The sequence below is a fragment of the Arthrobacter sp. E3 genome (genome assembly GCF_017353415.1).
Classification (GTDB): Bacteria; Actinomycetota; Actinomycetes; order Actinomycetales; family Micrococcaceae; genus Specibacter.
Genome location: NZ_JAFMPX010000001.1, coordinates 57,672 through 171,466, shown reverse-complemented (window position 1 = coordinate 171,466; position 113,795 = coordinate 57,672). Strand labels below are relative to the sequence as shown.

The following is a 113,795-nucleotide window of genomic DNA, read 5'->3' as shown; positions in this document are numbered from 1 at the left end:
AACTTGGACTGCTGCTCCAAGTAGCTGCTGCTCTCCACCTCAATGTGCTGCTCCACGGACACCATGGCCCGCTTCGTCTCGTCAAAGAACATGTGCCCGGCGTAGGAACGGCTGACGAGTTCCCTGATGGCATCGCCAAACGCCGTGGGCATGGCCAGGGACTTGTCCACATGCACGGGGCCGGGGCCGTCCTGGGTGAAGCTGAACCAGACGGCGCCCTTCTCGCAAATAGCGTGGACAACGGAACCCTCCGGCAGCCCGGCCTGGAGCATCGGCACCATCAGCTGCTCGGTGATGAAGGCGTCGGAGCGGCCGGTGTTGAACACCACGGGTATGCCGCGGTCCACCAGCTCAATCAAGCTCGCGATGATCTCCGGCGATACGCGGCGGGTCACCGGACTGGCCAGCGGGCCATCCACGTCGAGCAGCAGGGCCAGGGGTGGTTGCAAAAGTGTCATGCACCCATGTTCCCAGCACTGGCTGCCGAAGTGACATTTTCGGCAACCATTTGGCAACACACCATTACGCGAGAGGGGGCGGAAGTTCCCATAGCGGCGTGTAGTCCCTAGTCTGAGTGAGTGATCTTCAAAGCAATTGGCGACAAACGCCCGTACCCGGACCATGGCTACGTGACGCCCAAGGACTGGGCAGGCGTTGCGCCGCGCCAAGTCAGGCTTGCGGACTTGGTCACCACCAAGGCGCAACTGGACCTTGCCGCGCTGTTGGCTGAAGACTCAACATTTTTTGGTGATTTGTTTCCACACGTCGTGCAATGGCGGGGCACGCTGTATCTGGAAGACGGATTGCACAGGGCTGTTCGCACCGCCTTGCACCAGCGCAGCGTCATGCATGCCCGGGTTCTGGTGATGGATGACTAGGCCGCTGGGGGAACCGTCGTCGGCTGTTCCCCCGCAGAAACCCTCTTTTTCACCCGGTGGCGTGAAACCGAGTGCGGGCAAGTACGACGGCGCGGTGCCCGGCGACGATGTGCTGCTGACGGTTCGGCAAAAGCGCCGCGCTGCCAAGGAAGCGCGCAGGCAGGCCAAGGACGCGGCCTATGATCAGCGCCAACGACGCAAGAAGAACAAGGACGGAACGTCGTGGCGTGGCCGCCACATTGTTGATGAGCGCGGCCTGGCCGCCACCTTCCCAGAACCTGAGACTCCGGAGTTTGATTCCTCCATGGTGCGCCGACGCATCACACACGGTGCGGTGCTGGTGCTGTTGTTGGCGCTGGTGATTGCAGGGCTGGTCCTGGCCGGAATGGTGCAGCGCGGGGAACTTGAACTGAAGTTCGGAAATGGAAAATCGGCAACCGCACCCGTGACCTGTCCCGTTGAAACCCTTAAACTGCCGGCAAACAAGAACGTCACTGTCAACGTTTTCAACGGCGGCAGCACTGAGGGTCAGGCAGGGAAGGTGGCGAAGGAGCTGAAAGCGCGCGGCTTTGTCATCGGTGTGGTGGCGAACCAGGCCACTGAATATGTTGCCCCCACCATAGTTATTTCGGGCAAGGGTGGACACGGCGCCGCATTGAGCATGCAGCGCAACTTCGCCAATTCCGAATACGTGCAGGATGACCGAAAAGACAGCACGGTGGACGTCATAGTGACCAGTCGCTTCAGCGGGCTCGTCGACGCCGCAGCGGTGGATGCAAAGCCCGGAGTGCTCTCCTGCCCGCGCCTCAGCCCACCACCAAGCCCGCCGCCAAGTGCCGTGCCCCCAGCCCCGCCTGCAAAGCCAGCAGCGCCTGCCGCGGGGTAACGCCCCGCCTGCCGCGATTGGGGCAGCGAAACTCTGAAGCTAGTTGCGGGCGACCGGACGACCTTCGGCATCAAAGGACGCACCCACACCGGCTTGAATGAATCTGACGGCCGCGGCAATGTGTTCCTCGTCCGGGATGTCTGTATTGCGCCGTGAAGCGCTCGCCGTCAATGAGCCGTGAATGAGCTGAACAAGCCCCTCCACATCCGCCTCGGGCAGGAAACGCTGATCCATGCCGTCGCGCAGAATGCCCATCAGCAGCGAATTGAGTTCGCCCACGTGGACGCCCAACTTCGAGAACGACTCACTGGATAGCACCGACCGCATGGCAGGCCCGGGTGGCAGGTGGCGGCGGGTGAGGTCTTCCAGCTGGGCACGCACATACACGGAGAGCCGGTCCACCGGATTCTCCAAGCCGCCGAGCTTGGCCTTCAGGTCCGTGACAAATTTGCCGGTTTCATCCAGCGCATAGGCCACCAGAAGCTGTTCCAGGTCGGCAAAATAATTGTAGACGGCGGTTCTGCCCACGCCTGCCGTGCGGGCAACGTCTGTCATGGTCAGGCCGGGCAGGCCGTGGGTGAACAAAAGTTCACCAAAGGCGTTGAGGATTTTGCGCTGCGTCTGCTCGCGCTGCGCCGCGTTGGTTGGGGCGGCTATTCGTGGCATACGGCCATTTTAGCGTCATTACGTCAGTAAAAGTACTTATGCCCTTTTTGTGCGCGGGTCACCGTTGCATGGCGGCACGGCGAAGCCGCAAAACACGGACGACGGCGGCGCTGACGTGGCGCTCAAACGGCAGTTCCGCCGCGGTTATGGCAGAAGCAGAAAGAGCCTTGTCGATGCATTTGGTGACAAGCCGTTCAGGAATGTGCAGATCCCGGCCAAAGCGCAGCCAGTCGTTGCGGATAAGGCCTGTTCGGCTGCCGGCACTGCCACCCACCGGAAGTGCCATGCCCGGGTCACGTGAGGGATCTCCGTCGGGAAGATCGGTCACGATGCCACCGGGCACACCGGCGGCAAACCCCTGTTCAATCTCTGTTGCAAGCGTGCACTGGAGATCGTAGGCCGGGGCCACGAGCCATTCGCCGTTGGGCTGTTGAACCACTGAAATGTTCTTGGCATGCAGGTTTCCGTTGCCCGTCAACCAGGCGAAAAGAAATTGCAGGTAGATGTTACGGGCGGCCAGTGCCTTCGCCGAGCAAATGTTGATGGCCGCAGCAGCCACTGCTTCACTGGGGACGGAATATTTGCGGGCGGGCCCCAGACCCATCAACTGGGCGCAATCCTCAACTGCCAACGGCCCGGTGGGGGACCGGTCAAACCGTGAGACGAGCAGCCCTGCGTGGCCTGCGGCGTCGTGCACCAAACGTGATTGCGCCACTGGGATGGATAGGGCCCGGGCCTTGTTCACCAGCAGGAACTCCGCTTCAACCTGCCGCGCGTGGCTGGCGTCGTTGAACTTGAGGATGTAGGCACGGGTGGGATCCTTGTCGTGGCGGTAGGAGGCGGTGACCTTGTCCTGCAAGCCGGCCAGCGCTGAAGGGTCCACGGGGCCGGGGATGGTTGCATAGTCGAAAAAGTTGACGCTGTTCACGGTTTTGGCGATGGCCAACATGGGGGGCAGGGCCTGCGGCTTCTCTCCGGCTGGGACGATCTGGACGTCGCCCACAGGGTTTTCACCGGCGGCCAGCAGCAGTGAGAATTCGTCGGTGATGGTGGTTTTTGCAGCCCACCGCAGCTTGGCCAGCCGCTCGCCTTCCGGGAGCAGGCCGGAGAAAAATGCCGGTACACCGCCGTGGCCCAGCGTGACGGGAACATCGAGGGTGGGCAACGTGGAGGCTATGGCGGGGCCGCCGCCACTGAGGTAGCCGGGCAGATATGTAAAAATGACACCCAAACTGGGATGGCGGGTCAGCGTCGCAGCCGCACGGCCCTTCTTGTAGATCACGGCCTGGGCTATCGACTTCGCCTGGGCGAAATCCTTCACGACCCTTTGACTTTCAAACTCAAACTCATGCCCAAGGCAGTGGCTACGGCTGTCAGGATGTCCAAGCGCACCGTTTCCCGCCCATTTTCCAAGTCGCTCAGGACGCGGGTGGAAATGTCGGCCAGGTCCGCCGTTTCGCTCTGTGTAAGGTTGAGCGTCTTGCGGCGCGATCGCAGTATGGCACCCAGTTCGGCAACGTTCATGGCTTTTGCCTTCCGCGGAGCTTACAGTAACTTCTTGAAGGGCAGCAGGGGTGCTGCGTGGCTCCATCTTATGCCCGTCGGCTGCAATTTCGGCACGATCGTGCAGAAAGTATGCTGCCCCGTCAGCGGGCCCCAAGGGCTGGAAATTACAGCGTCAAGGCAACCACCCTACGTTCGCTAATGTTGAACAGTGAGCATCTACTTAGCAAAAAGACCATGGACCGGCCGCATTGGGGCGCTGCTGGGCATCCTGGTCATGGCCGTGAGTTTGCGCTCAGCCGTGTCTGTGGTTCCACCGCTGCTGAACGAACTGCGCGGCGAACTTGGCTTCGACGCCAACACCATTGGGCTGCTAGCCATGCTCCCGCCGCTCGTGTTTGCCATTTTTGGGCTCCTGACCCCCGTACTGATTCGCCGCTTCAGCCTCGAAAAGGTGCTGGTGGCCGCCGTCGTGCTGGCTCTGGTGGGGCAGCTGCTCCGTGTCACCACCGACCAAGTCTGGCCCTTTCTGGGGTTGACCGCCGTCATCATGGCCGGGTACGGGATCGGCAACGTGGTGCTTCCACCGCTCGTGAAAAAGTACTTCCCCGACCGCGTGGGCCTGGTGACCGCCGGGTACGTCACGCTCCTTGCGGTGGGCACAGCCATCAGCCCGCAGCTTGCTGTGCCGGTCGCAGAGGCCACCAATTGGCGCGTTTCGATGGGCATGTGGGCGTCTGTCAGTTTGCTCGTCCTGCTGCCGTGGATCATGCAATTCCTGCGTGACCGCAGCCAGAAGAACGACGTCGGCCACCTCACCGGGCAGGCGCCCCACCCCGGACAGGCAGTGGGGCAGGGTACAACGCCGAAACTGCGGCCCTGGCGCTCACCCGTGGCGTGGGGATTGGCGATCTTCCTCGCCGGCAACTCGGCGCAAACGTACGTGTATTTCACGTGGCTGCCTCCCTACCTTTCGGGAGAGGGCGTCGATACTGCGGCGGCAGGGTCGGCGCTGGCGTACTTTGCCATTCTGGGACTGCCGGTGAGCCTGCTTGTGCCTTTGTGGGTGCCACGGCTGAAGAATCCCATCATCGCCGTGTGTGTTTTTGCCGTATTCTGGGCTACCGGGCACCTTGGCCTGTACCTGGCCCCGCTGGACGGCACCTGGCTGTGGGTGACGTTTGCGGGGCTCGGCCAAGGCACGTTCGCCATGGCCCTGCTCATGGTGAATCTGCGCTCGCGCACCACGCATGGATCCGCGGTGTTGTCCGGGTTCAGCCAGGGCCTGGGCTACGCGGGGGCCGGTATTGCCCCGTTGTTCTTTGGCACCTTGCATGATGTCACCGGTTCCTGGACCGCGTCCTTCGCCACGTTGGGGGCCTGTCTGTTGGTGATGCTGACCGGAGCGGTGATGATCAACGCCAAGCGGTACATTGAAGATTCCGCTGCAGTTCCCGCGGCGCCCCCGGTGACAGACTACGTAGTTGAGCTCAAGGAGCAGTGAACGCATGAAACCCAGGATTTTGCTCACGGCAGCCATCCCCGAGCCGGGCATGGAATTGTTATACGACGCCGGTGAGGTCACCTTGCTGCCCGAGGTTCCGGACACTGCCGCACTGACAGCGTTGTGTGCCAGCGGCGATTTTGACGTGCTGCTCTCACGGCTGGGGGACACTGTGGACGCGGATTTACTGGCGGCTGCCAAGGTCCGCGGAGTCTCAAACTACGCAGTGGGGTTCAACAACATCGATGTGGAGGCAGCCACCAAGCATGGAATTCTGGTGGGAAACACCCCGGGTGTGCTCACCGATGCCACCGCGGATGTGGCCATGCTGCTCATACTTGGCACAGCCCGGCGTGTGGTTGAGGCCGACACCTTGGTGCGCTCTGGACAGTTTTCCGGTTGGAACCCAGAGCTGCTGATGGGCGCCGATGTGTCCGGACAGGTGCTGGGCCTGGCCGGCTTCGGCAGGATTGGCCGGGCCACGGCCCGCCGGGCGTTGGCGTTTGGCATGGACGTTGTCTTCTCGCCGCGGCCCCCGCAGGAGCGAATTGTTTCCGCTGATGAATTAGGCGAGTTTGCCGGCAAGGTCAGGCAGCTGCCGTGGGACGAAGTGGTGGCGCAGGCGGATTTCCTGTCCATCCACGTACCTCTGAATGGTCAGACGCGGCACCTGGTGGACGCGGCCGTGCTGAAAGCCATGAAACCCTCGGCCTTCCTCGTGAACACTTCGCGGGGCCCGGTGGTTGACGAGGCCGCCCTGGTCACGGCGCTTCGCGAAGGCGTGATTGCCGGGGCCGGACTGGATGTTTATGAGAATGAACCGGAGTTGGCGTCCGGGCTGACCGAACTGCCCAACACCGTGCTGCTGCCGCACATTGGCAGCGCAACCGTTCCTGTGCGCGGAAAGATGGCTGTGCTGGCGGCCAGAAATGCCATCGCCATCGGCAAGGGGGAAATGCCGGAATTTGCGGTCAACCCGGAAGCGTTCCGCGGCGCCCAATAACGCGGACGTAACGTAGGCTCGGGCCGGTGCCGGCGACCGGCCCGGCCGTGCGGGAAGGCACCTGGCCGGGCACCCGGCGTCGTACATGGATTGCCGCGGGAACATGCGGCACTGCGAGGTGGACAGTGGCTTCATGGCGGGATTACACGCGGGAATCTTGATTAAGCGGCTCTTGTGAGGAGAGCCCAAGAGCGGGACGGGCGCCTTCTTCCTTGCTGGCATTGCGTCGCTTTCGGAGGTGCCAGATGACGCTACCGGCGATGGCAAGGCCCACGAGGGCGAACGTCACGGTATGCCCGATGCTCTTTGCCAGGCTGAGGTAGGCGCTGCCCATGAAATAGCCGAGCAGGACTGCAGCGGTGCCCCAGATGATCCCGCCTGCAGCGTTGTAGATCAGGAAGCGACGGTAGGGCATGTGGGACAAACCAGCCAAAGCCGGCATGACCGCTCGGAAGAAAGCCGTGAATCGTCCGAGGAAGACTGCCGTGCCTCCGCGACGTGCCAAGAGTTCACGTGCACGGTCCAATTGTTTGCTGCGCTTCTTCAACAGACGAAAATTCAATATCCGCGGCCCAAAGTGGCGGCCCGCTTCGTACCCGACAGTGTCACCCAGAATGGCGGCCATAACGACCAACGCCGTGATGAGCCAGAGTTGCAGGTGGTGCTGACTGGCCATGACCCCGCCGAGGATGGCGGCAGTTGCTCCGGGAATGATGAACCCGATGAATAATGCGTCTTCCGCGAAGACCAAGGCTGTGATGAGCAGGTAAGCCACTACGGGTGTTACTTGAAGTACCGATCCGATGATCGTGTTGATCATGGCGCCACCGCCCTTTCCAGCTAAACCTCAGCTTTCCATGACAACGCTGAGGGGAACCTGAGATGGTGCAGGGCGCATCAGTGGGCCAGGCCAAGGCGGGGAGCGAGCCACGTCAAGGCCAGCGGCATGGCTTTCACGGGTACCTCCCAGGAGTGGCCGGCGCCTAGAACGCCGTGGGTGGTGATCGTCATCCCGGAAGATTTGGCGGCTGTGGACACTTGATCCATGTATCCGGTGAAGCGTGCATCTTGTGCGCCGGCTGCGAAGTACATCCAGCTGTCCGGGTAGTGGTTTTTCGCCAACAAAGTGAGCGGGACAACAGCGTCGAACGCGGCTGTGTTGCCGCCAAATGCCTGCTGAATGGTTACGGCCCGGTCCGCTGACAACGCCGGTTCAGCCTCACCGCTGAGATCGATAGCGGAGGGATAAGTTTTGGGGTGCATGGTCGCCATCTGCAGCGCGCATGTGCCGCCGAAGGAGAACCCGCCGACGGCCCAGTGCTGCGGATTCGGGTCGACCGTCAGCGTACTTTTAATCCAGGCTGGGACATCCACAGCCAGGTAGCTGTCTGTTTTGGCGATCTGTGAGTCCATGCACATGGTGTTGGCAGAGTCTGTTCCCGTGACATCAGGGACTACCACCACAGGTGCCAAGCCCTGATGAGAGGCGGCAAACGCGTCCATGATCTGCTTCAACTGACCGGCTTTCAGCCAGTCGGCAGGGCCCCCTGGTTGGCCGGGGATGAGGACCACCACTGGCAGCAGGGGCCGGCTTGGGGCTTGATATGCCGGAGGCAGGTAGACGTATGCGGTGCGTCCGGTGAAACCTGAAATACTGCCAGGGATCTGCGCCGATTTTACGGTGCCGGCCGCGGGCAAACCGGCGGGTTTGACCCAACTGTCAATGATTTGGGCGGAAGTTTTGGTTGGCAGGGCGGAGTGCGGTTGTTTTGCAGCTGTGGTGGGGGACAGTGGGGAAATGTTCGCAGTGCTGGCACCCGTAACGTCCCCAACAGTGCGGTAGGCGCCGTAGTAGATGTTCACTTGCATGGCTACGGCAGCGACAACCAAGGCCATGGCTACAGGAGCCAGAATTTTGCGCCACCAGCGGCTGGACACCAGATGCAACACCATCAGCAGGAAGGCAAACACGCCCACGCCAATCCACGCGATCACCTGCAGCGGCAGGTCATAGGCGCTGAGCGCGGCAACGTTGACCACGTACCAGTTGATGGCCCAAGCCAGGATGGCAGCCAACACCGCGGCAATAACCACGCTAATGGCCCACCTGCGGTTCCAGCGCAGCAGTAGCACGGCCCCCGCAATGCAGGCGAGGACGGCCAGTACCACCGGTAACGGTCCGGAGATCAGATCCAGATTGGAAATAAAATTCATTTCAGTGGTTTCCAGACGTCCGGGGAGAGGAGGGAACGGTGCTTTGATGAAGGATCAGGAAAGGACCATGGGTCGGACCCGGACAGGATGGGGGGTTCCTGGCCGGTTCCGTCCCATGGTTCTACTGTACCGGGGCGTTCCTGTGAGGATGCTGAGGCTCCTGATGGGGATGCTGAGAAATGGGTCCTCGTGTTTGTGCAAAAGTCACTTGCACAGGCATGGTTGAACCATGACACGACTTCGCTTGCGGCTGCCCTTCTCCCGACGGCGGTTGCGGCGTGCTTGGGGTGTGCGTAAAAGGGCGACGGCGACGGCCATCACCGTTGTTGCCCTCGCACTGGTTGCAGGTGGTGTGTTGTTGTTGGTGCTTTTGCAGACATCTTTGATTGCCGCCACTGAAACGGTAGCGAAGAGCAAGGCGGCGGATGTGGTGGCCCTGATCGCCGCCCATGATGTTTCCGAGGCCGCGCAATCAATGGCCGCCACTGCACGAGGCGGCCAGTATGTGCAGATTATTGACGCGCAAGGAAAAGTGGTCGCCTCCTCGGAAAAATCGGCAGAGAAGTCTGCGCTGTCAGAGTTGCGCCCCGGTCCCGGGAAAACGATCACTGATTCTGTCTCCAGCTTGCAGAGCATCGGAGACACCGATGAGTTCTTGATCGTGGCCAGCGGGGTGCAAACCGATGAAGGCAGTTTCACGGTGATTGTCGCATCGACGGTCCAGATCCAGGCGGACTCTGTAGCTACGGTGGCGTGGTTCCTGCTCGGGGCAACACCTTTGTTGTTGGTGGTGGTTGGCGCCGCGGTGTGGTTTTTAGTGGGCAGATCCCTGCGTCAGGTTGAGAGGATCCGTGGCCAGGTTGCCCGCATTAACGCCAGCCGGCTCAGTGAACGGGTGGAAGTTCCCGTCACCCATGATGAAATTCACCGCCTTGCCCAGACCATGAACTCGATGCTGGACAAGCTTCAAGCTTCCGATGCTGAGCAGCGCCGGTTTGTTTCCGATGCCAGCCATGAGCTGCGCAGCCCGCTTGCCACTATTAGTGCGGGGCTGGAAATCGCTGCAGCGGACCCGAGCGGGGAAACCTGGCGCGGGCTCCAAGACATGCTCAGCGGGGAAACGGCGCGTATGCGCTACTTGGTTGATGATCTGCTGACGTTGGCCAAAGCCAACGATGGTGGTATCCACGTTATGGCCGAAGATGTTGACCTCGACGACGTTCTGGCCACCGAAATTCGTCGGCTGCGGCCGCTGACCTCACACGCCATCAAAGCGAGCCTGGTTCCGGCCAGGGTCACCGGGGACACCCATCGTCTGGGACAGGTGCTGCGCAATGTCCTGGACAACGCTGACCGCCATGCCCGATCCGCGATCACCATAGAGCTCACCGCCAGCCCGGATGCGGTGGTAGTGGTCATCGACAATGACGGAGACCCCGTACCCGAGGATGACCGTGAAAGGATCTTTGAGCGTTTCGTGCGCCTGGATGAAAGCCGCTCACGCGAAAGCGGAGGCAGCGGACTGGGATTGGCCATCGCAGCAGGAATCATGGCAGCCCACCACGGCACCATCACCACAACGCAAACCCCTACCGGCGACTGCCGCTTCGAACTACACCTGCCCACCAGTCCTACACTGCAGAATCCCGATCTGCAGTGAGAAGGTAACCCATGCCGCGGACAGTGGACAGAGTGGATAAATTGAATGGGACGTCGACTTTGCGACGCAAGTAGCCTATGTAGACTTCCACCACGTTGTCACCGCCTTCAAAGGCCGGATCCCAGACGTTGTCGAGAATTTCGGCTTTGGAAACCACCTGATCGTGCCGGCGCATCAAGAATTGCAACAGCCCATATTCTCTTGCGGTCAAGGAGATGGCCTTATCGCCGCGATGAACGCTGCGGTTCATGGGATCCATCCGCAAAGTCCCCAATGTCATGACCACCGGGCGCTCCGGTGCGCCACGCCGGATCAAAGCCCGAAGCCGGGCCACCAGCACGAGAAAGCTAAAGGGCTTCGTCAGATAGTCATCGGCACCCAGGTCAAAGGCATCAGTCTGGTCGTACTCCCCATCCTTGGCGGTCAGCATCATCACAGGGGTCCAGATCTTGCGTGCGCGGATTTCCTTGAGTACGTCGTAGCCATTCTTCAAGGGCAGCATCAAATCCAAGAGAATCACGTCGTAGGGGTTCTCGGTGGCGGCCCAGAGCCCGCTGACACCGTCATGGACCACCTCCACTACGAAACCCTCGTTTATTAAGCCGCGGCGAACTGTTTCGGCCAGCAACTTTTCGTCTTCCACCAATAGAATCCGCATCTGCATCCTTCCGTCCTATAGACAGTATGGCTGGACTGGGCTGAGAAGTAACTGAGAGAAAGTTCCCTCAGGACCCTCTCAGGAAGTAGGTGGCAGGCTGACAGCAACTTCGCACAGCAGATCAGGAAGATCATGTTTCCCTACCCAGTCTCGGCAATTTCGGCTAATAGGCGCCTGCGGTCAGACCTTCGCTCCTGGTGGTTAGGGCTCGGTGTCACCATCCGAAATACTGTCCCCACCGGTATCTGGCCGACTACGCCTACAGTGCCGGCCCTGTGATGAAAGTCAGCGGCCTACTCGGCGTGTTCAAGACGTGGAGGCACGCGCCGGCAACCTGGGCTTTCGTCGTGTTGCTGTGGCTGCCGGTGCTGCTGACAGGCACAGTGCTCTCCGCGCACCATGGACCATGGCGATCTGCGATGGTTGCCACGCCGTCGTCTCTACCCGAACAATGGTGGACAGTCTTCACTTCTGTATTTTGGGAGCGGGGGTTAAGCGGTTATCTGGTGGGGACAGTTCTGCTGTTGATTGTAGGTATCCCGGCTGAACGCCGTTTGGAAAGCCTGCGCTTTCTTATCGCTGGATTAGCCACCCAAGCAGCGGGAATCCTGATAACCATCGCTATGGTGCATGGGATTCACACTCTGATGGGCAGCTGGTCGGCGCAACTGCTGACACACTCCTATCTGGGCCCTTCAGCCTTCGTGTTCGGTGCGGCCTTGGCTGCAACGACAACCCTGGGGGTGCTGTGGCGCCGGCGCTTCAGGCTGACTTTCTTCGCCTTGTTGTTGCTGCTCGCGCTGTACAGCGGTTCCTTCCCTGATTTGGTCCGGCTTGCGGCCGCCACGGTGGGTGTCTTCCTTGGCCCAGTGCTCTTCGGCCGCGTCCCCCGGATCAGTGTTCCGGTTTCCTCCCGCCGAGAAGCCAGGGTTCTGGTTGCGCTTATTGTGGCCGCATCCGCAGCGGGACCGGTCCTGTCAGGTTTGCTGCCGCACGCCGTCGGACCTCTGTCTGTTCTGCGATTTCTTTTCACCAACATCCAAACAGTGGATCCACAAACGCTTCAAACTCTGTGCTCTGACCCGACCCAAGTTCAGGACTGTGCCGCAGCGCAATTGCAGCTCCGTGCCGGTGCTGGCGGTATTTTCATGGCGATTCTGCCGTCTGTGCTGCTGTTGATCATCGCCGACGGCCTGCGCCGTGGCCGTCTTTTTGCTTGGTACGCTGCGGTGGTCGTCCAAGGGGGCCTCGCCATCCTGGCTGGCAGCTACATTGTCGCTGCGCTGATGTCTGCTGCCTCAACCACGTCACCAAATGAGGGCTTGGGGGCTATAGATGTCACTTCGTACCGCCACCCCTTGAGCCTGATACTGCCCCTTCTGTTGCCGGTACTGCTGGTGGCTCTACTTTTGCTGACGCGGAGACACTTTCGCGTCAATGCACCACCAAAAACCTACCGAACCCTCTTCCTGAGCCTCCTTTTTTGTACTGCCGCAATCCTGTCGGCCGTATACGTGCTGGCCGGGCTGGCACTGGCGTCAGGCTTCACGCCCGTGCCGGGGCTCCCGGAACTGCTGGCGGACCTGCCGGATCGTTTCCTCCCGCTGGGGTACTTGCTGGATCTGTCCCCGGCCTTCTTTCCGCAAAGTGGGGCCGCCGTGATCCTTTACGAAGGAATCGGTATCACTTTTTGGCTCATTGCGGCTGTTCTGATCCTGAGAACATTTTTACGGCCAGTTCACGATGCCCAAGGCACTGACACCCTCCGTGCCCGGAACATCCTCAAGGCCACAGAAGGTTCTTCGTTGTCGTGGATGACACAGTGGAGCGGGAACAGCTACTGGTTTTCCGGCTCTGGGAAGAGTTTCATTGCCTACAGGGTCATCTCAGGTATTGCCTTGACGCTCGGGCCTCCCGTGGGTCCGCCTGCGGAGCTGGAAACCACGATTGATGAATTTACCAACCATGCAGCAGAGCAGGGTTGGACCCCCTGCTTCTACTCCGTGCCCGGGAACGTCAAAGACGCCACTGCAGAACTTGGCTGGGGGTCCGTGCAAGTCGCCCAAGAAACCATCTTGGACCTTGCAGACCTGTCCTTTACAGGCAAGAAGTTCCAAGACATTCGAACGGCGTTGAACAAGGCAACCAAGGAGGGCATCCGCACCCAGTGGGTTTCCTACCCGGAAGCGCCGCTGGCCATTGCTGATCAAATCCATGCCATCTCTGAAGAATGGGTTGCCGAAAAGAAGATGCCCGAAATGGGCTTTACTCTGGGCGGCATTGAGGAGCTCAACGATCCGGAAGTACGCTGCCTGCTCGCCATTGACGAGGAACACACCATCCACGCCATCGCGTCCTGGCTGCCCGTCTACCGGGAGGGTGCCATTGTGGGATGGACTCTGGACTTCATGCGACGGCGCAGCACCGGGTTCCGGGCCAGCATAGAGTTCCTGATCGCGTCAGCCGCGCTGTCATGCAAAAATGACGGGTACGAATTCCTTAGCCTCTCCGGAGCGCCATTAGCACGCATCGAAACGGCAGGGGAGGGGGAAACCACAAATGTGTCGGAGCAACGGCGGGCCGCGTTGGACCGGCTCCTCCAACAACTGGGCACCATTCTTGAACCTGTCTACGGCTTCAAATCGCTGCTCACGTTCAAATCGAAATTCCAGCCGCGCTACGAGCCATTGTTCATGGTCTACCCCGATGCCGCTGCGCTTCCCAGCATCGCCAACGCCGTCGGCAGGGCCTACCTGCCCAAGGTGTCGGTTCAGCAAAGTCTTAGCCTTGCGGGAAAAATCATGCGCCGCCCCAGCAGGGTAAAGGCGAAAGGACCCAGCTCACAGCCCGGCTCACAGGCCACAAGCCCTTCGCACCCGTCGGAGCCGGTGAAATCCTTGCATGACGCCGATAGGTGAGGCTGCCTTTCTGCACAACCCTTTCCGCAAGACATGGCGAGCTAGAAACTGGAGGAACTGCCTGAACCGGAGAAGCTGCCGCCGCTGGAACCGTATCCGCTGCTGCTGCCTCCTGAACTGGAGCTGCTGCGTGAGGTGTCGACCTGTTGGCGGGCAGTGGTGTAGCCGTGGTTGAAGGAATGCACCGAGTAGAACATGTTCCAGCCGTAAACGGATCCCAAGATGGTGGACCTGCCCAGTTGCGCGTCATTCCTGCGGTTGAGGTCCATGGTGTCGCGCATGTGCTGCTTCTCAGAACTCGTTTTGGCGTACTTGTTGATCATGAGTTCTGAATGCTGCTGCAACATGCCCGTCAATTCGGCGCGAATGTCCCGGAGCTGGTCTAGGGCGGCTTCGGGAGAGATGAGCCCCGATTGGAAATCGGCGGCCAACTGTTGGAGGCTCTGGGTCCTTTGGGCGTGAAGTGAGGCCAGGGACGTGGTCGTGGGCATTCCCTGAGCTTCGGGTTGCGAGATCAACGCCGGGAGCTGGTTCAGGTCATTGAACAAGGCCTGGGACTGTCTGTCCCAGGCGCCTTCCCAGCCGGCAAACCTGTTGAGTAGGGTGTTGGTGTCTGCAATGACGTCGTCAAGATCGTCCAGCTCCGTTGCAAGATCGGCATACTTGCCAACCAGTTTGACGTTGGCGCCCTTGGAGAGTTCCTTCTGAGTGAGCGAGTGAACCTGCTGATTCAGAGTGATGGCTTCATGGTAGCGAGTGCTAAAGTCGCGGTACTTTTCCAGCACCAGAGCTCCGTAGGTGGACGATTCCGGGATAGTTTTCGCGTTAAGTTCGGTGACATCCAAGGCAAAGCTCACGCTGGAGTATGCGGTGTCCCCACGCTTGAGATGCTCGGCGGCCTTCTTGCGGTTATTGGACCGCACTACGGCACGGGCGCCGAAACCCAGGAGGGCGACGCCGCCGGCGATGCTTGCGGTGATGATGAAGCCCAAGGAGAGGTACCACGGCTGGTTAATCAGAGAGGCCCCCTTTTTTACTCCCGCAATAGTTCCATCCGTCCACTGGGCTTCGACAAAGAGTTTCTTTGCGGCGTCCTGAATGGCTTCGCGTTTTTGTAGTGACACCTTGCGGTCCTCGCCCATGTACGTGCCCACCTGACGGCCCACTGGATCGAAGGCAAAAATGAACAAGCCGTCCGCCCACTTCTGCCCGTCGGCGCTGATCCATTCCGGATGGTTGACACGTGCGTAGCGCAGGACTTCTTCGTTGAAGTTGTCGCTGGCCGTGCCGTTGCGGGTATAGATGGCGACCTTGGTGGGTTTGTGGAAGTTGACTTTTTCCAAGGCCGGCAGCAGTTGTGGCTGGTACAGCACTCCTGCGGTGTCCTCAATAACCACCTCGGTCGGTGTAGCTGCGGTAGCTGCGGGAGCGATTCCCACAATGGCCATGATTGTCAGGGCGAGAATTCCCAGAAACTTCTTCACTGTTCCCCATTTCCGTAGCAGCGTTGACCTACGACTCTACCGGCGCGGGTCAATCACAGTCAGTCGCCGGAGGAAACAGGCATGACGGAAACAGGCACACTGGCTAGTGCGTCGATGCAGGCGGGCAGTCTTTTGGCCGCTCGATTCGAGGTGGGCCCCCAACTCCCAACTTTTTTGGGAGTTGGGAGTTCGGGGTCCTGAAAGCAGCTGGGTCGCCTGATGACAGCAGGGTGCTCCAGTAATTCGCCACTGTGGTGACAATGGCTAGAGTTGGTGGGGAGAAGTGACCGGCCCCCATTTGGAGACAGGAAGCAATGACAAAGAAAACCAAGCGCAGCAGCAAGGGCGCGATCCGTGGCACCTCCGTCGGCGCGCTGCGGGCTGAGCGGGCCATCGGTGCGGTCACCAAGGGCTTTGTCGACTGGTGCGAACAAGGTCAGGACTTCCCCGCTGACACAGCACTTCTGTTGCTGGAACCGGTCAAAGCCGTTGCCGGGCTCTACTTTGAGTCCACGCCGTCAGCGGACGTGACAAGTTTTGAGCCGGTTCCCTTCGGGCACGCTTTTTCGCAGCTGATGGAGGGCGTGGAGGGACAGGATGAGGAAGAACTGGACTTCATCTTTGAATCCGTGCACCTGTACATCGAATTCCTCGCCGACACCGGCGCCTGGACAGGCCCGGAAGAACACCTCCTTGCCGTTCACGCCTTGTTCCATGCGGAGTCGGAGGAATCAGGGATGCCGCACATCATTGCCCCTGAACTGACCCCGGCGCAGGAACTGGAAGGCCTGGCCGGAACGGAACTGGCCCGGCGCATGGAGGCGCTGCTGCGCTGGTTGGGAACCGGGAAGGATGTCACCTCGACAGGCGCTTTGCGGCTAAAGGACATTGAGGGTGCTGCGGCGGCAATAGGTGTCCGCGCCAAGGGTGTAAAGCCGTCAGCCAAGTACCAGCCCGAAGCGCTCCTCGCCGGTGAGCCTGCTCCGGATGTTGCAGTCCGCAGCGTCAAGTCCATGCATGAGGAACCCAAGCTGGCACTCTTCTGGGCAGCGTTGGAAGTGGCAGGCCTCATGGATGTCGGCGCAACGCGAGCCTGGCCGACGCCGTGGGCGGACAGCTTTCTGGAGCAGCCGGATCTTGAAGGACTCGAGGTGCTGCGTGAATTCACTGCGGCATTTGTGGCCTTGTCCATGCAAACTGGTGAAGTCTGGGACCCGGCCTTGATTGAGGCAGCTTCCGTCAAAACCGCCATTTTGGTGGCTGCGACCACTGACACCCCGCCGCAGATGGAGAGCATTGACACGCTGCTGACCGTCGGCGTCGGACCTCTTGAGGACAAGCTCACCGGGGAGGTTGTGCGGGCGGACTTGGAGTACTTGGCTGAGTTGGGTGTCGTCACACTGGGGGCGCGGGTGGAAGTGCCGCCAGCGTTGGTGGCCTGCATGGCGGTGGCGCTCGCCGACGCTTTTAACGATGAAAATGATGACGAAGACGACTTTGACCCCTTCGAGGCCAGCACCGCACGGGCCGCAACGCTCAAACCCAACCCCAAAGCGCCGATCCTGCAGCTGAAGATCTCCATCAAGCAGGCCAGCCCACCCATTTGGCGCAGGCTGCTGGTGCGCTCAGACCTGTCGTTGGGACAGCTGCACCGCATCATTCAGGCCTCCTTTGAATGGTTGGACTACCACCTGCATGAGTTCCGTGTGGGCGGCTATCCGGGCACCATATATGGGGTGGCGGGAGCCGGAAATCACTTCGAGGATCCGCCCCTGGATGAGGCCGCAACCGCCATCGGGGATCTGCTGGCCGCCGAGCGCGACACCATCGCCTACACCTATGACTTTGGCGACGATTGGGAGCACAGCATTGCGGTGGAGAAGGTTCTTCCTGCCGATGCCAGTGTGCCGGCTGTGCGTTGCACCGGTGGTCGCGGCCGTGGCCCTGCAGAAGACAGCGGCGGAGTGTGGGGATGGTCGGGGATCGTTGAGGCCGTCAACAATCCCGCGCACGAGGAACACCTGGAATACCGGGACTGGTTGGGCATGGTTCCCGGAGAGCACTTGGATCCCAAGGAGTTCATCAAAGACGATCTGAATGAGGACCTGATCCGCCTCTTCTGACCCACGGAGGCGTACGCCGTTTCCCACGCACGACGCCGGGGCGTTGCCTTCCAGCAGCAGCTCACGTTTCGCTTGACGGAAGTGGTGACTTTCGAAGTCGGGTGCTCAAATGACGATGTTGCTGCCAAAACCAATCTGGGCCGATGCAACCGCAATGTCGGCGAGGATGGCGGGGGAATTTAGTGGCACCGACAGCTCGGGTGCCGGCGGGAACACGTCCGTGGACCATATCGCTATGACATCATGTCCTCCGATGACGGCCGACGGGGCGATGAGCCCGCCAAGGTCGGGCCAAGCATCGTGGATGGCGCGCGCCCAAGCCTGTGTACGGGCCTTTTCCTGGAAGACCACTTGCGCTGAGCCGCCAGCTTTCAGCAGCCATTCCCCGGTGAGGTCCGCGAGGATCATTTCCTGCTGAGTGCGGAAGGCCGTGATGTAGGTGGCATGTGAATCCACATCGACGAACCGCGTGAGCTGAAACGCTTCAGCGAGGCAGGTGGGCACGTCGCGACCAAGATAGGCTGCGCCGAGCGGTGCATGTTCACCTTGCGGCAGTGGATGTGGATCCCAACGCGCCGTGGGCAGCGGGCCCCACGTCCGGATCTGGTCCCAAGGCAGGGTGTGGAGGGAGATGGTCTGGTGGATTCGCCACATGACCGTGCTCTGTGGGAGGGTCTTTGTTTCGATGCCCAGGGCCCGCAACTCTTCGATGGCAGGCGGATACTGGTCCACCATCAGAAGCCGAAGGAGACGTCATTGGCAATTGAAACAACCGGATCCGGGTCACCGCCGGACTCCAGCCACTCTTTCGCCGAAGACGCTTCCCCGTCAATGACCAGGTCCGGCTGTGGCGTTTGAAAGAAACCTGCAATGGTTTGCGGGTGTGCGTCACGGGGGAGGGCTGCAAGGACAGCAGATAGACCCGGCAGGGCTTGGCCCGTGTCGGCTGCAAATTGCCACAGGGGGAAGTGCAGCTTCCCATGGCGCTCATATGAATAGAGCCGCCCCGCAGACTTGTAATGCCTAATTGTCGACGAGGACAGCTTCAGTTTCTTTGCCAGTTCCTCGGCTGTCAGGGCAGCTGAGTCCGATGCCAGGACAGACACGATATTCTTGGCGGCGGCAGCGGCCACATCAGCTTTGGCGGCATTGATGCCGGCGTTGGAATCCCAGAATGAGCGGTCCCGCGCCGAGAGGCTGACCGTTCCGGAGGCCCGCATCTGATCGTCGAGGGCCTCGGTGAGGTCAGCTTCGGTAAAAGAGGGGCCGCGGGCCGCGATCCAGTCAGCAACCGAGCCCCCGCCCGGCGTCCCCTTCCGGTTGGCCTTGATTTCCTGCACGTCCATGGCGTCCAAACCTCCTAATGCACAGTTTATGCCACCGCTAACAACTGTGGAAGGGCCTGTGTCTGATCTTGAAGTTAGCTTTGTCTGGTGGCGCGCTGTTGGGAAATTCATAGCTCTTCGGAATCTGAACGGAACAGTGTCCATTGGACTCTTGGACAGTGAAGATCGAGGAAAAGAAGTAGCCACCAAAAATAGCGGCCGGGTTGGTGGTGCCGAAGAGGCGCCGCCAACCCAGCCGCGGTAGTTTACCCTCCGGAGGGTAGGCTGCGGGGTGCTACTTTTGGTTCTCATCCTTGGGGTGCTGCTCGCGAGTCTTGTCTGTCTTGTCCGGCTTGTCCTCACGCAATTTCGCTTCACGCGCGTCCAACTCGGCCTTGAGTTTGCGCAGGCGCTCAGCTTCCACCTTCTGTGCCCTGTCGACTTCCAGATTACGCAGGAACTCGGGGTTGTCATCCGGGGCCACCGAGCGGCCATAGCTGACGGTGTGGGACGGGCCGCGCGGAGATGATCCTTGGCCGCCCTGCGTTTGCGACTGATTGGATGCCGCGCCAGCATATTGGGGGCGTCCGAACAAGAACCACAAGGCCACACCAATGACATTCAAAAGCACAATGATAAATACCCAGGCAGTCTTGGGGATGCTCCGCACGTCGCTGGGCTCACTGCGGAGGCAGTCGATGAGTCCGTAGACAAACAGGACAACACCTAAAGTCACGGGAATGATATAGCGCATGCTTCATTCTAACGTTGACGGGCAAATTACCGCCCCGGGCGTTACCCGGGGCAGACACTCAGTTTCAGCGGCTAAACTTGAGCCGTGTCTTTCTTCAAATACTCCTTGGTCCGCGCCGTGCTCTTCTTGGCGTTCTTCCTCCTCGCCTACAAGGTGATTGGCTTTTCCTGGCTTACAGCGGCCTTGGTCGCAGCACTGGGCGCCTTCTTGATCAGCTTCATTTTCCTGCGCAAGCAGCGCGACGGCGCAACCGCCGTCGTTGCTGGCCGATTCGCACCGAATGCCGAGACCACACAGTCCGCAGGTGCTTCCGCCGACGCCGAGGCTGAAGATGCCTTGGTCGATGAAAACCCGGACATCTGGGTTGATTCAGACCGCAAGCCCAGCGCATCCAAGTCCGAGCGCGCAGAAGAAGAGTCGCTCTAAACGCAGCCAACTGCAACCCGCGGACTGGATCCGTGGATTACAACGCCGTGAGCACCATGGCCACGGCGAACAGCACGCTGAAACCCAGGTTGAAAAGGCCGGTTTGCTGCAAAACAGGGATCAGGTTCTTTCGCATTTTGCCTGTGAGCATCAGCCAGCTGGGCATCACCATGAACGGGACCAGCAGCAGCACCAGCAAAATCCACGGCTTCGCCGGCACCAGGAACATCATCAGCAGCACCGACAGTGCCAGCATCACCACATAGCTGAGCCGCGCGTTTCTATCGCCCAGCCGCACGGCCAGAGTGCGCTTGCCCACTTCGGTGTCCGTGGGGATGTCGCGGACATTGTTGGCCATCAAAAGTGCGACGGCGATCAGTCCCGTCGAGATTGAACCCAACACCGCCGCCGTGCTCACCGCGCCGGTCTGGGTGAACGTGGTGCCCAAGGTTGCCACGGGGCCAAAGAACACAAACACGAACACGTCGCCCAGACCCATGTAGCCGTACGGATTCTTGCCGCCCGTGTAGCCCCAGGCGGCCAGTACGGCCCCGGCCCCGATCAGCAGCAGCCACCAAGCCTGCGACAGCACCACCAGTCCCAAACCGGCCAACATGGCCAGACCAAACGCGGCAAACGCGGCAAACTTCACATGCGAGGGCTTCGCCGCACCGCTGCCCACCAAGCGCAGCGGCCCCACCCGCACTTCGTCAGTGCCGCGGATGCCGTCGGAGTAGTCGTTGGCGTAGTTCACCCCAATTTGCAGCAGCAAGGCCACGAACATGGCCAACACTGCCCGGCCCCAATGCAGACCCCCCATGTCGAAGGCCGCAGCGGTACCGATGATCACGGGGGCCACTGCCATGGGCAAGGTCCTTAGCCGAGCCCCGGAAATCCATTGCCCCACAGTGGCCACGGTGTTACTCCTTCAATTCTTTTGCGCATATGTTTTGCGCATTGGGTGTTGGTGGACTCAATCAACGGGTCCACCGCGTTAATTGTGCCGCTTCACGGCACTAAGGAGTTTGGGCGGCTTCGGCCAAAGCGGTCAAAATCGCCGTCCTGTCAGGCTTTCCCGTGGCAAGCACGGGAAGCTCGGAGACGAACACCACAGTTTTGGGCACCAAATGGGCTTCCACCAGTGCCGCCGCACCGGCCAGCAGCTCGGGCAGGGAGCAGGAGGCAACAACCATGGCCGCCACCTGCTGCCCCCATTCGGCGGACGGTACCGGCACCACAAAGGCCTCGCGCACGCCCTGGACGCGGTGCAATGCCTCGGTCACCACGGACGGGGAGACCTTCAGCCCGCCGGTGATGATGACGTCGTCCGCCCGGCCCAGCACGCGCAGGCGTCCCTCGGCGTCCAGCTCGCCCAAGTCGCCGCTTTCATACCAGCGCACCGTCTCGCCGTCGTGCTCTTCTTCATGGAAGGAGGCGGCGGTGAGTGCGTCATCGCCGAGGTATCCGGTGGCCAGAACGTCGCCGCCGAGCAGCACCCGGCCCTCGCGGATGGCGAGTTGCACGCCTTCCAGGGGGACGCCGTCGTACACGCATCCGCCACACGTTTCGCTCATGCCGTACGTGGTGATGACGTTTAGCCCGGCACCGCGCGCGGCCTCGAGCAGCACCGGGTTGATGGGGCCGCCGCCGAGCAGGATCGCGTTGAAGCGGCGCAGCACCGTCAATGTTTCCGCGCTGGGATTGCTCAGCAGGCGGGTGAGCTGTGTCGGGACCAGCGAGGTGAAACGCATTTTGTCGGTGAGTTCATGCGCGGCCTCGGTGAACGCTTCCGGGGTGAAGCCGCCGCTCATGTCCATGGCCCAGGGGCGGGCGCCGGCGAACATGCTGCGTACCAAGACTTGCAGCCCGGCCACGTAGTTCATGGGCAGTGCGAGGAGCCATTGGCCCTCGCCGCGCAGCGCCATGGCTGTCCCAACCGAGGACGCCGCCAGTGCATCCACGCTCAGCAGGGTGCGCTTGGGTGTGCCGGTGCTCCCCGAGGTGCGCACGACGGCGGCAATGTCCGTTTCGCTTCCGGCCGGCAGTCCCAGCTCGGCCTGCGGGATGAGGGTGAAGCTTCCGTCCGGGTCGATTTCGACGGCTGGGCCTTCGCCGGCGAGTGCTTCGGAAAGGGCCTTGAGCAGGGGTTCAATATTCATGTGTACCTATATAGGGGGAGTTAGAAGTAGTACGGGAAGGAAGACCAGTCAGCGTCGCGTTTTTCAAGGAACGCTTCCTTGCCCTCGACTGCCTCGTCCGTCATGTAGGCCAGGCGGGTGGCTTCGCCGGCGAAGACCTGCTGGCCGGCCAGACCGTCGTCCGCCAGGTTGAAGGCGAACTTCAGCATGCGCAGGGCTTGCGGTGACTGGCGGGCGATGTCCGCCGCGTATTCCAGCGCCACGTTTTCCAGATCCTCATGGGGCACTGCCTCGTTGACGGCACCCATGGCGACCATGTCATCGGCGGAGTATTCCCTAGCCAGGAAGAAGATCTCACGGGCCTTCTTTTGGCCGATCTGCCGCGCCAGCAATGCCGATCCGTAGCCGGCGTCGAAGGAGCCCACCGTGGCGTCGGTCTGCTTGAACTTACCGTGTTCGCGGGAAGCGATGGTCAGGTCGGAGACGACGTGAAGGGAGTGCCCGCCGCCTGCTGCCCAGCCGTTCACGACGGCGATGACAACTTTGGGCATGGTGCGCATGAGACGCTGCACTTCCAGGATGTGCAGACGTCCGGCGCGGGCCGGGTCAATGGTTTCCTTCGTTTCCCCGTCGGCATACTTGTAGCCGTCGCGGCCGCGGATGCGCTGGTCCCCGCCGGAGCAGAAGGAATGGCCGCCGTCCTTGGGGGAGGGGCCGTTGCCGGTGAGCAGCACGGTGGCCACATCCGGGGTCATGCGGGCATGGTCCATGGCGCGGTACAGCTCATCAACGGTCCCGGGGCGGAAGGCGTTGCGCACTTCCGGGCGGTTGAAGGCGATGCGTACCGCGGGCAGGTCCCGCACCACGGCGCCGTCGCTGTCCCGTTCCACCTGCCGGTGGTAGGTCATGTCGGTGAAATCAAAGCCCTCCACCACGCGCCACCGGGTGGGGTCGAAGATGTCTGATACCTGCTCGGGAAGATTAGTGGCATTCACGCTAACGATCTTAGCTGGCAGGCGGCCCGGGCAGGCGGTGGCCGGACTTTAGTCTTGCGGCGGGGTGGACCTCAGATGCTCACGCAAGCCGGGAATCGAGAATCTCACTTCCCCGTGTCCTGCGGATTCGATCAGGCCGGCATCGATGAGCCGGGCCCTGTAGTTGGCCGCAAGTGTCAGCTTTGCCTCCATGCGGCGTGCAATGTCAGCGGTGCCGGACACTCCTTCATCCACGGCCATGGCCCGCAGGTAGTCCATGTCGCGGCGGCTGGCATGGGCGATGGCCGGACCCACAACCAAACGAATGTTTCGCTGGAGTGCTGCCGAAATGGCCTGCCCGGCCGCAGCCTCCGTCACAATGCCGGCACCCTGCTCCGCCTCGCGCCAAAGAAAATAGCCGACCAGCTGCACAAGAAATGGGTAGCCGGTGGTGGCGGCGGCAGCCTTGGACGCGATTTCCCGTGTCAGGGTGAATCCGGCTGTGGAGAACAGGCTGATGTATGAGTCCGCCACTGCAGCGACGTGCACCGGGTGCAGATCGATTTTGTCAGCCCGGCGCAAAAAAGTGGCGACGCCTTCATTAAGCAGGTCTGAGACAGCCGAGGGAAGACCGGCACACACAAAGCCGATGGGCAGCCCGTCCCGGACGAAGTGCTGGATGACAGCAGCGAGTTGGAGCAGCTCGTCCCGGTTTGCATCCTGAATTTCGTCGAGTGTGACGAGCAGCCCTGTCTTCTTCTCGTTGAGCCGCCCCAACAGCTGCTCGCCCAAGGTTCGGAATTCCACCTGTCGCTCGGGCGGCAGCTGCGTGGTGACTCCGAAGCCGGCGGCAACAAACGCCGTGATTCTCCTTGTAGGCGGCCCGGCCCCCAGCTCATCGTTGAGCACACGCATGGAATCGGCGATTCGCGCCAAGAATCCGCTGGTTGACGTCTCGGAGATGACGGCCCAGCCTTGTTCCCGCGCCAAGTCCTCCGCTTCGTTCAGCATGACGGTTTTGCCTATGCCACGGGCACCGGTGATGATCGTCAGCAGCCCGAGGACGCCGGAGCGGATGCTCAGCCCATAGGCGAACTCGCCGAGCAGATCCGTGCGGTCCAGCAGTTGGGGTGGTGTGCGCCCGAAGGATGGCCTGAAAGGATTCTCCATGCTCCCATCCTAAACACGTTGTGAATTCATGTGAATGTTATGAATTCATAAGATTCATAGAAATTCATAGGCGGAAGCAGCGGGTTCCTCGAGCTTCGCCAGACATTCAGGTCCGCGCACATCAGATACTGTTTTTGCATGAGCCTGTTTGCGCCTGTGACCCTGTCTGGAAGATACGCTGTCCTCGAGCCACTCAGCCTGGACCATCACGACGGGCTGGTGGCGGCGGCGTACGACGGTGAACTCTGGAACCTTTGGTACACGTCCGTGCCGCAGCCTGCAGAAATGCGAGCCGAGATTGAACGGCGGCTGGCCCTGCAGGAATCGGGCAAGATGCTCCCGTTCACCACCCGGCTGAAGGATCCAGTCACGGGTGAACCCGGCCGGATTATCGGCATGACCACGTACATGAACATTGATGCATGCGTTCCCCGAGTAGAGATCGGTTCCACCTGGAACGCAGCCAGTGTCCAAGGTACTGGGACCAATCCGGACAGCAAGCGCCTGCTACTGGGACATGCTTTTGAAGCCCTCGGCTGCGTGGCGGTGGAATTTCGCACCCATTGGATGAACATCCAATCCCGTGAGGCCATTGCCCGGCTTGGCGCCAAGCAGGACGGAATTCTCCGGGCCCGTACCCGCATGGCCGACGGCTCACTGCGCGACACCGTGGTCTTTTCCATCCTGGCAGCCGAATGGCCCCAAGTGCGCAACGGGCTCGACTACAGACTGGCCAAAAAACGATGACCGTTCCACAGTGGGAAGGTGCCGTCAACGCCCGTCTGCTCGCCGGGGACATCTACCGCATGGGCCGCAGCGAATGGCTCACCGAACACGGCTGGGAACAGCTTTTTAGCGACGGCGTCCGCACCGTCATCGATCTGCGGAACCAGGGAGAACGCAAGCGCAGGCCCACCGACCCGGTGGTGGGCGTGGACGCATTGGCGAGGCTCGCCGTCGTGCATTCACCGACGGAAGACCCGCAGGATCCGCGCTACCACGAACTTTTCCACCCGTACATGAACCACCCGCGGCTGTATGCGGACATCGTACGGATGTTTCCGCAGCAGGTGGCGGCCGTGTTCAAGGAACTGGCTGCGGCACAGGGCGCCGTGGTGATCCACTGCTCGGCCGGGCGGGACAGGACCGGGCTCATCGCCACGTTGCTGCTGGGACTGCTGGGACAGTCAGAGCAGGCTGCACGGGAGGACGAGCTGGCCACGCGCGGCATCAACGCCTGGCATTTGGTGGCACCTGTGAAGCATCCCTACGAGCGGCACATGGACGGGGTGGAACTGTCGGAGCTGGTGTCAGGGCGCGGCCGAGCCGTGGAGAAGTTCGTGGCGGGCATGGATGTGCGCGGGTTCCTGCTGGCGAATGGTGTCAGTTCTGCCGAGCTCGACGCCGTGATTGCCCGGAGCCGCTGATCGGCCCCTCCATGTTGCTGAAGAAGGGGCAAACTTGCGCGATGGCCGATACGAAACGCCGTTCTCGCAACGTAGCCCCGTTCTCGGCGAGAACGGTGTGAAGATACGCCGTTCTCGTCGGGGCGTGTGGTCAGCTGCGTGAACCGGCGCCGATGAGTTCGTGTTTGCCCCGCGACATGACACCAGTCTCACCGACAACGCTTTCCCCTGCAGCGCCGTCCCCGAGAATGTCGACGAGTTCCTTGTTGAACACAAAGTAGCGGTAGGCCAGGAAGCGGAAGATGGTGCCCAGGGCCAGCCCGATGACGCCACCGGCAATGAAGTCTGCCGTGAAGGATGTGAGTCCCAAAACGTAGCGGGAAACTACTTGGCAGGCCAACACTATGCCCAGCCCCAGTCCGTTCATGAGTAAAAACAACATGAATTCCTTCCACACCCGCTCTGAGCGGCGGTGGCGGAAGGTCCAGTAGCGGTTGGCAAACCAGGCAAACAAAGTTGCGGCGACCGTGGAGACCACGCGGGCCTTGATGGTGCTCTCGGACATGGGTCCATGCCACAGAAGAGTGTAGATGCCGTTGTCGATAAACCAGCCGAGGCCGCCCACAGCGCCAAAGGCCAATACCTCGCGCCAGAGCAAGGCGATGAGGTTCATGATCTTGTCAACAACGTTCATGAGGCCTTCCAGTGTGGGCAATCAGCTGAGTTATCGATAACAAATACGTCCAGGGATGCCCTTGGTCGCTGATCTATGCTTACGGTATTGAAAGTAACACCAGATTCGGCACTGTGCGCATATTGGCGATTATTGTTCGAATTGTGACGCAGTTCATATCGGGCGCTCTTATGTTCGGGCCCCTTGGGTAGAACCCGTCCTTCCCCGTGGAAAGCACAAAGCAGATGAGCAACGAAGCACCGAAGAAGACACGAAGCGGCAAGGGCAGGCCAATGGTGGGGAACAAGTTCAAGAACTGGCTCTTCAACGCGCCTGGGGTTGTTGATACTGCCAAGCTAGGAGCGTTGGTGGGCCGGGCAGCTGCGCGGGCACAAACGCGTGAAAACGAGCACCATGCAGCAGGTGGCAATACTGCTGCCACCCATGACATTCTGGCCGGTCGGTGCAGCCAACAGTCCACGGGAACAGCGGATTGGAGTGACTCCGAACTCGAGGACTACTTGTTCTGCGCCCGCCTGCTGGTCAAGGAGTCGCTGGGCATGGAGCTCTTTGATACGCAGTTGCTGGCCGCTGCAAACATGCTGCGGGGGACAGCGGTGGAGATGGACACCGGCGAAGGGAAAACCCTCGTCGGCGCCCTGGTCGCCGGGGCGCACGCCCTGCGTGGCCGCCGGGTGCACGTGCTGACCGTCAACGACTACCTGGCCGGGCGTGACGCCCACTGGATGGCTCCATTTTTCGAGCGGCTGGGCGTCACGGCGGCATCTGTGACGGAAGGCTTCGAAGCTGTCGAGCGCCAAAAGGCCTATCGTGCGGACATCGTGTACGTCTGCGTGAACGAACTTGGCTTCGACGTCCTGCGCGACCGCACACGCACGGCTCCGGAAGACGCAGTCCTGCAACTGTTCGAGGTCTGCATTGTGGATGAGGTTGATTCGGTGCTTGTGGATGAGGCAACCGTGCCGCTGGTTTTGGCTGGCCGGGCACGCAGCGAACTCCAAAGCATGGATGTGGCGGAGTTTGTCAGCGGCCTGAAGTCGGACCTCGACTACACAGTAGAAGCGGACAGGCGCAATGTGTCACTGACGGATGCGGGCCTAAGCCGTGCCGAGGTGTGGTGGCCCGGCGTCGAGCTGTATTCGGTGGAAGGAACACCGCTGTTTTCCTCCATCAACGTGGCCCTACACGCCCAGGTTTTGCTGCAGCGCGATGTCGACTACATCGTGCGCGACGGTAAGGCCGAGATCGTCTCCGACTCGCGTGGACGGGTGGCCGCGCTGCAACGCTGGCCGGACGGCTTGCAGGCAGCTGTGGAAACGAAGGAAGGACTGCACAAAACCGAACAGGGAGAGGTCCTTGACCAGCTCCTTGTCCGGGACCTGGTGAAGTCCTTTGCCAGCGTGACGGGCATGAGCGGCACCGCAGTGGCCGTTGCTGAGTACCTGCGCACCCACTACACCCTCGACGTCGGCAGGATTCCGTCGCACAAGAAATGTATCCGACAGGACCGACCCGAGCGGATCTACGCGACGTCCGCCCAGCGCGATACCGCCGTGGTCGATGCGGCGGCTGCCGCCCATGCCACCGGCCAACCGGTGCTGATAGGCACCCACGACGTCGCCGCATCAGACCGGTTCGCTGCCCTCCTGGCAGCCAGGGGCATTGAAAGCCAGGTCTTGAACGCCCGCAACGACAGCCTCGAAGCTGAGGTCATTGCCCAGGCCGGACGCCGGGCGGCCGTCACCGTCTCCACTCAAATGGCCGGCCGCGGCACCGACATACTGTTGGGCGGGACCGGTGCCACACAGGCCGGACACGGTGCGGTTTCGGCGCTGGGTGGACTGCTTGTCATTATCGTGGGCCGCTTCTATTCGCCCCGCCTCGACGCACAACTGCGCGGCCGTGCCGGGCGGCAGGGTGATCCCGGTGCCAGCGTGATTTTCTCCAGCATGGAGGACCCCGCCGCGAACGGCCAGGAAGCGCATGGCCTGGAGCTCACTGAATCCGTGGCGCGGGACATTGACGATGCCGGACGCGTCACCAGGGCGGATGTGTCCAAGCTGCTGGACAGGGCGCAGCGACTTGCGGAACAAGAACGCCAGGAAACCGCCCAAAACTCCTGGAAGTACAACGAACTGATCGCCTATCAGCGTCAGGTTGTGCTGGCCGAACGAGACGCAATCCTGCGCGACGATGGCGCGGCGCTGAAGGTCTGTGAAGGACTCGCCCCGGCCCGCATTCAGACGCTCGGCAGGATGTTGGGTGCTGAAAAGCTCGCCGCTGCCTGCAAGGCCGTCATGCTCTTTGAGTTGGACGGGCAGTGGAGTGACCACCTGGCGCTGCTTTCCGAGCAAAGGGCAGCCATCCATCTGCGCTCCCTGGGGCGGCAGAACCCGCTGGATGAATTCCGCAAGGAGACCATCAGCCTCTTTGAAGGATTTTTCGACAGGGTCAACGAGAGCGCTGCTGAGACACTCGCCGTGCTGGACGTGGTTGACGGGGAAGTGGACTTGGAAGCAGCTGGCATCCGCCGCGGCACCACCACCTGGACCTATGTGGTCAATGAGGACCCCTTTGGCAGCCCGAGCGACCAAGCCGTGAAGTGGCTGTTGAAAAAGATGGGCAGATAGCTTTCCGGCAGGCCATGTACAGCGAATACTTGGAAGAGTCAACTACGGAACGCGGATGAGGCGGGAGCCATGGGCCAGCTTGTTTACTCAGCGATCACGTCGCTGGACGGTTACATCGAGGACCGTGAGGGCGGTTTCACCTGGGGTATGCCCGACGACGATGTGCACTCCTTCATCAACAATCTTGAACGAAGCATCGGTACCTACCTGTATGGGCGCAAACTCTATGAAGTCATGAAAAGCTGGGAGCCCTTGTTCGGCCAGCCTGACCTAATCCGCGTGGAGCGGGACTTCGCGGCTATTTGGCACATGTCCGAAAAAGTGGTGTTCTCACGAACACTGGAGGAAGTCAGCACAGCACGGACGCGCATCGAACGCACCTTTGATCCGGAGGCCATCCGTGCCATGAAGGCCAGCGCTGAAGACGACTTGTCAGTGGGTGGCGCGGAGTTGGCCGGAACCGCCTTCAAGGCAGGCCTGGTGGACCAGATCCACCTCTTCATTTCACCCATCCTGATCGGTGGTGGAAAACCGGCACTGCCCGATGCCGCCGCAACCCGGCTGGAACTGCTGGACCAACACGGCTTTGGCAACGGCATCGTGCATCTGCACTACCGCGTGAAGAACTAGGCGGCCAGCAGCCCCCATAGCAGCCATCCGGAAATGGTGGCGGATCCGGCGATCACTCCGGCGAATCCGGTGAGCCAGATGAAGGACGGAACGCCCGTGGACCGGGCCAGAATGAACGCGTCCGAGCTGGCGAGCTGGTTGCGGCGGCGGGTGTGGACGGCTGCGACCTTGAAGAAGTCGCGCACGGACCCGACGCCCAAAGCGATGCCAAGGGCCAGGATGACGTAACTGACGGTGACAGGGTCGGCGAACATGACGAGGGACTGGGCGATCGCGGCGCTGAGCAGTGCCACCACGATGCCGGTGAAATTGCGCAGGAAAATCAGCGCCACCAACAAGATGAGCGCGCCGATCGACGCAGCCGCCCCGGCCCATCCAGCGGACACCGACCACACCAACGCGGCACCAACCACCGCCGGTGCCGGGTAGCCCCAAAAACCCGACCATGTGGCACTGAATCCGCGCCGACCACTGCTGACCAGCTGGCCGGAATGGTCCAGCCCAATCTTCAGGCCGTGGATGTACCGGCCCGTAATGAGTGCGGTGAAGGCGTGGCCCAGCTCGTGCACAAACGTGACGTAGAGGCCGAACCAGCGCCACGTCGCGCGCGGAATGCTCAGCACCACGGCGGCCGCGACAATGCCCAGCAGCAACAGTGCCGGGACGGTGGGGGAGCCGGTGCGAGCAAAGCCGGAAAGCACGGCCTGCCACCAGGAGTCCACGGCACGGAGGGATTCATTCATCACCCAAGGAATCCTATGCGAGTTGGCTGGTGATGCCCTGACGGAGCAGCGAAAGTGCCAGCCTGTAGGCCCTGTGCCGTGCCTTTCGGGCGGCGGCGGTAGGCTGACAACCGTGAACCCCTCCCCGAAAGAGATCCGCCGTTTCGAACTGACCCTGCACAAGCGCTGGCCTGGCTGGGTACCGAAGCCGACCGTCGTCGTCAACGGCACGGCCCAGCCAACCCAATGGGGCACGCGGAACTGGAAGGTGCCCGGAACCGGCCCCGCCACCGTGACGATCTTCCTGTTCAACCGGATGTGGCGGTTTGGCGAGGCGGAGTTCACCGTGGGACCCGGTGACGGGCAACAGTTCAAATACTCGGCGCCGTGGCTGCCGTTCGGGCCGGGGAAGGCCCGCCAACACCACTAACCTGCCCGCAGCGTTGGATCATGAACCTTCAGACCAGCACGCCTGATACACCCGTTCCACGATCCCTTTGCGCGCGTCCCGCCCAATCACGGTGGGCAGCAGCGGGTACACATGGACTTGGCCCTCGAGCTGGATGAACTCGACGTCGACGCCCGCCGCCGCTGCCTTCTCGGCAAAAAGACGACCGTCGGGGTTGAGGATGTCACGTGTTCCGGTGAAAAGTGTGATGGGACCCAACCCTTCCAGCACCCCGTTGAGGGGACTGACGACGGGGTCGTTCACGTCCAGAGTGTCCTTCCACAGGTCGATGAAAAGCTGTGTGCCCCTGGTGCCGAGCCAGGGGTCGCTCGGTTGCACAACGGCAATGTCGGGATTCTTCATGGACAGGTCGACGGCCGGGGAGATGGCGATGGTCCGGGGCAGGGTGACGCCGTGCCGGTCCCGAAGCTGCAGGACACTCGAGAGCACGATCTGCCCTCCCGCAGAGTCCCCGGCGAGGACCGCGGGCCCATGCGTCCGGGTGGCAGCGAGGACCGCATCGGTGACCCCGTCAATGACGTCCTTTGCCGTTCCGTAAGGGACGAGGGGGTAGATGAGCACCTGGACGGTGGTCCTGGCTTCGGCGGCTATTTGGGCCGCGAGCTGCCAGTGCTGCAGCATGATCTCGCCAACCCAGCCGCCGCCGTGGACATACAAAACGCTGCCGCGGGGGCTCGCATTGCGGGGCGTGAGCGTGTACACGGGCCAGCCCGCACTATTGCGTGCGGCCGAGACGGTGACGTCCGACCTGAGCAGGCGGGGCGGCCCGTAGGGCCGGGGGCGAAGGGTGCGAGCACGGAGGCGGGCACGTGCCCCGGCTTCCGTTGCAAAGACTGCATTTGCTTTCGCCAGGCGCAGCCCCACCGGTATGAGTCGATCAGGAAGGATCATGAGTCAGGACGATTCTTATCAGTTGTTGTCGGCCGCAAACGTGGAAAATTGTCAAGCTTGCGGCCATGGATTGCCTACACGGACATGGTAGTTGATTGCCCACCGCACGTCCGGGAGGGGCCCGGTGTACGCACGACGCCGGACCCCTCACCTTGGTTTGCTGGCTCGCCCTACTTTTGCGCGTCCACCAACGCTTCCCCCTCGTCCGCGGAAAGTGGTGCTGCCGGGACGGTGGCGGCTGCTGCACGCTTGTCCCGGTAGCGGACCAGCCTGACGGCGTTGACAATGACCACCAGGACGCTGATCTCGTGTACCAGCATGCCCGTTGCCATGAACACCTGGTGTGTGAGCACCCCCGCCAACAGCAGCACCACAGTGCCCAGGGCAATGACGGTGTTTTGTTTCATGTTCCGCACGGTGGCCTTCGCCAGGGAGTACGCGTGCACCAGCTGGTCAAAACGGTTACCCATCAAGATGACATCCGCCGTCTGGATGGACACGTCCGTGCCGGCGCCCATGGCCAGGCCGATGTCCGCCGTGGCAATGGCCGGGGCGTCGTTGATGCCGTCGCCCACCATGGCCACCTTGTGGCCCGCCGCCTTCAACTCCGTCACGATGCGGACCTTGTCCTGCGGCAACAGTTCCGCCTTCGCCACGTCGATGCCGAGCTCTGCGGCGACGAGTTCCGCCGTGTGCCGGTTGTCTCCCGTGAGCATGTAGAACTGCTTGATGCCGGCGGTGCGCAGTGCGGCGATCGCCTCACGTGCCTCAGGACGGATCTGGTCGGCGATGGACACCACGGCCGCCAGCACACCGTCGATCACCACGAACACTGCCGTGTTGCCCAAGCGCTCGCGGTCCACCGCGTGTGCATCGGTCGAGTCTGCCAGCAGAACGCCCATGGCGGCCAGCACCCGGCGTGAGCCAACAGCCACCTGGTGCCCGTCAACTGCACCGCGGATGCCTCCGCCCTTGATGACCTCCACATGCGTTGGGTGGGCTGTGACGTCCATGCGGCGTTCGACGGCTTGCTCAACGATGGTCCGGCCCAGCGGGTGTTCGGAAGCCAGCTCAAGGCGGGCCGCAAGCGCTAGGGCGGTGTCGGCGTCGAACATTCCCACGGGGTGGACTTCTGTGACTTCCGGCCGTCCCCTGGTGAGCGTGCCGGTCTTGTCAAAGACAAGGGTGTCGACCTTGGACAGGCGTTCCAGCGCGTCCCCGCCCTTGACGAGCACGCCGTGGCGGGCGCCGTTGCCCAGCCCCGCCACCATGGAGACGGGGGTGGAGATGACGAGTGCGCCGGGGCAGGCGATGACAAGGAACGTCAGCGCGAACTCGATGTCGCGGGTGAAGACCAGGACCGCGGCGGCCATCACCACAATGGCCGGCGTGTAGATCTGCGCGAACTTGTCCAGGAAACGCTGCGCCTTCGTCTTGGTTTCCTGCGCCTCCTCGACCAGCTCAATGATCTGCGCGAACGTGGTGTCATCTCCCACCTGTTCGGCCGTGACGCCGATGAAGCCGTTGTCCACGATGGTGCCGCTGTAGACCCGGTCTCCCACGGACTTGGACGCCGGGACGGGTTCACCGGTGATGGTGGCCTCGTTGATGAGCCCGCGGCCCGTGGCGATGACGCCGTCCACGGCGATCTTGCCACCTGACTGGACCACCAGGTGGTCACCCACCACGACGTCGTCCACGTCAACGGTGAGGGTCACGCCGTCGCGCACCACCTGCGCCTCCTGCGGTGCCATGTCCACCAGGTCACGCAGTGAACGACGCGTCTTCTCCAGCGTGCGGGCCTCCAGCCAGGCGCCGAAGATGAACAGGAAGGAGACCACGGCAGCCTCGACGTATTCGCCGATGATCAGGGCCCCGACGACGGCGATGGTCACCAGTAGGTCGATGCTGAACGCCTTCGCGCGCAGGGCCTGGAACGCCCGGATGGCGGTGGGGATGCCGGCGGTGATGGCGCTGGCAAACAAGACGATGTCCCGCGCCGGGAACAGATCCAGTAGATGAAGGATCAACGCTGCGATCAACATGATGCCGGTCGCGGCGGCGATCCGGGCTTTGGTCCTGCCAGTCATGATGCTCCTTGGCTCCAACGGTGGTGCCCAGCCGGTGCGGCCGGGTTCTCAACTGTTGCCTTGAGCTTGCCAAGAATCGGGGCCGGGTGCCTTGACCGGGGTCAAGAATGCGGGAACCGGTTGGAGCCGGTAGGACTTAAAGCTGGACATACCTAGAGTTGTTGCAGTGCCGGGACGTTAATAATTTCCACTGTGCGCCGCGGCTGCATGCGGATCCAGCCGGCGGACTCAAACTGGGTGAACTTACGGCTGAGTGTTTCCGGGGTCAGGCCCAGAAAGGAGGCCACGTCCTTCTTGGCGATGGGCAGAACCACGGTGGTGGTGTCCTGCTCCTTGGAAGTGCGCTGCTCCCCGGCGAGCTCCAGCAGGTACCCGGCAATCCTGTGTTCTGCACCCTCCCCGGCGAAAATACTCACCTGGCGTTCGGTATTTTCCAACCGGTTGCTGAGGGTTTCGAGCATCTTGTACGTCACGGTGGGGAAGCGGAGCAGGTAGTCGCGTAGGTCGTCATGGTGAAGTGTGCAGATATCCGCCGCATCGAGGGTGCTGGCGAAATGGTCGGCCGGTGCGCCGCTGATGAAACTAGTATCGCCGAGGAAATCGCCTTCGCCCAGCACCCGGATTAGCTGCTCATGGCCGGACTCGCTGATGCGGTACACCTTCACGTGCCCGCTGTGGATGATCATCAGGTGCGGGTTGCTTTCACCAGCCCCGTACAACTGCTCGTTGCGGCGGTGGTGGCGCAACTTCACGCGGCCGGCAATGTCCTTAAGTTCGACGTCGTCCAGCTGGCTGAAAATGGGAACACGCCCCACCAGAACTTCCAGTGGGGCGTGTCCGGGGTGGGATTCGTGATGTTCCATGACCCCAGTCAACCAGCTATGCGGCGACCTTGTGGGACAGGACCGGGTAGCCCAGCGCCGTGATGGACTTGGCGATGTCATCCGCGGTGACGAGGGTGTCGTCGAAGGTCACCTTAACCTTGCTGGAGTTGAACATGACCTTGGTTTCGGCAACGCCGTCCAACTTGCCAACCACGTTCTCGATCTTGGTGATGCACGACGGGCAGGTGAACGGTTCCGTCTCAAATTTGGCGGTGCGCATGATGTGCTGGCCCTTTCTCTGTGTCTGGATCCTAGATGGTGTTACCAGTACACCGGTTTCTGCGCGCCGCCGCCTTGACGTGGGTCAAGAACGCGCAGGCTTCTGTTCAGGGATGCTTCCCCACCGCCCCCAGCCGAAAAAGGCCAGGACTGCCGTGGCGAAGAACAGGAAGATCAGCACCGATCCTCCCGCTGTGAGCACTGTGGCCCCAATGCTGGCCAGTGCTGAAACGGCAATCAGAAACCAAGCCCAGCGGCTGCGGTGGGCAAGGCCAAGCAGGCCAGCTGGCAGTAGCCCAAGCAGGAAACCGGAGATCAGGGACACGAGCAGCAGCCCAAGGCTCAGCTGCATGCCTTCGCCGTACGCGGCGCGCAAGGAAACAACAGGGATCAAGGACGCCAAGGTGAAAACAACTGCCATGGCCAGTGGAGCCAGGACCGTTGAGGCGCTGAAACGGCGCAACGTGATGCCGCGGGTGCTTGGTGCGGTGAGTGGGAACTTTTGGAAGGACAACAGACCGTAAATGCCAAGACCAATGCCAAGAACCATTGGTATGACAGCGCCCACCGCAAACAGAATCAAGGATTGGGGCGTGGGCGCCCCCGTGGCGAGCTGGTTCAACAGCCTGGACAGCCCGGAGGGCAGGAACGAACCCGCCACCAGCCACCAGCCCAATTCACGACGTCGGGCCAGAAACACCAGTGCCCCGCACATCGCAAGGGTCCCCACTACCGACATGGCCACAACGACTGGCTCGAAGGGTCCGACCATGCGACCGAATAAAAGTTCACTCATTCCATCCATGCCTTCAACCCTAGGTGGAAGGCACGGCAACTTCGTCATGGTGGTGATCCGTACCGCAATATGTTCCAGAGAGCGGCTTGCCGTGCTTGGATAAGATGAGACGCGCGAAAGGTAAGAAATTGAACATGGCCCGTGGGATTTATGTCAGTGCCACCACACCTGGTTCAGGTAAAACGTTGGTGTCCTTGGGATTGGCGGACGCCCTTCACCGGCGCGCGGGCAGGATCGGGTTTTTTCGCCCCATCACTTCCGCTGAGGATGCGGAGACCGATCCCACGGTGACCATGCTGCGCCGCATGTACCAGCTGGACCCTGAAGTCTGCCGTGCAGGGCTGACAAGCACCGAGGCCCGCGCCCTGCTGGCTGCCGGCCGGCGCGAAGAAATCGATTCCGTCGCCGTGGATATTTTCAGTGACATCGCCAAGAAATGCGACGTCATTATTGTCGAAGGTACCGAGCTGAGCGGCCAGAACGCGGCGGTTGAGTTTGACCTCAATGCCCGCCTGGCGAACAACCTCGGCGTGCCCATACTGGCGGTAGTGGGTGCCGGTGGCCTTGACCCCGAAGAGATTGCCGACGCCGTCGACGTTGCCCGCAAGGAACTCGCCTCCGAAAACTGTTCGCTGCTGGCCATGATGGTCAACCGTGCGGAACCGTCGCAAATGGAGGCCATCAAGGCTGCCATACGCCCCGGCCGCAGCCACCGCCCCGTGTATGTGATCCCGGAAATCGCTGAGATTTCTCGTCCCACGGTGGGCGAAGTGGCCGCTGCCTTGGGCCTGCGCCAGATGGCCGGCAGCCCCGAGCTGGACCGGGACGTCCACGCGATCAAGGTTGCGGCCATGACCGTGGGTAACTTCCTGAACCTGCTGGAACCCAACGACCTGGTCATTGTGCCCGGGGACCGCGCCGACGTCATGGTCGCGTCGCTCGCCTCCGCGTTCTCCCCGGAATTCCCGGTCCCCAGCGGCATGGTCCTCACCGGTGGCCTGCCCCCGGACCCGCATGTGCTGCCGTTCCTGGCGCACGCACCGTTCCCCGTTTTCTCGGACGACGACGACACATACAGCACCGCGCATGCCATCAGTAATGTGCGCAGTGAGATCACTACGGGACAGCGCCGCAAGGTGGCAGCTGCCATGGGTGCTTGGGCGCGCAACGTGGACGAGGCGGAGTTGCTTGAACGGCTGACGCTGCCCCGGCCCGCCACGATGACGCCGCTGCGGTTCCTGCACGAACTCATTGAACGGGCCCGCAGCGAACGCAAGCACATTGTGCTGCCCGAAGGAACCGACGGGCGGGTGCTGGCGGCCGCTGAAATCCTACACCGCCGCGACGTGTGCGACCTGACCGTCCTGGGCTCTGTGCAGGACGTTGAGGAAGTGGCAGCCGCCCACGGCGTGGAGCTGAGCGGAATCAACATTGTAAACCCGGTCAGCTCGCCGCTCCTTGAGGAGTTTGCTGTGGAATACCAGCGGCTGCGGGCACACAAGGGCGTGGATTTGGCCCGGGCCCGGGAAATCATGGTGGACGGTTCCTACTTTGGCACCATGATGGTCCAACTCGGCTACGTGGACGGCATGGTCTCCGGTGCTGCCCACACCACCGCCAACACCATCCGGCCCGCGCTGGAATTCGTCAAAACCCGTCCAGGGGTCCGCATCGTGTCCTCGGTGTTCCTTATGCTCCTTGCTGACCGGGTGCTGGTCTACGGCGACTGCGCCGTTAATCCGGACCCCAATGAGGAGCAGCTGGCTGACATCGCCATCGCCTCGGCGGAAACTGCCGCCCAGTTCGGGGTGGAGCCGCGCATCGCGATGCTCTCCTACTCCACAGGCGGATCCGGTTCGGGCGCGGCCGTTGACGAGGTGCGCAAGGCAACCGAGCTGGCCCGTGCGGCCCGCCCGGACCTGGCCATCGAGGGTCCCATCCAGTACGACGCCGCCGCGGACGCCACCATTGCCGCCTCCAAGCTGCCATCCTCCACCGTGGCCGGGCAGGCCACGGTGTTCATCTTCCCGGACCTGAATACCGGCAACAACACGTACAAGGCGGTGCAGCAGTCATCGGGTGCCGTCGCCGTGGGCCCCGTGCTGCAGGGCCTGAACAAGCCCATCAACGACCTCTCCCGCGGCTGCACCGTGGAAGACATTGTCAACACGGTGGCCATCACGGCCATCCAGGCTCAGATCCCCGGCCACTCCCCAAACTCGCAAGCTCGCCCTGGGGCCCCTGCGCCTGGGGCCCGTGTCGTGGAAAAAACCCAAGCGAAGGATTCTTAATGCGCGTGCTGGTCATCAACTCAGGTTCCTCCTCACTGAAATACCAGGTGCGGGACACCGACACCAACGAGGTGGCCGCCACGGGCCTGATCGAGCGCATCGGTGAAGGTGGGCAGGCCCCGGCCAACCACGGCGAAGCCATGGACCAGGTGGCAGCCGTGCTGGAAGCTGAGCTGGCAGAACGGCCGCTGGACGCCGTCGGGCATCGTGTGGTGCACGGTGGGGAGCGCTTCAGCGAACCGGTGCTCATCAACAATGAGATCACCCGTGCCATTGAGCGGCTGAACCCGTTGGCGCCGCTGCACAACCCCGCCAACGTGTTGGGGATCCGCGCCATCACCGCCAAATGGCCGGACATGCCGCAGGTGGCCGTTTTTGACACGGCTTTCCACCGCACACTGCCTGAACATGCCTGGCGATACGCTGTCCCGGATGCGCTGTACCGCAAGTACGGCATTAGGCGCTACGGCTTCCACGGCACCTCGCACGAGTTCGTGACGGGGCGTGCCGCCGAGTTGTTGCAGACGCCGCTGGACGAGTTCAATGCCGTGGTGGCGCACTTGGGCAACGGGGTTTCGCTGACGGCCATCCAAGGTGGCGAGAGCATTGACACGTCCATGGGCTTCACCCCGCTGGAGGGCCTGGTCATGGGCACCCGTAGCGGCGATATTGACCCTTCAATCCTGATCTTCTTGCAGCGTCAAGGCATGTCAGCGGACGAAATTGACACGCTGCTCAACCGCAATTCCGGGCTCAAGGCGCTCTTTGGCGACAACGACATGCGCGCCATTGTGGACGCTGCCGAAGCAGGGGATGAGCACGCGCGGACAACGCTGGCCATCACCTCCTACCGGTTGGCGAAATACATTGGCGGTTACCACGTGGCGGTGGGTGGCGCCCACGCCCTCATCTTCACGGCCGGCATTGGCGAAAACTCCTCCGCCTTCCGTCAACTGGTGGTGGACCGGCTGGGTGCGCTCGGCCTGGTGCTCGACGCCGAAGCGAACCAGGTGCGTTCCAAGGAACCGCGGGTCATCAGCTCAGCCGGTTCGGCCATCCCCGTTCTGGTGGTGCCCACGGATGAGGAGCGGGCCATCGCGGAGGCGACGACCGCCGTCGTACTTGGCGCCCATGGTTGAAATTCCCTACCCGTTGACCACGGAGCGGCTGGTACTGCGGCGCTTTGCCACCGAAGATCTGGACGCCTACTTCGCTTACCAGCGCCTGCCCGAAACGGCCCAGTACCTCTATGGGGAGGCCAGAACGTATGCGCAGTGCATGGGGCGGATCGCGAAATATGTGGAGGAGCCATTTGCCGGTCCGGGCGACTGGGCCTCATTCGCGGTGGAACGCATCGGCGTGCCGGGGCTGGTGGGGGAGATCGCACTGAAATGGAACGACGGCGGCAAGCCCGAAAGTGGGGACGCCACCCCCGGCAGGGTGGGCGAGATTGGCTGGACGCTGGCGCCGGAAGTACGCGGGCAAGGGTACGCCACGGAGGCTGCCCGGACCGTGATGGAACTGGCTTTCGATCAGCTGGAATTTATCCGTGTGGAGGCCCGGATCGACGCCAGAAACCGGGCATCGGCAGCCATTTGTGAACGCCTCGGCATGCAGCTGGAGGGTGTGCTGCGGGAGAACATGTACCTCAAGGGCGAATGGACGTCCGAGGCCATTTACTCCGTAGTGCGCAACTAGCGGTGCGCAACTAACGGCCCGCGGGCGAATCAGCGCAGCTGCGGGGACATCAGCAGCATAGCCATTTGGGCTGGACCGTCGTAGGGTGGAATGCAAGGAAAAACCGCCACCCGAAGCCGTGTGAACCATGCGAAAAATCCTCAGCCGCTTGACGCTTTGCGCAACAACCACCGCACTTGTCGCCGCCTTTTGCGGGGTTGGCGCGGCACCGGCGGCACCGGCCCCGGTCACGCAAGTGGCCGGCGCAATGGCTGCAGCAGCATTGTCGCCGTCGGTCCAGCTGTCCCGCATGACCATGGAGCAGCGGGTCGGGCAGCTGTTCATGGTGGCCGCGGCCGCCACAGGTGCCTCCACCGCAACCATGTCCGCACTGTCCAACTACCACGTGGGCAACGTCTACCTCTCCGGCCGCAGCGCCGCCGGCACTGGCGCGACGGCCGCCGTCGTGCGGGCGATGACGCAGGGGGTCTCGCCCGGCACCACGGGCAACGTCAAGATGCTGGTGGGCACAGACCAAGAAGGCGGCTACGTTCAGGTCCTCAGCGGGCCCGGTTTCTCCACGATCCCCACGGCACTGTCCCAGGGCTCGCAGGCGCCCGCGACCCTGCGGGCCAATGCGCTCGTGTGGGGCAGCCAGCTGGCGGCCACCGGGCTGAATCTGAACTTGGCGCCCGTGCTGGACACAGTGCCCAGCGCCGCCTTCGCCCCGTCCAATGCCCCCATCGGCTTCTACCAGCGGGAATACGGCTACACACCCCAGACGGTCACAAGCCACGGACTGGCCTTTGCGGCAGGTATGACACAGGCGAACATTGTCACCTCCGTGAAGCATTTCCCGGGGCTGGGTCGGGTCACGGCGAACACGGACACCAGCGGCAACGTCCATGACACAGTCACTACCAGCAACGACGCCTACCTGCAGCCGTTCCAGGCAGCCGTCACGGCCGGAACCGGCATCGTCATGGTCTCCAGCGCCTATTACGACAGGATCGACGCCACTCACATCGGCCCATTTTCTGCCACCATCATGCAGAGCATCTTGCGCGGCAACCTTGGCTTCAACGGCGTCATCCTCTCCGACGACCTCTGCAACGCAGCACAATTGGCGCCCTGGTCGCTGGCCACACGGGCCACAAGCTTCTTCAACGCAGGTGGGAGCATGCTCCTGTGCGCCAACCCGGTCTCCATTCCGGCTATGTACAACGCGGTTCTGGGCCAGGCCCAATCCAGCTCCGCATTCGCTGCAGTGGTCAACGCCGCTGCGCTGAAGGTGCTCCAGCTCAAGGCCGCCGCCATCCCATCCGCCTTCGGCCCCGGTTCCGCCGAATATATGACGGACTTCAACGGCGACGGAAACGCCGATGTGATGGCGCGGGACGGGGCCGGGAACCTGTGGCTGTACCCGGGAAGGGGCAACGGCGGCTGGCTCTCGCGGGTGCAGATCGGCTACGGGTGGAATATCTACAATCTGGTGTTCAGTCCAGGCGACTTTAATGGCGACGGCAGGGCAGACCTGTTGGCACGAGATGCCGCCGGGAACCTCTGGTTCTATGCCGGGGCCGGGAACAACGGCTTCCTACCCCGGGTTCAGGTGGGCCACGGCTGGCAGGGGTTCACTTCCATCCTCAGTCCAGGTGACTTCAACGGTGACGGTGCCGCGGATGTGTTGGCGCGGAACGGTGCCGGGGATCTGTGGCTTTATCCGGGCAACGGTCGCGGGGGCTGGCTGTCGCCAAGGCAGGTGGGCAACGGCTGGCAGGGGCTTAACATGATCTTCAGCCCGGGGGACTTCAACGGTGACGGTGCCGCGGATGTGTTGGCGCGGAACGGTGCTGGGGATCTGTGGCTTTATCCGGGCAACGGTCGCGGGGGCTGGTTGCCGCCGTCGCAGGTTGGCCACGGTTTCCAGGGGTTCAACATGCTATTCAGTCCCGGGGACTTCACTGGCGATGGGAATGCCGACGTGCTGGCGCGGAACGGTGCCGGGAACTTGTGGCTGTACCCGGGCAACGGTCGTGGGGGCTGGTTGTCGCCGTCGCAGATTGGCCACGGCTGGCAGGGCTTCTCCATCCTTTTCTAGGCGGTGCGCTTTCAGTGCGATGTTCATCAAGCCTTTTGAGACGGGAGCAGTTGGCAATGTTGTTCCAAGACATTGCCAACGGCTCCCGTCTCGATTCTTCGAATCAGCGTAGCTGCGTAGCCTCGAGAGCGTCGGCTAGGAACGCGTAGTCCCAAGCCCGCGTCTTCCAGCCTTCGTAGCGGCCGGACGCGCCGCCGTGGCCGCCGTCCATTTCGATTTTTAGCACAATCGGCTCCGTGCCGGTCGAGACGGCACGAAGTTCCTGCACCCACTTGGCCGGTTCCACGTACAGCACTCGGGTGTCGTTGAAGCTGGTGACGGCCGCGATCTTCGGGTATGCCACGGGCCGCACGTTCTCGTACGGGGTGTACTCCTTCATGTACTTGTACACCTCCGGGTCGGTGATCGGGTTGCCCCACTCTTCCCACTCCAGCGCGGAGAGTGGCAGCTCCGGGTCCAGGATGGTGGTCAGCGCGTCCACGAACGGCACCTGCGCCACAATGGCCGCGTACTTTTCCGGTGCCAGGTTCGCCACGGCGCCCATGAGCAGCCCGCCGGCCGAGCCGCCCATGGCCGCGATGCGTGCGGGGTCCACCCAGCCCGAGGCAGCGAGCCAGTCCGTAGCCGCCACAAAGTCGGTGAACGTGTTCTTCTTGTTCAGCTTCTTCCCGTTCTCATACCAGTGCCGGCCCATCTCGCCGCCACCGCGCACGTGCGCAACGACAAACACCACGCCACGATCCAAAAGCGAGAGCCGTGCCACGCTGAAGCCGGGGTCCATGCTCATCTCATAGGAGCCGTAGCCGTACACCACGCCCGCGTTCCCACCATCGCGGGGCAAATCCGCGCGGTGCAGCACCGACAACGGAACTTGCGTGCCGTCGTCGGCCGTGGCCCACACGCGTTCGGCCACGTAGTCGGACGGGTTGTAGCCGCCCAGCACCGGTGTTTCCTTCCGCAACAGCAGCTCGCCGTCCGCCCCGGCAAGCGGCAATACATAGTCGTAAACGCGCGGCGGCGTGAAATCCGAGGTGTAGATGAGTCTGATCAGCGGTGACTCGTATTCGCTCCCGCCCATCGAGGCCGTGTACAGCTCCTCGTCAAAGACAGGCTCGACGGCGGCGCCCTGCCCTGGCGTTCCCAAGCCTTCCAGCGCGGTCACCTGGATGCGCTCTATGGTGTCTTTGCGCAGTGAAACCACCATGTGGGTGGCCGTCACGGTAGCACCGTTGATGCGCACCGAATCGTCGTGGGGCACCACAGTGTCCCAGTGCTGTTCGGCCACCGGCTTGCTGAACTCCGCCACGTCAACCACGGAAATCATGGAGTTGACGGCGTCGCGGTCATGGGTGAGCAGCACCTTTTCGATGCCGTCTTGAAGGAAGGGTTCGGCGTCGTACAGGATCTCGGCGGCTCGGGGGATGAGCAACTGCAGGCCCTTTTCGGGGGCCGCGAAGTCCAGCATGCGGGTTTCGCTGAACTCGGAGCAGCCGATGCCGATCACCAGGTGGCGGCGGTCGGCGGAGAGCTCAAAACCGGTCCACATGGCGACGTCGTCCTCCTGGTAGAGGACCTTGTCGCTTTCCACGGGAGTGCCCAAAATGTGGGATTTCACCTGGTGTGGGCGCCAGGAGTCGTCGGCCAGCATGTAGTAAAGCGCGCTGCCGTCGGGCGAGAACGTCAGCCCGTAGAACACGTTTTCAATGGTGTCCGGCAGCAGCTCGCCGGTGCGCAGATCCTTGATGCGGATGGTGAAAAGCTCGTCGCCGGCAAAGTCCGCGGCATAGGCGTACAAATTGCCGTCGCGGGTGACGGACGCTCCGCCCAGAGAGAAGAAGGGCTTGCCCTCGGCCTCGGCGTTGCAGTCCAACAGGACCTGCTCACCTGGCACGTCCACGCCGGGCTCAATGACGGGCGGCGTCCAGTCCGCCAGGCCGCCGGTGCTCTCCGCGGCGACCCGGCACTGGATGCCGTACGACTGGCCTTCCACCATGCGCCCGTAGTACCACCAGCCGTCCTTGCGGCTGGGAACGGACAGATCGGTTTCCTGAGTGCGATTCTTAATCTCGTTGAAAATATCGTCCCGCAGGGTTTCCTGGTTGGCGGTGAGGGCGTCCGTATAGGCCTGTTCGGCGTTCAAATGCGTCAGAACCTCAGGGTTTTCCTTCTCCCGCAGCCACTCGTAGTTGTCCACAAACGTGTCCCCGTGGTGCGTCCTGTTGGTGGGAACCTTCTTCGCAACCGGGGGCCTGATGGTGGCCTCGGCGGCGGGAATCGTGGCGGACTGGGCTGCAGCGGCGTCGGAAGTGCTCATGGAATCCACTGTATAGAGATAGGACTGGCAGAGGGGAGGAGTATGCCGACAGCGCAGCGCCGAGCTGCGCCGAAGTTGCCGCGCCGAGGAAGGGGTGAACCCACGTAGTTGTCGACCCTTTGCTCTGCTGCTGCGCCGAGGAAGGGGCCAGCTTGCGACATGACGGATTTGAAACGCCGTTCTCGCGTGTTGGCCCCGTTCTCACGGAGGGAGCTCCGTCCGGCCCCGGCCAGGCTAAATGGTTGACCACCTGCCCACCTCATGGAATATTTATAGAACGAACGGTCGGTAATTTGCTGGACTGTCGCGTGCCGAGGGTCCAGCCGCTCTGCACGCTTGCGGGAGAAGGGTGTGGCCATGTCGGGAAAGGCACCGCAGGCGTTTTTGGTGGGCGGGGTCCGAACACCCGTGGGACGCTACGGAGGTGCCCTCTCAACAGTCCGTCCCGACGACCTCGCCGCACTGGTTGTGAAGGAACTAGTGGACAGAACCGGAGTGGACCCGGCCATGGTGGATGAGGTTATTCTGGGCAACGCCAACGGCGCCGGTGAGGAAAACCGCAACGTGGCCCGCATGGCCTGGCTACTGGCAGGCTTCCCGGACACGGTTCCCGGTATCACCGTCAACCGCCTGTGCGCTTCCGGAATGAGCGCCATCACCATGGCCTCCCACATGATCAAGGCCGGGGCCGCGGATCTGGTGGTGGCTGGCGGCGTCGAGTCGATGTCCCGCGCCCCGTGGGTCATGGCCAAGCCGGAAAAGGCCTTCGCCAAGCCTGGAGCCAGCTTCGACACGTCCATCGGCTGGCGGTTCACGAACCCGAACTTCCTCTCCGGCGAACTCTCCCGTGACGGCAAAATGACGTTCTCCATGACGGAGACAGCCGAAGAGGTAGCCCGGCGCTACAACACGTCCCGGGAGGACTGCGACGCGTTTTCGGTGCGCTCCCACGAACTTGCCCTGGCTGCCATCGCCGCGGGCCGGCTCCGCGAAGAAATTGTCCCCGTCACGGTCCACGGCCGCAATCCGGACACCGTGGTCAGCGACGATGAAGGTCCGCGCCCCGGCACCACCATGGATGTATTGGCCGGCCTGCGCCCGGTGGTGAAGGGCGGCACTGTGGTCACGGCGGGCAATTCCTCAACATTGAACGATGGCGCCTCCGCCATCCTCGTCGCCTCCGAAGCCGCCCTCCAGAAGTACGGTTTGACCCCGCGCGCCCGCATCATCGACGGGGCCGCCGCGGGCCTTGCCCCGGAAGTCATGGGCATGGGCCCGGTTGCCGCCACAGCCAAGGTCCTCCAACGGCAAGGCAGAAGCGTGGGCGAACTGGCCGCCGTCGAACTCAATGAAGCGTTCGCCTCGCAGTCGCTGGCCAGCATACGCGAACTCGGCCTGGACCCGGGCACAGTCAACCTCGACGGCGGCGCCATCGCCCTGGGGCACCCGCTGGGCTCCTCCGGCTCGCGGCTCGTGGTCACGCTACTGGGCCGCCTGGAACGGGAATCCCCGGGAGGGCTGGGCCTGGCCACCATGTGCATCGGCGTGGGACAAGGCGCCGCACTGCTGGTGGAAGGCCTGTGATGGACGGCTCCGTGACGGACGACGCCGGACACCTCCCTGGACAGGAGGCCTTTGCCACGCTGCTGGTCACCGATGCGGCGGACCGGGTGGTGGTGCAGCTGAATCGGCCGGAGGTGCGCAACGCAATCAACGCCCGCATGGTCGCGGAACTCCACGCTGTGTGTGAGCTGCTGGAGGCCCAGCCGAAAGTGCTCATTCTTCACGGCACTGTTGGGGATGAGGTGGCTGGCATCAAGGGCATTTTTGCGTCGGGAGCCGACATCGCCGAACTGCGCGGGCGTCGGCGCCAGGATGCGCTGGCCGGCATCAACTCCGGCCTATTCGAGCGGATTGCCAAGCTGCCCATGCCGGTAATTGCTGCCCTGGACGGGTACGCGCTCGGTGGCGGTGCCGAGCTGGCGTATGCGACTGACTTCAGAATCGGCACCCGGGCGCTGCGCATGGGCCAGCCGGAAACGTCCCTGGGCATCATGGCCGCTGCCGGTGCCACGTGGCGGCTCAAGGAATTGGTGGGTGAGCCCGTCGCCAAGGCGATGCTGCTGGCCGGACGCATCCTCACCGGCGAGGGCGCCCTCGCAGTCGGGCTCATTACCGAGCTGGTGGAGCAGGCGGGGCTGTTGGATGCGGCCCACGGGCTCGCGGACAGGATCTGTGCGCAAGACCCGATGGCGCTGCAGGCCACGAAGAGGGTGTTCCACGCACCACGCGAGGCCCATCCGGCGGTGGACAACCTCGCCCAGGCGGAACTGTTTGAATCCCCAGCCAAGTTCGAGCGCATGCAGGCGTTCCTGGACAAAAAGCAGGACAGGAAGCCGACATGACCCCCACCCAACCCGACGCTCCTGCACTTTCAGGGGTCATTTCAGCAACCCTTCCGCAGTTAGTGGGCGTTTTGGGCGGCGGGCGCATGGGGGCCGGGATCGCACACGCGTTTCTGCTGGCCGGCTGTGACGTGCTGGTGGTGGAGCGCGACGGCGACGCAGCCGCCAGCGCACGTGAGCGGGTGGAATCCGCCGTGGCGAAGTCCTTGGAACGCGGACAGATTGGCGGGGCCGGTAAGTTCATGGACCGGTTGGCAGTCTCCACCGATTACGCAGATTTCGCTGACAAGGACCTGGTGGTTGAGGCCGTCCCGGAAATCTTAGATCTCAAGGTTGCCTCCCTGCAACGCGTGGAAAAGCATCTCCACGCCACGGCATTCCTCGCTTCAAACACGTCCTCGCTGTCCATCACCGGGCTGGCTGCCGAGCTGGCCCGCCCGCAAAACTTCATTGGCCTGCACTTTTTCAACCCCGTCCCGTCGTCCACCCTCGTCGAAGTGGTGGTAGCCAGCCGCACGCTGCCGATGGTGGTGGATTCCGCCAGGGGGTGGGTGTCCGCGTTGGGCAAGACCGCCGTGGTGGTCAAGGATTCCCCGGGCTTTGCATCGTCTCGGCTGGGAGTGGCTTTGGCATTGGAGGCCATGCGCATGCTGGAGGACGGTGTTGCCAGTGCGCAGGACATCGACGCAGCCATGGTGCTCGGCTATAAACACGCCACTGGTCCGCTGCGCACCACCGATTTGGTGGGACTGGACGTCCGGCTGGAGATTGCCGAATACCTCGCTTCGACGCTGGGGGAGAGGTTTGCGCCACCGCAAATCCTGCGTGACAAGGTGGCCCGCGGCGAGCTGGGACGCAAAACCGGCAGGGGATTCTTCGACTGGGACTGATGCACCCGGGCGGCAGCACCAACACTGCCCACACAGCAGCACAGTAAACCGCACGGCACATTGAGGCACGTTGAAAGGACGGTTTGGCGATGGCCACCGCAACGAAAATAGAGTTTGTTCCCAGCTATGTCCAAGATGCCTGGTGGACGCCGGATGCAGACGTCCGCGGCACCGACGCGCGGGACGCCAGCACTGGGGAGGTGTTGGCCCGGGTCTCCGTGGACGGGCTGGACCTGGCCGCCGTGGTGGAGCATGGGCGCACAGTGGGCCGGAGTGAACTGGGCAAGTTGACCATCCACGAGCGCGCGTTGAAACTGCGTGAATTGGCTGGCTATCTCAACGGTCGCCGCGAGGAGCTGTACGCGGTCTCTGCTCAAACCGGCGCCACGAAAATTGACTCCATGGTGGACATCGACGGCGGCATCGGGGTGCTGTTCACGCTGTCCTCCAAGGGCCGGCGCGAACTGCCCAACAGCAACGTCATTGTGGAGGGCCCGGTGGAGGTACTCAGCAAGGACGGCTCATTCATCGGTGAGCACATCCACACGCCCATCCCCGGCGTGGACGTGCAGATCAACGCATTCAACTTCCCCGTCTGGGGCATGCTGGAAAAGTTTGCCCCCGCATTCATTGCCGGCGTGCCCACCATCGTCAAGCCGGCCACGCCCAGCGGGTACCTCGCCGCGGCGACCGTGCGCGTCATGATCGAATGCGGGATCCTGCCGCCCGGGTCGCTGCAGCTGATTTCAGGTTCGGCCCGCAAGCTGGTGGATCAGCTCGACTACCGGGACATGGTCTCCTTCACCGGCTCCGCCAGCACCGCGAACCTTCTGCGTGCCCACCCGAACGTTGCCCACGGCGGCGTACGCCTGAGTGCCGAAACAGACTCGCTTAACGCTGCCATCCTTGGCCCCGACGCGGTCCGGGGAACGCCGGAATTCGATGCTTTCATCAAATCGGTGGTCACGGAAATGACCGTCAAGGCGGGGCAAAAGTGCACGGCCGTCCGCCGCGCCATCGTCCCCGAAGACCTGCGCGCCGACGTCATTGTGGCCGTGGGCGCCAGGCTCACCGAACGCGTGGTGGTGGGTGATCCCCGCACCGAGGGGGTGACCATGGGTGCGCTTGCCTCGCTGGAACAGCTGGCCGACGTCCGCGCTGCCGTCGAATCAATGATGGCGGCGGGCGGTGAGCTCGCCTGGGGAACCCTGGACGCGCCCCAGGTGAGGCACACTCAGAGCCCGGCATCCGTCGTCGAACATGGCGCGTTCATGTCCCCGGTACTGCTCGACTGGGCCGATTCCGAAGCTCCCGCCGTGCACACCCTTGAGGCGTTTGGCCCCGTGTGCGGGGTGCTGGGTTTTTCCACACACGACGGCGGCGCCTCCGAAGCGGTCCGGCTCGCTGCGCTGGGGGCTGGCTCTCTCGTGGCAACCGTGTGCACGAATGACCCCGACTTTGCGCGCGCGGTGGTGATGGGAATTGCCTCCCACCACGGGCGGGTGCTGGTGCTGAACCGTGAAGATGCGCGCTCCTCGACCGGCCATGGATCGCCGGTGCCGCACCTGGTGCACGGCGGGCCGGGGCGTGCCGGTGGCGGTGAGGAGCTGGGCGGCATCCGTTCGGTCAAGCACCATATGCAGCGCACGGCCATCCAGGGCTCGCCGAACATGCTCACGGCCGTGACCGGAGTGTGGCACACGGGCGCGGACCGCGTGATGGCCGGGGTGCCGGAGTTTGGCGGGGTGGAGGGGGCGGTGCATCCGTTCCGGAAGTCCCTGGCCGAGCTGCACATTGGTGATGCGTTTGCCTCGGGACTGCGCCAGGTCACGCTGGAGGACATTGCGGCATTCGCAACGAGCACCGGCGACACGTTCTATGCCCACACGGACGCGGCGGCCGCCGAAAGGAACCCGTTCTTTCCGGGCATAGTGGCTCATGGGTACCTGCTGGTCTCGTGGGCGGCCGGACTGTTTGTGGAGCCCGCTCCGGGACCGGTGCTGGCTAACTATGGGCTGGAAAGCCTTCGCTTCCTCACGCCTGTTGCGGCGGGCGATTCGATCCGTGTGACGTTGACGGCGAAGCAGATCACTCCGCGCACCACTGACGACTATGGCGAGGTCTGCTGGGACACTGTTTTGCACAATCAAAACGGCGACGTCGTGGCCACGTACGACGTCCTGACCTTGGTTGAAAAGGAAAACACGCTCTACAAGTGACGCGGACGGGCCAGTGATGCCGGACCTAAGTTCCATTGCCTTTGCCGACGAGGGGTGCTAAACAAATTGAACCGCCAATGTCGCGTTCGTTGTGGTGTGTGTTGGGGACAGCCTGCATGACGGCGTTCGCGGATCAGGACTCGCTGGCCGCCGCCACTTGGCCCGGAGAGTTCATTCTTCAAGCAAAAGGTTGTGTGCGCAATGAGCATCAAGCCCCCAGTCCAGGATGAGTCGGATGCCGAGCTGCAGGTCAGCGAGCCCAAACGATCGGCCGGAGGACTGCCCAGCCTGCAGTATTCCATGCCCCAAGCCGTCGCCGAGATGGGCGTCATGCGGTCAGCGAAGACGTTGCTGGCCATGAACCAGAAGGACGGCTTCGACTGCATGAGCTGCGCGTGGCCGGACCCGCCCGAGCGCAAGACCGCGGAATTTTGTGAGAACGGCGCCAAGGCTGTCACATGGGAGGCCGGGCTGCTGACCATCGGGCGGGACTTTTGGGAAAACAATTCCGTCTCTTCGCTGCGCAGCCGCAGCGAATACTGGTTAGGACAGCAGGGGCGGCTTGTGGAACCCATGTACAAACCCGCAGGGTCGGATCATTACCAGCCCATCAGCTGGGAGAACGCCTTCCGTATTGTGGCCAGGGAGCTGAACGGCCTTGATTCCCCGGATGAGGCCACGTTCTACACGAGCGGGCGCACCAGCAACGAGACTGCATTCCAATACCAGCTCTTCGCCCGTGCGTTCGGCACCAACAACCTGCCGGACTGCTCCAACATGTGCCACGAATCCACCGGCAAGGCCATGGAGGAGACCATCGGCATCGGCAAATCAGCCATCGCCTATGAGGATTTTGAAAAGTCGGACCTGATCATCATCATGGGACAGAACCCGGGCACCTGCCATCCACGCATGCTCACCGCATTGGAGGAGGCCAAGGAGGCCGGCTCCACCATTGTCGCCATCAACCCGCTTCCGGAGGCCGGGCTGATCAACTTCAAGAACCCGCAGCGCCCCCGCGGTCTGGTGGGCAAGGGCACCGACCTGGCGGACCAGTTCCTGCAGATCAGGCTCGCCGGTGACATGGCCCTTATGCAGGCCGTGGCCAAGCGCGTCTTCGCCGCCGAGGCGGCCGCACCCGGCGCCGTCCTGGACCATGCGTTCCTGGAAGAGCACTGCCAGGGGCTTGAGGAATACCGGGCACACATTGAAAACGTGGACGAGAAGGCGGTCCGGGAAGCCACCGGACTGCGCACAGCCGAGATTGACGAACTCGCCAGCCGCTACTTGAAGGCTGACAAGGTCATCGTCACCTGGGCCATGGGACTGACCCAGCACAAGAAGGCCGTGCCCACCATCAAGGAAGTCATCAACCTGCTGCTGCTGCGCGGCAACATTGGCAAGCCCGGCGCAGGCCCCTCGCCCATCCGCGGGCACAGCAACGTGCAGGGCGACCGGACTATGGGCATTTGGGAACAGATGCCCGACCACTTTCTGGACGCCCTGGGCAAGGAATTCAACTTTGACCCGCCCCGGGTCCACGGCTTCGACGCCGTCCAGAGCATCCGTGCCATGCGGGATGGAAAGCTGAAAGTGCTTTTTGCCATGGGCGGCAACCTGGTCGGGGCCATCTCAGACACGGCCGTAGCCGAGGCAGCATTGCAAAAGCTGAAGTTAACGGTCCAAGTCTCCACAAAACTGAACCGCTCCCACGCGTTTGTGGGCGATCAGGCGCTGATCCTTCCCACGCTGGGCCGGACCGAGATTGACAGGCAAGCCACCGGCGAACAGTTCGTCACAGTGGAGGACACGGTCTGCGCCGTCCATGCCTCCAGCGGCAAGGTTGAGCCGGTGGCCGTGGGAATCCTGTCCGAGATGGCGATTGTCAGCCACCTGGCCCGCGCCGTCCTGGGCAAGAACCATCCCATCGACTGGGCCGGATTCGAGGCCAACTACGACACCATTCGCGAGCACATCAGTCATGTAGTTCCGGGATGCAGCGACTACAACGCCAAGGTCCGCCAATGGGGCGGATTCGTGCTGCCGCACCCGCCACGGGACAGCCGCACGTTCCCCACCCCGACCGGCAAGGCGATGTTCAGCGTGGGCGAGCTTGAAACCGTTCAGGTGCCCAAGGGCAGGCTGCTGCTGCAGACAGTGCGCTCCCATGACCAATTCAACACCACCATGTACAGCCTCAACGACCGTTACCGTGGAGTGAAGAAGGGTCGGCAGGTGCTGTTCGTCAACCCCTCCGACTTGGTCGAGCTCGGCATTCCCAACGGCAGCTACGTGGACATCCACAGCGAATCGGCCGACGGCGTGGACCGGGTCCTGCGCCAGCAGCGGATCATCAGCTTCCCCACAGCACGCGGCTGCGTGGCGGCATACTTTCCCGAAGCGAACGTCCTTGTTGCCCTCGATGACACGGCGGAAGGCAGCAACACCCCGGTGTCCAAGTCCGTCGTCGTCCGCCTCGAAAAGACCGATGCGCCCGCCTTCGCCGCCGCCCACTAGTCAACTGCTGAAGTTTCCATTCAGAGTTCGACGACGTCCACCAGTTTGTCGTAGAAACCCACGTATCCGGCGATTTCGGTTGCCAGCGGGAGAGGGGATTGGTAGCTCCACGCGACGTCGTCTCCGGGGCCACCGGCCAGCCGCCAGTAGCTGGCCGTGCCCTTGTAGGGGCACAGCGTGACGGATTCGGTGGCGACCAGGGCATCCCAATTCACATCAGCCGGGGGAAGGTAGATCTGGTCCGCCATGCCGGTTTCAAACACCATCAGCGGTGTGCTGGACTCCGCCAGCACCTCCCCGTCCACAGTCACCCGGACGTGCCGTGAGCTGTGGCGGATGTCCACCCGATGGAACAGATCGCGAGGGTGGGACTGGACGGGGTCATCTTCCTCCAGCCAGTCAAAAGCGGCGGCTTCGAAGGCCACATACCCCTGCAGGTCCGGGTCATCGAGGCGGAACGCGGCGCCCGGGGCAGTCTGCCCGCCGGCCGACACATCCAGTGCAGTCCCCGGAGTGCTGTGCCGACTGAACGGAATTCCAGGGTGCAGCGGGTGCGTTCCAGGAGGGGTAGGTTCCGGAGGTTTCGCCGGACTCAGGACACCGACGACGCCGTCCGTCGGCACCGCATAGCAGGGCACCATGCGCCGGGGTTCCCACATAACAACGGCCCTACGGGAGTCAACCACAGGCACGCCGCCGAGCAGTGCCCGGATGTGTTTGGTGGTTGGTTCGTAGCGAAGTTCGTGGGAGAGTGCTCGAAGGGAAGCTGAGATCATGGTCGCCATGTCTAAAGCCTGCCCCTGGGGGAGTGCTTTGTCGATAGCTCGACCAGCGTTAGCGGTGCAGGCCCTCAAAGCACATGGCCAGGACGTCATCCGCGAGCTTCTCTGCGGACAAGTCGCCACCGGGCTTGTACCACTCAACAATTGAATTGACCGTACCGAACAGCAGTCGGGTGATGGTCGCGGCCGCAATGTCGTCGCGCAGCATCCCACTCGCCTGAGCCTCGGAAACCAGCCCGGTGATGGTGCGGTCAAAGGCGCGGCGGCGGGCCAGCGCCTCCCGCTCCATCTCCGTGTTTCCGCGCAGCCGCAACAATAGCGTGACAAACGGGAGCCGGTCCACGAGCACCGCGATGGTTCCCCTGAGCACAAACTCCAGGCGGGAATCGGGTGCTCCAGACGTCGCGCCGTCGAGCATCAAGACTCCTTCAAGACCACCCAAAGCCTCCTCCAATGCCCGCCGCAGCAGCTCCTCCTTGGAAGTGACATGGTGGTAGATGGCGGATTTGGAGATGCCCAGCGCGTCGGCCAGGACACCCATGGATGTGGCCTCGTAGCCGTGCTTGTTGAAGGAATCGACGGCGGTCCGCAGCACCGAGGCCTGGTCATGCCCGGGGCGTCCGCGCTTCGCCGTGCTGATGGACATGGGCCCTGCTTTCCGTGGCTCTTCGTGGCGCTGATTCATTGACGGGGTATGCAAGCCACTATATCCTGAACGAACGGTCGGTAATTAATTTTGCGACTGTCGACGGGCACTGCGCCGAAGGAGAAACCATGGCAAACGACCAACAACTTCAGGACGCCGCCGGGCAGGCCAACTTTGATGCGATCATCGCCAAGGACTCCCGCATTGAACCGACGGATTGGATGCCGGAGGACTACCGTCATGCTCTGGTGCGGCAAATGTCCCAGCACGCACATTCGGAGATCATCGGCATGCAGCCGGAAGCGAACTGGATCACCCGCGCCCCGAGCCTGAAACGCAAGGCCATCCTCATGGCGAAGGTGCAGGACGAGGCCGGGCACGGGCTGTACCTGTATTCGTCCACGGAAACGCTCGGCACCACCCGAGACGCCATGACGGAACAACTGCTGGCCGGGAAGGCCCGGTACTCCTCCATTTTCAACTATCCGGCCGTGACGTGGGCCGACATGGGCGCCATCGGCTGGATGGTGGACGGCGCGGCCATCACGAACCAAGTCCCGCTGTGCAGGGCGTCGTACGCGCCGTATGCCCGCGCGATGGTACGGATCTGCAAAGAGGAATCGTTCCACCAGCGGCAGGGTTTTGAGATCCTGCTGGAGCTCTCGCACGGCACTCCCCAACAGAAGGCGATGGCGCAGGACGCGGTCAACCGCTGGTATGCCCCGTCGCTGATGATGTTCGGCCCGCCGGACTCTGATTCGCCGAACTCGAGCAAGTCCATGGCGTGGAACATCAAACGCTTCAGCAACGACGAACTCCGCAACCGCTTTGTGGGCATGCTCGCCGAACAGGTCAAAGTCCTCGAACTAAACCTCCCCGACCCCGACGTCCGCTTCAACGAGGACACTGGAAAATGGGAACATGGCCCCCTCGACTGGGAAGAGTTTAAGGAAGTCCTGGCCGGCCGCGGCCCCTGCAACACCCAGCGCATGGAGCGCCGCCGCGCCGCGCACGACGACGGAGCCTGGGTGCGCGAGGCGGCCGCGGCCTACGCCGCGAAACAGTCCGCGACACAAGCGAAAGCCAAAGAGGAGGCTGCGTAGCCATGTGTCCCGAACCTGAAGGCACGACGCCGGATACTGCCCCGGGTGCCCCGCCCTGGCCTTTGTGGGAGGTATTCGTCCGCTCGAACCGGGGCCTGAGTCACGTCCACGCCGGATCACTGCACGCGCCGGACGCCACCATGGCGCTGCGCAACGCCCGCGACCTCTACACCCGGCGCAACGAAGGCGTGTCCATCTGGGTGGTTCCCTCCGACGCCATTGCCGCCTCCGACCCTGACGCCAAGGGCTCCTTCTTCGAATCCCCGCAGGGCAAGGACTACCGGCACGCCACGTACTACGTGAAAAGCGAAGGGGTGAAACACCTGTGATCCCCACCGGCTCCCCTCACTCGCAAGCTCGCGACGGGTCCCTCGCCGGTGTGGGCCCTTTCGCCGGCCAACACCGCAACCCCACGCCCTACTCGCAGGGTGACAGTGCCGCTTCGGCCACCAGGATCACACCAGGGAACGCTCTGCGCCCGGAAGACATTGCGCTCGCGGCCGCTGACGGGACGGCCAAGCCAAGCCCGGAAGTGGCCGAATACGCGCTTCGGTTGGGGGACGACGCGCTGATCCTGGCCCAGCGCCTGGGCCATTGGATCTCCCGCGGCCCCGAATTGGAAGAAGACGTGGCGCTTGGCAACATCGCGTTGGACCAGCTGGGCCACGCACGCTCCTTCCTGAGCTATGCCGGCGCAGCTTGGGGCAAGACAGAGGACGATCTGGCCTACTTCCGCAGCGAACCAGAATTCCGTTCCGCGCATCTTTTTGAGCAACCCAACGGCGACTTTGCCGCCACGATCGCCCGCCAGTTCATCGCCGCCAGTTACCAATTCCTTCTCTACCGGGAACTGAGCCGTTCCAGTGACCCGATGCTGGCAGCCATCGCAGCGAAGGCGGTGAAGGAAGTCGACTACCACCTTGACCACAGCACGCAATGGGTGCTGCGCCTGGCCGGCGGAACTGATGAATCCCGACGCCGCATGATCGCGGGGCTGGAGAACATGTGGCCGTATGTCGGCGAACTTTTCGAGGACGATCCGCTGGCTGCCCAAGTGGGGGACAACGGCGTCGTGCCTTCCAGTCTGAAGGATGAATTTGATCAGAGCACCGGGGAGGTTCTGGTGCAGGCGGAGCTGGAAGTGCCCACCTATCCCATGGCCACCGGCGGGGGCCGTCACGGGCGGCACTCGGAACATTTGGGCTATCTGCTGGCGGAAATGCAGGTTTTGGCGCGCGAATTTCCCGGGGCAAGCTGGTGAGCGCCGTGGCTGAAACGAACAGGGCCAGAACCGAAATCTCGGAGCAGGAAGCTTGGGATATTGCCGCATCTGTTTGCGACCCCGAACTGCCCGTCCTAACCATCGCAGACCTCGGCATCCTGCGCGCGGTCGAGATCAGCCCGGCTGAGATCAGCCCGGCAAAGGATGGCAGCGAACCGGTGGTCCGGGTGACCATCACACCGACGTACTCGGGCTGCCCTGCCATGGACACCATCCGCACCGACGTGCGCGCGGCCTTCGAGAGGGCTGGCCTGCCGCAAGTTGAAGTGGTGACGGTGTGGGCCCCTGCCTGGACCACCGACTGGATGAGTGCAGAGGGCCGGGCCAAGCTGGAAGCGTTCGGCATTGCCCCGCCCAGTGGGAATTCTCCAGCGGGTGGGCACAGCGGCCCGGTCCGGCTGGCCATGCAGGTGAAATGTCCGCAGTGCCAGTCGCTGAACACGCGGGAACTTTCCCGGTTCGGTTCCACGTCCTGCAAGGCGCTCTATGTGTGCGGGGACTGCAAGGAACCGTTCGACTACTTCAAGGTGCTCTGATGAGCGTCCCCATCAATGCCGCGGCCCGGCGCAGGGTGTCGTTCCACAAGCTCACCGTATCCGATGTGCGGCGGCTGACGGAGGACGCCATCGAGGTCACCTTCGCCGTGCCCGCCCGGCTGGCCGGCTTCTACGACTACCTTCCCGGGCAGTACGTGGCGCTGCGCCTGAAGATGCCGGATCCCGACGGGGTGCTCCGAGAACTACGCCGCAGCTACTCACTATGCGCCGTGCCCGTGCAGTTCCCCGGCGGCAGCTCAGAGTTGAAGGTCGCCATCAAGCGGGACATCGGCGGCGAATTTTCTACCTGGGCCAATGCGGAGCTGGCCGCCGGGGCAGTCATGGAAGTCATGAGCCCGCAGGGCGCGTTCATCTCCCGGCATTCCGGAGACGCGCCCCCGCCGGACCCTGCGCTGAACGTGCTCAATAGCATGAACCACCCTGAAGAGCTTGCCCGCCAGGCCGGAACGTATGTGGCCATCGCCGCGGGCTCCGGCATCACGCCCGTCATGGCGCTGGCCAAGTCGCTCCTGGCCGGAAATGCAGACACCCGCCTCGATCTGGTCTATGCCAACAAGGCCGCCATGGACGTGATGTTCCTGGAGGAGCTGGCCGATCTCAAGGACAGATACCCGCAACGCTTCGCCCTTCACCACGTGCTCTCCCGCGAACAACGCATTTCCCCGCTGCTCAGCGGGCGGCTGGATGCGGAGAAGCTGGAGGTGCTGCTGGGCAAGGCCATCCACGCGGACGACGTCGACGAATGGTTTCTGTGCGGCCCCTTCGAACTGGTCCAACTGTGCCGGGATGTGCTGGAAGCCCGCAGCGTACCGAGGGATAACGTCCGTTTTGAGCTGTTCACCACCGGGCGCCCAGACCATCCGGAAGGGCAACGAGGACGTCCCGTTCTGATTGATTCCTCCGAGGAAACATGGAAGCTCACGTTCACCCTGGACGGGCTCAGGGCTGACATTCTCAGCCCCGTCCACGCCCGCGAAACCGTCCTGAACGCCGCCCTGCGCGTTCGCCCTGACGTGCCGTTCGCCTGCGCAGGCGGGGTATGCGGCACGTGCCGGGCCAAGCTCGTTGCGGGCGATGTCCACATGGATGAAAACTACGCGCTCGAACCGGAAGAACTGGAAGCAGGCTACATCCTCACGTGCCAGTCCCACCCCACCACGCCGGAGGTCAAGGTTGACTACGACGGGTAGGGCCCAACCAACCGCAGCCACCCACCGCAAGGAGTCACCGTGATTGAGTTGTCCAGCAACAACGGCGTTGCCGAGATCGTGCTGAACGCCCCGGAAAAGCTGAACTCGCTCAACGAGGCTGGGCTGGTTGAGCTGGATGCCGCGTACGACGCCGCTGCTGCCGCCGCCTCCGCGGGCCGCGTCCGGGCGCTGCTCATCAGGGGGGAGGGACGTGCGTTTTGCGCGGGCCGCGACATCGCCGGGGTGGACGGCGCCAACGACGATGCGCGCGGTTACCTTGAAGGGCTCTTGACGCCGCTGCTACAAAAGATGGCAGCGTTTCCGGCACCGACGTTTGCCGCAGCGCAAGGTGCCTGCCTTGGCGTGGGGTTGGGGCTGCTGATCGCCACGGACGTGGTGTACGTGGCTGAGAATGCCAAGTTTGGTTCGCCGTTTGGCAACCTTGGCGCCACGCTGGATTCCGGCGGGCACTGGCTGTTCACCGAAACGCTCGGCGCACACCGCACGCTTGACCTTGTTTACTCCTCCGATTTGATCAGCGGAGCCGAAGCCGTGGCTGCCGGGATGTTTAGCCGGGCCATGCCAGCAGAGGACCTGCTGGGCTTCACCCGAGCCGCAGCAGCCAAGGCTGCCGCAGGCCCAACGCTCGCCTTCAACGCCAGCAAGACCCTGGTGGCAGGGATCCGCAGGGAGAGGCTGGGACTGTGGGACGCCGTCGTGCTTGAAAATGAAGCGCAAGTGGCGCTGTCGGACACGGCCGACTACGCGGAAGGCTTCGCCGCCTTCACCGCGAAGCGGAAGCCCACGTTTACGGGGAAGTGACAGCCCCGGCGGTGCGGCGGCTGGCGATGAACGGCCACGCGATCGTCAGTGCACCGAGAAGGGCGAGGACGAGTGTTTCGCCGGGGAAGTCGAATACGCGCAGGATGATGGCTGCGGCCAAATACGGCAGGGCTGCCCATTTGAGCGGTGTGTGCTTCAGCCGGCTGCCCCAGGCAAAGAGCATGAGTGCGAAGTAAACGCTCAGTTCGAAGCGTGCGGACCATTCGACGAAGAAAAACATCGCGGCCACCACGACCAGGACGCCTGCGGCAGAGATGCTTTGGCGGCGGGCTTCGGTCCCCTTCGTGAGGGACAGTGGCAGCCATACAAGTGCGGCGCAGGTGGCCGGGATTAGCGGGGTCATGACAAATACGGGCATGCTGATGGTGGCGGGGTCCCCTGAACCAAGCAAAAGCAGCAAGGCCGAGAGTAGTGCACCGAGGCCGGCGGCCATGAAGACCAGCCGATTCACCGCGGGTGCCTCTTGGGCCGCGATGGCGGCTGGGTCAGTAACTGGCTGGTCAGCGGGGAGAGACGTCATGGTTCAATCGTCGCAGGTTAATGCTGCGCAGGATTTCAGCCGCCTTGTCAAGTGTGCTCTGGAGCCGCTAGTGGCGGTCTTTCAATCCCGATGGAACACGATGTTCAGCACGTTGCCGTCCGGAGCGCGGACGAAGAACCTGCGAACACCCCATGGTTCTGTAGTTAGTGGCAGCACAATCTCATAGCCGAGTCTCTGAGCTTCTTCGTAGGCTGCTTCAACGTCGTCCGTGTGGACAGAGATCACTGCGTCTTCGGCTGCGGTGGCGTCGCCAGTGACGAGTTGGACGTTGACCCCAGTGTCAGGAGAGGTGTAGCGGGCCACCCAACCCATGTTGAACTCCTCGGTGCTCAGCCCAAGAAAATTGGTATAAAAGCTCTTCGCCGCCTCAATGTCAGCCACTCGAAGGTTGGCCGTAATGCGTTTAGCGCGCATGTAATTCCCCTGCCTTCAATCAATTTTGATGATGGTCCTGTAGGTGCCGTGAAGTGTTCATCTGCCGCGGCAGATCCAGCCAGTGGTTCAGTTCAGCAGCGGCGAGTTGTTCGGCGACGCCGCAGAGCAACCAGCCACGCCCGCGGGCGAGTTCAACCAGGGAAAGCAGATCACCGCCCTGGTGGATGATCCGGCCAAGGCTATGGCGGTGAGAAAGTTACGGTAGGCATCATTCAGTGCGGTGGTATCCATGGTGGACTCCAATCCGATAGAACTCCTAAACTCAACTTTGCCCCTGTGCCAGGAGCCAGTCAAGGAATCGTTGAAGTCGCCGTGCTCAGGTGTGCGAAGGGGAACAGCTGCCGACACGCCGGTAGTTAGTTGGGCCGTAGGCCGGCAATGGCCGCACTCTTTTCGATTGCCATCCCCAGTTGGCCTCGCGTCACCAAAGCAACGGCCGCCGCGGCCAATATGATGCCGAGCCCCCACCAGTTGGTGGTCTCGACCAAGGAGCCGGGGAACGCTACTATCAGGATCCCCAGGGCGCCGTTGACAGAGGCGTGAGCCAAAATCGCAGCAAGAGCGCTGCCGCTGCCATGGCGAATCCACGCCAGCCCATTTCTTCAAGACCGCCGCCCAAGAAGACGATCCCGAGGAGTTGGACTTGATAGAGCCTCAGGGCTCCGGCCAAGCTCTCGCTCGTGAACGAGTCCAGTGTGCTTGGCAGAAACAGCACGCCGATCAGCAGTAGTGCGGGAATACCAAGCCGGGCTATGCCCCACCACAGCAGCCCGATACGAAGGCTGGTGACGTTCGCCCAAAAGTGCCTGACGTCCGGCTGGCCTTCCGTGACACGAACAAGGATGAGTGCCGCAGCGGCCCGGCCGAGAGTGCCGAGAGGATTCACCAGAGCCACCACTTGAATGGAGCCTGGCTAGCCGGCCAGATTCATTGGTGGTCTGACGGGCGGCATTCGCCGAGGGTGGCCTCGTCTTTTGTGAGTGCGGTAGCCTCGATTGAAATCGATACTCGAGGGAGAGCAATGAAACGTTTATCACTTCCAGTTGTTGCCGCGGCGGGCGTCGCAGTTCTTCTACTGGGCGGCTGTTCGGGACAGACCGGGCCCGCAGAACAGACGGCACCCTCCGGACAGGTTGAGCTCAAGGCGTTGGACCGCCCCGCCACGGCTGAGGACACGCTGCCGGCCATGGTCAGATTGCCAGAGGATGTGAACGTTGAAACTACGCGCCTTCTCGTCACCCATGAAGGCGTGCAGTACTTCGTAACTGAAAGCGATGACTCGACAAAGGCCTGCCTGGCAGTGGTTCCTGTGGGAGGCAACGACGGTTGGATTACCGGGTGCAATGGTGGAAACAACAATGGTGAGATCATCATGGTTTGGGGACACGAGGGTGCGGTGCCCACGAAGTTGGTCGCGGATGGATTTGACTCCGGAACGCTGGAATCAAGTGGCTGGATCAAGATCGCGGACAACATCCTTGTCTCTGATCTGTAGCGGTTCAGTTCCGTCGCCGCCCACAGGGGCAGAAACAGCCAGCAATCAGTTCAGCATGCGGGTGCCTTCTGGCAGGGCGCCGTTTTTCATGAGCGCCGTGGCGGCGTCGGCCATGGCGGTCAAGGCAACCCGTTGCATCCACGGCCCGTAGGAAATGCGCGCTACGCCCAATTCCTGAAGCTTCGCCGGAGCCAAGGACCCCGGCACGCCCATGACGCTGACCAGTCCGCGCCCAATGCCTGCCACGAGGGCCGTCACCGTTGACTCATCCAGCTTGCCCGGGACAAAGATGCAGGCTGCCCCCACCTCCAGATACGCACGGCCACGTTCGACGGCGGCCTCAAGAATCTCGCGCGGCTCGCGGCCCGCTCCGCGCAGGAAAGCATCGGTGCGCGCGTTGAGTACAAAGTCAATCCCCTCTGCAGCTCCGGCGTCCGCAGCCAATTTCATGCGGGCAACGGCTTCGGGGAATGGCAGCATCTGATCCTCGATGTTGGCGCCGACAATCCCGACCCCGACCGCCTTGCGGATGGTCTCGCCCGGGCTTCCATAACCGCGTTCCAGATCAGCTGTGACCGGTAAAACCGTTGCTGCGGCGATCCGGCCAACCGCCTCAATCATGGTGGCGGCAGGGATGTGCTCGCCGTCCTCGTATCCATAGGCTGCCGCAATGGAATGGCTGGCCGTGGCCAGTGCCGTGGTGCCGGGAAGCTCGGCGACCACCTTGGCGCTGATCGCATCCCACACATTCGCCAGCTGAAGGATGTCCGGGGCATGGTGGAGGCGGAGAAGTTCAGTTGCCTTGGCTGCAGTGTTCATGGATTCAGCGTAGTTCCGGCACAACGGTTTCAACAGGGCAGTTCCAACAGGGTTACGCCGCCGGGGAGCGGGCGGACCAGCGGGCGGCCGGCTAGCGGTTATCCACGTCCTCAAAGATCAAAAATGTCTGCGTGTCCAGCACCCCGGCCATGGATTGGAGCTGGTCGAAGACCACCCGGCGCAGTCCCTGGTTGTCCTCGGCCCGCACCAGCAAAATCACGTCAAAGTCGCCACCGACCAGCGCAATGTGGGCCACCTCGGGGATGGCCCGCAATTCCTCACGCAGTTCCCGCCACGAGTGCTGGCTGACCTTCAGCGTCACATAGGCGGAGGATTTCAGCCCCGCCTTCACCGGATCCACCAGCGCCGTGAACTTCGTCAGCACGCCGCTGGAGGTGAGTTTGGAAATCCGGGCGTACGCGTGAGCGCGGGAGATGTGCACGTTCTCGGCCACGACGCTGACAGACATCCGGCCATCACGGGTGAGCTCGGCAATGATCCGCCTGTCCACCTCGTCCAGCGGCTCGGGAAGGTGCTCCTCCATGATGCTCCTTCACATGCCGGGATGACGGAGGCCGGGAAGGCCCGACGCCGGGAACAACTTGGGCGGCCAACGCGCCTACGGTCGTGGTTGTGTCTTCCAGAGTATGGAGAATCGACGCAAAATTCCAGACTTTTCTAGAGTTATGGCGACGTTCCGCAAGAAAACACATACTGAGGTTAGCGGAACATCTTTGTTGCTGTAAGGAATCGGTGGGCCTGTTTCACTTCTGGCCGTCCTGCCGCCCGTTGGAAGGAATGAGTGTTCAATGACGAACCATCCGGAATTCCTGGACCACCCGGGAAATGCTGCACTGTTGGCCGGGCGCCAGGGCGAGTACCTGCTGCCTTCCGCCGCGCCCGTTCAGCTGATCACCACGGACGGCACTGCCCATACGGTCGGAAAGTACAAGCAAGATTACCCTCTGCCGAACGCCGCAACCCTGCTGGAAGGGTACGGCCAGCTGGTGCTGGGCCGGCGGATCAATGAACAGGCCGGTGCTTTGGTGCGGCAGGGGCGGATGGCGGTGTATCCGTCGTCGTTCGGGCAGGAAGCCTGCCAAGTGGCGGCCTACATGACTTTGCGCCGCAACGACTGGCTGTTCGGCACGTACCGGGACACCGTGGCCGTCATGGGCCGTGGCGTCAAGCCCATGGAGGCCTTTGAATCCCTGCGCGGAGACTGGCACAGCGGCTTCGACCCCTACGAATACAACACGGCCCTGCCCACCACTTCGCTGGCCACGCAGCTGCCGCACGCGGTTGGTGTGGCGCACGCGGCCAAGCTGCGCGGCGAGGACACCGTGGTGCTGGCGCTGTGCGGCGACGGTGCCACAAGCGAGGGCGACTTCCACGTTGCGTTGAACTTCGCTGCAGTGTTCCATGTGCCGGTCGTCTTCCTGATCCAAAACAACCAATACGCCATCTCGGTTCCCCTCATCCACCAGTCCGTGGCACCGTCGCTGGCACACAAGGCGATTGGCTACGGCATGCCGGGGGAGCGCGTGGACGGCAACGACCTGGCCGCGCTGCTCGCGGTGGTGGGCAGTGCCGTGGAGCGGGCGCGCAACGGCGGCGGCCCCGCGCTCATCGAGGCGCACACGTACCGGATGGAATCACACACCAACGCCGACGACGCCACGCGCTACCGCTCCTCGGAGGAAGTGGCGCAATGGCTACCCAAGGACCCCCTGCTGCGCCTGAAGAAATACCTGCACGACGCCGGACACCTGGGTTCCGCCGATGCCGAACGTTTCGCCGATGCTGCCGATGCCGTGGCCAAGACACTCCGCGACGGGATGAACACGAAGAGCAATCCTGATCCGCTGGACATGTTCAGATACGTTTACAGCAAGCCCACCTCCCAGCTACGCGAACAAAGCAATATGTTGGCCGCCGAACTTGCCGCGGCGCAGCAAGGAGGGGCGTCATGACTGTCACGGCGGTGAACCAAGCCGAGCTGGCCGGAGTCCAGCAGCTGACCTTCGCCAAGGCACTCACTCTGGCTCTGAACGATGCCATGGTCGCCGATGCCTCGGTGATTGTCTTTGGCGAAGATGTGGGAACGCTCGGCGGGGTGTTCCGCGTGACGGACGGACTGCGTGCAAGGTTCGGCGAGGAACGCTGCTTTGACACGCCGCTGGCCGAATCAGGCATTGTAGGCATGGCCACCGGCATGGCGATTAACGGCATGCGCCCGGTGGTGGAGTTGCAGTTCGATGCCTTCGCCTTCCCGGGGTTCGAACAAATCGTCAGCCACGTGGCCAAGATGGGCAACCGCACGCGGGGAAACATCCGTCTGCCACTGGTCATCCGCATCCCCTACGCAGGAGGCATTGGCGGGGTGGAGCACCACTGCGATTCCTCGGAAGGCTACTACGTCCACACTCCGGGACTGACGGTCCTCACGCCGTCGAGTGTTGAAGACGCCTACATACTGCTCCGCGACGCCATAGCCAGCCCAGACCCGGTGGTGTTCATGGAACCGAAGAAACTGTACTTCTCCAAAGGCACAGTGGACCTCGACGCACTGCGCGCCAGGTACACCCCTGCTTCGGAGCGCGGCGGAGCCACCACCGCACCGTCCAGCATTGGGCACGCTGCCGTCATCCGTGAAGGTACCGATGCAACTCTCATCGCCTATGGCCCGTCCGTGGCGCCCGCGCTCGCAGCCGCAGAAACTGCCGCCACCGAGGGCCGGTCACTGCAGGTTCTCGATGTCAGGTCCCTTGTCCCGTTCGACGACGACACCATTTGTGCCGCCGTCAGATCCACCGGGCGGGTGGTGGTCATTGCGGAGGCGCCGGGATTCGCTTCGATGGCCTCCGAGATTGCCGCGCGCATCCAGGAACGCTGCTTCCACTCGCTGGCCGCACCGGTGCTGCGGGTGACGGGGTTCGACATTCCCTACCCAGCCCCGAAGCTGGAACAGCACTATTTGCCGGGCGTCGACAGGATTCTGGATGCCGTGGACAAACTTCAATGGGAGGAATCATGAACAGCCAGGGGCAGGTACAGGCAAACGGACAGGTCTTCCTTTTGCCGGATCTGGGCGAGGGGCTGGTGGAAGCCGAGCTCGTCTCCTGGCTGGTTGCCGTTGGGGACACCGTGCACATTGACCAGCCCATCGCTGAAGTTGAAACGGCCAAATCCGTGGTGGAGGTGCCTTCGCCCTATGAAGGCACGGTGACCATCTTGCACGGTGCCGAGGGAGACTCCCTGGAAGTTGGCAAGCCGCTGATCACCATCGCCACCGCTGGGACGGGGGAGTCGGCGGAGCCTGCGGAGACCGGGGAGCTTGCGGACCAGCCGGCGTCTGAGTCGGCCGCTGAGTCGGCGCCGAATCCGGAGTCAGGCGGGTCCGGAAATGTGCTGGTCGGTTACGGGTCTACAGAACCCTCGGGGCCGGGGCGCAGCCGGCCATCCGTGCGGCAAGCGCCCCTGGTGGTCTCGCCGCTGGTGCGCAAGCTCGCCCAGGACCACGGCATCGCGCTGTCGGAAATCCACGGATCGGGCAGCGACGGACTGATTCTGCGCTCCGACGTTGAAGCTGTCGTGGGCTCGGAACCAGCCGCGGGCTCGGAAACAGATCGGGAGCAGGCGGGGGAGATGTCCGGCGTCGTCGATCAACGCACGGGACTGACCGTGGTGGGTCGGAGGCCGCTGACGGGCCTGAAGAAGGCGGCAGCAGCGGCGCTGGTGCGCAGCCGGAGGGAGATTCCCGACGCCACCGTCTGGGTGGACGTGGACGCGACGCTCCTGGTGGAACTGCGTCGGGGGATGAAGGCGAAGGGTGTGGCGCCGAGCCTGCTTGCCTTCATTGCGCGGTTCGCGGTCGCGGGCCTGGGTCGGTTCCCGGAACTGAACATGCAGCTGGTGAGCGGTGACGGGCAGGACTCGCTGGTGGAATTTGCCGGCATCAACCTGGGCTTTGCCACGCAGACCGAGCGCGGACTGGTGGTGCCGGTGCTCCGCAATGTGCAGGGACGAACTGCCAGGGAGTTGGGCGAGGCCATCGGCGCGCTCACCGAACGCGCGCTGGGTGCACATTCCGGCCCTGCGGAATTGTCGGGGGGCACGTTCACCATCAACAACTACGGTGTGTTGGGCGTGGACGGCTCGGCCGCCATCATCAACTCTCCGGAAGCGGCGATGCTGGGGCTGGGGCGGATCATGGACAAGCCATGGGTGGTGGACGGGGCGCTGTGCGTGCGCAAAATGACGGAGCTGACGCTCGCGTTCGACCACCGTGTTTGCGACGGAGCCGTCGCTGCCGGGTTCCTGCGCTTCGTGGCCGATGCCATGGAAAATCCGGCGGGTGTGCTGGCCGAACTCTAGGCTAGCGGCACGGGGACAACGAGGACGTGCGGATTCGAAAGGACTCATGGTGGGGCAAGACCTTGACGATTGGCAGGCGTTGGGCGGGGGAAGTTTCGTGCTGCGCAGCAGTGCGGCCCGGGCACTGGTGAACATTGGGCTCGTGGTGGGATCCGAACGGGCGCTTGTGATCGATACCGGCTGCGGGCCCCGCCACGGCGCCGAGATCCTGGCGGCGGTGCGCGCCGTGACAGCCCTGCCGCTGGTGGTGGTCAACACGCATGCGCACTGGGACCATTTCTTTGGCAACGCGGTCTTCCGGCAGGACGGTGTGAATCCGTCAGAGGCCCAGCACGATGGTGAGAGGCACCGCGGCGGTCCGGACTTTTGGGCGCACGCGGCCGCAGCGCGGACGATGGCTGAGACAGGGGAGTCGCAACGGGTGTTTGTGGGCGGGCCGGAACCTGAAATGGCTGCCGGGGTTGGGGTGGGAACGGAGATTGTGGTGCCATCCCTCTTGGTGGGCGAAAGGCCAGGCGCGGATGGGCGCGTCGAGACGTCCGTAGAACTGGATCTTGGCGGGATCGTCGTGGATTTGTTCACGCTTGGGCGGGGGCATACCGACGGCGATCTCATGGTGGGCGCACCCGGCGTTCTTTTCGCCGGAGACGTATTGGAGGAAGGTGCGCCGCCGTCCTTTGACGATTCCTACCCTGCAGAATGGGTTGCTGTATTGCGGCGCCTGGCAGGCATGAGCGGAAAATACCCCGTCATGATTCCCGGTCACGGACGGCCCGTTGACGCCACGTTTGCCGCAGCGATGGCGGACATTATGGAGACAGGTGGCCCGGGCAAAACAGGTGGGCTCGTGCCGGCAGGCTGAGTGACGGCAGCCCGGAGAACTGCGGGCGTAGTGTTGAGACGGTGAGCAAGAACTCGAAGCCAGGCGAATTCAGCCTGTGGTCCATAGCCGTTCCGGCGTTTGGACCATCCTTGCTGTTTGGGGTTGGCGAAGGTGCCATCCTGCCAATCATTCCGCTGAGCGCTCGCGACATGGGATCCTCCTTGGCCGGTGCCGCGCTGGTGGTGGCTTTGATCGGCATCGGATCGCTGGTCAGCAACATTCCGGCGTCGATCATCACAGCCAAATTTGGTGAACGCCGGGGCATGATGGGTGCAGCAGGACTGAGCCTCGTGGCCCTGTTGATGTGCGTGTTCTCCACGAATCTGTGGCAATTCGGTACCGGTGTGTTTTTGATCGGCGCAGCAGCCGCCGTGTTCAACCTAGCCCGCCAAAGCTACCTGACAGAGGCCGTTCCCGCGTTCCTGCGGGCCCGGGCCATGTCCACGCTGGGAGGCGTGGGGCGGATCGGACTCTTCGCCGGACCTTTCATTGGTGCGTTCGTGATCCACCTGGTGGGCCTGACAGGTGCCTATTGGGTGGCAGCCGTGGCCATAGCCGCAGCCGGAACATTGGCCGGATGGCTGCCAGATCTGGTCAGCGACACCTCCGGTCCCGTCAAGGGCCCTGCCCCGACCATTCGTTCCCTGGTCATGGCACACCGCAGAGTGTTTCTGACGGTTGGCGTCGGGATATTGCTGGTCAGCGCAGTACGGTCCTCACGGCAGGTGGTGGTGCCGCTCTGGGCCGACAACCTGGGCCTGAGCCCGGCAGCGACGTCGCTGATTTATGGACTCTCAGGGGCCATTGACATGCTCATTTTCTACCCGTCCGGCAGGATCATGGACAAGCAGGGCCGCAGGGCCGTGGCCGTGCCCTCCATGGTCCTCATGGGGATCGCACTGCTGCTCATTCCGCTGACAACCGGGGCGGCGACGTTGCTGCTGGCCGCCCTGCTCATTGGCTTTGGTAACGGAATCAGCTCGGGGCTCATCATGACGTTGGGTGCTGACTATGCCCCTCGCCGCGGCCGGGCCCAGTTCCTGGGCATCTGGCGCTTCTTCTCGGATATCGGAGGTTCGGGTGGTCCTGCCATTTTGGCTGGGCTGACAGCCGTGGTCACCCTGTCATTTGGCATTGCTGCTACAGGGTTCCTCGGCTTGGCAGCAGCCGCCGTGCTGGGCTACTGGATCCCGCGCAACAAGGTCACAGTGCAATGAGTGCATTGAAGGCAACGGTCCCGAGGAGGACTCAGGCAAGTCAACAGACTAACGTGAGGAGCGCCGTCGTACGGGCAGGGTCAGAAGCAGCGTGCCGGCAATGGTCAGCCCGTACCCGGCCACCACGATCTGGGCAACCCCCACCAGGAAGTAGCTGACGCTGCTGGCGCCTCCATTGGCTGAAACATGGCGCAGGACCAAGGTGGCGGCAGCTCCGGCCAGCAGTACGGCAACCACAGCCAGAGCGGTCCAACCCCGCGAGGACGCCCAATGTTGTTTGGAGCCCAGCCACACATTCCACCCCGGGCCGGAACGCAGCACGAGCAGACCGGCAAGCACGCTCCAAAACGCGACGACGAAGAATGCCGCCACGACGTCGGCCGGGCGGTGCCACTGGTTGATCAGCGTCGAAATCCCGGCAATGATGGCGTAGCTTCCACCCATGAAAGCCGCAGCGGGGCGCCAGCGCGGGGAAACCACCAGGAACACGGCGGCCGCCGCACTGGCAGCGAGCGTGCTGTGCCCCGACGGCAGCGAGTTCAGCGCCAGCGTGTTGATGCCAAGAGCGGGCCTGTCCGGCAGCCCAACTTTGATGACCTGTGTGGTGAGGTTAGCGGCAGCCATGGCGATAAGCGCGATTCCAGCCGCCTTCCACCGCCTCCGGGCAAGGGTCACGAACAGCACCACCACGGCGGCAATGACCACTGAGGTCACTGGCAGAAGATCGAGCACCTGCGCGATCTGGACACCGATCCGCCGGCGGACCACGGCCGCCTCGACCAGAGCTGACTCGTCAATGAACTGGCCAGTGGTGGTTTCAATGAAGAAACGGTAGCTCAGCAGCAATCCGGCCAGGGCGATGAGTGCCGCGCCCAGAAATGGCCAAGCGGCGACGCGCGCGGCAGTGCGGCCGCGGGGCCCGGTTCGGTGATGTGGGGAACTATTTTTCATCGCCTATAGGTTCCCACAGATTCATGGGAGCTTGCTGACGCTCGGGCAATATGGGTTGGGGCTACAGTGAAGGCATGTTTTCACTTCCCTCCCTGGAGCAGCTTGTTGCCGCCGCCCACGTTGTCGCCCTGCCCATGCGGGTAAAGTTCCGGGGCGTGTTGGTCCGTGAAGTCATGATCCTCGAAGGTCCTGCCGGTTGGTGCGAGTTTGGCCCGTTTCTGGAGTACGACGACGAGGAATCCTCCCGCTGGCTGGCCTCGGCCTTGGAGGCTGGCTGGCTGGGGTACCCCGAGCCGGTGCGCAGCCGGGTTTTGGTGAACGCGACGGTTCCTGCCGTGTCCGCCGAGCAGGTTCCAGCCGTGTTGGCTTCCTTTGATGGTCTGGCCACCGTCAAGGTGAAGGTGGCCGAGGCCGGGCAGTCGATGGCTGATGATGCGGCACGGGTTGGGGCTGTGCGACATTTGCTGCCTGATGCGAAAATCCGGGTGGATGCCAACGGTGGTTGGAGTGTTGAGCAGGCCATCGCCGCTCTGCGCATGTTGAACGTATTTGGCCTTGAATATGCCGAGCAGCCTGTGGCCGGCATTGCTGAAATGGCGGCCGTGCGGCGTACGCTGAACGGCTCGGTGCTCATTGCTGCCGATGAGAGTGTCCGCAAAGCCAGCGACCCGCTGGCGGTGGCCCGTGCCGGAGCGGCCGACCTGTTGGTCATCAAGGCAGCGCCGCTGGGAGGGGTCCGTCGTGCACTGGAGATCGTGGCAGAAGCCGGGCTGCCTGCGGTGGTCAGCTCCGCGCTGGATTCCTCCGTGGGGATCAGCACGGGATTGGCACTGGCCGCAGCGCTGCCGGAACTGCCGTACGCGTGCGGTTTGGGCACGGTGTCCCTCATGGCAGGAGACGTGACAACACCGAGCCTGGTCGCCCTCAATGGCGGCATGCACGTGCGTGAGGTGGTGGCAGATCCGGACCTTCTGGCCCACTTTGCCGCTCCGGCGCAACGGCGTGACTGGTGGCTGGAGCGCCTGCGCCGCTGCCACGCCTTGCTTCGCCAACCATCCGAATGGTGAGAGCCCATACCCGCTCAACCATTACCTGCGCCGGATGGCTAGAGTAGTGGCGTGACTTTACTAAGCTCGATGGATGCTGCCCGCTATGTTGTGGATGCCTTGGAACGGGCAGGGGTTGGCCATGTGGTGGTGGCGCCCGGCTCCCGTAGCGCCCCTTTGGTGTACGCCCTCGCGGAGGCCGAAGCAGACGGCAGACTCAGCGTGCATGTACGTATTGACGAACGTGTTGCCGGATTTACGGCGCTGGGGCTCGCATTGGGTTCCAATTCCCCCGTTGCAGTGCTGACAACTTCCGGAACTGCTGTGGGGAACCTGATGCCCGCCGTGATGGAAGCCAATCATGCCGGCATACCCTTGATCGTCTTGTCCGCAGACCGCCCCGAGGAGTTGCGCGGCACCGGGGCAAACCAAACAACGCAGCAACTCGATCTTTTTGGCGAGCACGTGCGCTTTGCCACCGACGTGCCCGCCGGCACCGATCCCACAAGCGCCATCTCCACCGCAATGAGCGCCGCCCGAGGACGGCTCGAAGGTATCCCAGCCGGACCCGCACAAGTCAATCTGGCCTTCCGCGACCCGCTGACACCTGCCCTTGACGGTTCAGAATGGGAGCGCCTGCTGCCGGTGGTTGAAGGCTCGGTGGTTGAGGACTCGGCGGTTGAGCCTATCGAAACCACTGGATCTCGCTCCCCAACCGCTCCGCAAGCTCGACCAGCGCAGGCGCTGCCTTCCTCGAGTCACCGGACTGTTGTTGTGGCGGGGCACGGTGCCGGACCCGAGGCTGAGTACTTTGCCCGGCTCCTGGGCCTGCCACTGCTGGCCGAGCCATCTTCCAACGCCCGCTTCGGCCCGAACGCAGTAGGCCCCTACCGATTGCTGCTGGAGCAGTTCGGCCCGGACAGCGCACAGCCTATCCAGCGGGCGGTGCTCTTTGGCCGCCCCACCCTGTCGCGGCAGATCAGTGCACTGTTGGCGGATACGTCCTTGGAACGTGCCCTATTCCTTCCCACCCCGGTCCCGTGGTTTGAAGCAGGCCGCCGCACTGAATTGATCCTGACACAGTGGGATCAGCTGATGGGCTTTGCCGGTCGCGGGCCCGAAGGCTGGCTGCAGGCTTGGCAGGGAGCATCCGCCAAGGCAGAAGTTGCACTGGACACGGCACTGGACCCGGGACTCAGTGGCGGGGTGCTGACTGGTCCCCGAGTGGCGCGTGCCCTGTGGGCCAGGGCGCAGCAGGATCCGGGGAGCAATCTCATGCTGGGTTCTTCAAACCCGGTCCGCGACGTCGACCTCGCTGGCAGGCCCACAGCTGAGAATCGGGTGGACGTCTACGCGAACCGCGGACTGTCCGGCATTGACGGCACCGTTTCCACAGCGAGCGGACTGGCATTGGCCACGAACAGGCCAACGCGTTTGCTGCTCGGCGATGTGACGTTCCTACATGATTCCGGTGCACTCGCCACCGGCCCTGCCGAACAGCCGGTACAGTTGCAAATCGTCGTACTCAACGACGCAGGCGGGGGGATTTTCTCAGTGCTGGAACATGGCAGGTTGGCGCAGGCACCCAACTACGCCTCCGCCGTCGAACGCTTCTTTGGCACTCCACATACGGTGCAGCTCGCTGCGCTCGCCACAGCCTACGGGTGGGAGCACACGCTGGTGAACACCGCTGCGGAACTGGATGCCGCGCTCGCCGCGCCGGTCCATGGCCGGCACATCATTGAGGTGGCGGCAAGCCGGGCAGGCCTGCGGGAACTGCATGCGCGGATTAGCAAGGCGCTGGCGGTCTAGGACGATTGGGAATCTTGCCAAAAATTGGCGGCGGGGCAGATTAGCCCGCAGGCGACGTCAGGGAGGCCGAGGCCGCCCGCGGCCGATTGGCCGGAAAGTCGCTGAGGATATTATCTGCCCCGCCGTCTAGCCGCGCTACAGCACGCGGCTGAGGAACTCCTGCGTCCTGTGGTGCTGCGGGTTGGCGATGATCTCGCGCGGATTGCCGCTTTCCACCACTTGGCCGGCGTCCATGAACGTCAGCGTGTCACCCACTTCGCGGGCAAAACCGATCTCGTGGGTTACCACAATCATGGTCATGCCCGATTTGGCAAGGTTTTTCATGACTTCCAAAACGTCACCCACCAGCTCGGGGTCCAAGGCCGAGGTGGGCTCATCAAAGAGCATGAGCTCTGGCTCCATGGCCAAGGCCCGGGCAATGGCAACGCGTTGCTGTTGCCCACCGGAAAGCTGCGCCGGGTAGTAGTTCGCGCGGTCGGACAAACCAACCATTTCCAGCAGTTCGTGTGCCTTCAATTTGGCGGCCGTCTTGGACTGGTGCTTAACCTGCGTGGGCGCCTCGATGACGTTCTGCAGGGCAGTCTTGTGTGGGAACAGGTTGAAGCGTTGGAATACCATGCCGATCTCCCGGCGCTGGTTGGCAATTTGCTTGCTACTCAGGTCGTGGAGGCGCCCGTTGCGTTCACGGTAGCCAATGAGTGCATCGTGAACGTAGATCCGCCCGGCGCTGATGGTTTCCAGCAGGTTGATGCAGCGCAGCAGCGTCGACTTGCCCGAACCGGATGGGCCGATGATGACGGAGACTTCGCCGGGGTTGACCTGGAGGTCTATGCCCTGCAGGACATGGTGGTCGCCGAAGAATTTGTGCACGTTCTCAATCGACACCAACGGCTTGACAGCAGCGCCTTGCTTTTGGGGAGTTGCCGAAGTTTCTGTCATGGCTGCTGGCCTTTCACGGTCCCGCTGGAATTGGGTGTGCCCCCGGCATGCGCGGCCGCAGCTGCGGCGGTTGCCTTGACGGGTTTGTGCGTGATGTTGTCAACGCCCTTGCCGTAGTACCGCTCGATGTAAAACTGCCCCACCATCAACAATGACGTGATCACCAGGTACCAGATGGCGGCCACTATCAGCAGGGGGATGGGCAGGTACGTGCGGTTGGCAATGGTGTTCGTGACGAACGTCAGGTCCAGAGTGAACGGGATGGCCAAAACCAGTGAGGTTGTTTTGAGCATGCCAATGGTTTCGTTGCCGGTTGGCGGGACAATGACCCTCATGGCCTGAGGAAGGACGATGCGCCACATGATCTTGGAGCGGCGCATGCCCAGTGCTTCCGCAGCTTCCATCTGACCGCTGTCGACGGACTTCAAGCCGGCGCGGAAGATTTCAGCCAAGTATGCCGACTCGTTCAGGCCCAGGCCAACAATGGCACCCACCAGCGCAGTGATGATGGTTTGGGTGTCGAAGGAGAGCCATTCGGGCCCGAACGGAACGCCAAGGACGATCTTTGGATACAGCACGGAGACAAGTCCCCAAAAGACCAATTGCGTATAGACAGGCGTGCCGCGGAAAAACCAGACCCATGCCCAGGAAACGTACCTGAATAGCGGATTCTCGGATTGACGCATGAAGGCCAACAAGATTGCCAACACAATCGCAATGATCATGGACGCAACTGTCAAGAGCAGCGTCCAGCCGATGCTCTGCAACACCAAGATGTCAAAGAGGTACTTGCCGACCGTCTCCCAGCGGAAGTTCTTATTGGTGACAAGGCTCTGGATGATCAAGGCCACGACGAGCAGTATGACTGCGGCACCAATCCAGCGACCTGGATGACGAACAGGAATTGCCTTGATTAGGTCAAGGCCGCCATCCGTGCCGGCTTGCGCCTCGCGCACGGTGCGGTCACTCAATTGCTTGCCGTCGGATTCAGCACAGCCTTGGTGATTGCACCTTCATCGTTGTTCCAGTCCTTGAGAATTTGGGTGTAGACGCCGTCAGCCATGAGCTTGTTCAAGACTTTTTCAATGACCCCCGCAAAGACGGTGTCATCCTTCGCGATGGCGATGCCCTGCTGAGCCGCGTCATACACGTCGCCCAGCGTCTCCAGCGAGTCGCCGGTCTTCTGCAGGGCATTCTTAATGATGGGCGAGTCGGCGCTCATCGCATCGATGCTGCCGCTGACAAGGCGTGTGGTCACATCAGTCTGGTTCTTAAGCGAGATAACTTCAATGGCAGGTTTGCCAGCGGCTACGCAGGCTTTGGAACGATCGGAAACATCAGGGTCTTCTTCAACTGTTCCGGTCTGGACGCCCACCTTCTTGCCACAGAGGTCGTCCAGGGAGATGCCCTTGGGGTTGCCCTTCTGGACGGCCCAGAGAACACCAGCATTGAAGTAGCTGACAAAGTTCACGGCCTTTGAGCGTTCGGGGTTGATGGTGAACGAGGAGATGCCCAAGTCGTACTTGGAACCCAGGCTCGGCAGGATCGTGGAGAATTCGGACGTGTGCACGTCCACTTTCTTACCCAGGACGGCGCCAATGGCCTTGGCAAGGTCAACGTCGTAGCCAATGGGAGTCTGGCCGTCTGCCGCCAGGAACTCAGCCGGTTCATAGGATGTGTCAGAACCAACGTCCAAGGTGGCCTTGTCTTTGAGTGCACCCGGCAGCATGGCAATCAGCGCATCGTCCTTGGCAACGGTGGAAGGATCAAAGGTGGCGCTGCCGCTGCTGCTGTTGGGGGTCACCTCGGCGTTGTTACACCCGGTCAGTGCCATGGCTGAAACAGCGAGGACAGCTGCAAACTGCAGCCCCATTTTAGTTGGATTACGCATTTTTACCCTTTGTTTCGTTGTGAGATGCGAGCAATGGAAAATAGTCTATCCTGCAGTGATGTGCATCACGGTAAACAATATTTTGCTATTGAACAACTTTATTGGGTCTTAGGCAAGACTCCGCAAAAGACTGTTGTCTGGAATTCCAGACGGGATGAATGGTCTTACGGGTGGGTATGCAGGTTGAATGCCTGCAGCATGGGGCGAAACTTTGCCCACGTCTCGGCCAGTTCCGCCTCAGGATCAGAAGCCTCAACAATGCCGGCACCCGCATATAGGCGCGCATGGCGGGAGTCTTCCAGGACGGCACCGCGCAACGCGATGCCCCATTCCCCATTGCCGGCCCCATCCATCCAGCCAACTGGCCCGGCATAGGGGCCGCGGTCCATCTTTTCCAACTGCAGGATGAGCCGTCCGGCGTCATCACGGGGGGTCCCGCAGACTGCAGCCGTGGGATGCAAGGCCTCAACCAAGGCCAGAGAGCTGGGAAGATGCCCGTTGGAGCTGGCCAGCTCAGCCGTGACATCAGAGGCCAGATGCCACACGTTGGGCAGCTCGAGAATAAACGGTTCGGAGGGGAATGAGAGATCGGAAGCGAAAGGGGTCAATTGGCGAACCAGCGAGCGCACGGCAAAGTCGTGCTCTTGGCGCTGCTTGATCGACCCGCCCAGAACAGTGCTGGCAAAGCCCGTGGAGCCGGCTGGTTCATCCTCACGATCAAGGGTTCCAGCCAACACGCGGGCCTGGGCCGTGGAGCCGTCCACCTTGATCAAAATCTCAGGAGTGGCGCCAACCAAGCCGCGCACTCCGTAGGTCCAACACTCCGAATAAAGATCGAGCAATCGTTGCAGAATTGAAACTCTGCGTACCGGATCATCGAACGTGGCCACCACATCGCGGGCCAAAACGACCTTTTCCAAGCCTCCGCGAGCTATCGCAGCCACTCCGGCAGACACTGTGTCCTTCCACTGCGCCTCGGTGAGCGCCCCGGACTGGACGGTGCCTGCGGAGGCGGGGCCCGGCGTCGTGCTCGCTGCGGAGCCGGCCAGCTCTGCGCGCAGGAGGGCCAAGGCGGAATCGGCGGTGGGGGCGGCGCCGTCAAGGGTCAGCTGGGTGAGCCATGCAGTGCCGCCGAAGAAGCCGACCACGAGCTCGGGCACAATCAGCACGGATTTAAATGAGCTCGTCTTGGAGAAGGCAAAGGAGCCAAAAGCCATGGGCCCGGTGCCCGGCATGCGTATGGAGTCGTTGACGTCAGCCCAGAGCAGCAGCTTCCGCCACCACCGTTCTGCGTCAGAAAAGCGGCTGGGGCCGATACCTTTGAAAATCGCGATCTCGCCGAGGCCCACAAGTCCTTCACCCCGACGCAGCCAACACAGCGGATCATCGGTGGACAGTGCGCCCAACAAGCTGTCGGCGGAGGACACGTTGAGGCCTGAGAGTATGGCCGGATCCAGGGCCATGGTCAGGGTGCGCAGCGAATGGGTGCCCAAGGAAGCAGTCATGATGAGTCAAGATTACTCGCCCGGGCGCCAAAGTCCGGCCCCAGCGCGGTGTGATGGCCCACAAGTGGGGTGCAAGCGCGCGCGAAGTACAGCAAAGTTTGAGAGACTATGGGGGTGAAGCGTGCATCCTTGGAGAAGCGTCCGGAAGAAATGGCCGCCATGTTTGACGACGTGGCCCCTAAATACGACATCGTCAATGACATTCTGTCCATGGGACAGACGCGTCGTTGGCGTCGCGTTGTGGTTGACGCGGTAGGCGCCGCGCCCGGACAAAAAGTCCTAGACCTGGCTGCTGGCACGGGTACCTCAAGCGAACCGTATGCCGACGCAGGCATCCACGTGGTGGCCTGCGACTTCTCCATAGGCATGCTCAAGGTGGGCAAGCGCCGACGCCCCGACATTGATTTTGTTGCCGGTGACGCCATGAACCTGCCATTCGCCGACAACTCCTTTGACGCCTCCACCATCTCCTTTGGCCTGCGCAACGTCATGGACCCGAAGAAGGCCCTGCGCGAGATGCTGCGCGTGACCAAACCCGGCGGCAAGGTTGTGGTGGCGGAGTTTTCACACCCCACGGTGGCCCCGTTCCGCACCGTCTACACCGAATACTTGATGCGTGCACTGCCGCCCATTGCGAGAACGGTCGCCTCCAACCCGGACGCCTACGTCTATCTGGCCGAGTCCATCCGCGCGTGGCCCAACCAGGACAGTCTGTCCGCCTGGCTCAGCGAATCAGGCTGGCAGGATGTCACCTACCGGAACTTGAGCGGCGGCATTGTGGCCGTCCACCGCGCCACCAAGCCGCTGCCGACCAACTAGCGCCCGCTCCACTAACTAAAGGAACTCCGCACACTGTGAAGGTACTGATCGTGGGGGCCGGCCCCGCCGGATCCACAGCCGCCTACCACCTGGCAACAGCCGGGATTGACGTTACCGTGCTGGAAAAGACCCGCTTTCCGCGCGAAAAGGTTTGCGGTGACGGCCTGACGCCGCGCGCCGTGCGCGAAATGCAGCTCATGGGCCTGCCGCACGACCCCACCGAAGGCTGGCGCCGCAACAAAGGCCTGCGCCTGATCGCCGGCGGCCGCCAAATCGAGGTCCCCTGGCCGGAGCTGAGTAACTTCCCCGACTACGGTCTGATCCGCACCCGTCTGGGCTTCGACGAGGCCCTTGCCGCGCACGCCCGGGCCGCGGGCGCCGTCATCCTTGAGGGCCACTCCGTCTCCACTGCCCTGACGGACGACGCCGGAACCGTGGTGGGTGCCAGGGCGTCGCTTTTGGACGACTCGGGCAGGAAGACGGGCGAATCCGTGGACTTCTTTGCCGATGTGGTGCTGGCCGCTGACGGCAACTCCACTCGTACGGCCGTCTCCCTGGGTCATGAGAAGCGTGACGACAGGCCGATGGGCGTCGCGTACCGCACTTACTTCACCTCCCCGCGCCACGATGACGACTGGATGGAGGGTTGGCTGGAGCTGAACTCTCCCGACGGCAAGATCCTGCCCGGCTACGGCTGGGTGTTCGGAGTTGGCGACGGGACTTCCAACGTGGGCCTGGGCATTTTGAACTCCTCCAAGGAATTCGGAAAATTGGACTACCGCCAGGTGCTGCGCGACTGGACTGCCGCAATGCCCGCTGAGTGGGGCTTCACAGCCGAAAACCAGGTGGGCCCCATCCGCGGTGCCGCGCTGCCCATGGGGTTCAACCGGACGCCGCACTACTCCGCAGGCCTGATGCTGCTGGGCGATGCTGGCGGCATGGTCAGCCCGTTCAACGGCGAAGGTATTTCCTACGCCATGGAATCCGCCCGGTTCGCAGCCGAGTTCATTGTGCGGGCGGCAGGCACCAACTCTGCGTTGGCCGCCAACCACGCACTCTCCGGCTACAGCGACTTTGTCCGCGATGAGTGGGGAAGCCACTTCACCCTGGGGCGCGCATTCGCCTCACTCATCGGCAAACCGAGCATCATGAAGTTGGCGCTGCGCACAGGCATGCCCCTGCCCGTGCTGATGCGATTCGTGGTGCGCCTGATGGCAAACCTCACGGACAAGAACGAACGAGGTCTTGAAGATAGAGTGATTCATTTACTGGAAAAAATGGTTCCCGCCACCGGAAATCAGGACATGTCCGGCACATCCAAGCAACAATCCCTTCCACTAGTTAGTGTTAAGTAGTGACTACTTCTGCGAACCACAGCTGGGCCCCCGCTGGTCAAGGACGCCCTGAATCGCACGACCCCAATCCCAGCACCATGGCCATCGCCACGGAAATGCAACTGCCGTCCGGGTTTTCAGCCGTTGCTGACGATCCGGAGCTGGGACCCTCGATTGCCATGAGCCTCGCCCGGGTGGAGAAGCGGCTGCGCGAGGCGATTGCCCACTCCGACCCGTTGGCCGATGCGACCAGCCGTCACCTCGTTGAAGCTGGTGGCAAACGGATCCGTCCGCTGCTGGTACTTCTAGCCGCCCACCTCGGGGACCCGAACCGGGACGAAGTGGTGCAGGCCGCCGTCGTGGTTGAACTGACGCACCTGGCCACCCTGTACCACGATGACGTCATGGATTCCGCTCCCTTCCGCCGCGGCGCACCCACGGCGCACGAGGTTTGGGGCAACACCGTGGCCATCCTGACCGGGGACCTGATCTTTGCCCGCACCTCCATTCTGGTGTCGGAACTTGGCGGCCGGGCGTTGGGCATCCAGGCCCGCACATTTGAACGACTGTGCCTGGGCCAGTTGCATGAAACCGTGGGGCCGCGCGACGACGAGGACCCGATTGAGCACTATCTGTCCGTCATCGCAGACAAAACCGGATCGCTCGTGGCCGCGTCGGGGCAGCTTGGCGCGATCTTCGCCGGGGTCGACGAGGAAATTCAGGACGTGCTGTTGGAGTACGGCGAAAAGGTGGGCGTGGCTTTCCAGCTGGCCGACGACGTCATTGATGTCACAGGATTGAAGCAGGTTTCCGGGAAGGTCCCCGGCACGGACCTGCGCGAGCGCGTGCCAACCATGCCGGTGCTGTTGCTGCGCAACGCTGCGGCAGCCGGGGATGCCGAAGCTGCTGCCGTGCTTGCACTTGTTGACGGCGACCTGGACAGTGACGAGTCATTGACAGCCGCCGTGACGGCGCTGCGTGAGCACCCAGTCACCGCTGAATCGTGGGCTGTGGCCCGGGAATGGTCGGCTGCGGCCATTGCGGTGCTGGCACCCATGCCCGAAGGCACCGTGAAGACGGCTCTTTCCTACTTTGCTGAAGCGGTGGTAGACCGCGACCTCTAAGTGGGGGCGTGCGGCAGTCAGCCGGTGCGTCCACCGATCCTTGGGAGCAAGAAGGGGCTGGCACCTTCTTCGCTGTTGTTCCAATGAGTTGGAGTGCTGTTGCGTCGCATGGCAGCCTCGGCCGCGCTGGCGAGGCCGGCGTCCTCAACACTGAGCATCATGCTGCTGTGTTGGAGGTTGAAGAAACGGATCACAATCCGGCGGCCATTGACGCTCCACACGCAGGCGGGCACCACGGGGTCATGCCAAGGGTTGGTCGGCTCACCGTAGAGTGCGGTCAGTCGCTGGAGAAAGTCCTCAAAGCCCTGCCGCGTGGAAGGGTTGTCCGTGTCCATGGACGAGTACAGGTGCATGCTGATGCCCACGAAGCGCCCGTTGTGGGAGGTCCAAGAAGACATAATCTCACGCGGCTTCTCCCCGATGCCCAGCGAGTAGTGATGCGTCTCTGTGGCAGTGACGGCATCATCCCAGCTGGCCCCGGAGGTGAAGCCCAGATCCAAGAACAACGTTTTTCTGTCGAATTCAGAGCGCGGCCAGCGGCCCTCGACCAACTTTTCAATAAGGCCCACAATCTCAGCGGGATCGGGAACTAACGTTGTCAAAGGCTGCTGTGCGTCCATAAACGCAACGCTACCGCCACCGGAGGAATATTCCCATAGCCGCAACCTTATAGTTATCCGTGCATCCGTTCGCCTGGACTAGTCCTCGTCGGTGAAGACCCAGTCGAGCATGTCAAACACAAACTCGCTGAACGTGCCTTCTTCGTTGACCCATGCACCCGTGGCATTGTTCCGCCGCCATACGATGGGATCCGGGACATCGGCCTGATCCACCAGCATGCCCCACGTGTAGGCCTCGTCCTCGTCCTCAAGGAACAACAGGTAGCCGTCCTCAATTTCAAGCTCTTCGGGATCCCAAAAGTAGTAGTACGCCTCCATGAGCTCTTCACAATTGCCCAAGGCGTGCAGAAATTCACGCAGAACCAGCGGCACCTTGATCTGCAGTTCCTTAAAGACCGTGTCAAGGTCGGACAGCGTGATGCCGTCGGCCTCCTGCCACGGCTCCGCCAGGTACAAGGGCACCAGGCCGCGGAACTTCTCTACGAACATGTCAGACATTCAAATCTCCGAAAATTGGCGTGCACTGCTCCAAGGACAATTCTAGCTGCGGCGGGGCCGCCGTGCCGCCCAACTTCTAGCCGCCAAGGGAGCATGCCAGCCATACCGGAGGCTGAGCAGGCGGAACGTGAAAACGACGACGGCGGCAACGGTTCCGGTTGCCAGGTTCAGCCATCCAACATGCCACAGCACAGTGGCCAAGGCGGCGCCGGCAAAGGCCGGGATGGCGTAAAGATCCTTGGGATCAAAGACCTTCGGTACGTCATTGGCTGTGATATCACGCAGGATGCCACCGCCCACAGCAGTGGTGACGCCCAACAGGATCGAAGCGACGGGATTCATCCCGGCCTCCAGCGCCTTCAGCGTGCCGGTGATGCAAAACAGAGCCAGCCCTCCGGCGTCGAACATGAACAAGAGGCGGCCGCTGCGCTTGACGTTCTTGACCGTGAAATAGACCAGGAGGGCGGCAGCCACGGGAGGCACCAAGTACAGCTGGTTGGTGAACGCGGCTGGCGGGCCCTGATCAAGAATGATGTCCCTGACCACCCCGCCACCCAAACCAACCATGGAGCCAAGCAGCACCGAGCCCACAAGGTCGAAGCCTTTGCGGGCTGCGAGCAGGCAGCCGGAAACGGCGAAGAAGAAGACGCCCAAAAGGTCGAGCATGAGCGGAAGGTCAAAGGTCATGAGTGCATTCGATAGGGGGTGGCAAAATGGCGGAGGCCGCATCAAGCCTACGCGGCGCCGCAGATGTGCGGCTAATCCTCTAGGACTCGGGCGGGGCACCTGCTGGCCAGTGCTGCCTTCAGCTGCATGTTTTCAGTTTCCAGAGCCAGCACCAGCTGCTTCGGTGTCTTGACTATGTTGCGTCTGCGTTCTATCTTAATTTCGTCACGAAGTTTCGGAAGAACTTCTTGCACCAATGCTTCATCTGTGTTATAAAAAATCTATACCTTCCACAACAGATCGTGGAGGGGACCAACAAATAAAAATGGCACCAAGTTCCACTGAGATCCAGTGGCGTTGAAAAGGAGTGAATTGCCATGTTGATGCGTACAGACCCGTTCCGTGAACTTGACCGCCTTGCCCAGCAGGTACTCGGCACAGCAGCCCGGCCAGCGGCGATGCCGATGGACGCGTGGCGTCAAGGTGACACTTTTGAGGTGGAGTTCGACCTGCCTGGAGTGAGCCCGGAGTCGATCAACCTGGATGTGGAACGCAACGTGGTCACCGTCAGGGCCGAACGCGAGGGCCTGGACGGGGACAGGGAAATGTTGGCCGCCGAGCGGCCGCGCGGAGTATTCAACCGCCAGTTGGTCCTAGGGGAGAACCTGGATACGGAGAATATCCAAGCCAGCTATGACACCGGTGTGCTGCGACTGCGCATTCCGGTGGCAGAAAAGGCCAAACCGCGCAAGATCGCCATCACCACGCAACAGAAGGAGGGGGAACGTCAAGCCATCAATGCCTGATCACTACAACTTGCAACAACGGAGTAAGAATAGGAACTGATAGAAAGGCGGCTTCTGCGAACCTTCCTTAACTGCAACGCTTAACTGCAACGGTCCCCGGCCAGATCCACGGCCGGGGACCGCTGCTGGTTCCGGACTACTAACCCATCGAAACCCGAAGGACTAGTGTGGCTGTATGAATGCTGCAGCGCCGCTCATCCACATCCATGACTTCCACATCCACTTTGGCTCCAAGAAGGTCATTGAGGGGCTGAGTTTTGACGTTGCCCGAGGTGAGACCTTCGGGTTTCTGGGTAGCAACGGCAGTGGAAAGACGACGACGATCCGCGCACTTCTGGGTATCTACCGTCCCACCTCGGGAACCCTTGAGATCAACGGGAAGGTGTTCAGTGACGACTTTGGCTCCCGGCTTGGGTACCTGCCGGAGGAGCGGGGACTGTACAAGAAAGAGTCGGTGCTTGACGTCATGACCTACTTCGGCCGGCTCAAGGGCCTGTCGAAACAGAACGCACAGGCATTTTCCCGGCAGTACCTGGACAGGGTGGATCTGGTGAACAAGGCCGATGTGCGCGTGGACAAGCTTTCCGGCGGGGAGCAGCAAAAGATCCAGCTGGGCGTGACCATCATGAACGAACCCGAATTGCTCATTCTCGATGAACCCACCAAGGGCTTTGACCCTGTCAACAGGCGGCTCCTGATGGACATCATCGAAGAGCGCAAGGAAGCCGGTGCCACGGTCATGATGGTCACCCACCAAATGGAGGAGGTGGAGCGGTTGTGTGACCGGATCATCCTCCTCAAGGACGGCAGGGCCGAGGCCTACGGCACCATCGACGAGGTACAGAATCAGTTTGGCGGGCGCACCATCAAACTCAAATACTCTGGGAACCTGCCAACCTCGTCGCACTACAAGGTGGCTCTGCATGAAACGAACTATGCGGAGCTGTCCGTGGATGAGAGCATCGACGAGGCGCAGATACTCAAGGAACTGGTGCTGGCTGGCGTGGTGGTGCGCGGATTTGTGGCAGCCAAACGCAGCCTGGATGACATCTTCATCCAGATCTACGGCGAAGAGGTGGCAGTTGGAAGCACCGGCACCGCGCCCGCCGGCAACACCCAAGGTCCGGTGAAGTGACATGGCCCGCCATAACCTGGGCACGGTAGTGCAATTTGAATTTACCAGGACCGTGAAAAAACGCCGCTTCTGGATTGCGACACTGGCCATTCCGGTGCTGCTGGCCATTGTCTTCGTGCTGGTCTTTGTCAGCAGTTCTTCGGCACAGAACCGCACGGAACAACAAAAAAACCAGAGCCTCGACTTCAGCTACACTGACGCTTCGCAGCTCATTGATCCGGCCGTTGCCACAGCGATGGGCGGGCGCGTCGAGACCAGCCCGGGCACCGCCGTCGAACGCGTGAAGGAAGGCAAACTCAATGCCTACTTCAGTTTCCCGGCCACCATCACGAAGGAACCGGTGCTGGTCTATGGCACGGACCAGGGCATTTTCAAGAACGGCACATACGATGCCGTGGCCAAGCAGCTCGTCATTCTTTCGGCCCAGGAAAAGGTGGGCTCGGCTGAACTGACGGCAGCCGTGCAGGGAAATTTCAGCACCGAAGCGCAAACGTTCAAGGACGGCCAACCCTCCGGCGGCTTGGAAACCGTGGTGCCGCCGCTGCTGTTCCTGGTGCTGTTCTATGTGGTCATCATCCTGCTGGCCAATCAAATGCTGGCCTCAACGCTGGAGGAGAAGGAGAACCGGGTCACCGAAATGATCCTGACCACCCTTGACCCCACAACGTTGGTGGTGGGCAAGGTGATTTCGCTGTTCCTTGTCGGTGCGGTGCAGGCGCTGGTGTTTTCGACTCCCATGCTGCTGGGCTATGTGTTCTTCCGCGGGCAGCTGGCCATCCCGGACTTTGACCTTTCCGCGCTGCAATTCCAGTTCCTGCCGATGCTGGTGGGCGCGCTTTTGTTTATTGGCGGTTTCATCCTCTTTACCGGCGTGCTGGTGGGCATTGGGGCCGTCATGCCCACGGCCAAGGATGCGGCTTCCGTGTTTGCCCCGGTCATGATCATGATGTTCGTCCCGTTTTACGTTGTGACCCTGGTGGTCAGCGACCCCGGCTCCATGATTGTGCAAGTCTTCACGTACTTCCCCTTCACGGCGCCCATCACCGCCATTCTGCGCAACGCGTTTGGCTCGCTCAACGGCGTCTCAGCGGTCATTGTGATTGCGGAACTATTTGTATTCGGCCTGCTGGCGCTGCGCGTTGCCGTGCACTTGTTCCGCTACGGCTCCATTGAGTATTCCCGCAAGCTCTCGCTGCGCAGGGCCTTCACGAAAAAGGGCTGAGCGACGCTAATCCTTCTTCTCGAACGTTTCCAGGAACGCCCGGCGGGGGTGTTCGATGCCCGGCAGTGCGGTGAGGTCGCGCTTGCTGAGGGCGCCGGCAATCCACGCCGAGAACACGTGCCACTTGCGGTTGAACGTTGGCACGGCCAGGCCGTGGTACATCCTGTCGACGATCCAGGCGGGCCTGTTTTTCAGTTCAATGCCCAGCACGACGGCGGCACCCCGGCCAACCCCGTAGCTCGCCAAGGTGCCCAGGGACTTGTGCTTGAACTCTGTCAGGGGCCTGCCGTCCAAGTCCGCTGCAATGTTCTGCGCCAGCACTTTCGCCTGGCGCATGGCGTTTTGTGCGTTTGGCGCGTAGAACGCCGGCTGCTTTTCGGCAGTTGTGTCGGGTACTTGAGCGTTGTCGCCGGCCGCCCAGACGCCTGGCACGGGTACGCCGTCGTCGTCGATGACCTGCAGCTTGGAATTGGCGCTGACATGCCCCTTGGGGCCGCGGGGAACGTCGGTGTCATCCAAGACAGGGTTGGGCTTGACGCCCGCCGTCCAGACAATGGTGTTCGTGGTGAAGGTGCTGCCGTCACTGAGGATCACCTGCGAATCCACGCAGGACTTCATGGTGGTCTCCAAACGAACTTCTATACCGCGTTCACGCAGCTGGGCAAGAGTGAACTTTGAGAGTTTAGGGCCTACCTCCGGCGCCACCCGGTCCAAGGCTTCCACCAGCACCCAACGCAGTTCGCTGCGGTTCAGCGACGGGCGTTCATCCACTGCGAGCTTGGCCAGGTCACTGAGCTCGCACAGAGCTTCCACCCCCGTGTATCCGCCACCCACGAAGACGAACGTCAAGGCCTTCGCCCGCACTTCCGGGTCGGTGGCTGCTGCCGCAAGGGCAATGTTTCCCAACACCTGGTTGCGTACGTGGACGGCTTCCGCAAGGGTCTTGAAACCGATACCGTGATCGGCCAAGCCCGGGGTGGGAAAGGTTCTGCTGACTGCGCCCATGGCCAGGACTACGTGGTCAAAAGCCACAGTGGAGGTTTCGCCGCTGAGTGATTCAAGGCGGGCAGTGCGTGCTGCCACGTCCAGCGAGAGGAGCCGTCCGCGAAACAGGTCCATGCCCTTCAGCGCACGGGTCAGATCCACCGCAACGCTGCGGGCGTCAAGCTCGCCCCCAGCCACCTCCGGCAGCAGAGGCTGGTACGTCATGTACGGGTTGGGTTCAACCACCGTGACCCGAGCCTTGCCTCGGGGAAGTGCTCGGCGCAGCCCCCAAGCGGTGTAGAGGCCGACGTATCCGCCGCCAAGAATAAGGATGTGAGGGGACTGCTTGGGTTTCATGACCGCTCCTGGTTGCTGACTGTTCACCGTAGCCGTTCGGCTGCCTTCCCTTCCACGATCGCCCTGTTGAGCACGGACGTCAATGACCGGCCGTCCCGTGCCCTTGACGCGCTGGCCTCACAGGGCTCTAATGGCCACATGGGGAGGCAGCGCAAAGGTAACGGTCCAACGGACCGGCCGCGTAGGGGAGAATCGGCCCGCGTGGCCTCCATCCTGCCAGTTTTCGGACCGCCGGCACATCCTCCGATGACGCCGTTGCAGCGCCGGGTTCTGTGGGTGGCCATCCTCGCGTCTTTCGTGGCGTTTCTTGACGGTGCCATTGTCAATGTGGCACTTCCTGCCATCGAAGATGATCTCGGTGGTGGCCTGCCAACCCAACAATGGGTGGTTGATGCCTACCTGCTGACCCTGGGGGCCTTGATTCTCCTGGCAGGTTCACTCTCCGACAACTTTGGCCGGATCCGCATACTTCGTCTGGGGTTGGCCATTTTTGGTATCGCGTCGCTGGCCTGCGCGGTGGCACCTACCGGGGGGCTCCTCATTGCTGCCCGTGCCGTTCAGGGTGCCGGGGCCGCACTCCTGGTGCCCAGCTCGCTGGCCATGATCACCTCCATTTTCACCGGCCCGGGCAGAGCCAAAGCCATAGGCACGTGGACCGCCTGGACTGGAACCGCGTTCGTTGCCGGCCCCCTGCTTGGAGGGGTGCTGGTGGAGTACATCAGTTGGCGGCTGGTGTTTGCCATTAATGTCATTCCCATCACCATCACGCTGGTGCTCCTTATGGGTTTGGGGCGGACCCGCACGGCTGCCCCGCAGCAAACGGGGGCAGTCTTCACCTCCGGACCGTTGGCCGTAGGACCATTCGACGCCGGAAAAGGACACCCGCCGGTCGACGTCGTCGGTGCAGTCCTGGCGGCGGTGGGACTGGCTGGCACAGTGTTTGCCTTGATTGAGCAGCAACGCCTCGGCTGGCAGAACCCCGCCGTCTTTCTTCCGTTCGTGGTGGGGATACTGCTGCTGGTTGCGTTCCTGGTTTGGGAGGCCAAGGCACGGCACCCCATGATGCCTCTGGTCCTGTTCCGGGCCCGTAATTTTGGTGTCGGCAATCTGGCCACGGCATTTGTCTATGCGGGAGTGTCACTGGGTCCGCTCATGGTGGTGATCTTCCTGCAGGAGGTTGCTGGATTCACGGCCGCGCAGGCTGGGCTGGCAACACTGCCGGTGGCGGTGCTTTCCATGTTCCTTGCAGGCGTGTTTGGAGGGTTGGCCGGGAGGTACGGCCCGCGCCTGTTCATGGCGGTGGGCCCGGTTGTGGCCGGCATCGGCTTTTTGTTGATGATGACAGCTGGCGAGCCGTTCAATTTCTGGCTGCAAATGCTTCCCGGCCTGGTTCTGTACGGCCTTGGCCTTGCCGTGACGGTGGCACCGCTGACCTCAGCCATTCTCAGTGCGGTCCCTCCGCTGCAAAGCGGCATTGGTTCGGCAGTGAACAACGCAGTCTCCCGGGTGGCGGGCCTGGTCGCCATCGCCTTGGCCGGGATCATCGTTGGTACAGCGCTGGATATTGACTCGTTCCGGCGCATCATGGCGGTGGTTGCAGTACTGCTGGTGATCGGAGGTGCCATCTCCGCCGTCGGCATTACCAACAAGGACGCCGGTGGCTTCATACCCGACGAATCGGCTGCCTGCTGCCAGGACAAGACCACTCCCGGAGCTGTCGCCGCCGGGTCCGGCCAGAGCGGCTTCGGGCAGCCGCGCAAAGGACAATACGCCGCAAAATTTGGGGCAGCCGGACACAGGTCCGGCCGCCACGGACCGTTACAAGCACCTTAGGAGAAACCATGGACGCCAGAATCCCCGCTACGGCGGCAGACATCATGAGCAGCCCGGTGATAGCCATTCCCGGGGACACGGCAGTGGCCGAGATCGCGGATTTGCTGCGGGCCAACCGGATCAGCGGCGTGCCCGTCGTGGACGACTCGGGTCACGTCTTAGGATTGGTGAGCGAATTCGACCTACTCGCCAAAGAGGGCACAACGGCAGCGTCCCTCATGACCACCGCCGTGATTTCCGTCAGCGCGGGAACCAAGATCGCAGACTTGCGGCACCTGCTGATCGAAAAGCGAGTTCGCCGGCTCCCGGTTCTGGAGGATGGTCGAGTCGTGGGAATCGTGAGCCGCGGAGACATTGTCTCGCTGCTTGCCACGGAATGGGTGTGTGCGGTGTGCGGGGAACCAGTACGCGGGCCCACCCCGCCGGATAAATGCCCCCGGTGCCAAGCCGACGGCAGCCGGTTTGAACTTCATGAACAGTCGCCCGGGACCTGAGAATCCCCTCACAGCAGGCCCGGCAACCGGGCACCACTCACCACAGCACTGCCAGAGCTATGCAGGCTTGAAGGAGAACCACAATGAAACAGTCGAGGACGGCGGAAGCCGACCAGTTGGTGGAGTTTTACCGGCGGATGGTACTCATCCGCAAGTTCGAATTGAGCGCGGACCAGATGTACAAACGCGCCAAGGTCGGCGGCTATTGCCACTTGAACCTGGGCGAAGAGGCGTCAGTGGTGGGGCTGATGGACGCGTTGCGGCCCACCGACTACCTTTTCACCAACTACCGGGACCATGGCTACGCCCTGATGCGTGGCATGGACACCGGCAAGGTAATGGCTGAACTGTTTGGCAAGTCCACCGGCGTCTCCAAAGGCCGGGGAGGGTCCATGCACCTGTTCGACACCGAGAAACGGATGCTCGGCGGATATGGGATTGTGGGCGGCCAGATCCCCCCGGCGACTGGCGCGGCGCTGGCATTGACGTACCGGGGTGCACCGGGACCGGACGCTGAGGCCGTCATGTGCCAGATGGGGGACGGGACCACCAACATCGGCGCATTCCACGAGTCCCTGAACTTGGCGGCTGTGTGGTCGCTGCCCATTGTCTATGTGGTCATTAACAACAGGCTCGGCATGGGCACCACCGTGGAGATGGCGGCAGGGGAGCCGGAACTGTACAAGCGCGGTGCCTCATACCGGATTCCCGGGGTCAGGGCCGACGGCGGGGACGTCCTGGCTGTGCGCCAAGCAGCCACAGAAGCGCTTGACCAAGCCCGGACGGAACGCCGGCCAGCCTTGCTGGAATTGATGAGCTACCGGCTGCGCGGACACTCCGTGGTTGACCCGGCAAGATACCGTTCTGCGGCGGATGTTGAAACTGCCCAAAAGGCGGATCCGGTGCCGGCATTGCGTGCCCAGCTGATTGCCGATGGCACGCTCACCGAAAAGCAGGCAGCGGCCATTGAAACCAAGGTGGACGGTGAGGTGGCGGCGGCCGTGGCATTTGCGGACGCGGGACCGGACCCCACCCCTGATCAACTCTTTGACTATGCGTATGCAACCCCGGTGCCCAATGCGCCCACGGCACTTCCCGGCGAAAGGATGGTGGTGCTGCCATGAGCACAGAAGCAGACAAGACAACGCTGGTCACTTACCGGCAGGCCCTGAACGACGCCCTCCGGAGCGAGATGAGCCGCGATGACAAGGTAATCCTCGTGGGTGAGGAAATCGGCATCTTTGAAGGTTCCTACAAAATCACGGCAGGGCTGCTAACCGAGTTCGGCCCGGAACGAGTCAGGGATACTCCCATCGCGGAGGAAGGCTTCGTGGGGGCGGCCATCGGTGCCGCCATGCTGGGCATGCGCCCGGTAGTGGAGATCATGACACTGAACTTCAGCCTGATCGCCATCGACCAGATCGTGAACCATGCAGCGAAGATCTACGGCATGTTCGGTGGGCAACAAAGCGTGCCCATGGTGATCAGAATGCCAGGCGGCGGCGGGCAGCAGCTGGCAGCCACACACTCCCAAAATCTAGAGGTCTGGTACGCGCACGTGCCCGGTCTCAAGGTGGTGGCACCCTCCACCCCCGCCGACGCCAAGGCGTTGCTGCTTGCGGCCATCCGGGACGACGACCCCGTCATCTTCTTGGAGAACCTTGCCCTGTACAACACGAAGGGTGAGGTTCCCGCAGGTGACGTGCCGGCGGAAATTGGCCGGGCCGCCGTCGTCAAGGAGGGCACCGACCTGACGGTAATCGCGTACTCGCGGGCCACGACCATCGCCGTTGAGGTTGCCCGCCAAATGGCGGAGGAAGGCATCTCCGTGGAGGTCGTGGACCTGCGCAGCCTGCGCCCCCTTGACCGTCCCACCATCTGTGCTTCGGTGCGCAAGACGGGCCGGGCCGTGGTGCTGGAGGACGACTGGCTCAGCTACGGGATCGGTGCTGAAATCTCCGCCACTTTGATGGAGGGTGCATTTGACTACTTGGACGCGCCCGTGCGCCGGGTGGCGGCGGCCGAAGTCCCGCTCCCATACGCGAAACCCTTGGAACGCCGCGCCCTGCCCGATGCCGGGGACCTGCGCCGCGTGATCCTTGAACTGCTCGATGACACAAGTTTCGAAAGCTAGGAGGACCCCATGCCAGAGGTAATTATGCCCCGCCTTTCCGACACCATGGAGGAAGGGATTCTGGGCCGTTGGCTCAAACACGTTGGCGACACAGTCAAGGCTGGCGACGTCATCGGCGAGATCGAAACGGACAAGGCCACGATGGACTTGGAGGCGTTTGACGACGGCGTGCTGGAGCGTCTGCTGGTGGCCGAGGGCGCCACTGTGGCCATCGGCCAGCCTGTCGCATTCATTGGTGACGGCAGCGGTACCGGCTCCGGTGCTGACTCTGAGTCTGGCTCCAGTTCCGGCGGCGAAGGAGGTGAAGGCGCGGAAAAGAAGGACGACGGCGGGGATGTGCCGGGCGCCGCTGCTCCGGAAGGCGGCGGTTCGGCAGAGACTGCGACGCCCGAAATCGGAGACGTTGCCCCGAAGAGTGATGCCCACCCCGATGCCGACCCCCACGGTCATGCCGATGGCAGGGTGTTCGCATCTCCGTTGGCGCGCAAGATGGCGGTGGAACGGGGCCTTGATCCTGCGGACATCAAGGGCACCGGTCCCGGAGGCCGGGTGGTCAGGGCGGATGTTCTGGCCGCCGAACACCACGCCCCTGGTGACCACGCCTCTGGCGACCATGCCGCTGCTGCCAGCCAGAATGAGAAGGCCCCCTCGCCGTCGTCCACGCCTGCACCGGCAACTGTTTCTGCACCTGCTGCACAGGAGGATTCGGTTGAGATCCCGTTGACGCAGATGCGCAAGGTCGTGGCCAAACGGCTGACCGAGAGCGCCGCGGTGCCGCACTTCTTCCTGACGGCCGTGGTTCAGATGGATGCGCTGCTGGAGTTCCGCAGTGGAATCAATGCGAGGTTTGCGGATGTGGGGGTCAAGGCTAGCGTCACCGACCTGCTGGTGCGCGCCTGTGCGGTGGCGCTGCGGGCACACCCGGTGGTGAATTCGTCGTGGGCCGGTGACAAGATCTATCAGCATCGGCACGTCAACGTGGGCCTGGCCGTTGCGGTACCGGACGGCCTGATTGTGCCTGTGGTGCGGGGTGCGGACCGGAAGGGCCTGGCGGAGATCGCCATGGAGACGCGTGAATTGGCGAGCAAGGCCAGGGAAGGGGCCTTGACACTGCAGCAGTTCAGCGGCGGGACGTTTACGGTCAGTAACTTGGGCATGTTTGGAATCGACAATTTCACGGCCATCATCAACCCGCCCGAAGCAGCGATCCTCGCCGTGGGTGCAACGTCGGAGGAGCCGGTGGTGCGCGACGGTGAACTCACCACACGGAAAGTACTCAAACTCACGCTGACGGTGGACCACCGGGTTCTCGATGGCGCCACAGCGGCCGCGTTCCTGCAGAATCTCAAGCAGATCTTGGAGGACCCGATGCGGATAATACTCTAAAGCCGAACCGGACGGCAGCCAGGCTCCCAACTAACGTACATTGGCAGCAAGATCAGCCCGCACGCCGGCAGCCCGGCCAGAAGGAGTTTGCCCATGAACCCGTCAAGAGTCGATGCAGCCCCACCAAGCACGGACACTGTCATGATCGCGTGCGCCCACGGCACCAACAACGCTGAGGGCCAGCAGCGCATCAATCAGATCAGGGAAGAAATTGCTGAACTTCGGCCGGGCCTGAGGGTCCTTGAGGCATACGTTGACGTTCAGGAGCCTGCGCTCCCCGACGTGGTGACGAGCGTGGCGCGTGAGGTGCGCGTCGTCGTCGTGCCGCTGCTGCTCACGGTGGGATTCCACGTGCAAGTGGACATTGCCGAAGCCGTTGCCAGCCGTCCGGACACGGTGGCCGCCGCACCGCTGGGGCCTGATCCCCGCCTGGCCAAACTACTGGATGAGCGGCTCGGGAAACTACCGCACGGTTGGGGGATTGTGCTGGCCGCTGCCGGATCTTCACGCCCGGAAGCCGCCGAGCAGATTGAAGTGCTGGCCGCTGATTTGGCTGTGCGCCGCCCGGAGCGGATCGTGGCAGCCTACGGGGCAAGCGCGCGCCCCTCGATACCGGAAGCCGTGGCACAGCTGCGGGCCGAGGGTGCGGCCGGGGTTGCCGTGGCGTCCTATCTCTTGGCGCCGGGCTATTTTCACGACCAACTGGCCAACGCCGGAGCAGACCTGGTGTCTGAACCGCTGCTGCCCTCGCAACTGCTGGCCGAGTTGGCCTTGGAGCACTTCGACGCAGCCATTTCCGCAGTACCGAGGGCCTGATTGCCGCGGAGCTGTCGGCTTCTGCGCACACCCCGGCGCCAACCATGCGCATGCGCCTTCATGCGCATGGTTAGAGCCCAACGCCGCGTAGAAGCTTACAGTTCTGCGCGCCAGGGGAGGCCCGGAGCCGTGCGTGGCAGGAAAAGCCGATCCGCCGGGCAAGCACAGAGCCGCGGTAAATGGTGCGTGTGACGAAATATTGCCCAAGGTGAACCCGCGTTGCAATCGTGATTGGTGCGGGCTCGGTGGCAACCTACGCTCGTTTCATGACACAGACAGCTCTAGCCGGAGCCACCTCCCCAGACACTAAAGCCACCCCTGCCTCGCGTCCGGTCCGCACACGTCCGGCCGCCAAACCGCACGGCCAGTGGAAGGTGGACGGCAAGGAACCGCTGAACCCGGTGGAGGTCTTCAAACAGGAGGACGACGGACTGTCCGTGCGCCACCGCATTGAGACCATCTACTCCAAGCAGGGCTTTGACTCGATCGCCGACGATGATCTGCACGGCCGTTTCCGCTGGTGGGGGCTGTACACGCAGCGCAAGCAGGGGATCGACGGCGGCAAGACGGCCTCGCTGGAACCGCATGAGCTCGAGGACAGCTACTTCATGATGCGGGTGCGGACCGACGGCGGAAAGCTCACCACCGAGCAGCTGCGCGTCATTGGCCGAATTTCCATTGACTTTGCGCGCAACACGGCGGATTTGACCAACCGCCAGAACATCCAGTTCCACTGGATCGAGGTCGAGAACGTTCCTGAGATCTGGCGCCGCCTCGAAGCCGCCGGCCTGCAAACCACCGAGGCGTGCGGTGATGTGCCCCGTGGCATGCTTGGCTCACCCGTGGCGGGCATCGCTAAAGCGGAGATCATTGACCCCACCGATTTCCTGCTGGAACTGCGCGAGCGGTTCATTGGCAACCCGCAGTTTTCCAACCTGCCGCGCAAGTACAAGACTTCCATCACCGGCTACCCGGACCATGACACCATCCACGAAATCAACGACATCTCCTTTGTTGGCGTGCGGCATCCGGAATTCGGTCCCGGTTACGACCTGTGGGTGGGCGGCGGGCTCTCCACCGCACCCCGGCTGGCCCAGCGTGTCGGCGTGTTTGTGCCGCCGGAAGAAGGCCCCGCAGTGTGGGAGGGCGTCACCAGCATCTTCCGTGATTATGGTTACCGGCGCATGCGCAACAAGGCTCGCCTGAAGTTCCTGATGGAGGACTGGGGTGCGGAGAAGTTCCGTCAGGTCCTCGAGGATGAATACCTGGGCCACCAGCTGCCCGACGGCGTGGTCCCGCCCAAGGCGAAAGTCAACGGTGACCATGTTGGGGTCCACGAGCAAAAGGACGGCAACTTCTTCATCGGCGCAGCCCCGTGCGTGGGACGTTTCTCCGGTACCGGAATGCTGGCCCTGGCTGATCTGCTGGAAGCGCACGGATCCCACCGTGTGCGCACCACCCCGCTGCAGAAAATCATCGCCCTGGATATTCCCAAGGACCACATTGAGGCAGTGATTTCCGGGCTGGATGAGATCGGGTTGTCCGCCCGGCCGTCCGTCTTCCGCCGCAACACCATGGCGTGCACCGGTGTCGAGTTTTGCAAGCTGGCCATCGTGAACACGAAGGACACGGCCATCAACATCATTGGTGAGCTCGAGGAGCGGCTGGCTGACCTCGTGGACGCCGGGGAACTTGATGAGCCGCTCACGCTGTACCTCAACGGCTGCCCCAACTCGTGTGCCCGCATCCAGACGGCGGACATTGGCCTGAAAGGCATCATTGTTCCCACGGCCGACGGCGGCACAACAGGAGGTTTTCAGGTCCACCTGGGTGGCGGCTTGTCCTCGCACAACCGTGAGGAGGCTGGCCTGGGCCGCACCGTTCGAGGACTCAAGGTGGCCATCCCCGACCTGCCCGACTACGTGGAGCGAGTCATTCGCAGTTACGTGGCCAACAAGCAGGCCGAAGAGACCTTTGCCGAGTTCGCCCACCGGGTTGATGAGGAGTTGCTCAAATGACTGTGACAACGCTCCGATCCCAGGCCGAGCTCCAAGCCTTGGCCGAATCCGGCGCAGCGGAACTGGCGTGGGACGCGTCCGCGCAGGAAGTCATCGCCTGGGTGGCGCGGAACTTCACAACGCAAGCATCCGCCGTCGCCTGTTCCATGGCCGACGCCGTGCTGCCGGCTTTGGTGGCCGAGCAGCTGCCAGGGGTGGACGTCTTGTTCCTGGACACCGGCTACCACTTCCCCGAAACCTACGCCACGCGGGATGAGGTTGCGGAGAACCTGCGGGTCAACGTGGTGGACGTCAAGCCGGTGCACACCGTGGCTGAGCAGGATTCACTGCTGGGCACGGACCTCTTTTCCCGGGATCCCGCCACGTGCTGTGCGCTGCGCAAGGTTGAACCGCTGCACCGCTCGCTCCAAGGCTACGAGTTGTGGTTCACCGGAGTGCGCCGCGACGAAGCCCCCACCCGCACCAACACGCCTTTGGTGGTGTGGGATGAAAAGAACGGGCTGATCAAGGTCAACCCGGTAGCCACGTGGAGCTATGAAGAACTACTGCGCTACTCCGATGACAACCTTTTGCCCGTGAATCCTTTGCTCAGCCAAGGCTACCCGTCCATTGGCTGCGCACCGTGCACCAACAAAGTGGCCCCCGGCGCCGACCCCAGGTCCGGACGCTGGGCCGGAACCTCCAAGACAGAATGCGGACTACACGTATGAGCACCCAAATTACTGAAACCCCTCTGGCGGTTGAAGCGCTCGAGACTCTCGAAGCCCCCGCCTTGAACTCCCTGGACATTCTTGAATCGGAGGCCATCCACATCATCCGTGAGGTGGTGGCCGAGTTTGAACGCCCGGCGCTGCTGTTCTCCGGCGGCAAGGACTCCGTCCTGATGCTTCACCTGGCCACGAAGGCGTTCTGGCCGGGCAAGGTCCCGTTCCCGGTGTTGCACGTGGACACCGGCCACAACTTCCCGGAGGTCATCGAATTCCGTGACCGCACCGTGGAACGCCTGGGCCTGCGCCTGGAAGTGGGCTCGGTGCAGCACTTTATCGACAGCGGCGAACTGGCTGAACGGGCTGATGGAACCCGCAACCCGTTACAGACCGTGCCGCTGCTGGACGCCATTGCCCGGAACCGCTTTGACGCCGTCTTTGGTGGCGGTCGCCGTGACGAGGACAAGGCCCGGGCCAAGGAGCGCATCCTGTCCCTGCGCGACGAGTTTGGCCAGTGGGATCCGCGCAACCAGCGCCCGGAACTGTGGAACCTGTACAACGGCCGCCACACGGTGGGCCAGCATGTGCGGGCGTTCCCCATCAGTAACTGGACCGAGCTGGATGTGTGGCGCTACATCGCCCGCGAGAACATTGAGCTGCCGGGCCTGTACTACGCCCATGAGCGGGAAGTGTTTGAACGCGACGGCATGTGGCGGGCGGTGGGCGAAGTTTCCAAGCCGCGCCCCACGGAGGAAGTCGTGCTCAAGCAGGTCCGCTACCGCACGGTGGGGGACATGTCCTGCACCGGCGCCGTGGCCTCCGACGCAACCACCGTCCACGACGTGGTGCGTGAAGTTGCCGCGTCCACCCTGACCGAACGTGGCGCCACCCGGGCCGATGACCGCATCTCCGAGGCAGCCATGGAAGACCGCAAGAAAGACGGCTACTTCTAATGAGCACCATCACCGAAGCGCCCCTCGCGCAATCAACACTCTTCCGCTTTGCCACGGCCGGTTCCGTGGACGACGGCAAGTCCACCCTCGTGGGCCGCCTGCTCCACGACTCCAAGGCCATCCTGGCCGACACGCTGGACGCCGTCACCCGCACCTCGGCCGACCGCGGCTTTGGCGGGGAGAACGGCAGCACGCAGAAGATCGATCTGGCGCTGCTCACCGACGGCCTGCGCGCGGAACGTGAACAGGGCATCACCATCGACGTGGCGTACCGCTACTTCGCCACGGACCGCCGCAGCTTCATCCTGGCCGACTGCCCCGGGCACGTGCAGTACACGAAGAACACGGTGACGGGCGCGTCCACTGCGGATGCCGTCGTCGTGCTTATCGACGCCCGCAAGGGGGTCCTGGAGCAGACGCGCCGGCACTTGTCGGTGCTGCGCCTGCTGCGGGTGCCGAACGTGCTTGTGGCCGTGAACAAGATTGACCTGGTCGATTTCCGCGAGGACATCTTCCGCGCCATTGAGACTGATCTGCACAAGGTGGCCGCGGAAATTGGCCTTAGCGACGTCGTGGTGGTGCCGGTTTCCGCTCTTGAAGGCGACAACGTGGTGGAGCCGTCCACGCACACGCCCTGGTACACCGGCCCCAGTCTGCTGGACATCTTGGAGACGCTGCCCAGCACCGATGAGCTGGAGCGCGGGCTGGAACCATTCCGCTTCCCCGTGCAGTTGGTGGTCCGCCCCCAGGGTGCGCTGGCGCCTGAGCTCGCTGACGCGGACGACGCCGGATCCTCCTTCCGCGACTACCGCGCCTATGCGGGACAAGTGGCTTCGGGGTCGGTGTCCGTGGGGGATGACATCACCGTACTGCCCTCGGGCCGCACTGCAACAGTGGCGGGCATTGACTTTGCCGGGCGATCCTTGGATCGGGCGGTGGCGCCGCAGTCGGTGTCACTGCGCCTGAGCGAGGAGATCGACATTGCCCGCGGCGACGTGATTGCGCAGACCGGCACCTTTGGCGAAGTGCGCCAAGACCTGTATGCGGAGCTGTGCTGGCTCTCCACGAAGCCGCTGCGTGAAGGGTCCAAAGTGCTGATCAAGCACGGCAGCAAGACGGTGCAGGGTTTGATCCGCGCAGTGACAGGCAAGCTCGACCTGGAGTCGTTCGCGTATGAAGCGGCGTCCGGGCTGGAGCTGAATGACATTGGCACAGCCCAGATCCGGCTAGCGTCTGCGTTGCCTGTCGAGACATATGCGCTGCACCGCCGCACCGGAGCGTTCTTGGTCATCGATCCGCAAGACGGCAACACGCTGGCTGCCGGGCTGGTCAGGGACCACCCCGGCGATCACGAAGATGAGCGCTACAGCATCTAAGTTCACGTGTCTGGTGGTCGAGCCTGTCGAGGTCCACGTCTCGGCAGCTTCGACCACCACCATCGATATGGCAGCTAACGCGGGTAATTGAGCCGGGCACCCGCATTATGTCCCATATAGACAGCCACAGAGTCGCGACGCGGGGTCTCGATCAGCGGCGGCAGGATACTATCGCCCTGTGCAACTAAATCAACTGCCTGTGCGCCGGTCTGGCTGGACCGGTCCTCGCAACGCCGTAACGGTGTTGTTGCTGGGGATGTCTCAGATTTTCTTTCAAGCGAAGGTAGTCCCCGGGCTGCTCATCCTCATCGCCTTCGTCATTGCCGACTGGCGGATGGCGCTCCTTGTTCTCTTAGGTGCGGCAAGCAATACCGTTGCCGGGGTGCTGCTGCGGTTTCCACCCAGCACGGTGCGCACGGGCCACCACGGATTTTGCGGTGCTTTGGTGGGAGCCGCAGCATTCGCCGCCCTGGGCGGCGGATGGTTGGGCGTAGTTGCGACCGTGATCGGCGGACTGCTGTGCGGGCCCATCACGTGGTTGCTGGTGAAGGCCTTCAGCTCTGCGCCGCTGAAAGCATTGCAGCTGCCGTACTTGACGGCACCATTTTGCATCGTCGCGAGTTTGATGTTCTTTGCCACCTCCGGCCACCACGTTGCCCGCGAGCCGGTGGTCTTGAATGAGAGCCTGACATCATTGTTCTTCCGCTCCATCCTGAGCAACGTGTCCCAGGTGGTCCTCGTCGATAGCGTCGTCGTCGGGGTGCTGATTCTGCTGGCCTTGTTCCTGTCGCACTGGAAGGTGGGGCTGGCTGCCGTGCTGGGCAGCGTGGTGCTGAGCGTTTTGGCTGTCTCAACAGGAAAAGACCAGTTGCTGCTGGGGCACGGAATGCTGGGCTACTCCGAAGTCCTGGTGTCCATCGCACTGGCTGCCGTGTTCCTGAAAGGGAGCTGGCAGCCATGGGTCATGGCCATCGCAGGAACCTTGCTGGTGGGCGTTGTGCGGATACCCATTCAGGATTGGGACGGCGTCTACACATGGCCTTTTGTGCTCACCACGTGGATACTGCTGTCCGTGGGTCACTTCATCCCTGGCATCAAACGCAGCTGAACCGCTTTGAAAGACTTTCACGACAAAGCCGTGTTAGAGTTATTATCAATTTGATAATAATAATAAATGCGACGCGGAGGAATCATGGAAGTGTTCATCGGCTGGCTGAATGACACAGCCTTCACCCTCATCAACAATCCCGTGAGCTGGGTTGAGGCCATCGGCTTTCTCACGGGGGCCGCCTGCGTGTGGGGAGTGGCCCGGCAGAAGATTTGGAACTGGCCTCTTGGTATTCTGAACAACCTGGCCTTCATCATCTTGTTCCTCGGCGCAGGACTGTACGGCGAAACGTTACTGCAGATCTGTTTCGCGGCCATAGCGGTCTATGGGTGGATCAAGTGGTCGCGCGGCGCCAGCGGCAATGCCGGCAGCAACGACCTCCCCATTCGCAACGCCACGCCGGCAGAAGTTGGGGCGGGAATGACCGCCGTCGTGCTGGCAACTGCGGCTATCGCCTACCTGCTGCACGCGGGCACCGATTCGCAAGTTCCAGTCCCCGACGCGTTTGTGCTGGCGGCGTCACTGGCGGCAACGTACGCTCAAGCCAAGAAGATCTTCCAACACTGGTATGTGTGGATTGTGATTGACCTGGTATCGATTCCGCTCTACTTCAGCCGTGGCTTGGCATTGACAGCCATTTTGTATATCGGTTTCCTGGCCCTGTGCGTCTATGGCCTAGTGGGCTGGAAACACCTCCGCGACGCGACTACTGAACCTGTACTGGAAAGAGTCTGAGATGTTTGAGAACGCACTGGTCATTGGCAAGTTCTACCCGCCGCACGCGGGCCACCGCCACCTGATCGAAACAGCAGCTGCAGGCGCCCGCTCGGTATGGGTGCTTGTGCAGGGCAGCCGCTTTGAATCACTCACGGCGCAGCAGCGGGCTGACTGGCTGGCTGAGGAATTCGCAGCCGTCGGGAACGTGACCGTGATTGCTGTGCGCAACGACTGCCCCGAAGACTTTTTCAGCGACGAGATCTGGATGGCGCAGCTGGAAAACATGCGCCTCGCCTTGAAAATGCGTGGTGTGGAGAGCATTGATGTCCTCTTCAGCTCAGAAAGCTACGGCGAGCGCCTCGCACAAGCGTTTACGGCAGTTCACATCTCCGTGGACCCGCGACGCAGCGCATATCCCGTCAGCGGGACGATGTGCCGCGAGAACCTCGCCACAGCGTGGCCCCTGCTGGTGCCGGCTGCGCGTCGCGGAATGGCCGTGCGCATCATTGTGGTGGGAGCCGAATCAACTGGCACCACCACCTTGAGTGAAGCGCTCAGCGCCCACTATCGTCGGCGGTTTCCGCAGTTGCACGACGTGGTGGAATACGGCCGTCAGTTCACGTATGAAAAACTTGCCGCACGCCAAGCCTCCGCGCCGCAGACAAGGGTTGAGGACTTGGTCTGGACTGCCGCTGATTTCGGCTTGATCGCAGAGCGGCAGACACAACTTGAGCAGGCCGCAGCGGAAGCCTCACCGCTGGTCATCGCCGACACCGACGCACTGGCCACGACGCTGTGGGAGCGTTATTATCTCGGGGAGGGCAGCTACGGATCCTTCGCCGCCGTCGGCCAGCTGCCCCGCCGCGACATCTACCTGCTGACCGACCACAACGGCGTCGACTTTGAAGACGACGGGTGGCGCGAAGGCGAACACCGCCGTGCCGAGATGACCGAATGGTTCAAGGAGTCACTCGTAGAGGCGGGCCACTCGTGGATTCTACTCACGGGCAGCCACGAACGCCGCATGGCCACCGCCACCGCAGTCATTGACGCCATGCTGGCCCAACAAGCAGCCTTCACTTCGCCTGGGTGGGCCGGCCGCACCAGCTTGGCAGCCACCGAATGAACACCATGAACAACCAAATGCCCGACGAGGCCAGTTTCCTTGCCAGCTACAACCCGTCGAATTTCCTGCCGGTGGCACTCACGGTTGACCTGGTGGTATTCGCCGTGCGGCACAAGGTGCTGCACATCGCACTGGTGAAACGCGGCGCCCATCCGTTCCTAGGCAGCTGGGCACTGCCGGGCGGGTTTGTGGGCCCTACCGAAAACGCGTTGGCCGCCGCACACAGAGAACTGGAGGAGGAAACCGGACTGAATCTGGGCTCCCACAGAGTGTTTGTGGAGCAACTGGCAACGTTCAGCGATCCAGGGCGGGACCCGAGAATGCGAGTCGTTTCGGTGGCGCACGTCGTCCTTTTGGCAGCCGAAGGAGGGATCGTCCCGCCGCTGTGTGCCGGCAGCGACGCAGCCCACGCGCAGTGGGTGCCTGTCCACACCCTGGATACGCCAGCGCTCGCCTTTGACCACGGTGAGATTCTGCGCCAAGGTATGGAGCGGCTGGCGGGAAAAATGGAATACACCACCATTGGCGCACGCCTTCTGCCCGCACAATTCACTATCTCGGCCTTGCGTGATGTCTACAGCGCCGTCTGGCAGGTGGAACTTCCGGCCGGAAACTTCACCCGGAAAATACGCCCATCGCTGACCTCGACCGGAGTAAAGGTGCAGGGGGTGGGGGCTCCGGCGTCGCTCTTCACGGTGGGCAGTGACTGGATCAGCCCACCATTGGCCAGACCGCGTCGCTGAAGAGTTGGAGGGTGTGGAAATAGAGCTGGACAAGCCGCACGAAGGTGGGAGAATTTGAGGCAAGGACCGGGCGCATAACCCGGCCGGACGTGGTCAGGGGGACACCAACGTGACGAAGGCCGTGAAGGATGCGGAAATGGCAGTGGAGCAGGAAAGTTTCCAACAGCAGGCCTTGAACGACGCGGCGCAGGCAATCCGCAACGCGATCGTCAGCAGGCTTCACGACGACGGACTCAACCACCACGACGTGCAGTTTAGAGTCAAGTCACCAGCATCGGTTGCCGAGAAACTTACACGCCGCTGCACAGACGGTCGGCTGAAGTACCCTGGAGGTCTGGACCACCTCGATGACTTGATCGGTGTGCGCGTCATCTTGTTCGTGGAGTCGGACATTGAAGCCGTGGCCATTGCGCTCTCAAGCCAGTTCATTTGCCATGAGGATGAAGACAAGACCGCCATGATGCGCAAAAACGGAGGTATTGGCTACGCGGGACGGCACCTGACCCTGGAAGTTCCGGCGGTCAACCCGCCGCGCGGTTGCAGGGACTTCACCGGCCAACGCTTCGAGGTGCAGATCCGCACCATCCTTCAGCACGCATGGGCGGAATTTGAACACGACATCCGCTTCAAGGGCTCAAGCGGTGGCAACGCAGAAATTAGCAGGGCCTTCACCATGGCCTCCACCCTCATAGAACTGGCCGACCAGCAGTTTGTGAACATCAGCGACATCTTGAAACGAATCCAGTCCGAAGCTGCCATGGAGCATGAAACGCAAAAGCTCGACGCCGGGTCCCTCCAAGGGGTACTGGCACGTGCCTTCCCTGGGTACCCCAGCAGCAAGGAAAACCAGTACAGCTGGATGGTCAAGGTTCTCGCTGCCAACGGCATCGACACCGTCAACGCCGCGGACGACTGGTTCAAGGCCCTTGACCCGGAAAAAATGGCGGAAATCATGCAATACCGGTTCTCCCCGGGCCAGGTTCGCGTGGCGGATGACTTGTTGCTGCAGTCCTTCGGGGAGTCCTACGTGCAGGCAACGAAGGAACTGGGCAATGACAGCAACCGAGAGACAAAGCTGCGCTCGCGGTTGAGCAAGCTCCGCGCAGTCCAGGACGACGAATAACGCACGGCAACTTCACCGTTAAGCCCATGTGACGCTGCGTGTCGTCTTGTGACCTAGCGAGTCCGCATCGTTGAACAGGCCCGGGCGCGTTCCCTACCGTTTAATCCATGACTACAAGGGGACCCGCGGCCGACCCGCAGCCGACACCGCAGGCTGCCGTTCAACCACCGTTGAAAAGAATTCGCATCGTTGCCGGTGAAAAACCCAAAGGCACCAGACACGGACTGGAGATCATGGTGCTGACCACACTTGTTGGCCTCATTGGGGCAGGTGCGGCCGTGGCCAGTGTGAACTCCCAAGGCAGTCAAGAAACCGTTGCCGCGGATACCGCCCCGGCCGCCGTCCTCAAACTTGGCTACTTTGGCAACATCACCCATGGCCCCGCACTCGCTGGCGTGGAAAAGGGCATCTTCGCCAAGGACCTCGGGGCAACCGCATTGGAAACCCAGGTCTTCACCACCGGGCCGGCAACTGTCGAGGCGCTCAACGCCGGCGCCATCGATGCCGCCTACCTGGGCCCCAACCCCGCCCTGAATTCATTCGTGCAAAGCGGCGGCGAGTCCATCCGGATCATCGCCGGGGTTGCCGCCGGCGGAGCGCAATTTGTGGTCCGGCCCTCCATCACCAACGCTGAAGATCTCCGGGGCAAGACCATTGCCACCCCACAGCTGGGCGGCACGCAGGACGTGGCACTGCGCAAATGGCTGGCCGATCGCGGACTGGTCACCAACACCTCCGGCGGCGGCGACGTCACCATCACACCCACCACGAATGCCCAGACCCTGCGGTTGTTCCAAGACGGAAAGATCGACGGCGCCTGGGTCGCCGAACCGTGGACGTCCCGTCTGGTGCTCCAGGCAGGGGCGAAAGTCCTTGTCAACGAGGCCGACCTCTGGGACAAAGGAGAATTCAGCACCACGGTTCTGGCCGTCAGCAAGAGCTTTCTCGATGAGCACCCCCAAACCGTTCAGGCCCTGTTGAAGGGCCACGTTGACTCGGTGGACTGGCTGGATAAAAACCCGGATGACGCCGCAACGGTGATCAACGAGGCCCTGAAAGTGGCAATTGGGAAGCCGCTGGAAGAGGATGTGATTGCCCGGTCACTGTCCGAGCTGAAATTCACCTCGGACCCGCTGGCCGCCACGTTCCCCACGCTGCTTGCCCACGGTGTCAGCGCCGGTGTTTCCAAACCGGCGGACCTCAACGGGCTCTTTGACCTGACGTTGCTTAACAACGTACTGAAAGCGGCAGGCGAAAAACCCGTCTCAGCCGCGGGATTGGGGACGGAATGACTGACCTGCTGACAGTCGAGCCTTTGCTCGCAGCGGAAGGGGAGGCCGACGGCGACGGCCGGGAACCCGCCGTCGTCCTTGAAAACCTGGGCAAGCGCTTTGGAGCCGGGCCTCCGGTGCTGGAGGACGTGAACGCCGTGGTCAGGCAGGGCGAGTTCGTGGCCCTGCTGGGTGCCTCGGGCTGTGGCAAATCAACGCTGCTGAACATCATTTCAGGCCTGGACGTGCCCACCGCCGGCGCCTTGGAAGTCCCGGAAGACGGTGCCGCGTTCATGTTTCAGGACTCGACCCTGTTCCCCTGGCTCAGTGCACGCGGAAACGTCGAAATGGCGTTGAAGCTGCGCGGTGTGGGCCGGGCCGAACGCAAGCTGCGCGCCACCGAACTGCTGGACCTGGTGAATCTGGGCCACTCGGCAGGCAAACGTCCGCACGAGCTGTCCGGAGGCATGCGCCAGCGGGTGGCGTTGGCCAGGGCGCTGGCGCAGGACAAGCCGCTGCTGCTCATGGATGAGCCGTTTGCCGCACTGGATGCCATCACCCGGGACCTGCTGCACAACGAGCTGGAACGGGTGTGGAAGGAAACCGGGCGAACCATCATTTTCGTCACCCACAACGTGCGCGAGGCCGTGCGGCTTGGGCAGCGCGTGCTGCTGCTCTCTTCCCGGCCCGGGCGCGTGGTGGCCGAATGGGATGTCTGTGAAGAACACCGAACGAACGCCGGCGCCGCCGGAAAACTGACTGGCGACATCACCGCCCGATTGCGCGAGGAGATCCGCCGACATGCCTGAAACAATTACGTCGCCGCTGCTCAAGAGCGGCAGTGCCGAGGAAATGCGCTCTCTGGAAGCCGGGCTGGACTCGCTGCAATCCGAGTCCGTTGAGCGCCGGGGCATCGATTGGTCCAGGCTGCTGCTGCCACTTGCCGCGTTCATAGTGCTGCTGCTCGCGTGGCAGTTCTATGTATCGCTGGGGCTGCGCCGCCGCGACCTGGTGCCAGGTCCACTGGATGTGTTCGGTTCGCTGGGCACGCTTTGGGGGGAAGGCACCGCGCAGGAAGCCGTATGGACTTCGCTGCAGCGCGGCCTCTCCGGTTTCGCCATCAGCATTGTGGTGGCCACACCGATCGGGCTGCTGCTTTCCCAGGTGCGCCTGTTGCGCCGGGCGTTCGGTCCGCTCATTTCAGGCCTGCAGGTGCTGCCTTCCGTGGCGTGGGTTCCGGCCGCCATCATCTGGTTTGGCCTGACCGATGCCACCGTGTACTTCGTCATGTTCATGGGGGCCATTCCCACCATCATCAACGGCCTCATCGCCGGGGTGGACCAGATCCCGCCGCAGTTCCGCCGCATGGGCCAGATCCTTGGCGCATCGCGGTGGGAAATGGCAGTAAACGTGGTGCTCCCGGCCGCACTGCCCGGCTACGTCGGTGGGCTGAAGCAGGGCTGGGCCTTCTCCTGGCGCTCCCTCATGGCGGCGGAAATCATTGCGATGGGCGGCAGCCTGGGCTTCGGACTGGGCTCGCTGCTGGAACAAGGCAGGCAGCTCTCCGACATGGGCATCGTGATGTCCGCAATCCTGATCATCCTGTTCGTGGGCATCGCCGTTGAACTGCTGGTGTTTGCCCCCGTGGAGAAGCGGCTGCTGCGCGGGCGCGGCCTCCTCGCCGGCAGCACCCGCTAGGGGCCAACCGGCTGAAATATGTCCCCCCGTGACCTTGCGTGAACGGGTGTAACGCCCCGCTTGTACGCAAATATCCTCCTTCCCTAAGGTCATCTCATGGCAATTGTTGATCTCTTCCCCACCTCATTGAGGCTGCTGGGCCGTCCCGTCCTAGTGGTCGGCGGCGGCACCGTCGCAGCACGTCGTGCCAAGGCCCTGCTCGACGCCGGAGCGCACGTCCAGCTGGTGGCTCCCGTTCTCAGCGCCCCGGCACGGGCGCTGGCCGACGCGGGTCTGCTCACCTGGCACGCCCGCAGCTACGAAAGCGCCGACATGGCCAACGCCTGGTATGTGGTGGCCGCCAGCAACAACACCGTGGTCGATGCCCGGGTAGCCAGCGATGCTGAGGATAACCGCACTTGGTGCGTGAACCACTCCAACGCGCAGGACTCCGCAGCGTGGACGCCGGCAGTAGCCACTGTGGAGGACGTCAAGGTGGCCGTCAACGCCGGGGGAGACCCGCTGCGCGCCGCAGCCATCCGCAACGCGATCGCCGCCGCACTCGAAAGCGGCGACCTCCCGCTGGACGTCTACCGCAGGGGAGCGGACCGGCTTGAGCGCCGCGGTCTCGGCACGCTGGAGCACCGGGGATCCGTGGCGCTCGTTGGCGGAGGGCCCGGTGCCGAGGACCTCATTACGGTGCGGGGGCGCAGGCTCCTGGCCGAAGCAGACGTGGTCGTGGCTGACAGGCTTGGCCCGCGTGGCTTGCTGGAAACGCTGGGCGAGGATGTGAAAATCATCGAGGTCGGCAAAACCCCCGGCCACCACCCCGTGCCGCAATCTGAAATCAACGCCATCCTGGTCCGTGAAGCACTGGCCGGGAACAGGGTGGTCAGGCTCAAGGGCGGGGACCCGTACGTGCTGGGCCGCGGCGGCGAGGAAGCCATCGCCTGCTGTGAAAACGGCGTGGACGTTCAAGTGGTTCCGGGCGTCACCAGTGCGGTGAGTGTCCCGGCAGCTGCCGGCATCCCCGTCACGCACCGCGGACTGGCCAAGGCCTTCACCATGATCAGTGGCCACGACGATTTGGAAAATGTGCCCCACGGCAACGATCACACCGTGGTGCTGCTGATGGGGGTCGGCACGCTGAACCGTTCCGTTCCCGTCCTGGCCGCCGCCGGCCGCGGCAGCGACTGCCCCGTGGCCATCATTGAAAACGGTTTCGGCAAGGACCAGCGCACCACCATCGGCACCCTCGGCACCATCGTCGCCCTCGCCCAGGCGGGCAAAGTACGCAACCCGGCGGTCGTCGTCGTCGGTGACGTGGTGCGCGTGAGCCCGCTGGCACCTGCAGAACTCGCTACCGCCCATTACGGTACGCGGGAAACTATCAGCACCATCTCTTAGACTTACCTACAAGCCCTTGAACATCGAAGAAACGAGCACAGCTGTGTCATCAAACTCCCCAGCAGCGCCTGGAACCCCGGAGCGCCCTCTGCGCATCGCCGTCATTGGCTCAGGCCCCGCGGGTGTTTATGCAGCAGACATGCTGACGAAAAGCGAAGAAGTACGGGCAGGCCTGGAGGTCAGCATTGACCTCTTCGACCGCTACCCGGCGCCGTACGGCCTGATCCGCTACGGCGTTGCACCGGACCATCCCCGCATCAAAGGTATTGTGAACGCCCTGCACAAGGTGCTGGATCGCGGCGACATCCGCTTCTTCGGCAATGTGGAATACGGCACCGACTTGGTGTTGGAGGACCTGCAAAAGCACTACGACGCCGTGATCTTCGCCACTGGCGCCATCAAGGACGCGGACCTGAACATCCCCGGCATCGAGCTGGAAGGTTCGCACGGCGGCGCCGACTTCGTCTCCTGGTACGACGGCCACCCCGACGTGTCGCGTGAATGGCCGCTGACCGCCAAGGAGATCGCCGTCATTGGCAACGGCAACGTGGCCCTTGACGTGGCCCGGGTGCTGTCCAAGCACGCCGATGACTTGCTGGTCACCGAAATTCCGGACAACGTCTACCAGGGGCTGAAGTCCTCGCCCGTGACCGACGTGCACATTTTTGGCCGCCGCGGCCCCGCCCAGGTGAAGTTCACGCCGATGGAACTGCGCGAGCTGAGCCACTCCCGTGACGTGGACATTGTCCTGTACGAGGAGGACTTTGACTTTGACGAGGCCTCCGACGCCGCCGTGAAGTCCAGCAACCAGATCAAGACCATGGTCAACACCCTGACCAACTGGTTGGTGGAGCAGGAGGACGACGCCGCCGACCCCACCACGGGTGCCTCCCGCCGCCTGCACCTGCACTTCCTGCACAACCCGGTGGAAATCACCGGCACCAACGGGAAGGTCACCGGCATCAAGTTTGAGCGCACTGAGCTGGATGGCACCGGCAACGTGCGGGGCACGGGGGAGTTCATCGACTACCCGGTCCAGGCCGTATACCGTTCCGTGGGCTACTTTGGCTCCGCCCTGCCCGAGGTTGAGTTCGACCACCGGCGAGGTGTTGTCACGAACGACGCCGGACGCGTGTTGGGTGCCGACGGCGCCCATGTGCCGGGCATTTATGCGACTGGTTGGATCAAGCGTGGTCCGGTGGGCTTGATCGGCAGCACCAAGGGCGACGCCCTGGAGACCATCACCCACCTGTTGGCTGACCGCCACCAGCTGCCCCTGGCCGCCGAGGCGGCGCCGGAGGCAGTGGTGGAGCTGCTTGACTCCCGCGGTGTTGAATTCACCCCCTGGGAAGGCTGGCTGGAACTGGATGCCCACGAAAAGGCTTTGGGTGCTGCCGCGTCCGAGGCCGGCACTGTTCAACGCGAACGCGTCAAGGTAGTGCCCCGTGAAGACATGGTCAATGTCTCCCGTGGAGCCAACGTAGGGGCCTGAGTTTGCTCCAATGACAGGGCCGCAGCATCACGACGATGCTGCGGCCCTCTTTTCTTTGTGGCTCAGGCTGGCGGTGACAATCTACGCACGGCCAAGGCAAGCCACAACTGCACGCGGTCAGGCGTCAGCGCCGGGTCGTATCCGGTGAGTTCCGCAATTTGGGTCAGCCGGTAGCGGACCGTGTTTCGGTGCAGGGCCAGGGCTTCTGCCACGGCTGCCACTGAGCCATTGAGCCGTAAGTACGTTTCCAAGGTGTCTACCAAATCGGCGCCGTGGGTTGCATCGAAGGTGATGACCGGACCCAAGGCTTCAGCGGCCATATCAGCCATGGGCACGTCCTCGCTGGCCAACAGCAGCGATGTCAGGCTCAGCCTTTCCGGAACATTGACCTCCAAGCCCCGTGTGGCAGCCTCTCGTGCCTCAAAGTAGCTCCAACGCAAGCCGTTGGCTTGGGAATACGAGCCGCCGATCCCGACCGGTGCGGAAACGCCAACATTGTGCATCTGGTGGCTCAACGCCCGGCCCAGACTGGCGGGGTCACCGGCCTGGGTGGGTACTACAAGCAGCAGTTCCTGCCGGCCTTCCGTGTGGGTTGTGGCGGCTACTGCTGAATCCAACCCTGCCGGCAGCGGCATGGAGGAGATGGTGGCAAACTTTCCTTCGTCGGTGCCTACCAGCAGCACAAAATTCTTGGCAGCCGGGGCAATGCCAAGATTTTCCAGGCGTGCAGCGGAGTCTGCGGCGTCCAGCGTGCCGCGGATGATGTCGGAGATGGCCTGGCCGGCGATCTGCCGTGCACTTTGCCTGCGTTGCACCAAGTTGTTCAGTTCAATGCTGATGAGCCCGCGTGCGTAGTCGAGAATCCCGTCGTCGTGGAAGGGCTTGCGCAGCCACAACGTGCTGGAGTCGCGCTTGCCCGTGGCCAGCGCAACTGCATGCCAATCGCCGTCGTCCGGGGTAGTGCCCGGAGCTGTGGCAGCAACTTCGGCACCATACTGGGTGACCACAAGATCTGCTGCAACCATGGCGGCCAGTTTTTTCAGCAAGGCCGGCAGCCCACCGCCCGTAAGCAGCGCCCGCGCCAGCAGCTGGTGCTCGCGCAGCAACCGCTCGAGCTTGGTCAAGTGATCCGATGACCGGGCGTCGGCCACCAGCTTGCCAATGGCGATGAAAGGGGTGCTGTACGGGACCTCCACCACCGGAACGGCCCAACGGTTTGCCTCGGCCAGCAGGGCTGCCGGCACTGAATCATGCTCGAACCCAATGCCAAAACCAATGCCGACGGCGCCCGCACGCTTGATCTGCCGGACAAAGGAACGCTGTGCGTCGGCAGTGCCCTGCCGAGCGCCGGTGGTCAGCACGAGCTCCCCGCCGCTGAGGAACGACTGCGGATTCTCAAGCTCGGTGACGGCGACCCAGTCGATCGTGGCCGTGAGTGGAGTCCGCACCGAGCCCATGTTCTTCAGGGACAAGCCGGGAGTGACAAGCAGGTCTGCCAAGGAAAGTGCCATGACACAACTATACAAACGCACTATGCACACAATTGCCATGGTGCACTTGGCCATTCTCTTTGTCAGGTGTGCTGGCTTAGGCTAGCGCATGTACGGCGTTGAATCCGCGGCGCCCACATCGAGCTAAAGAGGTTGAACACCGTGGTCCAAACCTTGCAGAACTTCATCAATGGTGAGTTCGTTCCCGTTACGGGGACAGATTCCCTTGACTTGGTCAATCCCAGCAATGGCGAGATTGTGGCGAAGGCGCCCATCTCCAGCCAAGCGGATGTGGATGCTGCCATGGAAGCTGCGGCCACTGCGTTCAAGACGTGGAAGCATGCCACGCCTAGCCAGCGCCAGAGCGTGCTGCTCAAACTTGCCGACGCCGTGGAGGCGCGCAGCGATGAACTCGTGGAGGCCCAGCACCGCAACACCGGCCAAGTCAAGGCCATGATCGCTTCCGAAGAAGTGGCAGCAGGCGCCGACCAGCTGCGCTTCTTTGCCGGTGCGGCACGCCTCATGGAGGGCCGCTCCGCCGGCGAATACATGGAAAACTTCACGTCTTATGTGCGCCGTGAACCTGTGGGCGTCATTGCCCAGGTAACTCCGTGGAACTATCCGTTCCTCATGCTCATTTGGAAGATCGGCCCGGCACTGGCCGCCGGCAACACCGTGGTGCTCAAACCTAGTGACACCACGCCGGAAAGCACGCTGGTGTTTGCCGATATCACCAAGGGCATTGTCCCTGCCGGCGTGCTGAACTTCGTGTTGGGCAACGGTGGCACGGGCGCTGCCATGGTTGAGCACAAAACCCCTGCCATGGTCTCCATCACCGGATCAGTCCGGGCAGGCATTGCCGTTGCCACGGGTGCAGCCAAGGGACTCAAGCGCGCACACCTGGAACTGGGCGGCAAGGCTCCGGCCATTGTTTTCGCCGACGCCAACCTGGGCAAGACGGCCCAGGAAATTGCCGAGTACTCCTTTTTCAACGCCGGCCAGGACTGCACCGCCATCACCCGCGTACTGGTGGAAGAGTCAGCCCACGACGAGTTCGTCTCGGCTCTGGCCACGGCGACCAAGGGGCTGGAAACCGGCCTTGAGGACGACACCAAGAACTACTTCGGCCCGCTGAACAACGTCAACCACTTCAACCAGGTGGTGAAGGTTGTCGAGAACATCCCCGACTACGCAACCGTTGTGACCGGCGGCAAGCGTGTGGGCGACAAGGGCTTCTTCTTTGAAGCCACGGTGGTTGACGGCGTCAAGCAGACCGACGACATTGTGCAGCAGGAAACGTTTGGTCCCGTCATTACGGTCCAGAGCTTCAAGACCGAAGAAGAAGCCGTCGAGATGGCCAACGACGTCGAGTATGCCCTTGCTTCCAGTGTGTGGACCTCAAATCACGGTGTTGCCATGCGCGTCTCCCGCGACCTGGATTTCGGTGCCGTGTGGATCAACACCCACATCATGCTCACCGCAGAGATGCCGCACGGTGGGTTCAAGCAGTCCGGCTATGGCAAGGACCTGTCCATTTACGGCGTCGAAGACTACACACGCATCAAGCACGTCATGAGCAATCTGGAGGCCTAAAACGCCTTAGCTTGCCACTCAGCAGTTCCCATTTTGACCACGTTGAAAGGAATATCATGACAGATATTCAGTACCGTCTTGCCCAAAAGCGCCAGATTTTGGGGACCTTCCCGGGTCCGAAGTCAGTGGACCTCGACGCCCGCCGCAAGGCAGTCGTGGCAGGCGGGGTGGCCTCCAGCGTCCCGGTGTACGTTGCGGACGCCGACGGCGGCATCATCACCGATGTGGATGGCAACTCCTTTATCGACCTGGGCTCGGGCATCGCCGTCACCTCAGTGGGCGCCTCCGACGCCAATGTGGTGGAAGCCGTTCGTGAGCAGGTGGGCCACTTCACCCACACGTGCTTCATGGTCACCCCCTATGAAAGCTATGTGGCAGTCGCCGAAGAGCTGAACGCTCTCACCCCCGGTACTCATGAGAAGCGCACAGTGCTGTTCAACTCCGGCGCCGAAGCCGTGGAAAACGCTGTGAAGGTGGCGCGCCTGGCCACTGGCCGCGACGCCATTGTCGCCTTCGACCACGCCTACCACGGCCGCACCAACCTGACCATGGCGCTGACCGCCAAGGCCATGCCGTACAAGACTAACTTCGGCCCGTTCGCCCCTGAGATCTACCGCGTGCCCATGAGCTACCCGTACCGCGAGGAATCCGAGATCAAGGGCCAGGACGCTGCTCGCCGCGCCATCAGCATGATTGAAAAGCAGATCGGTGCCGCCTCCGTGGCCGCCATCCTGATCGAACCCATCCAGGGCGAAGGTGGCTTCATTGTCCCCGCGGACGGCTTCCTGCCGACGCTGGCCAACTGGGCCAAGGAAAACGGCGTCGTCTTCATCGCCGACGAGGTCCAGTCCGGTTTCTGCCGTACGGGGGAATGGTTCGCCAGCGAACACGAAGGAGTGGTCCCGGACATCATCACCATGGCCAAGGGCATCGCTGGAGGACTGCCGCTCTCCGCCATCACCGGCCGCGCCGACCTCATGGACGCCGTGCACCCCGGTGGCCTTGGCGGAACCTACGGCGGCAACCCGCTCGCCTGCGCTGCATCGCTGGCTGCGATCAAGTCGATGAAGGAGTACGACCTCAACGGCCGTGCCCAGACCATCGAGAAGATCGTGACCGACCGTTTCGAGGCACTCGTGACGGAAATGGGTGAGGCAAGCATCATCGGTGACATTCGCGGCCGCGGAGCCATGATGGCCATTGAACTGGTGAAGCCCGGCACCGCCAACACCACCAAGGAAATCAATGCCGAGGCTGCCAAGGCGATCGCGGCCGCCTGTCTTCAGGCCGGGGTCATCATCCTGACCTGCGGCACCTACGGCAATGTGATCCGGCTGCTTCCGCCGCTGGTCATCAGCGAGGAACTGCTCGCAGACGGCCTCGACGTCCTCTGTGAGGCAATCCGCGCCGCCGTCTAGTACTTTTTGCGGTTTCAAAGCGCCTTCATTGCCGAGAACGGTGGGTATTGGCGTTGGGATATTGGAGGTGCCGGTCCCAAGCCATGCAGACGCGGCTTGGATGTTGTGCTGGGTAGGCTGGGAGCAATATTCTCTTGGACCGGACAGCACGGTGGGATGGGCAACTTGGAATTTGATGAGCGGTACCCTGCAATGTTTCAGCCAGGGGGAGACAGACTTCCAGTTGAAATCCCTGAGCGTGGATCGGAGGATGCCAACCCGGCCATTCCATCCATTCCCGCGCAAGCGCAGGAAGAAAGAGTGACTCCTCCTGCCGCTACATCCGTTGAAACCCTTCCTGCGGTCGACCCGGAACCATCCCCGGATGCACCGCGGTTTGCGTCAGGGCCTCGCCTCAATTGGAACGGAAGGGCGTGGCGGCAGGGACTTGCAGCGTCCGTGCTGGTCATTGCGGCAGGCTTGTTCTGCTGGACGGCGCAGTTCCTATTGCCCACGGCAAGAACGACTGCTTCGGATGATTTTCATGGTCCGATGGTGGTGCCTTGGGGCATCGCCCTCGTGGACACCGGGGTGTGGATCTTGGTTCCCGGAGCTGCCGCGCTCGCCTTTCTGCTGATGATGGGTGCCCGGCACTATACGCGGTGGTCGCACTGGCTGCGTGCGGTAGTTCTGGTGCTGGGTCTGGTTGCGGCTGCGCTGGCGTGGCTGGCTCTCGCGTCAACACGCCTCTTTGTGGACCAGTTCTACTCGCAGAGCCAACAGTCCAATGACGCTGACTTTGTCATTGAATGGCCATACATTCTCAACATGTCCATCAATCCGCTGATCCTGCTTGCATTGGGTATCCTCGCTGCTTTGGTGGTGGTGCGCCCGAACGGGAGAACTTCGGGTGCAGCGGCACTGGG

General features: G+C 62.6%; 106 protein-coding genes (2 of these 106 cut by a window edge). 65 read left to right on the top strand and 41 right to left on the bottom strand.

Annotation, left to right across the window (positions count from 1 at the left end; all coding sequences use genetic code 11):
- On the bottom strand, positions 1-458 hold the 5' portion of the coding sequence (locus JMA46_RS00800) for a hypothetical protein (RefSeq protein WP_207343394.1). It extends 430 nt beyond the left edge of the window; the window shows 458 of its 888 coding nt (coding positions 1-458); it begins with the start codon at positions 456-458; its stop codon lies off the left edge, out of view.
- A gap of 120 nt (positions 459-578) precedes the next feature.
- Here JMA46_RS00800 and JMA46_RS00795 point away from each other — a divergent pair, with 120 nt between their 5' ends.
- Complete coding sequence (locus JMA46_RS00795) at positions 579-878, top strand: type II toxin-antitoxin system VapB family antitoxin (RefSeq protein WP_207343393.1); 300 nt, start codon at positions 579-581, stop codon at positions 876-878.
- 61 nt (positions 879-939) lie between these two features.
- The gene (locus tag JMA46_RS17555) at positions 940-1,764 is read left to right on the top strand and encodes a LytR C-terminal domain-containing protein (RefSeq protein ID WP_207343392.1); all 825 of its coding nucleotides are present in this window, start codon (positions 940-942) and stop codon (positions 1,762-1,764) included.
- 39 nt (positions 1,765-1,803) lie between these two features.
- Here JMA46_RS17555 and JMA46_RS00785 read toward each other — a convergent pair whose 3' ends face one another.
- Genes JMA46_RS00785 through JMA46_RS00775 form a run of 3 tightly spaced genes read right to left on the bottom strand, consistent with a single transcriptional unit; the run spans position 1,804 to position 3,954 of the window.
- Positions 1,804-2,430, bottom strand: a complete 627-nt coding sequence (locus tag JMA46_RS00785) for a TetR/AcrR family transcriptional regulator (RefSeq protein ID WP_207343391.1) — start codon at positions 2,428-2,430, stop codon at positions 1,804-1,806.
- Between the two features lie 58 nt (positions 2,431-2,488).
- On the bottom strand, positions 2,489-3,751 hold the full coding sequence (locus tag JMA46_RS00780) for a HipA domain-containing protein (protein WP_207343390.1): 1,263 nt from the start codon (positions 3,749-3,751) through the stop codon (positions 2,489-2,491).
- On the bottom strand, positions 3,748-3,954 hold the full coding sequence (locus JMA46_RS00775; protein WP_207343389.1) for a helix-turn-helix domain-containing protein: 207 nt from the start codon (positions 3,952-3,954) through the stop codon (positions 3,748-3,750). Before JMA46_RS00775 ends, JMA46_RS00780 begins: the two co-directional genes overlap by 4 nt.
- Before the next feature lie 190 nt (positions 3,955-4,144).
- On the opposite strand from JMA46_RS00775, the gene JMA46_RS00770 reads away from it, so the two are divergent.
- Together JMA46_RS00770 and JMA46_RS00765 are read left to right on the top strand one after the other, a co-directional pair.
- Positions 4,145-5,437, top strand: a complete 1,293-nt coding sequence (locus JMA46_RS00770; protein WP_348770014.1) for an MFS transporter — start codon at positions 4,145-4,147, stop codon at positions 5,435-5,437.
- 4 nt (positions 5,438-5,441) lie between these two features.
- Complete coding sequence (locus JMA46_RS00765; RefSeq protein WP_207343388.1) at positions 5,442-6,440, top strand: D-glycerate dehydrogenase; 999 nt, start codon at positions 5,442-5,444, stop codon at positions 6,438-6,440.
- A 142-nt stretch (positions 6,441-6,582) separates the two neighbouring features.
- On the opposite strand, the gene JMA46_RS00760 is transcribed toward JMA46_RS00765, so the two are convergent.
- Both JMA46_RS00760 and JMA46_RS00755 read right to left on the bottom strand, forming a co-directional pair.
- Positions 6,583-7,260: a DedA family protein gene (locus tag JMA46_RS00760; RefSeq protein WP_207343387.1), complete on the bottom strand. Its 678-nt coding sequence runs from the start codon at positions 7,258-7,260 to the stop codon at positions 6,583-6,585.
- A gap of 77 nt (positions 7,261-7,337) precedes the next feature.
- Complete coding sequence (locus JMA46_RS00755; RefSeq protein ID WP_207343386.1) at positions 7,338-8,654, bottom strand: alpha/beta hydrolase-fold protein; 1,317 nt, start codon at positions 8,652-8,654, stop codon at positions 7,338-7,340.
- A gap of 229 nt (positions 8,655-8,883) precedes the next feature.
- On the opposite strand from JMA46_RS00755, the gene JMA46_RS00750 reads away from it, so the two are divergent.
- A complete protein-coding gene (locus JMA46_RS00750; RefSeq protein WP_207343385.1) occupies positions 8,884-10,314 on the top strand; it encodes an ATP-binding protein in 1,431 nt (476 codons plus the stop codon).
- Here JMA46_RS00750 and JMA46_RS00745 read toward each other — a convergent pair.
- The gene (locus JMA46_RS00745; protein ID WP_207343384.1) at positions 10,286-10,972 is read right to left on the bottom strand and encodes a response regulator transcription factor; all 687 of its coding nucleotides are present in this window, start codon (positions 10,970-10,972) and stop codon (positions 10,286-10,288) included. The two genes, JMA46_RS00750 and JMA46_RS00745, sit on opposite strands and share 29 nt — an antisense overlap.
- A 278-nt stretch (positions 10,973-11,250) precedes the next feature.
- On the opposite strand from JMA46_RS00745, the gene JMA46_RS00740 reads away from it, so the two are divergent.
- Positions 11,251-13,890, top strand: coding sequence for a DUF2156 domain-containing protein (locus JMA46_RS00740; protein ID WP_207343383.1), 2,640 nt, complete (start codon positions 11,251-11,253; stop codon positions 13,888-13,890).
- A 41-nt stretch (positions 13,891-13,931) separates the two neighbouring features.
- Here JMA46_RS00740 and JMA46_RS00735 read toward each other — a convergent pair whose 3' ends face one another.
- Complete coding sequence (locus JMA46_RS00735; protein WP_348770013.1) at positions 13,932-15,374, bottom strand: DUF5129 domain-containing protein; 1,443 nt, start codon at positions 15,372-15,374, stop codon at positions 13,932-13,934.
- 314 nt (positions 15,375-15,688) lie between these two features.
- Between JMA46_RS00735 and JMA46_RS00730 the strand changes: the two genes are divergently transcribed.
- Positions 15,689-17,497 carry a plasmid pRiA4b ORF-3 family protein gene (locus tag JMA46_RS00730; protein ID WP_207343382.1) on the top strand — a complete coding sequence of 603 codons (1,809 nt, stop codon included), beginning with the start codon at positions 15,689-15,691 and terminating at the stop codon, positions 17,495-17,497.
- Positions 17,498-17,602: 105 nt separating this feature from the next.
- On the opposite strand, the gene JMA46_RS00725 is transcribed toward JMA46_RS00730, so the two are convergent.
- The 3 genes from JMA46_RS00725 to JMA46_RS00715 all read right to left on the bottom strand — a co-directional run bounded on the left by JMA46_RS00725 (position 17,603) and on the right by JMA46_RS00715 (position 19,576).
- Positions 17,603-18,232, bottom strand: coding sequence for an RES family NAD+ phosphorylase (locus JMA46_RS00725; protein WP_207343381.1), 630 nt, complete (start codon positions 18,230-18,232; stop codon positions 17,603-17,605).
- On the bottom strand, positions 18,232-18,843 hold the full coding sequence (locus tag JMA46_RS00720; protein WP_207343380.1) for a hypothetical protein: 612 nt from the start codon (positions 18,841-18,843) through the stop codon (positions 18,232-18,234). The genes JMA46_RS00725 and JMA46_RS00720 overlap by 1 nt, the downstream gene beginning before the upstream one ends.
- 274 nt (positions 18,844-19,117) lie before the next feature.
- A complete protein-coding gene (locus JMA46_RS00715) occupies positions 19,118-19,576 on the bottom strand; it encodes a PLD nuclease N-terminal domain-containing protein (protein WP_207343379.1) in 459 nt (152 codons plus the stop codon).
- 84 nt (positions 19,577-19,660) lie between these two features.
- On the opposite strand from JMA46_RS00715, the gene JMA46_RS00710 reads away from it, so the two are divergent.
- Positions 19,661-20,002 (top strand): DUF4229 domain-containing protein, encoded by a 342-nt coding sequence (locus JMA46_RS00710; protein ID WP_207343378.1) that lies wholly within the window; start codon positions 19,661-19,663, stop codon positions 20,000-20,002.
- A gap of 37 nt (positions 20,003-20,039) precedes the next feature.
- Here the strand turns inward: JMA46_RS00710 and JMA46_RS00705 are convergent, their stop codons facing one another.
- From JMA46_RS00705 to JMA46_RS00690, 4 genes are all read right to left on the bottom strand, one after another.
- A complete protein-coding gene (locus tag JMA46_RS00705) occupies positions 20,040-20,918 on the bottom strand; it encodes a 1,4-dihydroxy-2-naphthoate polyprenyltransferase (RefSeq protein ID WP_207343377.1) in 879 nt (292 codons plus the stop codon).
- Between the two features lie 100 nt (positions 20,919-21,018).
- Positions 21,019-22,161, bottom strand: a complete 1,143-nt coding sequence (locus JMA46_RS00700; protein ID WP_207343376.1) for an AMP-binding protein — start codon at positions 22,159-22,161, stop codon at positions 21,019-21,021.
- 20 nt (positions 22,162-22,181) lie between these two features.
- Entirely contained in the window at positions 22,182-23,135 is a 954-nt protein-coding gene (locus JMA46_RS00695) for a 1,4-dihydroxy-2-naphthoyl-CoA synthase (protein ID WP_207343375.1), read from the bottom strand.
- 48 nt (positions 23,136-23,183) lie between these two features.
- Positions 23,184-24,284 (bottom strand): ATP-binding protein, encoded by a 1,101-nt coding sequence (locus tag JMA46_RS00690; RefSeq protein WP_207343374.1) that lies wholly within the window; start codon positions 24,282-24,284, stop codon positions 23,184-23,186.
- 138 nt (positions 24,285-24,422) lie between these two features.
- On the opposite strand from JMA46_RS00690, the gene JMA46_RS00685 reads away from it, so the two are divergent.
- Together JMA46_RS00685 and JMA46_RS00680 are read left to right on the top strand one after the other, a co-directional pair.
- Complete coding sequence (locus JMA46_RS00685) at positions 24,423-25,031, top strand: GNAT family protein (RefSeq protein WP_207343373.1); 609 nt, start codon at positions 24,423-24,425, stop codon at positions 25,029-25,031.
- A complete protein-coding gene (locus JMA46_RS00680; RefSeq protein ID WP_207343372.1) occupies positions 25,028-25,711 on the top strand; it encodes a tyrosine-protein phosphatase in 684 nt (227 codons plus the stop codon). Before JMA46_RS00685 ends, JMA46_RS00680 begins: the two co-directional genes overlap by 4 nt.
- Before the next feature lie 130 nt (positions 25,712-25,841).
- Here JMA46_RS00680 and JMA46_RS00675 read toward each other — a convergent pair whose 3' ends face one another.
- On the bottom strand, positions 25,842-26,384 hold the full coding sequence (locus JMA46_RS00675) for a GtrA family protein (protein WP_207343371.1): 543 nt from the start codon (positions 26,382-26,384) through the stop codon (positions 25,842-25,844).
- A gap of 224 nt (positions 26,385-26,608) precedes the next feature.
- Here JMA46_RS00675 and secA2 point away from each other — a divergent pair, with 224 nt between their 5' ends.
- Positions 26,609-29,014 carry an accessory Sec system translocase SecA2 gene (gene secA2, locus JMA46_RS00670; protein WP_207343370.1) on the top strand — a complete coding sequence of 802 codons (2,406 nt, stop codon included), beginning with the start codon at positions 26,609-26,611 and terminating at the stop codon, positions 29,012-29,014.
- Positions 29,015-29,083: 69 nt separating this feature from the next.
- A complete protein-coding gene (locus tag JMA46_RS00665; RefSeq protein WP_207343369.1) occupies positions 29,084-29,644 on the top strand; it encodes a dihydrofolate reductase family protein in 561 nt (186 codons plus the stop codon).
- Here the strand turns inward: JMA46_RS00665 and JMA46_RS00660 are convergent.
- The gene (locus JMA46_RS00660; protein ID WP_207343368.1) at positions 29,641-30,387 is read right to left on the bottom strand and encodes a M50 family metallopeptidase; all 747 of its coding nucleotides are present in this window, start codon (positions 30,385-30,387) and stop codon (positions 29,641-29,643) included. The two genes, JMA46_RS00665 and JMA46_RS00660, sit on opposite strands and share 4 nt — an antisense overlap.
- 112 nt (positions 30,388-30,499) lie before the next feature.
- On the opposite strand from JMA46_RS00660, the gene JMA46_RS00655 reads away from it, so the two are divergent.
- Positions 30,500-30,796, top strand: coding sequence for a hypothetical protein (locus tag JMA46_RS00655; protein ID WP_207343367.1), 297 nt, complete (start codon positions 30,500-30,502; stop codon positions 30,794-30,796).
- Positions 30,797-30,814: 18 nt separating this feature from the next.
- Here JMA46_RS00655 and JMA46_RS00650 read toward each other — a convergent pair whose 3' ends face one another.
- From JMA46_RS00650 to JMA46_RS00630, 5 genes are all read right to left on the bottom strand, one after another.
- Positions 30,815-31,726, bottom strand: a complete 912-nt coding sequence (locus tag JMA46_RS00650) for an alpha/beta hydrolase (RefSeq protein ID WP_207343366.1) — start codon at positions 31,724-31,726, stop codon at positions 30,815-30,817.
- Between the two features lie 170 nt (positions 31,727-31,896).
- A complete protein-coding gene (locus tag JMA46_RS00645; protein ID WP_207343365.1) occupies positions 31,897-33,816 on the bottom strand; it encodes a cation-translocating P-type ATPase in 1,920 nt (639 codons plus the stop codon).
- 152 nt (positions 33,817-33,968) lie between these two features.
- Entirely contained in the window at positions 33,969-34,679 is a 711-nt protein-coding gene (locus JMA46_RS00640; RefSeq protein ID WP_207343364.1) for a Crp/Fnr family transcriptional regulator, read from the bottom strand.
- Positions 34,680-34,695: 16 nt separating this feature from the next.
- Positions 34,696-34,920 (bottom strand): heavy-metal-associated domain-containing protein, encoded by a 225-nt coding sequence (locus tag JMA46_RS00635; RefSeq protein ID WP_207343363.1) that lies wholly within the window; start codon positions 34,918-34,920, stop codon positions 34,696-34,698.
- 84 nt (positions 34,921-35,004) lie between these two features.
- Positions 35,005-35,715: a hypothetical protein gene (locus tag JMA46_RS00630; RefSeq protein ID WP_207343362.1), complete on the bottom strand. Its 711-nt coding sequence runs from the start codon at positions 35,713-35,715 to the stop codon at positions 35,005-35,007.
- Between the two features lie 134 nt (positions 35,716-35,849).
- Here JMA46_RS00630 and pta point away from each other — a divergent pair, with 134 nt between their 5' ends.
- From pta to JMA46_RS00610, 4 genes are all read left to right on the top strand, one after another.
- Entirely contained in the window at positions 35,850-38,006 is a 2,157-nt protein-coding gene (gene pta, locus JMA46_RS00625; protein ID WP_207343361.1) for a phosphate acetyltransferase, read from the top strand.
- Positions 38,006-39,145, top strand: coding sequence for an acetate kinase (locus JMA46_RS00620; RefSeq protein WP_207343360.1), 1,140 nt, complete (start codon positions 38,006-38,008; stop codon positions 39,143-39,145). Before pta ends, JMA46_RS00620 begins: the two co-directional genes overlap by 1 nt.
- Positions 39,138-39,704 carry a GNAT family protein gene (locus JMA46_RS00615; RefSeq protein ID WP_207343359.1) on the top strand — a complete coding sequence of 189 codons (567 nt, stop codon included), beginning with the start codon at positions 39,138-39,140 and terminating at the stop codon, positions 39,702-39,704. The genes JMA46_RS00620 and JMA46_RS00615 overlap by 8 nt, the downstream gene beginning before the upstream one ends.
- 127 nt (positions 39,705-39,831) lie before the next feature.
- Complete coding sequence (locus tag JMA46_RS00610) at positions 39,832-41,784, top strand: glycoside hydrolase family 3 N-terminal domain-containing protein (RefSeq protein WP_207343358.1); 1,953 nt, start codon at positions 39,832-39,834, stop codon at positions 41,782-41,784.
- Positions 41,785-41,887: 103 nt separating this feature from the next.
- Here the strand turns inward: JMA46_RS00610 and JMA46_RS00605 are convergent, their stop codons facing one another.
- Positions 41,888-44,098: a S9 family peptidase gene (locus JMA46_RS00605; RefSeq protein ID WP_207343357.1), complete on the bottom strand. Its 2,211-nt coding sequence runs from the start codon at positions 44,096-44,098 to the stop codon at positions 41,888-41,890.
- A gap of 357 nt (positions 44,099-44,455) precedes the next feature.
- On the opposite strand from JMA46_RS00605, the gene JMA46_RS00600 reads away from it, so the two are divergent.
- From JMA46_RS00600 to JMA46_RS00580, 5 genes are all read left to right on the top strand, one after another.
- On the top strand, positions 44,456-45,682 hold the full coding sequence (locus JMA46_RS00600; RefSeq protein WP_207343356.1) for a thiolase family protein: 1,227 nt from the start codon (positions 44,456-44,458) through the stop codon (positions 45,680-45,682).
- The gene (locus JMA46_RS00595) at positions 45,682-46,503 is read left to right on the top strand and encodes an enoyl-CoA hydratase/isomerase family protein (RefSeq protein WP_207343355.1); all 822 of its coding nucleotides are present in this window, start codon (positions 45,682-45,684) and stop codon (positions 46,501-46,503) included. Before JMA46_RS00600 ends, JMA46_RS00595 begins: the two co-directional genes overlap by 1 nt.
- The gene (locus JMA46_RS00590; protein ID WP_207343354.1) at positions 46,500-47,393 is read left to right on the top strand and encodes a 3-hydroxyacyl-CoA dehydrogenase family protein; all 894 of its coding nucleotides are present in this window, start codon (positions 46,500-46,502) and stop codon (positions 47,391-47,393) included. Before JMA46_RS00595 ends, JMA46_RS00590 begins: the two co-directional genes overlap by 4 nt.
- Before the next feature lie 89 nt (positions 47,394-47,482).
- The gene (paaZ, locus tag JMA46_RS00585) at positions 47,483-49,612 is read left to right on the top strand and encodes a phenylacetic acid degradation bifunctional protein PaaZ (protein WP_207343353.1); all 2,130 of its coding nucleotides are present in this window, start codon (positions 47,483-47,485) and stop codon (positions 49,610-49,612) included.
- A gap of 201 nt (positions 49,613-49,813) precedes the next feature.
- Positions 49,814-52,129, top strand: coding sequence for an FdhF/YdeP family oxidoreductase (locus JMA46_RS00580; RefSeq protein ID WP_207343352.1), 2,316 nt, complete (start codon positions 49,814-49,816; stop codon positions 52,127-52,129).
- 20 nt (positions 52,130-52,149) lie between these two features.
- Here JMA46_RS00580 and JMA46_RS00575 read toward each other — a convergent pair whose 3' ends face one another.
- Positions 52,150-52,914: a DUF427 domain-containing protein gene (locus JMA46_RS00575; protein WP_207343351.1), complete on the bottom strand. Its 765-nt coding sequence runs from the start codon at positions 52,912-52,914 to the stop codon at positions 52,150-52,152.
- A gap of 49 nt (positions 52,915-52,963) precedes the next feature.
- On the bottom strand, positions 52,964-53,557 hold the full coding sequence (locus JMA46_RS00570; RefSeq protein ID WP_207343350.1) for a TetR/AcrR family transcriptional regulator: 594 nt from the start codon (positions 53,555-53,557) through the stop codon (positions 52,964-52,966).
- A gap of 128 nt (positions 53,558-53,685) precedes the next feature.
- Here JMA46_RS00570 and paaA point away from each other — a divergent pair, with 128 nt between their 5' ends.
- From paaA to JMA46_RS00540, 6 genes are read left to right on the top strand one after another with little or no spacing between them, the layout of a single operon-like run.
- A complete protein-coding gene (gene paaA / locus JMA46_RS00565) occupies positions 53,686-54,660 on the top strand; it encodes a 1,2-phenylacetyl-CoA epoxidase subunit PaaA (RefSeq protein ID WP_207343349.1) in 975 nt (324 codons plus the stop codon).
- Positions 54,661-54,662: 2 nt separating this feature from the next.
- Entirely contained in the window at positions 54,663-54,989 is a 327-nt protein-coding gene (paaB, locus tag JMA46_RS00560; RefSeq protein WP_207343348.1) for a 1,2-phenylacetyl-CoA epoxidase subunit PaaB, read from the top strand.
- A 50-nt stretch (positions 54,990-55,039) separates the two neighbouring features.
- Entirely contained in the window at positions 55,040-55,921 is an 882-nt protein-coding gene (gene paaC / locus JMA46_RS00555) for a 1,2-phenylacetyl-CoA epoxidase subunit PaaC (protein ID WP_207343467.1), read from the top strand.
- Positions 55,918-56,478, top strand: a complete 561-nt coding sequence (gene paaD / locus JMA46_RS00550) for a 1,2-phenylacetyl-CoA epoxidase subunit PaaD (RefSeq protein ID WP_207343347.1) — start codon at positions 55,918-55,920, stop codon at positions 56,476-56,478. Before paaC ends, paaD begins: the two co-directional genes overlap by 4 nt.
- Positions 56,478-57,689: a 1,2-phenylacetyl-CoA epoxidase subunit PaaE gene (gene paaE, locus JMA46_RS00545; protein ID WP_207343346.1), complete on the top strand. Its 1,212-nt coding sequence runs from the start codon at positions 56,478-56,480 to the stop codon at positions 57,687-57,689. The genes paaD and paaE overlap by 1 nt, the downstream gene beginning before the upstream one ends.
- A gap of 39 nt (positions 57,690-57,728) precedes the next feature.
- Positions 57,729-58,511 (top strand): enoyl-CoA hydratase-related protein, encoded by a 783-nt coding sequence (locus JMA46_RS00540; protein WP_207343345.1) that lies wholly within the window; start codon positions 57,729-57,731, stop codon positions 58,509-58,511.
- On the opposite strand, the gene JMA46_RS00535 is transcribed toward JMA46_RS00540, so the two are convergent.
- The 4 genes from JMA46_RS00535 to JMA46_RS00520 form a co-directional block, all read right to left on the bottom strand.
- Positions 58,498-59,052, bottom strand: a complete 555-nt coding sequence (locus tag JMA46_RS00535) for a hypothetical protein (RefSeq protein WP_207343344.1) — start codon at positions 59,050-59,052, stop codon at positions 58,498-58,500. The genes JMA46_RS00540 and JMA46_RS00535 overlap by 14 nt on opposite strands.
- An 81-nt stretch (positions 59,053-59,133) precedes the next feature.
- Positions 59,134-59,487: a VOC family protein gene (locus JMA46_RS00530; RefSeq protein WP_207343343.1), complete on the bottom strand. Its 354-nt coding sequence runs from the start codon at positions 59,485-59,487 to the stop codon at positions 59,134-59,136.
- Between the two features lie 87 nt (positions 59,488-59,574).
- A complete protein-coding gene (locus tag JMA46_RS00525; RefSeq protein WP_207343342.1) occupies positions 59,575-59,739 on the bottom strand; it encodes a hypothetical protein in 165 nt (54 codons plus the stop codon).
- A 277-nt stretch (positions 59,740-60,016) separates the two neighbouring features.
- A complete protein-coding gene (locus tag JMA46_RS00520; RefSeq protein ID WP_207343341.1) occupies positions 60,017-60,394 on the bottom strand; it encodes a hypothetical protein in 378 nt (125 codons plus the stop codon).
- Positions 60,395-60,529: 135 nt separating this feature from the next.
- Between JMA46_RS00520 and JMA46_RS00515 the strand changes: the two genes are divergently transcribed.
- Positions 60,530-61,003, top strand: a complete 474-nt coding sequence (locus tag JMA46_RS00515; protein ID WP_207343340.1) for a hypothetical protein — start codon at positions 60,530-60,532, stop codon at positions 61,001-61,003.
- A gap of 45 nt (positions 61,004-61,048) precedes the next feature.
- On the opposite strand, the gene JMA46_RS00510 is transcribed toward JMA46_RS00515, so the two are convergent.
- A complete protein-coding gene (locus tag JMA46_RS00510) occupies positions 61,049-61,822 on the bottom strand; it encodes an isocitrate lyase/phosphoenolpyruvate mutase family protein (protein WP_207343339.1) in 774 nt (257 codons plus the stop codon).
- Between the two features lie 91 nt (positions 61,823-61,913).
- On the bottom strand, positions 61,914-62,366 hold the full coding sequence (locus JMA46_RS00505; protein ID WP_207343338.1) for an Lrp/AsnC family transcriptional regulator: 453 nt from the start codon (positions 62,364-62,366) through the stop codon (positions 61,914-61,916).
- A gap of 265 nt (positions 62,367-62,631) precedes the next feature.
- Between JMA46_RS00505 and JMA46_RS00500 the strand changes: the two genes are divergently transcribed.
- From JMA46_RS00500 to JMA46_RS00480, 5 genes are read left to right on the top strand one after another with little or no spacing between them, the layout of a single operon-like run.
- Positions 62,632-63,795, top strand: a complete 1,164-nt coding sequence (locus JMA46_RS00500; RefSeq protein ID WP_207343337.1) for a thiamine pyrophosphate-dependent dehydrogenase E1 component subunit alpha — start codon at positions 62,632-62,634, stop codon at positions 63,793-63,795.
- A complete protein-coding gene (locus tag JMA46_RS00495) occupies positions 63,792-64,859 on the top strand; it encodes a transketolase C-terminal domain-containing protein (protein WP_207343336.1) in 1,068 nt (355 codons plus the stop codon). The genes JMA46_RS00500 and JMA46_RS00495 overlap by 4 nt, the downstream gene beginning before the upstream one ends.
- Entirely contained in the window at positions 64,856-66,199 is a 1,344-nt protein-coding gene (locus JMA46_RS00490) for a dihydrolipoamide acetyltransferase family protein (protein WP_247646932.1), read from the top strand. Before JMA46_RS00495 ends, JMA46_RS00490 begins: the two co-directional genes overlap by 4 nt.
- 46 nt (positions 66,200-66,245) lie before the next feature.
- Positions 66,246-67,061, top strand: a complete 816-nt coding sequence (locus tag JMA46_RS00485) for an MBL fold metallo-hydrolase (protein WP_207343334.1) — start codon at positions 66,246-66,248, stop codon at positions 67,059-67,061.
- A gap of 41 nt (positions 67,062-67,102) precedes the next feature.
- Positions 67,103-68,299 carry an MFS transporter gene (locus JMA46_RS00480; RefSeq protein WP_207343333.1) on the top strand — a complete coding sequence of 399 codons (1,197 nt, stop codon included), beginning with the start codon at positions 67,103-67,105 and terminating at the stop codon, positions 68,297-68,299.
- Positions 68,300-68,347: 48 nt separating this feature from the next.
- Here the strand turns inward: JMA46_RS00480 and JMA46_RS00475 are convergent, their stop codons facing one another.
- A complete protein-coding gene (locus JMA46_RS00475) occupies positions 68,348-69,250 on the bottom strand; it encodes a phosphatase PAP2 family protein (protein ID WP_207343332.1) in 903 nt (300 codons plus the stop codon).
- 74 nt (positions 69,251-69,324) lie between these two features.
- Here JMA46_RS00475 and JMA46_RS00470 point away from each other — a divergent pair, with 74 nt between their 5' ends.
- Positions 69,325-70,317 carry an o-succinylbenzoate synthase gene (locus tag JMA46_RS00470; protein ID WP_207343331.1) on the top strand — a complete coding sequence of 331 codons (993 nt, stop codon included), beginning with the start codon at positions 69,325-69,327 and terminating at the stop codon, positions 70,315-70,317.
- A 69-nt stretch (positions 70,318-70,386) separates the two neighbouring features.
- Positions 70,387-72,108 (top strand): 2-succinyl-5-enolpyruvyl-6-hydroxy-3-cyclohexene-1-carboxylic-acid synthase, encoded by a 1,722-nt coding sequence (menD, locus tag JMA46_RS00465; protein ID WP_207343466.1) that lies wholly within the window; start codon positions 70,387-70,389, stop codon positions 72,106-72,108.
- A gap of 135 nt (positions 72,109-72,243) precedes the next feature.
- Here menD and JMA46_RS00460 read toward each other — a convergent pair whose 3' ends face one another.
- The 4 genes from JMA46_RS00460 to JMA46_RS00445 all read right to left on the bottom strand — a co-directional run bounded on the left by JMA46_RS00460 (position 72,244) and on the right by JMA46_RS00445 (position 76,443).
- Entirely contained in the window at positions 72,244-73,047 is an 804-nt protein-coding gene (locus JMA46_RS00460) for an amino acid ABC transporter ATP-binding protein (RefSeq protein ID WP_282099499.1), read from the bottom strand.
- Complete coding sequence (locus JMA46_RS00455) at positions 73,044-74,018, bottom strand: amino acid ABC transporter permease (protein ID WP_210768457.1); 975 nt, start codon at positions 74,016-74,018, stop codon at positions 73,044-73,046. Before JMA46_RS00455 ends, JMA46_RS00460 begins: the two co-directional genes overlap by 4 nt.
- A complete protein-coding gene (locus JMA46_RS00450; protein WP_207343330.1) occupies positions 74,015-74,938 on the bottom strand; it encodes an ABC transporter substrate-binding protein in 924 nt (307 codons plus the stop codon). The genes JMA46_RS00455 and JMA46_RS00450 overlap by 4 nt, the downstream gene beginning before the upstream one ends.
- Before the next feature lie 164 nt (positions 74,939-75,102).
- Positions 75,103-76,443, bottom strand: a complete 1,341-nt coding sequence (locus JMA46_RS00445; RefSeq protein ID WP_207343329.1) for an isochorismate synthase — start codon at positions 76,441-76,443, stop codon at positions 75,103-75,105.
- A gap of 114 nt (positions 76,444-76,557) precedes the next feature.
- Here JMA46_RS00445 and JMA46_RS00440 point away from each other — a divergent pair, with 114 nt between their 5' ends.
- The 3 genes from JMA46_RS00440 to JMA46_RS00430 are packed head-to-tail and all read left to right on the top strand — an operon-like array spanning position 76,558 to position 79,720.
- A complete protein-coding gene (locus JMA46_RS00440; RefSeq protein ID WP_207343328.1) occupies positions 76,558-77,262 on the top strand; it encodes a demethylmenaquinone methyltransferase in 705 nt (234 codons plus the stop codon).
- A gap of 35 nt (positions 77,263-77,297) precedes the next feature.
- On the top strand, positions 77,298-78,617 hold the full coding sequence (locus JMA46_RS00435; RefSeq protein ID WP_207343327.1) for a geranylgeranyl reductase family protein: 1,320 nt from the start codon (positions 77,298-77,300) through the stop codon (positions 78,615-78,617).
- Entirely contained in the window at positions 78,617-79,720 is a 1,104-nt protein-coding gene (locus JMA46_RS00430; RefSeq protein WP_207343326.1) for a polyprenyl synthetase family protein, read from the top strand. Before JMA46_RS00435 ends, JMA46_RS00430 begins: the two co-directional genes overlap by 1 nt.
- 17 nt (positions 79,721-79,737) lie before the next feature.
- On the opposite strand, the gene JMA46_RS00425 is transcribed toward JMA46_RS00430, so the two are convergent.
- The 3 genes from JMA46_RS00425 to JMA46_RS00415 form a co-directional block, all read right to left on the bottom strand.
- Complete coding sequence (locus JMA46_RS00425; RefSeq protein WP_207343325.1) at positions 79,738-80,340, bottom strand: hypothetical protein; 603 nt, start codon at positions 80,338-80,340, stop codon at positions 79,738-79,740.
- Between the two features lie 78 nt (positions 80,341-80,418).
- Complete coding sequence (locus JMA46_RS00420) at positions 80,419-80,838, bottom strand: hypothetical protein (RefSeq protein WP_207343324.1); 420 nt, start codon at positions 80,836-80,838, stop codon at positions 80,419-80,421.
- A gap of 42 nt (positions 80,839-80,880) precedes the next feature.
- Positions 80,881-81,525 (bottom strand): trimeric intracellular cation channel family protein, encoded by a 645-nt coding sequence (locus JMA46_RS00415; protein WP_207343323.1) that lies wholly within the window; start codon positions 81,523-81,525, stop codon positions 80,881-80,883.
- Positions 81,526-81,881: 356 nt separating this feature from the next.
- On the opposite strand from JMA46_RS00415, the gene JMA46_RS00410 reads away from it, so the two are divergent.
- From JMA46_RS00410 to JMA46_RS00400, 3 genes are all read left to right on the top strand, one after another.
- Positions 81,882-82,310, top strand: a complete 429-nt coding sequence (locus JMA46_RS00410; protein WP_207343322.1) for an HSP20 family small heat-shock protein — start codon at positions 81,882-81,884, stop codon at positions 82,308-82,310.
- Between the two features lie 175 nt (positions 82,311-82,485).
- Positions 82,486-83,445: an ATP-binding cassette domain-containing protein gene (locus JMA46_RS00405; RefSeq protein WP_207343321.1), complete on the top strand. Its 960-nt coding sequence runs from the start codon at positions 82,486-82,488 to the stop codon at positions 83,443-83,445.
- Position 83,446: 1 nt separating this feature from the next.
- A complete protein-coding gene (locus tag JMA46_RS00400) occupies positions 83,447-84,667 on the top strand; it encodes an ABC transporter permease (protein ID WP_207343320.1) in 1,221 nt (406 codons plus the stop codon).
- Between the two features lie 6 nt (positions 84,668-84,673).
- Here JMA46_RS00400 and JMA46_RS00395 read toward each other — a convergent pair whose 3' ends face one another.
- Positions 84,674-86,008 carry an NAD(P)/FAD-dependent oxidoreductase gene (locus tag JMA46_RS00395; RefSeq protein WP_207343319.1) on the bottom strand — a complete coding sequence of 445 codons (1,335 nt, stop codon included), beginning with the start codon at positions 86,006-86,008 and terminating at the stop codon, positions 84,674-84,676.
- A 246-nt stretch (positions 86,009-86,254) separates the two neighbouring features.
- Between JMA46_RS00395 and JMA46_RS00390 the strand changes: the two genes are divergently transcribed.
- The 20 genes from JMA46_RS00390 (at position 86,255) to JMA46_RS00295 (ending at position 108,389) form a co-directional block, all read left to right on the top strand.
- On the top strand, positions 86,255-87,841 hold the full coding sequence (locus JMA46_RS00390) for an MFS transporter (protein ID WP_207343463.1): 1,587 nt from the start codon (positions 86,255-86,257) through the stop codon (positions 87,839-87,841).
- 8 nt (positions 87,842-87,849) lie between these two features.
- A complete protein-coding gene (locus JMA46_RS00385) occupies positions 87,850-88,335 on the top strand; it encodes a CBS domain-containing protein (protein WP_207343318.1) in 486 nt (161 codons plus the stop codon).
- A gap of 83 nt (positions 88,336-88,418) precedes the next feature.
- Positions 88,419-89,459 carry a pyruvate dehydrogenase (acetyl-transferring) E1 component subunit alpha gene (pdhA, locus tag JMA46_RS00380; RefSeq protein WP_207343317.1) on the top strand — a complete coding sequence of 347 codons (1,041 nt, stop codon included), beginning with the start codon at positions 88,419-88,421 and terminating at the stop codon, positions 89,457-89,459.
- On the top strand, positions 89,456-90,469 hold the full coding sequence (locus JMA46_RS00375) for an alpha-ketoacid dehydrogenase subunit beta (protein ID WP_207343316.1): 1,014 nt from the start codon (positions 89,456-89,458) through the stop codon (positions 90,467-90,469). The genes pdhA and JMA46_RS00375 overlap by 4 nt, the downstream gene beginning before the upstream one ends.
- A 9-nt stretch (positions 90,470-90,478) precedes the next feature.
- Positions 90,479-91,855, top strand: coding sequence for a dihydrolipoamide acetyltransferase family protein (locus JMA46_RS00370; RefSeq protein WP_207343315.1), 1,377 nt, complete (start codon positions 90,479-90,481; stop codon positions 91,853-91,855).
- 93 nt (positions 91,856-91,948) lie between these two features.
- On the top strand, positions 91,949-92,671 hold the full coding sequence (locus JMA46_RS00365; protein ID WP_247646931.1) for a CbiX/SirB N-terminal domain-containing protein: 723 nt from the start codon (positions 91,949-91,951) through the stop codon (positions 92,669-92,671).
- A gap of 266 nt (positions 92,672-92,937) precedes the next feature.
- Positions 92,938-94,689 carry a nitrite/sulfite reductase gene (locus JMA46_RS00360; protein ID WP_207343314.1) on the top strand — a complete coding sequence of 584 codons (1,752 nt, stop codon included), beginning with the start codon at positions 92,938-92,940 and terminating at the stop codon, positions 94,687-94,689.
- Entirely contained in the window at positions 94,686-95,399 is a 714-nt protein-coding gene (locus JMA46_RS00355) for a phosphoadenylyl-sulfate reductase (RefSeq protein WP_207343313.1), read from the top strand. The genes JMA46_RS00360 and JMA46_RS00355 overlap by 4 nt, the downstream gene beginning before the upstream one ends.
- A complete protein-coding gene (gene cysD, locus JMA46_RS00350) occupies positions 95,396-96,349 on the top strand; it encodes a sulfate adenylyltransferase subunit CysD (protein ID WP_207343312.1) in 954 nt (317 codons plus the stop codon). Before JMA46_RS00355 ends, cysD begins: the two co-directional genes overlap by 4 nt.
- Positions 96,349-97,725 (top strand): GTP-binding protein, encoded by a 1,377-nt coding sequence (locus JMA46_RS00345; protein WP_207343311.1) that lies wholly within the window; start codon positions 96,349-96,351, stop codon positions 97,723-97,725. Before cysD ends, JMA46_RS00345 begins: the two co-directional genes overlap by 1 nt.
- Positions 97,726-97,903: 178 nt before the next feature.
- Complete coding sequence (locus JMA46_RS00340; RefSeq protein ID WP_348770012.1) at positions 97,904-98,833, top strand: urea transporter; 930 nt, start codon at positions 97,904-97,906, stop codon at positions 98,831-98,833.
- 66 nt (positions 98,834-98,899) lie between these two features.
- Positions 98,900-99,568 (top strand): nicotinamide riboside transporter PnuC, encoded by a 669-nt coding sequence (gene pnuC, locus JMA46_RS00335; protein ID WP_247646930.1) that lies wholly within the window; start codon positions 98,900-98,902, stop codon positions 99,566-99,568.
- 1 nt (position 99,569) lies between these two features.
- Positions 99,570-100,676: an AAA family ATPase gene (locus JMA46_RS00330; RefSeq protein ID WP_207343309.1), complete on the top strand. Its 1,107-nt coding sequence runs from the start codon at positions 99,570-99,572 to the stop codon at positions 100,674-100,676.
- Between the two features lie 5 nt (positions 100,677-100,681).
- Positions 100,682-101,419, top strand: coding sequence for an NUDIX hydrolase (locus JMA46_RS00325; RefSeq protein ID WP_247646929.1), 738 nt, complete (start codon positions 100,682-100,684; stop codon positions 101,417-101,419).
- A gap of 109 nt (positions 101,420-101,528) precedes the next feature.
- Positions 101,529-102,542 (top strand): RelA/SpoT domain-containing protein, encoded by a 1,014-nt coding sequence (locus JMA46_RS00320; protein ID WP_207343308.1) that lies wholly within the window; start codon positions 101,529-101,531, stop codon positions 102,540-102,542.
- Between the two features lie 233 nt (positions 102,543-102,775).
- Positions 102,776-103,834: an ABC transporter substrate-binding protein gene (locus JMA46_RS00315; RefSeq protein WP_247646943.1), complete on the top strand. Its 1,059-nt coding sequence runs from the start codon at positions 102,776-102,778 to the stop codon at positions 103,832-103,834.
- Positions 103,831-104,622, top strand: coding sequence for an ABC transporter ATP-binding protein (locus JMA46_RS00310; protein WP_207343306.1), 792 nt, complete (start codon positions 103,831-103,833; stop codon positions 104,620-104,622). Before JMA46_RS00315 ends, JMA46_RS00310 begins: the two co-directional genes overlap by 4 nt.
- Positions 104,615-105,511: an ABC transporter permease gene (locus JMA46_RS00305; RefSeq protein ID WP_207343305.1), complete on the top strand. Its 897-nt coding sequence runs from the start codon at positions 104,615-104,617 to the stop codon at positions 105,509-105,511. The genes JMA46_RS00310 and JMA46_RS00305 overlap by 8 nt, the downstream gene beginning before the upstream one ends.
- A 96-nt stretch (positions 105,512-105,607) precedes the next feature.
- The gene (gene cobA / locus JMA46_RS00300) at positions 105,608-106,897 is read left to right on the top strand and encodes a uroporphyrinogen-III C-methyltransferase (RefSeq protein WP_207343304.1); all 1,290 of its coding nucleotides are present in this window, start codon (positions 105,608-105,610) and stop codon (positions 106,895-106,897) included.
- 43 nt (positions 106,898-106,940) lie between these two features.
- Positions 106,941-108,389, top strand: coding sequence for an FAD-dependent oxidoreductase (locus JMA46_RS00295; protein ID WP_207343459.1), 1,449 nt, complete (start codon positions 106,941-106,943; stop codon positions 108,387-108,389).
- A gap of 62 nt (positions 108,390-108,451) precedes the next feature.
- On the opposite strand, the gene JMA46_RS00290 is transcribed toward JMA46_RS00295, so the two are convergent.
- The gene (locus JMA46_RS00290) at positions 108,452-109,900 is read right to left on the bottom strand and encodes a PucR family transcriptional regulator (protein WP_207343303.1); all 1,449 of its coding nucleotides are present in this window, start codon (positions 109,898-109,900) and stop codon (positions 108,452-108,454) included.
- A gap of 141 nt (positions 109,901-110,041) precedes the next feature.
- On the opposite strand from JMA46_RS00290, the gene JMA46_RS00285 reads away from it, so the two are divergent.
- The 3 genes from JMA46_RS00285 to JMA46_RS00275 form a co-directional block, all read left to right on the top strand.
- The gene (locus tag JMA46_RS00285; RefSeq protein ID WP_207343302.1) at positions 110,042-111,472 is read left to right on the top strand and encodes an aminobutyraldehyde dehydrogenase; all 1,431 of its coding nucleotides are present in this window, start codon (positions 110,042-110,044) and stop codon (positions 111,470-111,472) included.
- A 56-nt stretch (positions 111,473-111,528) separates the two neighbouring features.
- Positions 111,529-112,890 (top strand): 4-aminobutyrate--2-oxoglutarate transaminase, encoded by a 1,362-nt coding sequence (gabT, locus tag JMA46_RS00280; protein WP_207343301.1) that lies wholly within the window; start codon positions 111,529-111,531, stop codon positions 112,888-112,890.
- Between the two features lie 300 nt (positions 112,891-113,190).
- Positions 113,191-113,795: the 5' portion of a hypothetical protein gene (locus JMA46_RS00275; RefSeq protein ID WP_207343300.1), read on the top strand. It continues 277 nt past the right edge of the window; 605 of the gene's 882 nt are visible here — the first part of the coding sequence; it begins with the start codon at positions 113,191-113,193; its stop codon lies off the right edge, out of view.

Excerpts from the sequence above, each read along its gene's own strand:
- JMA46_RS00785 (WP_207343391.1), bottom strand. The coding sequence starts at position 2,430 with ATGCCACGAATAGCCGCCCCAACCAACGCGGCGCAGCGCGAGCAGACG.
- JMA46_RS00775 (WP_207343389.1), bottom strand. The coding sequence starts at position 3,954 with ATGAACGTTGCCGAACTGGGTGCCATACTGCGATCGCGCCGCAAGACG.
- JMA46_RS00765 (WP_207343388.1), top strand. The coding sequence starts at position 5,442 with ATGAAACCCAGGATTTTGCTCACGGCAGCCATCCCCGAGCCGGGCATG.
- JMA46_RS00760 (WP_207343387.1), bottom strand. The coding sequence starts at position 7,260 with ATGATCAACACGATCATCGGATCGGTACTTCAAGTAACACCCGTAGTG.
- JMA46_RS00755 (WP_207343386.1), bottom strand. The coding sequence starts at position 8,654 with ATGAATTTTATTTCCAATCTGGATCTGATCTCCGGACCGTTACCGGTG.
- JMA46_RS00750 (WP_207343385.1), top strand. The coding sequence starts at position 8,884 with ATGACACGACTTCGCTTGCGGCTGCCCTTCTCCCGACGGCGGTTGCGG.
- JMA46_RS00745 (WP_207343384.1), bottom strand. The coding sequence starts at position 10,972 with ATGCGGATTCTATTGGTGGAAGACGAAAAGTTGCTGGCCGAAACAGTT.
- JMA46_RS00740 (WP_207343383.1), top strand. The coding sequence starts at position 11,251 with ATGAAAGTCAGCGGCCTACTCGGCGTGTTCAAGACGTGGAGGCACGCG.
- JMA46_RS00730 (WP_207343382.1), top strand. The coding sequence starts at position 15,689 with ATGACAAAGAAAACCAAGCGCAGCAGCAAGGGCGCGATCCGTGGCACC.
- JMA46_RS00725 (WP_207343381.1), bottom strand. The coding sequence starts at position 18,232 with ATGGTGGACCAGTATCCGCCTGCCATCGAAGAGTTGCGGGCCCTGGGC.
- JMA46_RS00720 (WP_207343380.1), bottom strand. The coding sequence starts at position 18,843 with ATGGACGTGCAGGAAATCAAGGCCAACCGGAAGGGGACGCCGGGCGGG.
- JMA46_RS00715 (WP_207343379.1), bottom strand. The coding sequence starts at position 19,576 with ATGCGCTATATCATTCCCGTGACTTTAGGTGTTGTCCTGTTTGTCTAC.
- JMA46_RS00700 (WP_207343376.1), bottom strand. The coding sequence starts at position 22,161 with ATGAATATTGAACCCCTGCTCAAGGCCCTTTCCGAAGCACTCGCCGGC.
- JMA46_RS00690 (WP_207343374.1), bottom strand. The coding sequence starts at position 24,284 with ATGGAGAATCCTTTCAGGCCATCCTTCGGGCGCACACCACCCCAACTG.
- JMA46_RS00685 (WP_207343373.1), top strand. The coding sequence starts at position 24,423 with ATGAGCCTGTTTGCGCCTGTGACCCTGTCTGGAAGATACGCTGTCCTC.
- JMA46_RS00680 (WP_207343372.1), top strand. The coding sequence starts at position 25,028 with ATGACCGTTCCACAGTGGGAAGGTGCCGTCAACGCCCGTCTGCTCGCC.
- JMA46_RS00675 (WP_207343371.1), bottom strand. The coding sequence starts at position 26,384 with ATGAACGTTGTTGACAAGATCATGAACCTCATCGCCTTGCTCTGGCGC.
- secA2 (WP_207343370.1), top strand. The coding sequence starts at position 26,609 with ATGAGCAACGAAGCACCGAAGAAGACACGAAGCGGCAAGGGCAGGCCA.
- JMA46_RS00665 (WP_207343369.1), top strand. The coding sequence starts at position 29,084 with ATGGGCCAGCTTGTTTACTCAGCGATCACGTCGCTGGACGGTTACATC.
- JMA46_RS00660 (WP_207343368.1), bottom strand. The coding sequence starts at position 30,387 with ATGAATGAATCCCTCCGTGCCGTGGACTCCTGGTGGCAGGCCGTGCTT.
- JMA46_RS00650 (WP_207343366.1), bottom strand. The coding sequence starts at position 31,726 with ATGATCCTTCCTGATCGACTCATACCGGTGGGGCTGCGCCTGGCGAAA.
- JMA46_RS00645 (WP_207343365.1), bottom strand. The coding sequence starts at position 33,816 with ATGACTGGCAGGACCAAAGCCCGGATCGCCGCCGCGACCGGCATCATG.
- JMA46_RS00640 (WP_207343364.1), bottom strand. The coding sequence starts at position 34,679 with ATGGAACATCACGAATCCCACCCCGGACACGCCCCACTGGAAGTTCTG.
- JMA46_RS00635 (WP_207343363.1), bottom strand. The coding sequence starts at position 34,920 with ATGCGCACCGCCAAATTTGAGACGGAACCGTTCACCTGCCCGTCGTGC.
- JMA46_RS00630 (WP_207343362.1), bottom strand. The coding sequence starts at position 35,715 with ATGAGTGAACTTTTATTCGGTCGCATGGTCGGACCCTTCGAGCCAGTC.
- pta (WP_207343361.1), top strand. The coding sequence starts at position 35,850 with ATGGCCCGTGGGATTTATGTCAGTGCCACCACACCTGGTTCAGGTAAA.
- JMA46_RS00620 (WP_207343360.1), top strand. The coding sequence starts at position 38,006 with ATGCGCGTGCTGGTCATCAACTCAGGTTCCTCCTCACTGAAATACCAG.
- JMA46_RS00615 (WP_207343359.1), top strand. The coding sequence starts at position 39,138 with ATGGTTGAAATTCCCTACCCGTTGACCACGGAGCGGCTGGTACTGCGG.
- JMA46_RS00610 (WP_207343358.1), top strand. The coding sequence starts at position 39,832 with ATGCGAAAAATCCTCAGCCGCTTGACGCTTTGCGCAACAACCACCGCA.
- JMA46_RS00605 (WP_207343357.1), bottom strand. The coding sequence starts at position 44,098 with ATGAGCACTTCCGACGCCGCTGCAGCCCAGTCCGCCACGATTCCCGCC.
- JMA46_RS00600 (WP_207343356.1), top strand. The coding sequence starts at position 44,456 with ATGTCGGGAAAGGCACCGCAGGCGTTTTTGGTGGGCGGGGTCCGAACA.
- JMA46_RS00595 (WP_207343355.1), top strand. The coding sequence starts at position 45,682 with ATGGACGGCTCCGTGACGGACGACGCCGGACACCTCCCTGGACAGGAG.
- JMA46_RS00590 (WP_207343354.1), top strand. The coding sequence starts at position 46,500 with ATGACCCCCACCCAACCCGACGCTCCTGCACTTTCAGGGGTCATTTCA.
- paaZ (WP_207343353.1), top strand. The coding sequence starts at position 47,483 with ATGGCCACCGCAACGAAAATAGAGTTTGTTCCCAGCTATGTCCAAGAT.
- JMA46_RS00580 (WP_207343352.1), top strand. The coding sequence starts at position 49,814 with ATGAGCATCAAGCCCCCAGTCCAGGATGAGTCGGATGCCGAGCTGCAG.
- JMA46_RS00575 (WP_207343351.1), bottom strand. The coding sequence starts at position 52,914 with ATGGCGACCATGATCTCAGCTTCCCTTCGAGCACTCTCCCACGAACTT.
- JMA46_RS00570 (WP_207343350.1), bottom strand. The coding sequence starts at position 53,557 with ATGTCCATCAGCACGGCGAAGCGCGGACGCCCCGGGCATGACCAGGCC.
- paaA (WP_207343349.1), top strand. The coding sequence starts at position 53,686 with ATGGCAAACGACCAACAACTTCAGGACGCCGCCGGGCAGGCCAACTTT.
- paaB (WP_207343348.1), top strand. The coding sequence starts at position 54,663 with ATGTGTCCCGAACCTGAAGGCACGACGCCGGATACTGCCCCGGGTGCC.
- paaE (WP_207343346.1), top strand. The coding sequence starts at position 56,478 with ATGAGCGTCCCCATCAATGCCGCGGCCCGGCGCAGGGTGTCGTTCCAC.
- JMA46_RS00535 (WP_207343344.1), bottom strand. The coding sequence starts at position 59,052 with ATGACGTCTCTCCCCGCTGACCAGCCAGTTACTGACCCAGCCGCCATC.
- JMA46_RS00530 (WP_207343343.1), bottom strand. The coding sequence starts at position 59,487 with ATGCGCGCTAAACGCATTACGGCCAACCTTCGAGTGGCTGACATTGAG.
- JMA46_RS00525 (WP_207343342.1), bottom strand. The coding sequence starts at position 59,739 with ATGGATACCACCGCACTGAATGATGCCTACCGTAACTTTCTCACCGCC.
- JMA46_RS00515 (WP_207343340.1), top strand. The coding sequence starts at position 60,530 with ATGAAACGTTTATCACTTCCAGTTGTTGCCGCGGCGGGCGTCGCAGTT.
- JMA46_RS00510 (WP_207343339.1), bottom strand. The coding sequence starts at position 61,822 with ATGAACACTGCAGCCAAGGCAACTGAACTTCTCCGCCTCCACCATGCC.
- JMA46_RS00505 (WP_207343338.1), bottom strand. The coding sequence starts at position 62,366 with ATGGAGGAGCACCTTCCCGAGCCGCTGGACGAGGTGGACAGGCGGATC.
- JMA46_RS00500 (WP_207343337.1), top strand. The coding sequence starts at position 62,632 with ATGACGAACCATCCGGAATTCCTGGACCACCCGGGAAATGCTGCACTG.
- JMA46_RS00495 (WP_207343336.1), top strand. The coding sequence starts at position 63,792 with ATGACTGTCACGGCGGTGAACCAAGCCGAGCTGGCCGGAGTCCAGCAG.
- JMA46_RS00490 (WP_247646932.1), top strand. The coding sequence starts at position 64,856 with ATGAACAGCCAGGGGCAGGTACAGGCAAACGGACAGGTCTTCCTTTTG.
- JMA46_RS00485 (WP_207343334.1), top strand. The coding sequence starts at position 66,246 with ATGGTGGGGCAAGACCTTGACGATTGGCAGGCGTTGGGCGGGGGAAGT.
- JMA46_RS00475 (WP_207343332.1), bottom strand. The coding sequence starts at position 69,250 with ATGAAAAATAGTTCCCCACATCACCGAACCGGGCCCCGCGGCCGCACT.
- JMA46_RS00470 (WP_207343331.1), top strand. The coding sequence starts at position 69,325 with ATGTTTTCACTTCCCTCCCTGGAGCAGCTTGTTGCCGCCGCCCACGTT.
- menD (WP_207343466.1), top strand. The coding sequence starts at position 70,387 with ATGGATGCTGCCCGCTATGTTGTGGATGCCTTGGAACGGGCAGGGGTT.
- JMA46_RS00460 (WP_282099499.1), bottom strand. The coding sequence starts at position 73,047 with ATGACAGAAACTTCGGCAACTCCCCAAAAGCAAGGCGCTGCTGTCAAG.
- JMA46_RS00450 (WP_207343330.1), bottom strand. The coding sequence starts at position 74,938 with ATGCGTAATCCAACTAAAATGGGGCTGCAGTTTGCAGCTGTCCTCGCT.
- JMA46_RS00445 (WP_207343329.1), bottom strand. The coding sequence starts at position 76,443 with ATGACTGCTTCCTTGGGCACCCATTCGCTGCGCACCCTGACCATGGCC.
- JMA46_RS00425 (WP_207343325.1), bottom strand. The coding sequence starts at position 80,340 with ATGGACGCACAGCAGCCTTTGACAACGTTAGTTCCCGATCCCGCTGAG.
- JMA46_RS00420 (WP_207343324.1), bottom strand. The coding sequence starts at position 80,838 with ATGTCTGACATGTTCGTAGAGAAGTTCCGCGGCCTGGTGCCCTTGTAC.
- JMA46_RS00415 (WP_207343323.1), bottom strand. The coding sequence starts at position 81,525 with ATGACCTTTGACCTTCCGCTCATGCTCGACCTTTTGGGCGTCTTCTTC.
- JMA46_RS00410 (WP_207343322.1), top strand. The coding sequence starts at position 81,882 with ATGTTGATGCGTACAGACCCGTTCCGTGAACTTGACCGCCTTGCCCAG.
- JMA46_RS00405 (WP_207343321.1), top strand. The coding sequence starts at position 82,486 with ATGAATGCTGCAGCGCCGCTCATCCACATCCATGACTTCCACATCCAC.
- JMA46_RS00400 (WP_207343320.1), top strand. The coding sequence starts at position 83,447 with ATGGCCCGCCATAACCTGGGCACGGTAGTGCAATTTGAATTTACCAGG.
- JMA46_RS00395 (WP_207343319.1), bottom strand. The coding sequence starts at position 86,008 with ATGAAACCCAAGCAGTCCCCTCACATCCTTATTCTTGGCGGCGGATAC.
- JMA46_RS00390 (WP_207343463.1), top strand. The coding sequence starts at position 86,255 with ATGACGCCGTTGCAGCGCCGGGTTCTGTGGGTGGCCATCCTCGCGTCT.
- JMA46_RS00385 (WP_207343318.1), top strand. The coding sequence starts at position 87,850 with ATGGACGCCAGAATCCCCGCTACGGCGGCAGACATCATGAGCAGCCCG.
- pdhA (WP_207343317.1), top strand. The coding sequence starts at position 88,419 with ATGAAACAGTCGAGGACGGCGGAAGCCGACCAGTTGGTGGAGTTTTAC.
- JMA46_RS00375 (WP_207343316.1), top strand. The coding sequence starts at position 89,456 with ATGAGCACAGAAGCAGACAAGACAACGCTGGTCACTTACCGGCAGGCC.
- JMA46_RS00370 (WP_207343315.1), top strand. The coding sequence starts at position 90,479 with ATGCCAGAGGTAATTATGCCCCGCCTTTCCGACACCATGGAGGAAGGG.
- JMA46_RS00365 (WP_247646931.1), top strand. The coding sequence starts at position 91,949 with ATGAACCCGTCAAGAGTCGATGCAGCCCCACCAAGCACGGACACTGTC.
- JMA46_RS00360 (WP_207343314.1), top strand. The coding sequence starts at position 92,938 with ATGACACAGACAGCTCTAGCCGGAGCCACCTCCCCAGACACTAAAGCC.
- JMA46_RS00355 (WP_207343313.1), top strand. The coding sequence starts at position 94,686 with ATGACTGTGACAACGCTCCGATCCCAGGCCGAGCTCCAAGCCTTGGCC.
- cysD (WP_207343312.1), top strand. The coding sequence starts at position 95,396 with ATGAGCACCCAAATTACTGAAACCCCTCTGGCGGTTGAAGCGCTCGAG.
- JMA46_RS00345 (WP_207343311.1), top strand. The coding sequence starts at position 96,349 with ATGAGCACCATCACCGAAGCGCCCCTCGCGCAATCAACACTCTTCCGC.
- pnuC (WP_247646930.1), top strand. The coding sequence starts at position 98,900 with ATGCGACGCGGAGGAATCATGGAAGTGTTCATCGGCTGGCTGAATGAC.
- JMA46_RS00330 (WP_207343309.1), top strand. The coding sequence starts at position 99,570 with ATGTTTGAGAACGCACTGGTCATTGGCAAGTTCTACCCGCCGCACGCG.
- JMA46_RS00325 (WP_247646929.1), top strand. The coding sequence starts at position 100,682 with ATGAACAACCAAATGCCCGACGAGGCCAGTTTCCTTGCCAGCTACAAC.
- JMA46_RS00315 (WP_247646943.1), top strand. The coding sequence starts at position 102,776 with ATGGTGCTGACCACACTTGTTGGCCTCATTGGGGCAGGTGCGGCCGTG.
- JMA46_RS00310 (WP_207343306.1), top strand. The coding sequence starts at position 103,831 with ATGACTGACCTGCTGACAGTCGAGCCTTTGCTCGCAGCGGAAGGGGAG.
- JMA46_RS00305 (WP_207343305.1), top strand. The coding sequence starts at position 104,615 with ATGCCTGAAACAATTACGTCGCCGCTGCTCAAGAGCGGCAGTGCCGAG.
- cobA (WP_207343304.1), top strand. The coding sequence starts at position 105,608 with ATGGCAATTGTTGATCTCTTCCCCACCTCATTGAGGCTGCTGGGCCGT.
- JMA46_RS00290 (WP_207343303.1), bottom strand. The coding sequence starts at position 109,900 with ATGGCACTTTCCTTGGCAGACCTGCTTGTCACTCCCGGCTTGTCCCTG.
- gabT (WP_207343301.1), top strand. The coding sequence starts at position 111,529 with ATGACAGATATTCAGTACCGTCTTGCCCAAAAGCGCCAGATTTTGGGG.